The organism is Polaromonas sp. YR568, assembly GCF_943369675.1.
Classification (GTDB): Bacteria; Pseudomonadota; Gammaproteobacteria; order Burkholderiales; family Burkholderiaceae_C; genus Polaromonas.
The window spans coordinates 57,672-163,202 of sequence record NZ_CALROB020000007.1; the positions used below are offsets into that span (position 1 = coordinate 57,672).

96 protein-coding genes, 1 tRNA gene, 1 pseudogene and 1 riboswitch (1 of these 99 cut by a window edge) are annotated in these 105,531 nt (G+C 65.2%); of the genes and pseudogenes, 41 read left to right on the plus strand and 57 right to left on the minus strand.

Features of this window, described 5'->3' with window-relative positions:
* Positions 1–2,482: the start of a YDG domain-containing protein gene (locus tag ACLV8F_RS05165; protein WP_411883176.1), read on the minus strand. 3,656 nt of this gene lie to the left of the window's left edge; the window shows 2,482 of its 6,138 coding nt (coding positions 1–2,482); the start codon lies at positions 2,480–2,482; its stop codon lies off the left edge, out of view.
* 172 nt (positions 2,483–2,654) lie between these two features.
* Between ACLV8F_RS05165 and ACLV8F_RS05170 the strand changes: the two genes are divergently transcribed.
* Together ACLV8F_RS05170 and ACLV8F_RS05175 are read left to right on the plus strand one after the other, a co-directional pair.
* Positions 2,655–3,248, plus strand: coding sequence for a response regulator (locus ACLV8F_RS05170; RefSeq protein WP_411883177.1), 594 nt, complete (start codon positions 2,655–2,657; stop codon positions 3,246–3,248).
* On the plus strand, positions 3,245–5,023 hold the full coding sequence (locus ACLV8F_RS05175) for a hybrid sensor histidine kinase/response regulator (RefSeq protein WP_411883178.1): 1,779 nt from the start codon (positions 3,245–3,247) through the stop codon (positions 5,021–5,023). Before ACLV8F_RS05170 ends, ACLV8F_RS05175 begins: the two co-directional genes overlap by 4 nt.
* Before the next feature lie 230 nt (positions 5,024–5,253).
* Here ACLV8F_RS05175 and ACLV8F_RS05180 read toward each other — a convergent pair whose 3' ends face one another.
* The 4 genes from ACLV8F_RS05180 to ACLV8F_RS05195 all read right to left on the minus strand — a co-directional run bounded on the left by ACLV8F_RS05180 (position 5,254) and on the right by ACLV8F_RS05195 (position 16,979).
* Positions 5,254–12,525, minus strand: a complete 7,272-nt coding sequence (locus tag ACLV8F_RS05180) for a YDG domain-containing protein (RefSeq protein WP_411883179.1) — start codon at positions 12,523–12,525, stop codon at positions 5,254–5,256.
* A gap of 283 nt (positions 12,526–12,808) precedes the next feature.
* Positions 12,809–13,489, minus strand: coding sequence for a response regulator (locus ACLV8F_RS05185; RefSeq protein WP_411883180.1), 681 nt, complete (start codon positions 13,487–13,489; stop codon positions 12,809–12,811).
* Positions 13,486–15,693 (minus strand): CHASE domain-containing protein, encoded by a 2,208-nt coding sequence (locus ACLV8F_RS05190; RefSeq protein WP_411883181.1) that lies wholly within the window; start codon positions 15,691–15,693, stop codon positions 13,486–13,488. Before ACLV8F_RS05190 ends, ACLV8F_RS05185 begins: the two co-directional genes overlap by 4 nt.
* A gap of 8 nt (positions 15,694–15,701) precedes the next feature.
* Positions 15,702–16,979, minus strand: coding sequence for an ABC transporter substrate-binding protein (locus tag ACLV8F_RS05195; protein ID WP_411883182.1), 1,278 nt, complete (start codon positions 16,977–16,979; stop codon positions 15,702–15,704).
* Between the two features lie 270 nt (positions 16,980–17,249).
* On the opposite strand from ACLV8F_RS05195, the gene ACLV8F_RS05200 reads away from it, so the two are divergent.
* From ACLV8F_RS05200 to ACLV8F_RS05220, 5 genes are all read left to right on the plus strand, one after another.
* The gene (locus tag ACLV8F_RS05200) at positions 17,250–19,181 is read left to right on the plus strand and encodes an ATP-binding protein (RefSeq protein WP_411883183.1); all 1,932 of its coding nucleotides are present in this window, start codon (positions 17,250–17,252) and stop codon (positions 19,179–19,181) included.
* Between the two features lie 185 nt (positions 19,182–19,366).
* Positions 19,367–20,068, plus strand: a complete 702-nt coding sequence (locus ACLV8F_RS05205; RefSeq protein ID WP_411883184.1) for a response regulator — start codon at positions 19,367–19,369, stop codon at positions 20,066–20,068.
* A gap of 13 nt (positions 20,069–20,081) precedes the next feature.
* Positions 20,082–21,962: an ATP-binding protein gene (locus ACLV8F_RS05210; protein WP_411883185.1), complete on the plus strand. Its 1,881-nt coding sequence runs from the start codon at positions 20,082–20,084 to the stop codon at positions 21,960–21,962.
* 106 nt (positions 21,963–22,068) lie between these two features.
* Entirely contained in the window at positions 22,069–22,584 is a 516-nt protein-coding gene (locus ACLV8F_RS05215) for a hypothetical protein (RefSeq protein WP_411883186.1), read from the plus strand.
* Positions 22,585–22,658: 74 nt separating this feature from the next.
* Positions 22,659–23,150, plus strand: a complete 492-nt coding sequence (locus ACLV8F_RS05220) for a hypothetical protein (protein WP_411883187.1) — start codon at positions 22,659–22,661, stop codon at positions 23,148–23,150.
* A 227-nt stretch (positions 23,151–23,377) separates the two neighbouring features.
* On the opposite strand, the gene ACLV8F_RS05225 is transcribed toward ACLV8F_RS05220, so the two are convergent.
* The 24 genes and pseudogenes from ACLV8F_RS05225 to ACLV8F_RS05340 form a co-directional block, all read right to left on the minus strand.
* Complete coding sequence (locus ACLV8F_RS05225) at positions 23,378–24,253, minus strand: transporter (protein ID WP_411883188.1); 876 nt, start codon at positions 24,251–24,253, stop codon at positions 23,378–23,380.
* 241 nt (positions 24,254–24,494) lie between these two features.
* Positions 24,495–25,949, minus strand: coding sequence for a cobyric acid synthase (locus ACLV8F_RS05230; protein ID WP_411883189.1), 1,455 nt, complete (start codon positions 25,947–25,949; stop codon positions 24,495–24,497).
* Between the two features lie 6 nt (positions 25,950–25,955).
* Positions 25,956–26,216: a toxin-antitoxin system HicB family antitoxin gene (locus ACLV8F_RS05235; protein WP_411883190.1), complete on the minus strand. Its 261-nt coding sequence runs from the start codon at positions 26,214–26,216 to the stop codon at positions 25,956–25,958.
* Positions 26,217–26,218: 2 nt separating this feature from the next.
* Positions 26,219–26,650 (minus strand): putative toxin-antitoxin system toxin component, PIN family, encoded by a 432-nt coding sequence (locus ACLV8F_RS05240; RefSeq protein ID WP_411883191.1) that lies wholly within the window; start codon positions 26,648–26,650, stop codon positions 26,219–26,221.
* A gap of 10 nt (positions 26,651–26,660) precedes the next feature.
* On the minus strand, positions 26,661–27,680 hold the full coding sequence (locus ACLV8F_RS05245; RefSeq protein ID WP_411883192.1) for an aminotransferase class I/II-fold pyridoxal phosphate-dependent enzyme: 1,020 nt from the start codon (positions 27,678–27,680) through the stop codon (positions 26,661–26,663).
* Positions 27,677–28,594 (minus strand): adenosylcobinamide-phosphate synthase CbiB, encoded by a 918-nt coding sequence (gene cbiB / locus ACLV8F_RS05250; RefSeq protein WP_411883262.1) that lies wholly within the window; start codon positions 28,592–28,594, stop codon positions 27,677–27,679. Before cbiB ends, ACLV8F_RS05245 begins: the two co-directional genes overlap by 4 nt.
* Positions 28,595–28,696: 102 nt before the next feature.
* A complete protein-coding gene (locus ACLV8F_RS05255; protein WP_411883193.1) occupies positions 28,697–29,410 on the minus strand; it encodes a cobalt-precorrin-7 (C(5))-methyltransferase in 714 nt (237 codons plus the stop codon).
* Positions 29,407–30,087, minus strand: coding sequence for a 5,6-dimethylbenzimidazole synthase (bluB, locus tag ACLV8F_RS05260; RefSeq protein WP_411883194.1), 681 nt, complete (start codon positions 30,085–30,087; stop codon positions 29,407–29,409). The genes ACLV8F_RS05255 and bluB overlap by 4 nt, the downstream gene beginning before the upstream one ends.
* 5 nt (positions 30,088–30,092) lie before the next feature.
* Positions 30,093–30,932 (minus strand): CbtA family protein, encoded by an 840-nt coding sequence (locus ACLV8F_RS05265; RefSeq protein ID WP_411883195.1) that lies wholly within the window; start codon positions 30,930–30,932, stop codon positions 30,093–30,095.
* Between the two features lie 28 nt (positions 30,933–30,960).
* Entirely contained in the window at positions 30,961–31,161 is a 201-nt protein-coding gene (locus ACLV8F_RS05270) for a CbtB domain-containing protein (protein ID WP_411883196.1), read from the minus strand.
* 106 nt (positions 31,162–31,267) lie between these two features.
* Positions 31,268–31,663 (minus strand): DUF1636 family protein, encoded by a 396-nt coding sequence (locus ACLV8F_RS05275; RefSeq protein WP_411883197.1) that lies wholly within the window; start codon positions 31,661–31,663, stop codon positions 31,268–31,270.
* A gap of 31 nt (positions 31,664–31,694) precedes the next feature.
* Positions 31,695–32,384 carry a vWA domain-containing protein gene (locus ACLV8F_RS05280; protein WP_411883198.1) on the minus strand — a complete coding sequence of 230 codons (690 nt, stop codon included), beginning with the start codon at positions 32,382–32,384 and terminating at the stop codon, positions 31,695–31,697.
* A complete protein-coding gene (locus ACLV8F_RS05285; protein WP_411883199.1) occupies positions 32,363–33,439 on the minus strand; it encodes an ATP-binding protein in 1,077 nt (358 codons plus the stop codon). Before ACLV8F_RS05285 ends, ACLV8F_RS05280 begins: the two co-directional genes overlap by 22 nt.
* Positions 33,436–37,254, minus strand: coding sequence for a cobaltochelatase subunit CobN (cobN, locus tag ACLV8F_RS05290; protein WP_411883200.1), 3,819 nt, complete (start codon positions 37,252–37,254; stop codon positions 33,436–33,438). The genes ACLV8F_RS05285 and cobN overlap by 4 nt, the downstream gene beginning before the upstream one ends.
* Positions 37,255–37,575: 321 nt before the next feature.
* Positions 37,576–38,634 (minus strand): cobalamin biosynthesis protein CobW, encoded by a 1,059-nt coding sequence (gene cobW / locus ACLV8F_RS05295; protein ID WP_411883201.1) that lies wholly within the window; start codon positions 38,632–38,634, stop codon positions 37,576–37,578.
* 23 nt (positions 38,635–38,657) lie between these two features.
* Positions 38,658–39,488, minus strand: a complete 831-nt coding sequence (locus ACLV8F_RS05300) for an ABC transporter substrate-binding protein (RefSeq protein WP_411883202.1) — start codon at positions 39,486–39,488, stop codon at positions 38,658–38,660.
* 159 nt (positions 39,489–39,647) lie between these two features.
* Positions 39,648–40,217 carry a cob(I)yrinic acid a,c-diamide adenosyltransferase gene (gene cobO, locus ACLV8F_RS05305; protein WP_411883263.1) on the minus strand — a complete coding sequence of 190 codons (570 nt, stop codon included), beginning with the start codon at positions 40,215–40,217 and terminating at the stop codon, positions 39,648–39,650.
* A 27-nt stretch (positions 40,218–40,244) separates the two neighbouring features.
* A pseudogene (locus ACLV8F_RS05310) lies at positions 40,245–41,030 on the minus strand (ABC transporter ATP-binding protein); the annotation flags it as partial.
* Complete coding sequence (locus tag ACLV8F_RS05315) at positions 41,027–42,106, minus strand: FecCD family ABC transporter permease (protein ID WP_411883203.1); 1,080 nt, start codon at positions 42,104–42,106, stop codon at positions 41,027–41,029. The gene ACLV8F_RS05315 and the pseudogene ACLV8F_RS05310, both read right to left, overlap by 4 nt.
* Positions 42,103–42,975, minus strand: coding sequence for an ABC transporter substrate-binding protein (locus ACLV8F_RS05320; RefSeq protein WP_411883204.1), 873 nt, complete (start codon positions 42,973–42,975; stop codon positions 42,103–42,105). Before ACLV8F_RS05320 ends, ACLV8F_RS05315 begins: the two co-directional genes overlap by 4 nt.
* Entirely contained in the window at positions 42,972–43,556 is a 585-nt protein-coding gene (gene cobU, locus ACLV8F_RS05325) for a bifunctional adenosylcobinamide kinase/adenosylcobinamide-phosphate guanylyltransferase (protein ID WP_411883205.1), read from the minus strand. Before cobU ends, ACLV8F_RS05320 begins: the two co-directional genes overlap by 4 nt.
* On the minus strand, positions 43,553–44,404 hold the full coding sequence (locus ACLV8F_RS05330; protein ID WP_411883206.1) for an ABC transporter substrate-binding protein: 852 nt from the start codon (positions 44,402–44,404) through the stop codon (positions 43,553–43,555). The genes cobU and ACLV8F_RS05330 overlap by 4 nt, the downstream gene beginning before the upstream one ends.
* Positions 44,401–45,741 carry a cobyrinate a,c-diamide synthase gene (locus ACLV8F_RS05335; RefSeq protein ID WP_411883207.1) on the minus strand — a complete coding sequence of 447 codons (1,341 nt, stop codon included), beginning with the start codon at positions 45,739–45,741 and terminating at the stop codon, positions 44,401–44,403. Before ACLV8F_RS05335 ends, ACLV8F_RS05330 begins: the two co-directional genes overlap by 4 nt.
* A 16-nt stretch (positions 45,742–45,757) precedes the next feature.
* Entirely contained in the window at positions 45,758–47,698 is a 1,941-nt protein-coding gene (locus tag ACLV8F_RS05340) for a TonB-dependent receptor domain-containing protein (protein ID WP_411883208.1), read from the minus strand.
* Between the two features lie 84 nt (positions 47,699–47,782).
* A riboswitch (cobalamin riboswitch) is annotated at positions 47,783–48,073 on the minus strand.
* Between the two features lie 46 nt (positions 48,074–48,119).
* Between ACLV8F_RS05340 and ACLV8F_RS05345 the strand changes: the two genes are divergently transcribed.
* From ACLV8F_RS05345 to ACLV8F_RS05355, 3 genes are all read left to right on the plus strand, one after another.
* Positions 48,120–48,359 carry a DUF904 domain-containing protein gene (locus tag ACLV8F_RS05345; protein WP_411883209.1) on the plus strand — a complete coding sequence of 80 codons (240 nt, stop codon included), beginning with the start codon at positions 48,120–48,122 and terminating at the stop codon, positions 48,357–48,359.
* Entirely contained in the window at positions 48,356–48,682 is a 327-nt protein-coding gene (locus ACLV8F_RS05350) for a cell division protein ZapA (protein WP_411883210.1), read from the plus strand. Before ACLV8F_RS05345 ends, ACLV8F_RS05350 begins: the two co-directional genes overlap by 4 nt.
* Before the next feature lie 388 nt (positions 48,683–49,070).
* Positions 49,071–49,886 (plus strand): sulfite exporter TauE/SafE family protein, encoded by an 816-nt coding sequence (locus tag ACLV8F_RS05355; RefSeq protein WP_411883211.1) that lies wholly within the window; start codon positions 49,071–49,073, stop codon positions 49,884–49,886.
* Positions 49,887–50,002: 116 nt separating this feature from the next.
* On the opposite strand, the gene ACLV8F_RS05360 is transcribed toward ACLV8F_RS05355, so the two are convergent.
* Positions 50,003–50,494 (minus strand): Lrp/AsnC family transcriptional regulator, encoded by a 492-nt coding sequence (locus tag ACLV8F_RS05360; protein ID WP_411883212.1) that lies wholly within the window; start codon positions 50,492–50,494, stop codon positions 50,003–50,005.
* Positions 50,495–50,586: 92 nt separating this feature from the next.
* Here ACLV8F_RS05360 and yedA point away from each other — a divergent pair, with 92 nt between their 5' ends.
* The 7 genes from yedA to ACLV8F_RS05395 all read left to right on the plus strand — a co-directional run bounded on the left by yedA (position 50,587) and on the right by ACLV8F_RS05395 (position 58,214).
* On the plus strand, positions 50,587–51,513 hold the full coding sequence (gene yedA, locus ACLV8F_RS05365; protein ID WP_411883213.1) for a drug/metabolite exporter YedA: 927 nt from the start codon (positions 50,587–50,589) through the stop codon (positions 51,511–51,513).
* Positions 51,514–51,621: 108 nt separating this feature from the next.
* Complete coding sequence (locus tag ACLV8F_RS05370; RefSeq protein ID WP_122956824.1) at positions 51,622–52,080, plus strand: SWIB/MDM2 domain-containing protein; 459 nt, start codon at positions 51,622–51,624, stop codon at positions 52,078–52,080.
* Between the two features lie 404 nt (positions 52,081–52,484).
* Positions 52,485–53,495, plus strand: coding sequence for an ABC transporter permease subunit (locus ACLV8F_RS05375; protein ID WP_411879545.1), 1,011 nt, complete (start codon positions 52,485–52,487; stop codon positions 53,493–53,495).
* Positions 53,492–54,391 (plus strand): ABC transporter permease subunit, encoded by a 900-nt coding sequence (locus ACLV8F_RS05380; RefSeq protein ID WP_411883214.1) that lies wholly within the window; start codon positions 53,492–53,494, stop codon positions 54,389–54,391. Before ACLV8F_RS05375 ends, ACLV8F_RS05380 begins: the two co-directional genes overlap by 4 nt.
* Positions 54,392–54,401: 10 nt before the next feature.
* Positions 54,402–55,418 carry an ABC transporter ATP-binding protein gene (locus tag ACLV8F_RS05385; RefSeq protein WP_411883215.1) on the plus strand — a complete coding sequence of 339 codons (1,017 nt, stop codon included), beginning with the start codon at positions 54,402–54,404 and terminating at the stop codon, positions 55,416–55,418.
* Positions 55,415–56,431 (plus strand): peptide ABC transporter ATP-binding protein, encoded by a 1,017-nt coding sequence (locus ACLV8F_RS05390; protein ID WP_411883216.1) that lies wholly within the window; start codon positions 55,415–55,417, stop codon positions 56,429–56,431. Before ACLV8F_RS05385 ends, ACLV8F_RS05390 begins: the two co-directional genes overlap by 4 nt.
* 133 nt (positions 56,432–56,564) lie before the next feature.
* Entirely contained in the window at positions 56,565–58,214 is a 1,650-nt protein-coding gene (locus ACLV8F_RS05395) for an ABC transporter substrate-binding protein (protein ID WP_411883217.1), read from the plus strand.
* A gap of 118 nt (positions 58,215–58,332) precedes the next feature.
* On the opposite strand, the gene ACLV8F_RS05400 is transcribed toward ACLV8F_RS05395, so the two are convergent.
* Positions 58,333–60,036: a thiamine pyrophosphate-binding protein gene (locus ACLV8F_RS05400; protein ID WP_411883218.1), complete on the minus strand. Its 1,704-nt coding sequence runs from the start codon at positions 60,034–60,036 to the stop codon at positions 58,333–58,335.
* Between the two features lie 171 nt (positions 60,037–60,207).
* Positions 60,208–60,516: a hypothetical protein gene (locus ACLV8F_RS05405; protein ID WP_411883219.1), complete on the minus strand. Its 309-nt coding sequence runs from the start codon at positions 60,514–60,516 to the stop codon at positions 60,208–60,210.
* A gap of 169 nt (positions 60,517–60,685) precedes the next feature.
* On the opposite strand from ACLV8F_RS05405, the gene ACLV8F_RS05410 reads away from it, so the two are divergent.
* The 8 genes from ACLV8F_RS05410 to ACLV8F_RS05445 all read left to right on the plus strand — a co-directional run bounded on the left by ACLV8F_RS05410 (position 60,686) and on the right by ACLV8F_RS05445 (position 68,857).
* Positions 60,686–61,333 (plus strand): TetR/AcrR family transcriptional regulator, encoded by a 648-nt coding sequence (locus ACLV8F_RS05410; RefSeq protein ID WP_411883220.1) that lies wholly within the window; start codon positions 60,686–60,688, stop codon positions 61,331–61,333.
* A 148-nt stretch (positions 61,334–61,481) separates the two neighbouring features.
* A complete protein-coding gene (locus tag ACLV8F_RS05415; protein ID WP_411883221.1) occupies positions 61,482–62,255 on the plus strand; it encodes an ABC transporter permease in 774 nt (257 codons plus the stop codon).
* 73 nt (positions 62,256–62,328) lie between these two features.
* On the plus strand, positions 62,329–63,336 hold the full coding sequence (locus tag ACLV8F_RS05420) for an ABC transporter substrate-binding protein (protein ID WP_411883222.1): 1,008 nt from the start codon (positions 62,329–62,331) through the stop codon (positions 63,334–63,336).
* A gap of 18 nt (positions 63,337–63,354) precedes the next feature.
* Entirely contained in the window at positions 63,355–64,134 is a 780-nt protein-coding gene (locus ACLV8F_RS05425; protein WP_411883223.1) for an ABC transporter ATP-binding protein, read from the plus strand.
* Positions 64,135–64,146: 12 nt separating this feature from the next.
* A complete protein-coding gene (locus tag ACLV8F_RS05430; RefSeq protein ID WP_411883224.1) occupies positions 64,147–65,577 on the plus strand; it encodes an enolase C-terminal domain-like protein in 1,431 nt (476 codons plus the stop codon).
* A gap of 31 nt (positions 65,578–65,608) precedes the next feature.
* Positions 65,609–66,772, plus strand: a complete 1,164-nt coding sequence (locus ACLV8F_RS05435; protein WP_411883225.1) for a Gfo/Idh/MocA family protein — start codon at positions 65,609–65,611, stop codon at positions 66,770–66,772.
* A 10-nt stretch (positions 66,773–66,782) separates the two neighbouring features.
* Complete coding sequence (locus ACLV8F_RS05440) at positions 66,783–67,970, plus strand: dihydrodipicolinate synthase family protein (RefSeq protein WP_411883226.1); 1,188 nt, start codon at positions 66,783–66,785, stop codon at positions 67,968–67,970.
* Between the two features lie 8 nt (positions 67,971–67,978).
* Positions 67,979–68,857, plus strand: a complete 879-nt coding sequence (locus tag ACLV8F_RS05445) for a sugar phosphate isomerase/epimerase family protein (protein ID WP_411883227.1) — start codon at positions 67,979–67,981, stop codon at positions 68,855–68,857.
* A gap of 12 nt (positions 68,858–68,869) precedes the next feature.
* Here the strand turns inward: ACLV8F_RS05445 and ACLV8F_RS05450 are convergent, their stop codons facing one another.
* On the minus strand, positions 68,870–69,448 hold the full coding sequence (locus tag ACLV8F_RS05450) for a histidine phosphatase family protein (protein ID WP_411883228.1): 579 nt from the start codon (positions 69,446–69,448) through the stop codon (positions 68,870–68,872).
* Between the two features lie 97 nt (positions 69,449–69,545).
* On the opposite strand from ACLV8F_RS05450, the gene ACLV8F_RS05455 reads away from it, so the two are divergent.
* Positions 69,546–70,103 (plus strand): DNA-3-methyladenine glycosylase, encoded by a 558-nt coding sequence (locus tag ACLV8F_RS05455; protein ID WP_411883229.1) that lies wholly within the window; start codon positions 69,546–69,548, stop codon positions 70,101–70,103.
* A 7-nt stretch (positions 70,104–70,110) separates the two neighbouring features.
* Here ACLV8F_RS05455 and ACLV8F_RS05460 read toward each other — a convergent pair whose 3' ends face one another.
* Both ACLV8F_RS05460 and ACLV8F_RS05465 read right to left on the minus strand, forming a co-directional pair.
* Positions 70,111–70,887, minus strand: coding sequence for a MipA/OmpV family protein (locus ACLV8F_RS05460; protein ID WP_411883230.1), 777 nt, complete (start codon positions 70,885–70,887; stop codon positions 70,111–70,113).
* 125 nt (positions 70,888–71,012) lie between these two features.
* Positions 71,013–72,272 (minus strand): MFS transporter, encoded by a 1,260-nt coding sequence (locus tag ACLV8F_RS05465; RefSeq protein ID WP_411883231.1) that lies wholly within the window; start codon positions 72,270–72,272, stop codon positions 71,013–71,015.
* A 103-nt stretch (positions 72,273–72,375) separates the two neighbouring features.
* Between ACLV8F_RS05465 and ACLV8F_RS05470 the strand changes: the two genes are divergently transcribed.
* Positions 72,376–73,227, plus strand: a complete 852-nt coding sequence (locus tag ACLV8F_RS05470) for an AraC family transcriptional regulator (RefSeq protein WP_411883232.1) — start codon at positions 72,376–72,378, stop codon at positions 73,225–73,227.
* Positions 73,228–73,240: 13 nt separating this feature from the next.
* On the plus strand, positions 73,241–74,122 hold the full coding sequence (locus ACLV8F_RS05475) for a CAP domain-containing protein (protein WP_411883233.1): 882 nt from the start codon (positions 73,241–73,243) through the stop codon (positions 74,120–74,122).
* Between the two features lie 13 nt (positions 74,123–74,135).
* Here ACLV8F_RS05475 and ACLV8F_RS05480 read toward each other — a convergent pair whose 3' ends face one another.
* Both ACLV8F_RS05480 and ACLV8F_RS05485 read right to left on the minus strand, forming a co-directional pair.
* Positions 74,136–74,492, minus strand: a complete 357-nt coding sequence (locus ACLV8F_RS05480) for a low molecular weight protein tyrosine phosphatase family protein (RefSeq protein WP_411883234.1) — start codon at positions 74,490–74,492, stop codon at positions 74,136–74,138.
* 45 nt (positions 74,493–74,537) lie between these two features.
* Entirely contained in the window at positions 74,538–75,971 is a 1,434-nt protein-coding gene (locus tag ACLV8F_RS05485) for a coniferyl aldehyde dehydrogenase (RefSeq protein WP_411883235.1), read from the minus strand.
* 184 nt (positions 75,972–76,155) lie between these two features.
* Between ACLV8F_RS05485 and ACLV8F_RS05490 the strand changes: the two genes are divergently transcribed.
* From ACLV8F_RS05490 to ACLV8F_RS05525, 8 genes are all read left to right on the plus strand, one after another.
* Positions 76,156–77,151: a DnaJ C-terminal domain-containing protein gene (locus ACLV8F_RS05490; RefSeq protein ID WP_411883236.1), complete on the plus strand. Its 996-nt coding sequence runs from the start codon at positions 76,156–76,158 to the stop codon at positions 77,149–77,151.
* Positions 77,148–77,462 (plus strand): chaperone modulator CbpM, encoded by a 315-nt coding sequence (locus tag ACLV8F_RS05495; RefSeq protein ID WP_411883237.1) that lies wholly within the window; start codon positions 77,148–77,150, stop codon positions 77,460–77,462. The genes ACLV8F_RS05490 and ACLV8F_RS05495 overlap by 4 nt, the downstream gene beginning before the upstream one ends.
* A 36-nt stretch (positions 77,463–77,498) precedes the next feature.
* Positions 77,499–78,599: a DNA alkylation repair protein gene (locus ACLV8F_RS05500; RefSeq protein ID WP_411883238.1), complete on the plus strand. Its 1,101-nt coding sequence runs from the start codon at positions 77,499–77,501 to the stop codon at positions 78,597–78,599.
* A 137-nt stretch (positions 78,600–78,736) separates the two neighbouring features.
* A complete protein-coding gene (locus tag ACLV8F_RS05505; RefSeq protein ID WP_411883239.1) occupies positions 78,737–78,961 on the plus strand; it encodes an AbrB/MazE/SpoVT family DNA-binding domain-containing protein in 225 nt (74 codons plus the stop codon).
* Positions 78,958–79,356 carry a type II toxin-antitoxin system death-on-curing family toxin gene (locus ACLV8F_RS05510; protein WP_411883240.1) on the plus strand — a complete coding sequence of 133 codons (399 nt, stop codon included), beginning with the start codon at positions 78,958–78,960 and terminating at the stop codon, positions 79,354–79,356. Before ACLV8F_RS05505 ends, ACLV8F_RS05510 begins: the two co-directional genes overlap by 4 nt.
* Positions 79,357–79,410: 54 nt before the next feature.
* Positions 79,411–79,917: a CreA family protein gene (locus tag ACLV8F_RS05515; protein WP_411883241.1), complete on the plus strand. Its 507-nt coding sequence runs from the start codon at positions 79,411–79,413 to the stop codon at positions 79,915–79,917.
* 71 nt (positions 79,918–79,988) lie between these two features.
* The gene (locus tag ACLV8F_RS05520) at positions 79,989–81,890 is read left to right on the plus strand and encodes a PAS domain S-box protein (protein WP_411883242.1); all 1,902 of its coding nucleotides are present in this window, start codon (positions 79,989–79,991) and stop codon (positions 81,888–81,890) included.
* Positions 81,891–82,086: 196 nt separating this feature from the next.
* Positions 82,087–82,800, plus strand: a complete 714-nt coding sequence (locus ACLV8F_RS05525; RefSeq protein WP_411883243.1) for a YebC/PmpR family DNA-binding transcriptional regulator — start codon at positions 82,087–82,089, stop codon at positions 82,798–82,800.
* Between the two features lie 34 nt (positions 82,801–82,834).
* Here the strand turns inward: ACLV8F_RS05525 and ACLV8F_RS05530 are convergent, their stop codons facing one another.
* From ACLV8F_RS05530 to clpB, 3 genes are all read right to left on the minus strand, one after another.
* The gene (locus tag ACLV8F_RS05530) at positions 82,835–83,206 is read right to left on the minus strand and encodes a hypothetical protein (RefSeq protein ID WP_411883244.1); all 372 of its coding nucleotides are present in this window, start codon (positions 83,204–83,206) and stop codon (positions 82,835–82,837) included.
* Complete coding sequence (locus ACLV8F_RS05535; protein WP_411883245.1) at positions 83,203–84,033, minus strand: hypothetical protein; 831 nt, start codon at positions 84,031–84,033, stop codon at positions 83,203–83,205. The genes ACLV8F_RS05530 and ACLV8F_RS05535 overlap by 4 nt, the downstream gene beginning before the upstream one ends.
* 181 nt (positions 84,034–84,214) lie before the next feature.
* Complete coding sequence (clpB, locus tag ACLV8F_RS05540; RefSeq protein ID WP_411883246.1) at positions 84,215–86,815, minus strand: ATP-dependent chaperone ClpB; 2,601 nt, start codon at positions 86,813–86,815, stop codon at positions 84,215–84,217.
* 125 nt (positions 86,816–86,940) lie between these two features.
* On the opposite strand from clpB, the gene ACLV8F_RS05545 reads away from it, so the two are divergent.
* Positions 86,941–87,513 (plus strand): hypothetical protein, encoded by a 573-nt coding sequence (locus tag ACLV8F_RS05545; protein ID WP_411883247.1) that lies wholly within the window; start codon positions 86,941–86,943, stop codon positions 87,511–87,513.
* A gap of 27 nt (positions 87,514–87,540) precedes the next feature.
* Here ACLV8F_RS05545 and ACLV8F_RS05550 read toward each other — a convergent pair whose 3' ends face one another.
* Positions 87,541–88,017 (minus strand): molybdenum cofactor biosynthesis protein MoaE, encoded by a 477-nt coding sequence (locus ACLV8F_RS05550; protein ID WP_411883248.1) that lies wholly within the window; start codon positions 88,015–88,017, stop codon positions 87,541–87,543.
* 286 nt (positions 88,018–88,303) lie between these two features.
* On the opposite strand from ACLV8F_RS05550, the gene dapA reads away from it, so the two are divergent.
* Entirely contained in the window at positions 88,304–89,215 is a 912-nt protein-coding gene (dapA, locus tag ACLV8F_RS05555; protein ID WP_411883249.1) for a 4-hydroxy-tetrahydrodipicolinate synthase, read from the plus strand.
* A gap of 6 nt (positions 89,216–89,221) precedes the next feature.
* Here dapA and ACLV8F_RS05560 read toward each other — a convergent pair whose 3' ends face one another.
* The 6 genes from ACLV8F_RS05560 to ACLV8F_RS05585 form a co-directional block, all read right to left on the minus strand.
* Positions 89,222–89,473, minus strand: coding sequence for a MoaD/ThiS family protein (locus ACLV8F_RS05560; protein ID WP_411883250.1), 252 nt, complete (start codon positions 89,471–89,473; stop codon positions 89,222–89,224).
* Between the two features lie 22 nt (positions 89,474–89,495).
* Positions 89,496–90,761 carry a gephyrin-like molybdotransferase Glp gene (gene glp / locus ACLV8F_RS05565; protein ID WP_411883251.1) on the minus strand — a complete coding sequence of 422 codons (1,266 nt, stop codon included), beginning with the start codon at positions 90,759–90,761 and terminating at the stop codon, positions 89,496–89,498.
* A gap of 58 nt (positions 90,762–90,819) precedes the next feature.
* Positions 90,820–91,368, minus strand: coding sequence for a molybdopterin-guanine dinucleotide biosynthesis protein B (mobB, locus tag ACLV8F_RS05570; protein ID WP_411883252.1), 549 nt, complete (start codon positions 91,366–91,368; stop codon positions 90,820–90,822).
* 33 nt (positions 91,369–91,401) lie between these two features.
* Positions 91,402–92,817, minus strand: a complete 1,416-nt coding sequence (thrC, locus tag ACLV8F_RS05575) for a threonine synthase (RefSeq protein WP_411883253.1) — start codon at positions 92,815–92,817, stop codon at positions 91,402–91,404.
* Positions 92,817–94,139, minus strand: a complete 1,323-nt coding sequence (locus ACLV8F_RS05580) for a homoserine dehydrogenase (protein ID WP_411883264.1) — start codon at positions 94,137–94,139, stop codon at positions 92,817–92,819. Before ACLV8F_RS05580 ends, thrC begins: the two co-directional genes overlap by 1 nt.
* A 106-nt stretch (positions 94,140–94,245) precedes the next feature.
* The gene (locus ACLV8F_RS05585) at positions 94,246–95,469 is read right to left on the minus strand and encodes a pyridoxal phosphate-dependent aminotransferase (RefSeq protein WP_411879504.1); all 1,224 of its coding nucleotides are present in this window, start codon (positions 95,467–95,469) and stop codon (positions 94,246–94,248) included.
* A gap of 199 nt (positions 95,470–95,668) precedes the next feature.
* Here ACLV8F_RS05585 and ACLV8F_RS05590 point away from each other — a divergent pair, with 199 nt between their 5' ends.
* The 3 genes from ACLV8F_RS05590 (at position 95,669) to ACLV8F_RS05600 (ending at position 98,517) form a co-directional block, all read left to right on the plus strand.
* Positions 95,669–96,067 (plus strand): Mth938-like domain-containing protein, encoded by a 399-nt coding sequence (locus tag ACLV8F_RS05590; protein ID WP_411883254.1) that lies wholly within the window; start codon positions 95,669–95,671, stop codon positions 96,065–96,067.
* Positions 96,068–96,189: 122 nt separating this feature from the next.
* Positions 96,190–96,666: a peroxiredoxin gene (locus tag ACLV8F_RS05595; RefSeq protein WP_092128171.1), complete on the plus strand. Its 477-nt coding sequence runs from the start codon at positions 96,190–96,192 to the stop codon at positions 96,664–96,666.
* Between the two features lie 168 nt (positions 96,667–96,834).
* The gene (locus ACLV8F_RS05600) at positions 96,835–98,517 is read left to right on the plus strand and encodes a PhoH family protein (protein WP_411883255.1); all 1,683 of its coding nucleotides are present in this window, start codon (positions 96,835–96,837) and stop codon (positions 98,515–98,517) included.
* 84 nt (positions 98,518–98,601) lie between these two features.
* Here ACLV8F_RS05600 and ACLV8F_RS05605 read toward each other — a convergent pair.
* From ACLV8F_RS05605 to ACLV8F_RS05650, 10 genes are all read right to left on the minus strand, one after another.
* Positions 98,602–98,676 (minus strand) — tRNA-Val (locus ACLV8F_RS05605).
* Positions 98,677–98,747: 71 nt separating this feature from the next.
* Positions 98,748–99,455, minus strand: a complete 708-nt coding sequence (gene dnaQ, locus ACLV8F_RS05610; protein WP_411883256.1) for a DNA polymerase III subunit epsilon — start codon at positions 99,453–99,455, stop codon at positions 98,748–98,750.
* Between the two features lie 53 nt (positions 99,456–99,508).
* The gene (gene fdx, locus ACLV8F_RS05615) at positions 99,509–99,847 is read right to left on the minus strand and encodes an ISC system 2Fe-2S type ferredoxin (protein ID WP_122956868.1); all 339 of its coding nucleotides are present in this window, start codon (positions 99,845–99,847) and stop codon (positions 99,509–99,511) included.
* 14 nt (positions 99,848–99,861) lie between these two features.
* Entirely contained in the window at positions 99,862–101,727 is a 1,866-nt protein-coding gene (gene hscA, locus ACLV8F_RS05620) for a Fe-S protein assembly chaperone HscA (RefSeq protein WP_411883257.1), read from the minus strand.
* Positions 101,728–101,757: 30 nt separating this feature from the next.
* Entirely contained in the window at positions 101,758–102,276 is a 519-nt protein-coding gene (gene hscB, locus ACLV8F_RS05625) for a Fe-S protein assembly co-chaperone HscB (protein WP_411883258.1), read from the minus strand.
* A 76-nt stretch (positions 102,277–102,352) separates the two neighbouring features.
* Positions 102,353–102,676: an iron-sulfur cluster assembly protein IscA gene (gene iscA / locus ACLV8F_RS05630; RefSeq protein WP_296911511.1), complete on the minus strand. Its 324-nt coding sequence runs from the start codon at positions 102,674–102,676 to the stop codon at positions 102,353–102,355.
* A gap of 42 nt (positions 102,677–102,718) precedes the next feature.
* Positions 102,719–103,105: a Fe-S cluster assembly scaffold IscU gene (gene iscU / locus ACLV8F_RS05635; protein WP_411879498.1), complete on the minus strand. Its 387-nt coding sequence runs from the start codon at positions 103,103–103,105 to the stop codon at positions 102,719–102,721.
* 31 nt (positions 103,106–103,136) lie between these two features.
* The gene (locus ACLV8F_RS05640; RefSeq protein WP_411883259.1) at positions 103,137–104,354 is read right to left on the minus strand and encodes an IscS subfamily cysteine desulfurase; all 1,218 of its coding nucleotides are present in this window, start codon (positions 104,352–104,354) and stop codon (positions 103,137–103,139) included.
* Between the two features lie 97 nt (positions 104,355–104,451).
* Complete coding sequence (gene iscR / locus ACLV8F_RS05645) at positions 104,452–104,988, minus strand: Fe-S cluster assembly transcriptional regulator IscR (RefSeq protein ID WP_092128187.1); 537 nt, start codon at positions 104,986–104,988, stop codon at positions 104,452–104,454.
* Positions 104,989–105,253: 265 nt separating this feature from the next.
* On the minus strand, positions 105,254–105,531 hold a 278-nt coding region (locus ACLV8F_RS05650; protein WP_411883260.1), incomplete at its 5' end, for a UvrB/UvrC motif-containing protein.

The window sequence follows — 105,531 nt, forward strand, 5'->3', positions numbered from 1 at the left end:
AGTAGCTCCCGGTGATCGTTCCGCTGTTGCCGCCCGCAAATCCGCCGGCATTAGGGCCGAGAACCATGCCGCTGCTGTATGCATTGGTGATCGTTCCGATATTGGCGCCAATCAGACCGCCGAATGCGCCGTTTGTGCCCCGCACGTCAGTGGTGCTGTAGACGTTGGTTGCACTGCTTCCTGCGTCCATCTGGCCAATCAACCCGCCGCCCACGCCGTTGCTTACGAGGATGTACGTGGCGGCGCTGTAGGAGTTCGTGGTGCGGGAGTTGCCGTAGGCATAGCCAATCAGGCCGCCAACGTTGCGGTTACCGCCGACCGAGGGGTTCATGCTGTAGCTGTCGCTGATGGTTCCCGTCTGGGCGCCTGTCAGGCCTCCCACCTCACGGAGGCCCATGACCATCCCGGTGGCGTAACTGCGCATGATCACACCTCCGTTCATACCCGTCAGTCCACCTATCCACTGGTTACCTGAGATGTGGCCGGTAGCGTAGGAATCGGTAATCGTTGCAGAATTTTTCCCGACCAACCCGCCCACAGCAACGCCGGATCCCGTGACCGTGCCGGTGGTGTAGCTGTTGCTGACGACCGTGGTCAACGCGGTACTACCTATGAGGCCGCCGGTGCCAGCGCCGTTAGGGTCATTCATTGAACTCACGGTATTGCTGCTGAAGAGATTGCTGATGCTGCTCGAGGTGGCCAGGCCGATCACTCCGCCTACCGCGCTGCCCCCAGTGATCTGCCCGCCTGTGAAGCCGGCGTTTCGTACCGTTGCCTGGACAGCGCCGAACAGTCCGATGTAGGCTTGTGTGGGCCGGTCGATGAACAGCCCATTGACCGTGTGCCCCAAACCGTCGAACGCACCGGTGAAGAGCGTGGCGTAAGCCGGGCCGATCGGCTGGAAACCGAGCCCTCCATTCCACGTGGCGGTGGCGCTGGCGTCAATGTTGCTGCCAAGCACGTACCTTCCGTTGAGGCTCATGCCCTGCAAGTCGGTTCCGGTGGTACTGCCCTCGGCACCCAGGCTGTTGATGATGGTGTAGGCCTGGCCATTGATGCTGAGCGACGTTCCCTCCGCCAGGTCCACCCGGCCCGTGAAACCGCCGGCGCCGAGCGCCATATTGACCTTGCCGCCGGCTATCGACGTATCAGCGCCGTTGGCTTTGCTGGTATTGAGGGCCAGGCCCGCGCTGCCGGTTGCGCTCATGACCGCATTGACGTTGACGTCGTGCGCAGCCGTCAGTGTCAGCGTGTTGGCGCTCCAGCTCACCACATCGTTGATGTTGATGTCGCCCTTGCCCGCCGTGCCGCCGCCGCTGCTTTGCAGTTCGACATCTGCCGTGGCGAGATTGGCGCTCAGGGTAGCGCCCGTCATGTCACCGCCGGTGGCCGCGACCGTGAAGTCCTTGGGATCCACCAGCCATTTTCCGGTGGTGCCGTTTGTTGCCAGTGCCAGTACCTTTGTACCTTCGGCCACCTTGACAGTAGCCGCGCTGGTTTCGATGAAGCCGCCGTCGCCGCCGGTGGGCGCCGACGCATCCAGCGTGCCGCCGACATTCACCGTGCCATGTTCCATGTCGCCCATCAGCAGGATGCGGCCGGCCTTGTTCTGCAAGGTGCGCGCTTCAATGACGCCGGTGTTGTTCACCGTGGCGGTGGTCAGGCTGTTCATGGCCTTGGCCGAGAGCAGCACCTGGCCGCCGTCGGCTCTGATCAGTTGCTTGTTCTCCGCCAGCGCCTTGATCGCGCCTTCATCGATGCTGTAGCCCAGCAGGCTGCCGTTGTCGAGGTTGAGGGTGACCTTGTTGCCGGCGGCCAGCAGTGCCGTTCCCAGCGACGCCGTCATCACGCCTTCATTGCGCACCTCCGGCGCCAGCAGGGCGAGGTAACCGCCCTGCCCTGCGTTCAGCGTGCCCTGGTTCACGACGGAGCCGGCGCCTGAACCCGAGAATTTGTAGTTGCCGGCCTCAAAGTCGGCATTGCTCAGATTCAGGGTCGAGGCGACCAGCCCCCCAACGTTGACCTGTGAACCGGCGCCAAACAACACGCCATTGGGATTGAGGATGAATATCTGGCCATTCGCCGTCAGGCTGCCCAGCAACTCGCTAGGGCTGCTGCCGGTGATGCGGTTCAGTGCAATCGCCTGTGCATTCGGCTGGTTGAACACCAAGGCCTCGTTGGCGCGGGTTGAAAGCGAGGTCCAGTCAATCGCCAGCTTCTGGGTGGCCTGGTTGATCGTGGTGATTTGCCCCGATGTGGCGACCGTGCCGGCGCCGGAGACGACAGCCGCATTGGCCGCATCGGCCGCGCGGGCCTGGTGCATGAGCCCCGCCAGCGGCACCAGCATCAGCAGCGCGGCCTTGTTCCGCGCCGAGCCGCTTTTGCCGCGCCCTTTGGCGTTTTCAGCGACCGCCACCCACAGGTTCAAGGCGGCATTCCACACCAGACGGTAAATGCGGTTCATGCTGGCGTGGCTTTTCATGGGGATCCAGGAGGGGGTGGTTTCTGATAGCCGTGAGGTCAGAATCAAGCGGTCCTTCGCCGGGGAAAAGAGCGATGCCAACGACGTAACAAATGGTATTGGCGGGCGGTGTAGCTGGCTATAGTCAAAATTGACTGGCGCGCCGCCTATGGAAGCGGTGGTCTAATTCCCCATGGCTGAACTGCGCATACTGCTGATTGACGACCATGCCCTCTTCCAGTCGGGCATGCGCCTGGTGCTTGAAGCCGGCTTGCCGGGCGTCAAGGTCACCAAAGCGGATGGGATTGAGCAAGTCATGGCGCAGAGCGGGGAAGCACCCTCGCTGGTGCTGCTGGATATCCAGTTGCAGGGCATGGGCGGCATGGACGGGCTTGTGCTGCTGAAGCAACGCTGGCCGGACGTGCCGGTGATCATGCTGTCATCCGCCGCGGACGATGAAACCGTCAGCCTTGCAATGTCAAAAGGCGCCTCGGGGTTTTTCTCCAAGTCGGGCACTGCCGAAAAAATCATTGCGCTGATTCATGACGCGCTGGGCATACACACCCCGCAAGCCGCACCGGAGCCGCCCAAACCGCGCCTGACCCCGCGCCAGTTCGAGGTGCTGATGCTGGTCAACGAAGGCCTGTCGAACAAGGCGATCGCGCGCCGCCTGGAGCTGTCGGAGTTCACCGTGCGCGGCCACGTGCAGGCGGTGCTGGTCCTGTTGAACGCTTCAAGCCGCTCGCAGGCCATCTTTGCCGCGCGCGGCGCCGGGCTGCTGGCTTGAGCAAGCCGGGCATCCTGCGGCTGGCGGAAGACCGCATCCTGGTGGAGCAGGTGCGCCTGCTGTGCCAGCACGTGGCCAGGTCCATCATCCCCACGTTTGTTCTGGTGGGCATGATCTTCTGGGTGATTTCGGATGCGGGCGACCCCGAAGGAACCTGGGTCATAGGCGCATGGTGCGTGCTGACCGCCATGACAAAGCTGGGTACCTGGCTGCATGCGCGCTGGCAACTGGCGCGCGGCATCGATACCGCAAACGCCAGGCGCCTGGTTTACGTGCTGATGGCCGTCAACGCCTGCAACGGCTTTGTCTGGGGTTTGCTGTTGTGGGCATCACTGGACAGCAGCACCATGGTCGGCAGCATCTTCATCCTGGCCTTGTTTGCCGGCGTCGCCGCGCAAGGCATGTCGCTGCTGTCGCCCGTTGTCCCGGTGTTTATGGTCTTTGTGCTGTTCCAGTTGGTGACAGGGGCCACCAAAATGCTGCTGCTGGGGGGAGAGGACTACACGGCCGTGGGTCTGGCGGGGGGTTTGTACGTCGTCATCATGGTGGGGCAGGCCGTGAACAATTCCCGCACGGCGCGCGAATCGATTGAACTGCGCTTTGAGAACCTGAGCCTGCTGGAAAAGCTGCGCCAGGAAACACAGCTTGCGGAAACCGCCCGGCGCGACGCTGAACTGGCCAATATGGCCAAGTCAAAATTTCTCGCCGCAGCCAGCCACGATTTGCGCCAGCCGATTCACGCGCAAGGCCTGTTCCTTGAAGTGCTCAGCCACACCGGCCTGACACCGCATCAAGGCGAGGTGCTGGCCAGCGCGCGCTCGGCCTGCCTGGCGTCGGGCGAGATGCTCAATACGCTGCTGGATTTTTCGCGGGTGGATGCCGGGGTGGCCAAGCCCTTTGTGCGGCCCTTCCTGCTGCAGCCGCTGCTGCACAAGATCGAGAACGACCTCGCGCCGCTGGCCGACGCCAAGGGCATCGTGTACCGCTCGCGCGAATGCGCCATCGCCGTCAACTCGGACGCGACCATGGTGGAAATGATCTTGCGCAACCTCGTGTCCAACGCCATCCGCTATACCGGCAAGGGCGGCGTGCTGGTGGGCTTCCGCCGGCGCGAGGGGCGCACGGTAATGGAAGTCTGGGACACCGGCATTGGCATAGCGCCTGAAAACCAGCAGGAAATCTTTCGCGAGTTCCACCAGCTCGGCAACCCGGAGCGCGACCGGCGCAAGGGCCTCGGCCTGGGCCTGGCCATCGCCGACGGACTGGCCAGGGCCCTGGGCCACAAACTCTCGGTGGCATCCAGGCCCGGGCAAGGCACCGTCTTCAGGCTGGAACTCCCGCTGTGGATAGGCGCCGTCGCCGCCACCGACCATGCCGTCTCGCACCCGCCCCGCGCCACCCGCCTGCCGGGCCTGCAGGTGCTGGTGATTGATGACGACGAGGCTGTGCTCTCGGGCATGGCGCAACTGCTGCGCAGCTGGGGGTGCGCGGTCGCGGCGGCCGGCTCCATCAGCGAGGCGCTGGAACTTGCCAAAGTGCAGGCGCCGGATCTCATCGTCAGCGACTACCGCTTGCGCGGCAACCAGACCGGCGCCGAAGCCATCGCCGCCCTGCGCTCACTGCTGGGCAAGGACGTGCCGGCCCTGATGATCACCGGCGACACCGCACCCGACCGCCTGCGCGAAGCCCTGGCCAGCGACGTGCCCCTGCTGCACAAGCCGGTGGTGCCCGAACAGCTGTTCCGGTCGATGTCGGACGCCATCAACGCTGCGTGACTTATAGGCCCCCACGCTTTTCACGTCGTGTAATGCGCTGCCCCCCGGGGGGGCCGCCCGCCTGCGGTCTGGCAAAGCCAGTCCCGCGGCTCATGCTTGCTTAAGCGTTCAGGGCGTAACCAGCGGGGTTTTCACCAGTGGGTGCCGAGGAACCGGCTTTGCCGGGCCTCAGGCGCCGCCCCCTTGAGGGGGGAACAGGCTACACGCAGTGAGCCTGGACGGGGGTGGGCCTATTCTTCGCCGGTATTGCCTGCCTCAGCCGCGGCAGCCGATAGCGCGCCGGCCATGGCATCAGCGCTGCCGCCGAACCCGCCACCACCACCGCCAGATGACGACCCGCCCAAACCAGCCACCGCCTGCATCGCACCGTCATAAGCGCCAACAAGCGCCGTGCCGCCCAGCGAGGCCGAGCTGGCATTCAGCGCCGCGATGCTCAGCGCGCCGCTGTTGAAGCCCAGGGTGTAGTTGCCCGAAATTGAGCGGAGCCCACCCGGCGTGATCACATAGCGACCTGCGGCAATGGCGCCCTGCGACGAACCGCCGTACGCCAGCGCGCCGCCGATGTCGGATTGCGAATCACCCGCTACAAAGCCGTTGTAGCTCACGCCCGCACCGCCGCTGTAGGCCACGCCGTCGTAGTTCTTGGCGTCGTCGGCCGCCGTCACCGTCAGCACCTTGGGTGTGATGCTGGCGGTGGTCGTGGCAGTGGTATTCAGCAGGTTGTAGTTGCCGGCGTCAACGCCGTTCACAGCGATACCGGTGGCGCTGACGGCCTTGTTCAGGCCGGCGTTCTGGTCGGCAAAGTTGACGCTGCCTGTAAAGCTGAGCGCATCGCCGGCATAACCGCCGCTGTAGGCCACCGTGGCGGTGGTCGTGCCGTCATAGACCTTGCTAATGCCGCTGGCCGTCACTGTGAGGCTAGCCTGGCTGATGCTGGCGGTGGTGATGGCCTGGTCGGTGATCGCGTAGTTGCCGGCATCAGCGCCGCCGTAGCTGCTGCTCAGGTTTACCGTCTTGCCTGTGCCCACGTTCTTGTTGTCGAACAAACCCGTCGCCGCAACGTTCACCACATCGCCCATGAACAGGCCGTTGTAGCTGGCGCCTGTCGTATCGACCGTGGCTGCATCGGTAGCGTTGTAGGTCCTGTCACCGGCGGTGATGCCGCCGATGCTCAGGCTGGCCTGGCTGATGCTGGCGGTAGTGGTGACCTGGTCGGTGATCGTGTAGTTGCCGGCATCAGCGCCGCTGTAGCTGCTGCTCAGGTTTACCGTCTTGCCTGTGCCCACATTCTTGTTGTCGAACAAACCGGTTGCGGCAACGTTCACCACATCGCCCATGAACAGGCCGTTGTAGCTGGCGCCTGTCGTATCGACCGTGGCTGCATCGGTAGCGTTGTAGGTCCTGTCACCGGCGGTGATGCCGCCGATGCTCAGGCTGGCCTGGCTAATGCTGGCGGTAGTGGTGACCTGGTCGGTGATCGCGTAGTTGCCGGCATCAGCGCCGCTGTAGCTGCTGCTCAGGTTTACCGTCTTGCCTGTGCCCACATTCTTGTTGACGAACAAACCGGTTGCGGCAAGGTTCACCACATCGCCTGTGAACAGGCCGTTGTAGCTGGCGCCTGTCGTATCGACCGTGGCTACATCGGTGGCGTTGTAGGTCCTGTCGCTGGCGGTGATGCCGCTGATGGTCAAAGTCGCCTGATTGATTGTGCTGGTCGTATTGTCGATATAGCTGACGTTGTAGTTATTCCCGCCGTTGTTGTCATTGACCGTGACCCCACCGGTGTGGACCATCTTGTTACCCGCACCGGCGTTTTTATCAGCGAACGCGAACGTGCCGCCACTCATGGTGTCGCTGCCTTGCAATGTGGTGCCGGCGGTCACAATGGCGGTGCCGTTAGCCGACATGCCGCTGTCGTAGATCTTGGTGACGTCCATCGTGGTCAGAGACAGGTCGGCCTTGTCAATCGTCAACATACCGCCAATGATGTCCACGCCCTGCTGGCCGGAGAAGTAACCCGTCGCATGTGTACCTGCATTGCGCCCACTGGCGTGGCTGCCGCCCAATACGCGCACGTCGTTGGTCGTCGCGCCCTGTTGCGCGGTGCCGTTGTAGGTGACCGTGGTGTCAGCCAGCGTCAAGCCGGCCATGAAGCTGCGCAGCAGCGGGCCGGTGTTGCCCTCGTAGATGCGCCAGGCCGTGCCGTCACCGCCCACGTTGCTGGCGTTCCAGCCTGCGGTCGTGTAGGTAGCCGCGCTGGTGAATTCGGCACTGCTCAGGCCGCGCGACAGGCCGTCCACCGTGCCGCTATTGGTACCGAAGCCAGACGTTGTGTCCTGCCAGAAAGAGGCAGTGACCGTGCCACCGACGTTGACCCCCACCAGCCCTCCCACATCAGCGTTGCCTGCGGCCGTGCCTGTGGCGTAGCTGTTGCTGATGCTGCCGTTGTTGTAGCCTGCCAGGCCGCCCACCTTAAAATGGCCGTTGACGCTGCCACTTGCGTAGCTGTTGCTGATGCTGCCTGCGGCGTAACCTACCAAACCGCCGGTGATGTTGATTCCCCAGACAAAGCCTGAAACGGAACTGTTGCTGATGCTGCCTTCGGAGTAACCCACCAAACCGCCAACGTTTGAAGAGCCGACGACCACGGCGTTGGCCATCCCCACATTCAGGATCGAGCCGCCAGCGTCAAGTTTGCCAAACAGACCCACAAGGTCTTCACCAGAGCGGACGATCTGCAGGTTGTTGATGGTTTTGTTGTTGCCGTCGAAGGTGCCGCTGTAGCCGGTGGTGTTGTCGCCAATCGGCTTGAAGCCGCCGTTCCATTCCATCGTACTTGCTGCCGCGATGTTGTTGGCCAGGGTGTAGTTTTTGTCCAGCATGCCCGCCGAGCCCGCGCCCTGCAGGCCGTAGACGTCAGCGAGCTGGTAAGCGTTTCCGGGCGTCCCATCACCACCCAACGCCCTGACAAAGGTGCCGCCGCTGATGCCAAAGTCAAGCGCTGCAAATGCCGCCGGCGCGGGGCCGACCTGGCTCCACGTGCCACCTGCCATGTTGAACACATCGACATTCACGGCGCCCGCATTGATGGCTGTGCCGCTGCTGATTTGCAACGTGCCGCTTCTGATGTGCAACATGCCGCTGCTGGCATCAATGGCTCTGCCGTTCAGGTCGAGGTTGTTGGCAGCTGCCAGCGCCAGCGTCCCGCTGCTGTAGCTGATGTCGTTGTCGAGCCGCACATCGCCTGCAGCGCTGCCCGGTGTGGCGATGGTGCGGGTGGCGGTGAGGTCATACCCCTGCTGGTGCGAGTAGTGGCCGCTGGCTGACGAGGTGGCGGTGTAGCCGTCTGCCGTACCCGTGTTGCGCAGGGTCAGCGTGTCTGCTGGCGCTGCCGTGCCTAACAGTTTGTTCATGTCTGCACCGGCCGTGCTGTAGCTGCCGATGGCGCTCATGGGCGTGCCGCCTCCGTCGTAATCGGGCGTCAGGTTGTAGGCGGTTAAAAAGCCGCGCAGCAGCGGGCCGGTGTTGCCTTCATAAATGCGCCAGACGTTGCCGCTGCCACCCGTGGCGGCCATGCTCCAGCCGCTGAAGGTGCTGGCCTGCTTCATTTCTGCCGTGGTTTTGCCTGTGCCGCCTGCGGACGTTGCCTGTCCAGAGGTGTCGGTGTCCCAGAAACTGCTATTGACAGAACCCAGTCCGGGAAGGTTGTGACCGATCAACCCCCCGATGAAACCGCCGGTACCGCTGACTGAACCGTTTGAGTAACTGCTGCTAACAAAACCGAAGTACCCTAAAGAGCCCACCAAGCCACCAACAGCACCGGAGCTATTGCTGCCAGTAACGGCGCCAGTGGCATAGCTGTCATAGATAGCCCCGCCGCTGTTACCGACCAGGCCGCCGACCCCGGAGTCACCTGACACATTAGCCGCAGAGTAGCTGCCTACGATAGTGCCGACGTCAGTGGTGTCACCCACCAGGCCCCCTACAGACATGCCGCCTGATACTGTGCCAGTCGAATAGCTGTCAGATATCGCCCCTTCGTTGTAACCCGCCAGGCCGCCCACAATGTAGTCGCCAATGACGCTGACATTGGTCAACCCCACTTTTTTGACCGTGCCGCCATAGCCAATATGGCCAAACAGACCTGTGGCTTCTTCCGCAGGGCGGTTGATGGTCAGATTACTGATGGTTTTGTTCTCGCCGTCGAAGGTGCCGGTAAATTGGGTGGTGTTGTCACCAATCGGCGTGAGGCCCGCACCGCCATTCCATGCCGCAGTGCCCGACGCGTCAATGTCGTTGGCCAGTTTGTAGTGTTTGTTCAGCATGCCCGTCGAACCCGCGCCCTGCAGGCCGTACACGTCTGTGAGCTGGTAGGCTGAACCTGCGCTCAAGCCATCACCACCCAGCGCCCTGATAAACGTACCGCCGTCCACGCGGAAATCGGTGGCACTGAACGTGGGCAGTGTGCTGCCCACCTGGCTGAAGGTTCCCGCCAGTTGCCTGTACATCGCCACATTGATGTTCGCTGGCGCAGTGATCGCACCACCCGTGGCTTCCACCGTAAGGCTGCTGGTGCTGGTGATGTCGTTGTTGATGGCAATGCCGCCTGTGCCGCTTTTCAGAGTCACCGGTGCGGTAAAGCTGGAAGGGCCGGCCACCGTCAGGGATGCGGTGCTGGTGCCGGTGCCGAAGGTGATGCCGCTGTGCCCGGCAGTCACGCTGCTCAAGGTACGAGCGCTGATTTGAAAGCTGTCGCCCTGGGTGTCGGATGCCGAATTCGTCTGCACGGTCATGGCAATGTCGGGCCGTGCGGTTTCAAAAGTGATGTGGCCTGTGGTGGTGATGGGCACGACGCTCGTGTCGATCGTCAGGTCGGGGCTGGCGCTGGCCACAATGGTGATGTCTCCCGCATATCCTGGCCCGCCAATGATGGCGCTGGTACCGCCGGCGTAAAAGTTGGCAATACCCGCGGGGCGGGCACTACCGGTGACGCTGGTCTGTGTGGCGTCGCCAGTGATCCTGATGGCGCCCGTGCCGCTGTTGCTGATGGTGAAGGCAGGCAGCTTGGCGCCAACGCTGGCCGCATCCGTACCACTGCTGGTTCCCGACACTGAAATGTTTCCACCTGATGACATGATCGTTGCATAGATGCCATCAATACCAGCGCCGCCTCCCGCGCCCGTACCGCCCACGCCCACCACCTGCACATTGCCGGCGCCATAGCTGCCCACCCTGGAGGAATGCGAAAGCCATAGACCAATGCTGCTGCCAGCCCCCGCACCTGCCGTGCCGTAGACACTCACGTCACCGCCCCCTGAAGTGACTTGAACCTGGCCGCCAATGTAAGTGCCGTAGTTTGCAGCCGAGTGAGTCCACGCGACATTGGTACCCGCCAAATGCACATTACCTGTGCCTGTTGAGGTCACACTGCCTGCATCCAAATGCAGCGCAGCGCTGTTGCCACTATATGAACCGCTTTGCCCTGTGAGGGTGATGTTGCCGTTAGCCGTCTGTATAAGCGGAGCGCTGGAATAGGTGTTGGCCATGACAATGCCGCTGCCCGAGGCTGCGTCGCTACCGGTGATGCTGATACTGCCCGCGTTGCCTGCCGTCACCCTGGCGCTGTCGATGTACACACCACTCCTGCCATCCAAACCCGAACCGGTGATGTTGATGTTGCCGCCCGTGGTGGAAATCGCGGTACCTGCCGATTGAAGATACACCCCGTCGCCGCGGTTGTTGTCCAACCGGCCGGATCCTGTCAGGGTCACGTCGCCTGTGGTGCTGCTGATGGTCGCGCCATTCGTCAAACGAATACCAACAGTCTGGCCGCTGCCGCGCAGGCTGATGTCGCCTGCGCCTGAACTCAAGCTGGCGCCGTCCAGGGTAATTCCGTCGGCATAGGTGGTGGTAAAGCCGGTCAATGGGTCCGCACCGCCGCCAAAGACGATATCCCCACCGTTGGTGGTGATGGATGAGCCTGTGGCCATGGCGATACCAGCCTGACTGCCTGTGCGCATGCTGTTGAACACCACAGCGAGTGAGCCCGCGCCCGTCGCGGCGATCGCCTTGTTGCTGGCCACCGCCACGTTGCGCCCCGCCAGGGCCGTCAGGCCAGCGGTGCCGCTGCCGGCATAGGTGATGCTGGCGTTGAAGTTGACGTCGCGGTGTGCGGTGAGCGTCAGCGTGCTTGGGTTGGCTGACCAGCTCACGTCGCTGTTGACATGGATGTCGCCAGCGCCTGCGGTGGTGGCCGACGTCGCGATACTGACATTGCCTGCGTCAAGCGCTGTGGACAGGGTGTCTGCGCCCATGCCAGAGGTGGTTTGCGCGGCGCTGCCCGCTGCAATGGTGAAGTCCACCGGGTCAATCAGCCAGGTGCCGCTCTGGCCGCTGGCTGCCTTGGTCGTGACGCGTGTACCCGCTGCCACATTGACGTTTGCGGCACTGGTCTCAATGAAACCGCCGTTGCCGCCACCGGGGGCCGAAGCATCGAGCGTGCCGCCCACGTTCACCGTGCCGGCTGCCATATCTCCCATCAACATGATGCGGCCCGCCTTGTTCTGCAATGTCCTGGCTTCGATGACGCCCGTGTTGTTGACGGTGGCGGTCGTCAGGCTGTCCATGGCCTTGGCTGACAGGAGGACTTGCCCACCGTCGGCTTTGATGAGTTGCTTGTTCTCGGCCAGTGCGTTGATGGCGCCCTGGTCGATGCTGTAGCCCAGCAGGCTGCCGTTGTCCAGGTTCAGCGTGACCTTGTTGCCGGCTGCGAGAAGCGCCGTGCCCAGGCTGGCGGTCATCACGCCCTCATTGCGCACCTCAGGCGCCAGCAGGGCCAGGTAACCGCCGGGCGCCGCGTTCAGCGTGCCCTGGTTGACCACCGAACCACCCGAGCCCGTGAATTTGTAGTTGCCGGCTTCGAAGTCGGCATTGCTCAGGCTGAGCGTCGAAGCCACCAGGCCGCCTACGTTGACTTGCGAACCGGCGCCGAACAGCACACCGTTCGGGTTCAGGATAAACACCTGGCCGTTGGCCGTGAGGCTGCCCAGCAGCTCGCTTGGGCTGGCGCCGGTGATGCGGTTCAGCGCAATGGCCTGGGCATTCGGCTGGTTGAAGACGAGCGCCTCGTTGGCACGCGTAGACAGGCTGGTCCAGTCAATCGCCGCGCGCTGGGTGCTCTGGTTGATGGTGGTGGTGTTGCCCACGGTGGCCACGCTGGCAGCGCCCGCGGACACGCTGGCGTTGGCGGCATCGGCCGCATGGGCGTGATGCACACCCACTGCCAGCATCAGCACCGCGGCCCGGCAGGCGGCGTTGAGCGTGAAGCCTCCGCTATCGCCGCCCTCGCCTTCCCCCGCATGCGCGGAGGCAAACAACACACTGCTGCGCGCCGAGCCTCCCTTGCTTTGCCCCTTGGCGTTTTCCGCGACAGCAACCCACAGGCTGAGCGCGGCATTCCAGACAAGGCGGTAAATGCGGTTCATGCTGGCGTGGCTTTTCATGGGGAAGGCTTTCGGGAGGGAAATGGACGGAAAAGGATTCGCGGGAGAAAAAGGCGCAAGGCCACAGGGGACAAACCGGACCGATGGTAAAAATTCCGCGCACGCCTGTCTGTCCCGATTTCTGGGGACGCGGCAATGGCGGGAGGGTTCACTGGCATGCGAACGATTCTGTTCAGCGAACCCCTGTGCGGCAATACTGCCAATGCAGTAGTGCGGGGTGCAAAACCGGCCGGCCGTGTCCCCAGTTTTGGGGACGTGGCTTCTGTCAGGAAATCACCGCCGCTCAGGACGGGGTGTAGTAGCCGCGTTGCACGGCGTAAGCGGTGATCTCGGCCGCATTGCGCAGCGAGAATTTTTCCATCAGGTTTTGCCGGTGGGTGCGCACGGTGAGCACGCTGATGGCCAGCAGTTCGGCGATCTCGCGGTTGCTCAGGCCGCGGGCCACCAGCGACATGATTTCGCGTTCGCGCGGGGTGGCGACGAGCGTGTCGCCCGAGTAGTCCACGCGCTGTGTGCGCGGCAGGAAGGCGGCGGCGATGTTGCGGCTGACGTACTGGCGCCCGGCCAGCACGGCATGCACGGCCTGCAGCAGCTCGGCGCTGTCCTCGCTCTTGTGGATATAGCCGTCGGCGCCCGCGGCCAGCGCTTGCCGCACGGAATGCGCCTGCAGGTCGCCGGTGAGCACCAGCACCTTGATGGCGTCACCGAACCCGGCCTTGAGCACCGTGGCGATGTCCACGCCGTGCAGGCCGGGCAAGCCCAGGTCCAGCAGCAAAAGATGCGGGCTGAAACGGCGCACCAGCGCCTCCACCGCGGCGCCGTCGCCGGTTTCCGCGACGACTTCAAAGCCGGGCTGGGTCGACAGCAGCATCTTCAGGCCGTCGCGCATCAGCGCGTGGTCTTCGGCCAGGACGATGCGGGTGGTGGCGCCCGTGATGGCGGTGGATTCGATGGGGATGTTCATTGGATGCTTTTCAACAGCTCGGCCAGCACGCGCGGCTCAACCGGCTTGTAGACCAGGCGCAGGCCGTGGCGGGCGGCTTCGGTAACCGGTTCGGCCGAGGTGTCGCCGGTGACGATGACGGCGGACACCTGGTAGCCCAGGTGGCGCTCCACCGCTTCGACGGCGTGTATGCCGGTGACGCCGCCGCCCAGCCGGTAGTCGGTCAGCACCAGCGCCAGGCCCTCGGCCTGCGCGGCGGCGGCCACGGCCTCCGGCAGCGAAGCGGCGACTGTCACCGGATAGCCCCAGGCCTCCAGCAGGCGCTGCATGGAGTCACGTACCTCCGGGTCGTCGTCGATCACCAGCACGCCGCCCCTGTTGAAACGGCCCCGGGCTGGCGCCGCGCTTTCCTGCGCGGGTGCGGGCGCCGAAGCCCGCGGCAGCGTGACGGTAAAGACCGAGCCCTTGCCCGGCGTGGAGCCCACGCGTATGCGCCCGCCCAGCAACTGCACCGAGCGCGAGACGATGGCCAACCCCAGGCCCAAGCCGTGTTCGCGGTCGCGCTCGACATTGGGCACCTGGTAGAACTCGCCGAAGATGCGGGCGCGCTCTCCGTCGGCAATGCCGATGCCGGTGTCGTAGACCTGGAACGCCAGCGTGTTGCCGCGCGGCCGGCAGGCGACCAGGATGCGGCCCGAATCGGTGTAGCGCAAGGCGTTGGCCGCGAGGTTGGACAGCACACGCGCCAGCACCAGCGGGTCGGTGTCCACCCACAGGCCGTGCGGCGCCGCCACCTTGAAGCCCAGGCCCTTGGCTTCGGCCGGCCCGGCGAAGGCATTGTTCAGCTCGGCCAGCAGCGTGGCGACTTCCACCGGCTGCCGCGCGACCGAGACGGTGCCGCTGTCCAGCCGCGACAAATCAAACAGGCCGTTGAGCAGCCGGCCCAGCCCGTTGAGCGCCAGCTGCAGGCGCTGCGCGATGTGGCCCACTTCGGCGCCGCGTATCTGTTCGCGCCCGGCCATGGCCTGCAGCGTGGCGACAAAGAGGCTGAGCGCCTGGATGGGCTGGCGCAAGTCGTGGCTGGCGACCGCCAGGAACTGCGACTTGGCGTGGCTGGCGGCTTCGGCATGTTCCTTGGCGCTGCGCAGGTGTTCGGCGGCGCTGAGCGCGCGCATGCGCCGGCGCAGCAACAGCCAGGTCAGCAGCGCCGCCATCACGCTGGCCGCCGCGCCCAGGCGGGCCACGAGCTGCAGCTTGCTGATGGCGATGGCGGTGGTGAAGTTGGGCAGCGAGCGCGCCGTCAGCGTCCAGCCGTAGCCCCCCACTTCCACCTGCTGCGTCGCGTAAAACAGCTTGACGGCGGACTCGCCGCCCACGCGGTCGCTGTAGGTGTCGATGAGCTGGTCGTCGCCCTGCCCCGCGCCGTCGTACACGTCCACCGTGATGTTGGCGCGCTCGCCGAGGATGTTGTCCATCAGGCCGTCCATGCTGAAGGCGGCGTAGATCCAGCCGGCGATGTTGGCGCGGCGTTCTTCCTGCGTGGCCTGCGGCTTGCCGTTTTTGTAGACCGGCAGGTACATGCGGTAGCCGGCCTGGACCTGGGCAGCGTCTTCCTCGGGCAGCTTGACCTTGTTGGAAATCGCGATGCCGCCGCTGTCGCGCGCGGCCTCCATCGCGGGGCGGCGCGAGGGCTCTGAAAAATAGTCCGTGCCCAGCGTGCTCAGGAAGGTGGAGCCGGTGGGCTCGAAGTACAGCGCCGAGGTGCTGGCGCCGCTCTCGCCGGGCGGCTGCACCGTGTAGGCCGGAAAACCCTGGCTGCGCACCGCTGCGATGTGGCGCTCGCGCTCATTGGGCAGCACGATGAGCGCAAAACCCATGCCCTGCAGGCCGGGGTGGTTCTGGATGCGCAGGTTGGACACGAAGGACTGGAAGTCGCCGCGCTGCACTTTGTCCGACGTGGAAAACAGGCCGTGCGTGGCGCGCAGCGCTTGCTCATAGGCCAGCATGCGCTCGCGGAACAGGCTGGTGGTCTCGCGCACGCGGGCGTCGAATTCGCCCTGCAGCACCCCTTCGATCTCCTGGCGCTCGCGCTCCCAGAAATACCAGGCCGCGGCCAGCGCCAGGCCCAGCACCACGCAGGGCAGGAGGTAGCTGAAAAAGCGCAGGCGCCTGAGGGCGTAAGGGCGGGCGTTCGCGGCGGCGGGCGAAGAAGGAAGCGTGTTCACCGTACGCCTCAACGCTGGTAAGGCAGCAGGATGCGCTCGGCCTCGGCCTGCGCGTCCTTCAGGGCCTGCAGAGGTGTCTTGGCGCCGGTGAGCGCCGCCGCCAGGCCGGCGTTGAGCGCGCGCGTCACGCGCTGGTTCTCGTGCGTGGAGAGTTCGGCCACGGCCTGCGGCAGCTGGTCGCGCGCGACGGCGGCCTGCGGAAACTCCGCCACATACTTCTTCATCGCGTCGCTGTCCCAGGCGGCCGGGCTGACGGCGATGTAGCCGGAGTCTATGCCCCAGCGCGCGGTGCGCTCGGGCGCGACCATCCACTGGATAAAACGGAAGGCGGCTTTCTGCTGCGCCGGTGTGGTCTTGCGGAAGACATAAAAATTGCCGCCGCCGGTGGGTGAGCCGCGTTGCTTGTTGCCCGGCAGCACGCCCACGCCGAAATCAAAACCGGCCCTGGCCTTGAGGTTGCCCAGGTTGCCGCTGGTGGTCCAGATCATCGCGGCCTTGCCGCTGAGGAAATCATTCGGCGTGCTGCCCCACTCGACGATGCCGGGCGGGTGCACCTGCAGCTCGCGCGACAGCGTCACCCAGTACTGCAGGGCCTCGACCACGGCGGGCTTGTCAAAAAAAGTCTTGGTGCCGGCCGTGTTCATCAGTTCCGCGCCGTTGCCGGTGGCCAGGCCCTGGAACAGCCAGTAAGGAAAGCCGGACGAAGGAATCTGCACGCCCCACTGCGTGGTGTTGCCGGCCGCGTCGCGCCGGGTCAGCTTGCGCGCGTAGTCGGCCATCTCGGCCCAGTTGGCGGGCGGGCGTTCCGGGTCCAGGCCGGCCTGGCGGAAGAGTTCCTTGTTCCAGTACAGCAGGATGGTGGAGCGCTGGAAGGGAATACCCCAGGTCTGGCCGGCGGCGCGGCTGTTGGTCATCAGCGCCGGGTAAAAGCCGCGCAGCCAGGCGACGTCGGCGGCATTGGCGACCAGGTCGTCGAAGGGCACGATGGCGTTGGCGTCTATCAGCGTGTACATGTCGACGGCGAACAGCACGGCCGTGTCGGGCGGCGTGCCGCTTTTGTGCGCCGTCAATGCCTTGACGATGGAATCCTTGTAGGTGCCGGTGTAGATGGGCTTGACGCGGACGTCGGGGTTGTCTTTTTCAAAATCGGCGGCCAGGGCCGAAATGCTTTTGGCGACGGGGCCGCCCACCGCGATGGGGAAATAGAAGGAGATTTCGGTCGGTTCCTGGCCATGGCTGGCGCCGGCAACAGCCAGGGCCGCCGCCAGCAACGCGGCTTTCAACATGTTCGGCATAGCGCTTCCCGGCCCTCTTTCTTGTTATCGCCTCCCACAGGCGTTCCGGCATCTGCGATCCCCCGCTGTCGTCATGCAGCGCGCACTGCCGGTAGATGGCATGGTAAGTCGCGGCGGCACGCCTGTCTGTCACCACTTTTAGCGACAAGCCGGCTGCCCCGCCGCCCGCAAAATGAGGGGCGCGCAGGCCCGCCCGGGCCGTGCCATTCGCCATTCTTTTTGTAGCCGCCTGCGCTTGCCGGCACAAGGCTGGAGACCGATTTGCCCCTTATCCGATGGCGAAGCTGCTGTGCAGCGCTGCTGCTGGCTGCGCTGCCGATACTGGCATGCGCGCAGCCGGCGCATGCCGGCCAGGCTTTGCACCTCACCGCCGCGGAACTCTTCGCGGTGGACGGCCATGGCTTTTCACCGCCCCCTTATCAGTTGAATGCCGATGCCCTGCCCGGCCCCTGGACGCCGGTGGCGCTGCCGCATGCCCTGGCGCCCCAACTCGTGCCTTCCAGCGGCGACGCCCTGGGCCCGCAAACTGTGGTGACCTGGTACCGCGTGCAACTGCCGGCGCTCGCGCCTTCGCGCGAGCCGCGCTACCTCTATGTGCCGCGCTGGAAGACCGACGGGCAGATCGCGGTCTACGGCGACGGGCGGCTGCTTTACCAGTCGCATGCCAATCGATTGTGGAACGGCTCCAACCACCCGCTGTGGATCGCGCTGGATGAAACCGCCGGCGCGGCGCCGCCGCACACGCTGGTGCTGCGCATAGAGCGCCTGCGCGCCACCGGCGGCGCGGTGTCCAGCCTGTGGCTGGGCGACGAGGCGGCCATAGGCTGGCGCTACCGCGTGCGCGACGCGCTGCAGATACAGCTGCCGCTGATGACCAGCGCGGCCTTCCTGGCGGTGGGCATGTTCGCGCTGGCCGTGTGGTTGCGCCAGGGCCGGGGCTCCCCGGGCGATTCGCTGTACCTGCTGTTCTTCAGCATCTCGGTGTTCTCCTGGCTCCGCAGCCTGCACTACTACGCGGGCCAGCACCGGCTGCCGGTTTCCGACGAGTGGTTTGGCTGGCTGACGGTGAATTCGCTGTTCTGGCTGGTCGCCGGCGCCCACTTCTTCCTGGTGCGCCTGCACCGCAGGCGGCAGCCCTGGCTGGACCGCGGCGTGCTGGGCCTGAGCCTGGCGGTCGGCGCCTTCACGCTGCCGCTGTTCGCGAACACCTGGCCCGGCGCCACCGTGCTGGCGCCGCTGGTCTATCTTTTCCTGCTGGCCGTGGGCACGGCCGCTTTCGGCTTCGGCCTGCGCAACGCCTGGCGCGCGCGGTCGCGCGACGGCCTGCTGCTGGCCGGCTGGAGCCTGCTGGGCATGGCGGCGGGGGTGTACGACTGGCTGCTGCAGAACAACCACGTCAGCGTGGAAGGCAGCTTCCTGGGCGCTTATGCGGGTGTGGGCGCCTTCTTCATCTTCATGGCCATCATGTTCCGCCGCTACACGCGCGCGATTGAAGAGGTGCGCAGCGTCAACGCCGGGCTGGAAGGCCGGCTGCAGGCGCGCGAGGCTGAACTGGTGCAAAGCCATGCGCGCCTGCGCGAGGTCGAACAGCGCCAGCTGCTGAGCCAGGAGCGCCAGCGCCTGATGCAGGACATGCACGACGGCCTGGGCTCCTCGCTGGTCAGCGCGCTGCGCGTGGTGGAGGACGGGCGGCTGCAGGAGCTGCAGGTGGCCGAGGTGCTCAAGGGCTGCATCGACGACCTCAAGCTGGCCATCGATTCGATGGAACCGGTGGAGGCCGACCTGCTGCTGTTGCTGGCCACGCTGCGTTTTCGCCTGGGCAGCCGGCTGGAGAGCACCGGCATCATCCTGCGCTGGGAGATCAGCGACGTGCCGGCGCTGGACTGGCTGGACCCGCGCAACGCGCTGCACATCCTGCGCATCCTGCAGGAGGCTTTCGCCAACATCCTCAAACACGCGCAGGCCAGCGAAATCCGCGTGACCACCGGTGCGGACGAAGGCTGGGTCAGCGTCGGCATCGCCGACAACGGCAAAGGCTTCGCGGTGGCGCCCGCGCTGCAAAACGGCGGCAAGGGCCTGTCCAACCAGCAGCGCCGCGCCCAGGCCATAGGCGGCGAGGTGCGCTGGGACTCGTCAGCCGCCGGCACGCGGCTGACCTTGCGCCTGCCGCTGCAGCGGCCCGCGGCGGCTTGAACGCGTCGAAACCGGGGACCTGCCCCTGGAGAAGGCCACCGCCTTCTCGCCCCGTGTCCCCAGATATGGGGACACGGCCGGCCCGCCCCTTGACGCACAATGGCGTATTCCCCGGCGCCCCTCCCCATCCCGTGCGCGGGATGCCCCCCTGCATGCACAGCGCATGCGCCAACGCAGGAACCGACATGCAGTCCAGTCCAACCCCGTCCCTGATCCACGTGGCGCTTGTGGAGGACGACGTTCACTTCCAGAACGCCATCGTGACCGCCATCTCCGCCTCGCCCGACATCCGCCTGATGAGCCTGGCCAGCACGCGCGCGCAAGGCCTGCAGTCGCTGGAAAAGGCGCCGGCCGACGTGCTGCTGGTCGACCTGGGCCTGCCCGACGGTTCGGGCATCGACGTGATACGCGCGGCGCACACGCTGTGGCCGACCTGCGCGGTGATGGTGTGCACGGCCTTCGGCGACGAGGCGCACGTGCTGCAGTCCATCGAGGCCGGCGCCTCGGGCTATTTGCTCAAGGACAGCGAACCCGAGAACATGCTGCACGAGATCCGCAGCCTGCACGGCGGCGGCAGCCCCATCAGCCCGCTGATCGCGCGGCAGATCCTGATGCGGTTTCGCGCCGCGCCTTCCCCGGCGCCGGCCGCTGTGCCCGCCGCGGCGCCCGCGCAGCCCGGCGGCGAACAGGCCATGCTGTCCAGCCGCGAAAAAGAAGTGCTGGAGCTGATCACCAAAGGTTTTACCGCCGACGAAATCGCCCGGCTGATGCAGGTCTCGCAGCACACGGTGCAAACCTATGTGCGGCGCATTTACAGCAAGCTCAATGTGAACTCCCGGGCTGAAGCGATTTATGAAGCCCGGCACCAGGGCATCCTGGCGTCCTGAGATGCGCAAGGCCGTGTCACGCTGGCTGTGGCTGTGCGCCTGGCTGCTGGCCTGCGGCCCCGCCGCCTGGGCCGCGGGCGCCGTCGTGCACTACACCGGCGCCGAGATGCTGCGCGAGGAAGGCGCCGCGTTCAAGCCGCTGGCCGCCGTGGTCGACGATACCGCCCTGCGCGGAGGCTGGACACCCGTCACCTTGCCGCGGGTCATTGAACCGCCGGTGGCGACCGTCGCCGGCAAGCGAACCGTCGTCACCACCTGGCTGCGCATACGGCTCGATGAATTGCAGGGCACCAAGGGCCCGACCCATTTCTACCTGCTGCGCTGGCTGGCGGCCGGGCAGATCGCCGTCTACGCGGACGGGCAACTGCGCTACCGCTCCACCGGCAGCCCGGTGTGGAATTTGTTCAACCACCCCGCGCTGCTGCTACCGCTGAACCTCAGCGCCGACGGCCCGCCGCCGCGCACCCTGCTGATACGCCTGGACAGCCTGCCCTCACCCGAGGCCGCGATCTCGTCCTTCTACGCCGGCGATTCCGACAGCCTGGTCGAGATGGCCGCCAAACGCGACTGGCTGGCCTACCAGCTGCCCTTTATGTGCAGCGCGGCCTTCCTCGCGGTGGGTCTTTTTTCGCTGGCCGTGTGGGTGGTGCGCCGCCACCCCGCCAACCTCTACCTGTTCGCCATCGCGGTGCTCAGCGCCACGCGCCGCTGGCATTTCCAGCTGGGTCCCGAAAAACTCATCGTCAGCGACGCCTGGTTCATCTGGCTCACCCTCAACGCCCTGATGTGGCAGTCGCTGGCGACGCATTTTTTCATGCAGTTGCTGCACGGCCGGGCCATGCCCCGCCTCAGCCGCGTGATGCTGGGGACGGGCGCGCTCTTTTCCATCGTCACGCTGCCCTTTGCCGCCGTCGTCCCCAGCCTGCTGGCGCTGCGGCCCTATGCCCACCTGTTGCTGATAGCCATGGGCACGGTGGTACTGGTGCTGGGGCTGTGGCATTCATGGCGCAGCCGCTCGCTGGACGCGAAGATGCTGTCGACCGCCTTTTTACTCAACTACGTGTTCGGCGTCTACGACTGGGCGAGGCTCAAGTACGTGCTGGACCTTGAAAGTTACTACCTCACGCCCTATGCCGCCATGGTGCTGTTCGCGGTGTTTGTCGTGATCATGTTCCGGCAATACGTCGGCGCCCTGGCCGGCGTCGAGCGGCTCAACAGCGGGCTGGAAGCCAGCCTGAAGAACCGCGACACCGAACTGGCCGCGAGCTACCAGCGGCTGCGCGAAATCGAGCAGCGCGAAACCCTGAGCCAGGAACGCCAGCGCCTCACGCAAGACATGCACGACGGCCTGGGCTCCTCGCTGGTGACCGCCCTGCGCGTGGTCGAAGGCGGCAAGCTCAGCGAGGCCGACGTCGCCGAAGTCCTCAAAGGCTGCATCGACGACCTCAAGCTGACCATCGATTCGCTGGAGCCGGTGGAGGCCGATTTGCTGCTGCTGCTCGCCACCCTCCGCTTTCGCCTGGGCCCGCGCCTGGCCGGTGCGGGCATATCGCTGCGCTGGGAGATTTCCGACGTGCCGCCGCTGGACTGGCTGGACCCGCGCAACGCGCTGCACATCCTGCGCATCCTGCAGGAGGCCTTCACCAACACCCTCAAGCACACCCGCGCCACGCAGATCCGCGTGATGACAGGCGCCGAAGACGGCTACGTCAGCGTGGTCATCGCCGACAACGGCGGCGGCTTTGACGTCGACCAGGCCATGGCCAAAGGCGGCAAGGGCCTGGCCAACCAGCAGCGCCGCGCCCAGGCTATTGGCGCGGAGATCTTGCTGCACGCTTCCGATGCCGGTACGACGCTGACGCTGAAGTTGCCGGAGAAGCGGCCGCAGGCTTGAGCGGGATAGCCTCGCCTACGGAGATCATCCAATGAGAGCACCCCATTTCGCGCCGGCCCCGGCTTTACGCCGTCGCCAGGTCCCCCTGCAATGCACAGCAGCGCTGTTGGCCACCGTTTTTTGGACAAGCGTTGCCTGCGCAGCGGCGGAGGGCGGAAGCACCGCCGCACCGGTTGAATCGAAACAATCAATCGCTGCGCAACGGCTTTTCAAGGCCATTCAAGGGGCGGACTGGAATCGCGCGGAGCAGGGAGGCCTTCGCAAGCTGATTGAAGGCGATGTTCGTAACTCGGGCCTGGAATTTACACAATTTGAATCGGGGAATCCGATTCCCGCCGATCCCGGCGTCAGGCTTGTTGCGACGTTAAAGACGTGCATACGCCTCGATGTATGGGCCGGCACTTTGGGAAATCCGGACAGCGTGACCGTTCTGCTGACTCACGCGTTAGAGACGGTAACGGACAAAGAGCGGATTCAGGCATTCGTTACGGGCGCTGAAAGAAGATTCGGCCCTGTCGTAGCCGCTACGTATCCCATTCCAGGCCAGAGCAACTACGCGTTGACAATGCACGGCACCAATGAGTGCTTTGATTCGATCCGCATCTCAAAACAAACTTCCTGATCAGCCGGAAAAAATGACGGTGCCTGATTTGACTCAACTGGAGGCCGCTGCACGAGCCGCTTCATAATGAACTCATGAAGCCTTTACAAAGCCATCGCCATTTCAGGATCGACCATCCACCCCTGCGCATGCCGGCCTGCCTGTTGGTGGCCGCACTGCTCTGCGGCGCTGCAACGGCGCAACCGGCCAAGCCCGCAGCACCCAAATCTCCCGCAACAGCCACGCCCCACCCCCTCATCGGCACCTGGAGCTGGACCCTGCCCGGTAAACAATGCAGCGAAACCTGGCGATACCGCGCCGACGGCAGGCGGCTGGGCACCAGCGGTGAAGAAGTGACCCAGGGCGATTACCAGGTGCCGGCCCAGCCCACCAGTGCAGGCTTTTATGCGTTGACCGAAACCGTGACCAACAGCAACGGCAAGCGCGACTGCTCGGGCGACCTGCATGCGGACGGCGATGAAAGCGTGCTGCGTTTTATCCAGTTCAGCCCCAAGCGCGACCAGTTCATCGTCTGCAAGACGGCTTCGCTGGAGGCCTGCTTCGGGCCCTTGAAGCGGGTGGAATAAACGGCGGGACCTCTCTGATTCTCACGACCGTTCGCCCTGAGATACAAACACATCAACAAGACGGGTACATACGCCCCGTTTTCAATCTGCGTAAATCTGCGTCATCTGTGGATGATTTTTTTATCCGCAGATGACGCAGATTTCCGCAGATAAAGACAATCCTGATACAGACACTTCACGGCAAGACGCGCAACAACCTGGCGCTTTGATGGGAAGTAGAAACGGAATTAAAACCCCCAGTTGACGCTTGCCACCAGGTCGCGGGTTGTCTTCATTTCATAGTTGAGGGATGTGTCGCGCGAATAGCGGAAGTTGAGCTTCACGCCGGGCGACAGCAAGGTCGACACACCGAGAAAGACGCGCCGGTTTCTGGGCTCGTTGCCCTGGCGCCTGCCGGCAATGGTTTGCTCGCCGCCGGTGTTGAACTGGTAGCCGACCTGGGTTTCCCACCCCGGCGTGAACTTCCAGCGCAGGTAGGTGGTGAGCGCCGGCGCCGGGGCCTGCGTCATGCGGTAGCCCACATAATTTCCGTTGCTTCCGTAAAAGGTCACTTCCGGAATCAGCTCGGCCGCAACCGTGGGCGACAGGTAGCGGACCCAGGCCAGTTGCAGGTTTGCCTTCCAGCGCCTGTCACCGGCATTCATCGACTGGCTGTGGTCGTAATGGCCGGTGGGCGTCAGCAAGGTGCCGGACACGGCCAGCCACTGGCCGGTCTCCCTGTCATTGACGGGCCACACGGTGTAGCCGATGCGCACGTCACCGGCACCGCTCATTTCATTGCCGAAGCCGGCGGGCAGCACGCCCTCCGTCCGGTGCGCCCGCAGGTAGGGCAGGTGCAGCGACCAGCTTGAGGTCATGTCGAACAACCGCCCATACACACTGAAGGCCGCCACGACGGCCTGGCCTTCCACCTTCGCGCCGCCTATGCGGGTGCCGTTGACGTAATAGCCCTCGAGCGAGCGCTGGTAGTAATAGAGGCTGGCGACACGGGTGCCCGGCGACGCGGCCTCAAAACTTCCGGGGAAGACCTCGCTCGCGGCTTGCGCTGCGGCCGGCAGGCACAGCGCGGCGGCGGCCCAGGCGAGTGTCCAGCTAGCGGCCATCCCTTGTTTCGGCCTCTGCAGGCGACGGGATGGGCGATTCACACAGGGCTGGGCGTTCATGGGTGTCCTTGATGCGGAGGCGGCGTGACGCCACACAGCCGGCGCCGGGTCATCAAGACCCCGACTGCCAAGCGCATCGGTCATCCAAACAAAATGCTTCTGATTGTTACGGATTGTCCGTACAAATAACAACTTTTTTATGGCATTTGCGCAGCATGTGGGCCCCACGCCACCAAAGTGCCTAGCGTGGCCCTATGAGCGACTGCAGAACGCCGGGCGAAAAATGCTCGCCAATGTAGTCGGCCAGCCCGTCAAACACCGAATCCAGGGTGGGCGCGGCGGCGCCGAACAGGGCCTTGAGCACGCGCGGGTCTTCAAACATGCCGTGCAGGTACAGGCCCAGCACATTGCCCGCGTGGTTCTGCCAGGCCAGGCCTTCGGGCATGACGGCATGAACCAGGTCGCCGGCGGCGGCCATGGCCGAATGCGGGGCCGTCTGCCCGTGGTGGATCTCGTAGCCCTGCACCTCGACGCCCGACATCGCGGCCCACAGGCCGCGCAACGGCGTGAACGCGGCCTGCCGGTGCCGCACGGTCTTGGCTTCGTCGAACACGGTGACCACCGGCAACAGGCCCAGGCCGGGCGCGTTGCCGTCGATGCCGTGCGGGTCTATCAGCGCCTCGCCCAGCATCTGCAGGCCGCCGCAAATACCCAGCACCGCGCCGCCCCGGCCCGCATGCGCGGCGATGGCCTGGTCCAGCCCCTGCTTGCGCAGCCAGGCCAGGTCGCCGCTGGTATGTTTGGAGCCGGGCAGGATGACCCAGTCCGCGCCCATCAACTCCGCCGGGCTGCGCACCCATTTGAGGCGCACGCCGGGCACATTCTTGAGCGGCTGGAATTCGTCGAGGTTGCTGATGCGCGGGTAGGCGATAACGGCAACCGTGGTGCTGACCGCGCCGGAGGCCACGCTGTGGTCGTCAAACACGCCGTCTTCCTCGGGCAGGCCGTGCTGCCACCACATGGGCAGCGTGGCCACCGTGGGGATGCCGGTCATGTCCTGCAGCATTTGCGGGCCGGGCGCCAGCAGTTTGGCATCGCCGCGGAATTTGTTGAGCACAAACCCTTTGATGAGTTGCCGCTCGGCTTCGTCGAGCATGGCCCAGGTGCCGTAGAGATGCGCGAAGGCGCCGCCGCGGTCGATGTCGGTCACCAGCAGGCAGGCCGCATTGGCGTGCTGGGCGGCGCGCATGTTGACGATGTCGCTGGCCTTGAGGTTGATCTCGGCCGGCGAACCCGCGCCTTCCATCACCACCACGTCGTTCTCCGCGATCAGTTCATCAAGCGCCCGCGACACCACAGGCCAGACCGAGGCGCTGCGGCCGCGCCATTCCATGCGCGAGAGTTCGGCGTTCACCTGCCCCATCAGCACGACCTGGCTTTGGGTGTCTTTTTCGGGCTTGAGCAGCAGCGGGTTCATGCGCACGTCGGGCACGGCTCCCGCTGCCAGGGCCTGGAAGTATTGGGCGCTGCCGATTTCGCCTTCAGAAACGACCCGGGCGTTGTTGCTCATGTTCTGCGCTTTAAACGGCGCGACTTTGAGGCCTTGCCGCGCGTAGTAGCGGCACAGCGCGGTCGTCAACCAGCTTTTGCCGGCGCCGCTGGTGGTGCCGAGCACCATGACGCAATGAGCGGTCATGCCGGCTTATTTGCCGCGTTTTTTGCTTGCCGGAAGTTCGTCACCCGCCAGGGGTGGCGCGTCCGGCACCAGCTTCAGGAACTTCTCAAAGTCTTCACGCTTGCCCAAAGCGGCTTCCTGGCGCAGGTAGTCCAGAGTTTGAAACGAAGCCATTTTTTCAGCGGCTGCGCTGGCAATAAATTGGTTCACAGAAATACCGTCTTTCCGGGCCAGAAGCTTGATGCTCTCGTGGACCGAGTTGGGCAATCGAATGGTGAGTGCGGTCATGATCACTTCTCCTTCAAAATCTGTAAAAACTCGCCCGGCGTGACAGCTTTGACGCCCAGCTCTTCGGTGCGGCGAAAGTCCTTGATGTTGTGCGTGACGATGTAAGTGCAACCGGCCGCCACGGCACATTCCAGCAGCATGTCGTCGTCCGGGTCGCGTAAGAACGGTCTCCACAAAAAATGGATGTCCTGCAGATGGGCCAAGCCGGCGAGGTACCTGACGAAACCGAGCGCCATGCTGGCATCAGCCCCCGGCGGCAAATGCTCAGGCCGGCTCAAAACTGCCTGCCATTCGGTGTACACCGCTACCGACAGGCAAATCTGAAAGTGCGGGTGCGGCAACGACGAGAGCAACGCAAAGCTGGCGCCTTGGCGCGAGCGGGCTGCCGCCACCAACACACAAGTATCAAAAACAACTTTAATGGTTACACCCATATAACCACTATTATACGAAATCCAAGCTCTTCCGCCAAGCGCCACCCAGGGCATCCTGCACCGCAGGCGGTTGCACGCTGATGCGCACGTGGCCGGGCAAGCCGAAGGAAGTGGTGTCGCGTAGCTTGATGCCCTGGGCGCGCAGCGCGGCCAGGGCCTGTTGCAGGCTCATGCCTTGCGGCAAGACTGGTTGCGCGCAAAAGAAATTTGCTTCGCTGGGCAGGCAGCGCCAACCCAGGGATTCACACATGGCAATTTGCCGGACTTTCCATTCGCGCAAAGTTTCAAGACTACCCGCCAGCCATTGCTGCGCCTCGCCGCCGGCCCACGCCGTCAGCATGGCTTCGCCGTGCGCACCCACGGGCCAGGAGGGGCAGCGTTGCTCCAATGCCGCGGCAGTGCCGGCTTGTTCCATTGGCGCAATGGCATAAGCCGCGCGCACGCCGGTCAGGCCCAGTGCCTTGTTGGGAGTCCAGAGTTGCCAAATGTGTTTGAGTTGCTGCGGCGTGAGTGTGGGCGCGGCGCTGAGCCTCAGCGGTTCATAGGCGCGGTCCAACACGACAAGGGTTTGCGCTTTCCGACCGTCGACTAGCGCCGCCAATCCGGCCTGTGCCGCGCCGAGTGGGCTGGAAGGCTCGCAAGCCCAGAGCAGTTGCGCATCACCGGCTTGGCTTGCCGCCGTCAATCCATGCGCCGCAGCAGCCTGCGCGTAATCGCCATAGCTGTGCGGCGGCAGCCAGACGGCGCGCGCGCCCTGCCCGGCCGCCAGGCCCGTGATGCGGAAAATGAATTCGCTGGCGCTGGCGGCCAGCAGCACGCGCGCCTCGTCCACCTCGTGAAAGGCCGCGAGCCGTGCGCGCAAGGCCGTGTAGCCCGCATCGGGATAACGCATGGCGTCGGCCCGCTGCACGGCGGCCAGCGCCGCGGGGCAAGGCCCGCAGGCGTTGCTGTTGGTGGAAAAATCGTGCAGCGGCACGCCCTGCCCGTCGGGACCACCGTGGGTGCGTGAGGCGGCATGCGTGAAACTCACGCCAGCACCGCGATCGACAACATCGCCGCCCCGGCAAGCGATACCAGCGCGACCACCACTTTGGCGCCCAAGGCCTGGGCCAGTGCGGTGTCCACCGCCTCGGGCGGCCGCCCTTCAGGGTTCAGCGTGTACACACCCGGCTTGCCCAATGAAATACCGAGTGCCAGCGCCATGGCCGCCATGGGCCAACCGCTGTTGGGGGACGGCGTCTTGCGGGCTTCGCGCGACAAGGCGGCGGGCGGCAAGCCCCGGGCCGCCAGCGCCAGCAGCAGCGCGGTGAGGCGCGCCGGCAGCCATGACAGCACGTCGTCCGCGCGCGCGGCCCACTTGCCGGCCCATTCCCAGTGCTGGCCGCGATAGGTACCGCGGTAACCCCACATGGCGTCGGCCGTGTTGGCAAAACGGTAGATAGCGGCGCCGGGCAGGCCCAGCAGCACAAACCAGAAAATGGGCGCGACGACGGAGTCGTTGAGGTTTTCGGCGAGCGACTCGATGGCGCTTTCGCGCACCTGGCCGGCGCTGAGCTGCGTCGTGTCGCGGCTGACCAGCCAGGACAGGCGCTCGCGCCCGGCGTCCCGCGACTGGCCCAGCGCAAGCTCGACCGCGCCGACCTCATCCCGCAGCATGCGCCACGAAAAAAAACACTTGAGCAGCCATGCCATCAGCACCGCCAGCAGCGCGGTGTCTATGGCCGCCCCCCAACCGGGATTGGCGACGTAACCGGCCAGTTGCCAGAACACCAGCGCCTGCACGCCCCAGGCCGCCGCGCCCACCAGCAGCGCACCCACCCACCAGGCGAGCGTGCCGAGCAAAAACGCCATGGCGGGTGTGCAGCGCACGGTCACGCTACCGCAAGCCTTGAGGTAGTGGCCCATCCAGACCACGGGGTGTATGGGTGAAGGCGGTTCGCCCATGAAGCGGTCTATCCACAGCGCCAACACCAAGGCCAGCGCCAGGCAGCCTGCGGCATACGGCAGGCCGGGTGAAAGGTAGAGGCTGGTCCAGATCACAGGAAGCTACAGGGCAGGCTCAAGCGCAACGGGCTCGATCTGGCTTGGCATGTCGAGCAGGCTGCGGATCAGCATGATGCTCATGTCGGAAAAATCACGGTCCACGCATTCGCCCAGTTCACCGCGCCACCCGGCTTCGTCGCCGGTCAGGTTTTCCCAGACCTCCACGGGGTGGGCCGCGGCCACGCCCTGCGCCAGCAGGTAAGCCGCAATGTGGCGGGGCATGAAAGAGCGCGCGGCATCCCAGGGGCAGGGAATGACGATGGCGTTGCGCCGGTCGTTCAGCACGTTCACCAGGTGGCGCTTGAAGGGCTCGAGGTCGCCGCGGCGGTGAAAAGTGATGAAGGTGGTTTCGTCAAAACACACCCTGGCGCGCGAGGCCAGGATTTGCGCTGAAGAAATCCCGGGCACGGCCTCCACCCGGTGGCCGCAGGCCCGCTCGACACGCTCCAGGTACTGGAAGCCGCTGAAATGGATGTCGCCCATGAACACCACGACGCAGCGCCTGCCGGCGTGGTGGGCAGCGGCCACCTGCGCGAGTTTGTCGGTCTGGTCGCGGTAGTTCATGCGCACCACGTCGGCGCCGGCCGGAATGAGGGGCTGCACCACCTTCACCACGGCATCGAAGCCGGCCACCACCTCGGCCTGTTGAATCAATTCCGCGCTGCGTTGCGGCAAATAACCAAGGTCGCCCGGCCCGGCGCCAATGCAAACAATCATGAACTCTCTCCAGAAGAAGCTTGTTGGCCCCACAGGTCGTCAAACACCATCTCAGCCAGCGGTGCGCGGCGCGCCCATTTTTCGGCCTGCAGCATGGGCTGCTCGTAAAAGGCCTGAACCGGCCCCAGGCACAGCACGGCCACCGGCTTGCCGCCTTCGGGCATCTGCAGCAGCCCAGCGAGTTGTTGCGGATCAAAAATCGAGACCCAGCCCATGCCCAGCCCTTCGGCGCGGGCCGCGAGCCAGAGGTTCTGGATGGCGCAAGCGGCCGAGGCCAGGTCCATCTCGGGCAGGGTGCGGCGGCCGAACACATGCTGCTCGCGCCCCGGCGGCAGGGCCACGACCAGCACCTCGGCGGCGTCGAGCACGCCCTGCACCTTGAGCTTCATGAACGCGTCTTCGCGCTCGCCCAGGGCTTGCGCCGTCAGCACGCGCTCCTGCTCAATCAGCGCATGGATGCCTTCGCGCAGCGGCCGGCTGCGCACGCGGACAAAGCGCCAGGGCTGCATGAAGCCGACGCTGGGCGCATGGTGCGCGGCCGACAGCAGGCGCTGCAGCAAGTCATCGGCCACCTCACCGCCGCTGAAGTGGCGCATGTCGCGCCGCTCGTGGATGGCGCGGTACACCGCCTGCTGCTCAGCGGCGCTGAAGGCGTGGCCGGCGGCTAAATCCGCCACAGCGCTCACTGCGGCGCTTGCACGGCGCCGACGGCCGGCGTGGCGCTGCGCTGCAGCACCGCCAGCAAGGCCGGGCGCACCCAGCGCTGGAAGGCCAAACCGCCCACCAGGCCCAGGCTCACCCAGAACGACAGGGACACCCAGGTCGTGGCCCAGATGAACTGCGTGCCCAGCTGGCGCAGGGCCGTTTGGGCCTCGCCGCTGAAACCGGCCAACGGGTCGGCCGTGATGTGCGGTGCGCCCACGACATAGGGCAGCGCCAGCCAGGCCGCAGCGGCCGCCCAGCGCAAGGGGCTGCGCAGCATGGCCAGCGAGACACAAGCCAGTGCCGCACTTCCGGCCGCCAGTACCCACCAGCCCTGGCGCGAGCCCAGGCGGGCAGCGTCCATGCCGGGGATTTCCGCATGCAGGCCCAGCGAAGGCCAGAAGTGAAAGCTCAACCAGCCGGCCGCAGCCACCCAGGCGGCCAGCGACAGCGAGCGCATATTGCTGCCGCGCGCAAGGCTGAAGCCCATCACCACAAAAACCAGCAGCGCCATGCTGAACGCATGCAGCACATTGGCCACCCAGGTCCAGAACACGCGCTCCAGGCCATCGGCCGGAGCCCATTCGCTGGCCGCCTCCGCATGGGAATGCGCGGCCGCATCGGCATGGACATGGGGAGCGGCGGCGGCCATCGCGGGCGCTGCGGCCGGCGCCGGCTCGGGTGTTTCCACCTTCTGGCCCTCAAACACCTCGGCAGCCAGGATGATGGGCACGGCCTGCAGCTGCTGCACACCCGACTGCAGGCTACCCACCAGCACGGCGACCGCCAAAGCGGCCCAGATCAATCGTTGAAAAATCATGGCAATCTCCTTGTGAACTGCGCGGCGATCAGTGGCAGGGCTTGACGGTTACGTGGCGCACGTCGTGCGCGGCGTTGTGCGCCAGCGGGCTTTCGGCAAAGGCCACGCCGTACAGGACGACAAAGCCCAGCGCGGCGGCGCCCAGCAGCGGGCGCAGCACGGCCAGGCCGGGGTTGACCGGGGTGAGGGTGTCAGAGGGGCTGTGGGTCAGCGTGGTCGGTTCTGTCATGGTGATCTCCTTGAAGTAAGTGGTCAATGAAAAAGTGGCTGAAAAAGGTGGCTGGAAAGCGTGAATGAAAAAGGACGTCAAAAGCAAACGTAATGGATTCGGCCCGTCATGTCGAGCCCGGGCCGACGGGGGGCAAGCGCGCAAGGATGCCGCCGCGCAGGCGCTCGGGCCGCGTGTTGCGGGCCAGGTTGCCGTCGGCGCTGTGCTTGTGCAACTGCGCGCAGGCCAGCACCTGGGCCGCGGTCTCGGCGTCGGGAACCAGGTCGCCGAAGTAGTAGCTGAATTTGCCCTGCGCCTGCAGCGTCACGGTGCAGGCGCGGGAGCAGCCGCTCATGCAGGCCAGGCCGCGCAGCTGCAGGCCTTTGTGCTGCCCGGTGTCGAGCTCGCACACCAGCAGCGCCTCCTGTACGGCTTCGAACAGGGCCAGGCCGTGGGCGGGCAGATCGCGCGAGGCGCCGGGCGGGCGGCAGGTGGTGCAGACAATGATTTCGGTATCGGGCATCGGTAGGAAAATTCGTTTTGAAATGGATAAATCAGGCGGGCGCCAGGCGGTGTTCCGCGCCCCAGCGTGCGGCCCAGGCGGCGCAGCGGCCCAGGCTTTTGTGCGGGTCGTCAAAGTCCACGATGACGAGGTGCTGCGGCGTCAGCGGCGCCTGCGGCTGCTCCAGCGTGCGGCCGTCCGTCAGCAGCCACAGCCAGCACTCGGTGGGCCCGCTCTTGCGCAGGGTGCGTTGCAGCAGCCGTTCGGCCTGGACAAGCGCCTCGGCCAGAGGCGTGCCGCCGCCGCCGCCCACGGGGCGCAATCGCTGGCTGCCGGCGGCGCGCGCGCGGCCCGGCGGCAGCAACAACTCGACGCCCTGCCCGCCGAAGCGCAGCAGCGCCACATCGTCGCCCTGGCGCGCGGCCTGCTCGATCATGAAAGCGGCATGGCCCTTGGCCAGCGCCAGGCGGCCGCCCCGGCGCATGGAACCCGAGGTGTCGAGCACGATGCAATGCAGCCGGCTGCCGCGCAGCGCCACGGGCTGGCGGCGCAAATGCTCGCGCCGCAGCGGCGCGGGGCCCTTGGCCACCACGGTGGGCAGCCAGGCAATGGCGGCGCCGCGCTGCTGCGCGCCCTGCGCTGCAGAGCTGGTGGAAGCGGTTTGGGGTGGAGGCCACCGCCGGCCGCCAGGCCCGTTGCGCGGGCGGCGGCTGGGGTGGCCTAGGCTTTTTTTGGCGGCCACCCCGCGATGCGCTGGACCTTGGCCATGCCTTCGGGCTGGGCCGGCAGCGCGCCCCAGTCACCTTGCGGCGTGGATGCTGCGGACGGTTCATCTTGAGGGCGCTCCGGGCTGCGTTGGGGCTGCTGCCGTTCCGGGCGTTCTTCGGTATTGGCCGGTGCCTGCGCGGCACTGCCCTCGGCCCGGCGATGCGCCAGCGCCAGTTCGGCCACCGCGTCCACGTCGGCCACGGTCACTTCGCCGCGCCCTTCGAGTGCCGCCAGCGCACGCGCGGCGCGCAGCATCACCAGGTCGGCGCGCATGCCGTCCACACCGGCCGCCATTGCGCAGGCCGCCGCGTGGTGCAAAACGTCGTCGGACCAGGCCAGGCCCGGCAGCGCGGCGCGGGCCGCCAGCAGCGCGGCGCTGAGCGCGCGCTGTTCTTCTGCATGTTGTTCGCCAAGGGCCGCCGGGTTTTCATCAAAGCCCAGGCGGGCGCGCAGGATGGCGGTGCGCTGCGCGGCATCCACCGGGTTGGCCAAGGCTACAGAGAGGCCGAAGCGGTCCAGCAGCTGCGGGCGCAGCTCGCCCTCCTCCGGGTTCATGGTGCCCACCAGCACAAAACGCGCGGCGTGCTGCTGCGAGATGCCGTCGCGCTCCACCGTGTTGACGCCGCTGGCAGCGGCGTCGAGCAAGGCGTCCACCAGCGCGTCGGGCAGCAGGTTGACCTCGTCCACATACAGCACGCCCTCGTGGGCACGCGCCAGCAGGCCGGGCGCCAGGCGCACCCGGCCGTCGCGCAGCACGTCTTCCACGTCCAGCGTGCCCACGAGTTGCTCCAGGCTGGCGGCCAGCGGCAAGGTGACAAAGGGCGCGCCCGGCAGCAACGCGGCCAGCGCGCGGGCCGCGGTGGACTTGGCCGTGCCGCGCGGGCCGCTGATCAGCACGCCGCCTATGCCGGGGTCTATGGCCGCCAGCTGCAGCGCGCGCTTGAGCTGCGGCTGGCCGACCAGCGCGGTGAAGGGAAAGGCCGCGCGCGCGGCTGGTTCGACGGAATTGTGCAGTTCAGGGGTGTTCATGCCAGGGGTCCTTCTCCGTGTTCTTCCAGCCGGCGCTCCAGCGCCAGCAAATGCTCTTCAATGCGCGCGCGGTGATCGCCGGGCGCCTCCCACAGACCGCGCCGCACGGCTTCGAGCAGGCGTTCGCCAATGCTGCGCAGGGCGCCGGGATTGTGCCGCTGCAAAAAAGCGCGATTGGTGTCGTCGTGCAGATAGGCCTCGGCCACCAGCGCGTACTGGTGGTCGCCCACCACGCCGGTGGTGGCGTCAAAGGCGAACAGGTAGTCCACCGTGGCGGCCATCTCGAACGCGCCCTTGTAGCCGTGGCGGCGCACGCCTTCCAGCCACTTGGGGTTGACGGCGCGCGAACGCACCACGCGCGCCACTTCCTCGCCCAGCGTGCGTATGCGCGGCGCGCCGGGCACGCTGAAGTCGCCGTGGTAGAGCGCGGCGGGCGCGCCGGCCAGCTGTTCGACCGCCACCGCCATGCCGCCCTGGAACTGGTAGTAGTCGTCCGAATCGAGCACGTCGTGCTCGCGGTTGTCCTGGTTGTGCAGCACGGCGTCCAGGCCGGCCAGGCGCTGCTCGAAGCTGCCGCGCGCGGCCGCGCCGTGCTGGCCCTGGCCGTAGGCAAAGGCGCCGGCGCGAAGATAGGCCTGGGCCAGGTCGGCGCCGTCGTTCCAGCGGCCGCTGGCCATGACTTCCTGCAGCCCGGCGCCGTAGCCGCCGGGGCGCGGGCCGAACACGCGCCAGCTGGCCTCGCGCTCGGCGGCTTCGGCGCTGAGCCCCCGGGCCTGCGCCTCTTGCGCTTCGCGCCGCACGCGGGCGCGTATCGGGTTCACGTCATCGGGCTCATCCTCTTCGCTGATCGCGGCCACGGCGCGCACCGCGGTGTCGAACAGGTCGATCACATTGGGGAAGGCGTCGCGGAAGAAGCCCGACACGCGCAAGGTCACGTCCACGCGCGGCCGGTTCCTGATGGCCATGGGCAGCACTTCGATGTCCACCACGCGGCTGCTGCCGTCGGCCCACTTGGGCCGCACGCCCAGCAGCGCGAAGGCCTGGGCGATGTCCTCGCCGCCGGTGCGCATGGTGCTGGTGCCCCAGACCGACAGGCCCAGGCAGCGCAGCATTTCGCCGTGGTCCTGCAGGTGGCGCTCGACCACACGCTCGGCGGCGGCAGCGCCCATGGCGTAGGCCGTCTGCGTGGGCACGGCGCGCGTGTCCACTGAATAAAAGTTGCGCCCCGTGGGCAGCACGTCGGGCCGGCCGCGCGAGGGCGCGCCGCTGGGGCCTGCGGGTACAAAACGGCCGGCCAGGCCGCGCAGGCACTGGGCGATTTCCTGCGGGCCGCAAGCGTCCAGGCGCGGGCGCAGCACCTGGCGCATGCGTTGCAGCACCGGGCTGGTGTGGGGCCAGGCGGCCGCATCCCAGGGTTCGCCGGCGATGACATGGTCAGTCACCAACTGCCGGGCCAGCAATTCCAGCCGCTCGCGCGTGTGGCCGGCATGGCGCCAGGCTTCGCTGCTCAACTGCCGCAACACCGCAGGAAAGGGGCCGGACCATGGCAGCGCCCACTCGGGGCTGAGCGCGCTGAAGCCATCCACCCCGTCCAGTTTCAAATCCTGCGCCAGTGCCACCAGCAGGCTGCGCTGCCCCGCTGCCGAACCACCGGGGAAACGCGCCAACGCCACCAGCGTGTCGATCTGCTGGCGGCCTTGCGGCGAGCTGCCCAGGATGTGCAGGCCGTCGCGTATCTGCGATTCCTTGATCTCGCACAAATAGGCGTCCAGCCGCTGTAGCAAGGCCTGGCGCGCGGCCTCGTCCGCGGGTTTGGCAAAACCGAGCTCGGCATGCAGGCCTTCGCTGAGCACACGCGCCAGGATGTCCACGCGCAGGCGCTGCGCGCGGCGCGGGTCCAGCGACAGGGCCTCGTAGTACTCGTCCATCTGCCGCTCCAGCTTTTGCAGCGGGCCGTAGGTCTCGGCGCGGGTCAGGGCCGGCATCAGGTGGTCGATGATGACGGCCTGGGTGCGGCGCTTGGCCTGGCTGCCCTCGCCGGGGTCGTTGACGATGAAGGGGTAGAGGTGCGGCAAGGGGCCGAGGATGGCGTCGGGCCAGCAGGCCGCGCCCAGCGCCACGCTTTTGCCGGGAAGCCATTCAAGGTTGCCGTGCTTGCCGACGTGCACCACGGCGTCGACGGCAAACTGGCGGCGCAGCCAGAAGTAAAACGCCAGGTAGTTGTGCGTGGGCACCAGGTCGGCGTCGTGGTAGGTGGCAACCAAATCAAGGTCGCGACCGCGCGCGGGCTGTATGCCCACAAACAGATTCCCCAGGCGCAGGCCGGACACCATGAAGCGGCCGCCGCGCACCATGGGGTCCTGTTCAGGCGCGCCCCACAGGGCGTTGACGGCATCGCGGCCGGCGGCGTCCAGGCGATTGAAATCTTCCAGGTAATCGGCCATGGCCAGGCTCTGGCCGGCGGGGCGCATGTCGTTGCCGTCCAGGTTGTTGGTGACACCCGCGACCAGCGCGGCGATCAGCGCGTCACCGCCCCCGGGCAGCTCGCCGGTGGCGTAGCCCGCATCCCGCATGGCGCGCAGCAAGGCCACGGTGGAAGCCGGTGTGTCCAGGCCCACGCCATTGGCCAGGCGCGCGTCGTCATTGGGGTAGTTGGCCAGGATCAGCGCGGCGCGCTTTTCGGCGTTGGGCTTTTCGCGCAGCACACACCAGCGGCGCGCCAGCTCGGCCACAAAGGCCATGCGTTCGGGCTCGGGCTGGTAGCGCACCACGTCCACCTCGGTGCGCTCATCGCGCCAGGCCAAGCCCTTGAAGCTGATGGCGCGTGTGCCGATGCGGCCGTCGACCTCGGGCAGCACCACCTGCATCGCCAGGTCGCGCGGCGCCAGGCCGTGCGGGTCGTCCTGCCACTGCTCCTGTGAGCAGCCGGCGGTGATGAGCTGCAACACCGGGGCGTCGCCGGCCAACGGCTCCATGCGCGTGCCTTCCACGCTGTCGGCGTCGTCGCCATCCAGCGCGGTCATCGCAAAGCTGGTGGCGTTCAGCACCACGCCCACCTGGTGCTCCGCCGCCAGCGAGCGCAGCAGCGCCAGGCTGGCCGGGTTCTTCAGGGAGTCCACCGCCACGGCCACCGCATTCATGCCGGCGCCGTGCAGCGCCGCCACCATGGCGTCAAACACCGCGGTGTTGCCGGCCTGCAGATGGGCGCGGTAAAACACCAGCAGCGCCGCCGGCACGCCGCCCCGCCATGCGGGGGTCTCCAGCGGCTGGTAGACCATGGCGGGCGGCAGCACTTCAGGCGGCGCTGGGCGCGCGCCCAGGCCGAAGGCGGCGTGGCCTATCAATTCAAAAAATGTGCGCGCGTTGTCGCGGCCGCCTTCGCGCAGGCAGCGCCAGAGCTGGCGGCAATCCTCGTGCGGGGCGGTGCTGCGCATCAGCAGTTGCAGGTCTTCAGCCGCATCGCCCGAGAACAGCGCCAGCCACTGGCCGCGTTCGCGGGCCAGTTCGCGCACACGCTCCACCACATAGGCCCAGTCGCTGGCGGCCCCAAGGTGGTCGATGACCACCACACGCGCATGGCGCAGCACATCGTCCACATACATGTCGGCTGACGCGGGCTGGCGCAGCCACATCAGGTTGGCCAGGCGCACCGAGGGGAAGCCGGCGGGCAGTTGCCCGGCAGCATCGGCCAGCAGGGACAGCGTGGTGTCGGCCGCGCTGAGCACCACGATGTCGCCCGGCGTCTGCTCCACGCGCACCACGCCCTGGCCGCCGTCTTCAACGTGGCCACCGGGGCGGGTGGAAAGTAGGTGCATTTTTTACTTTACAAGGTCAACAGAAACAGTCTGGGTGCGCCGAAGAGGGTGGGATGGGCGGCTACGCGAATGTCCCCCGCAGCGGCCTATGGCCGACTGCTCCTCCTTTATTTCGCTACGCCACCCAACCCACCCACTTCGGTAATCAGCGTTGGGCTTGTGCAACGCCTGAACAGCCCACCTGTTGCCCGGCGCAGGCCGGCGCGGCGCTCTGCGCAGCGGCATAAAGGAGGAGCCCGAAGGGCGGAGGACAGCCGCGGAGCAGAGTGCCCCGTCGGCCTGCGCCCACCACGAACGTAAAACTTCAGCGTGCATTTGGATTCAGGCCGTGGCTTCACTCAACGTAGCCTGCAACTCAGCTTGTAAAACTGCGGCATTGAGCTCAGAACCAATCAGCACCAGGCGCGACTGCTGCAATTCATCCGAACGCCAGGGGCGGTCAAAGTAACTGTCAAAACGCGTGCCCACGCCCTGCACCACCAGGCGCATGGCCGAGCCGGGCAAGGCCACAAAACCCTTGGCACGGTAAATCTCATGGCGCTCGACGAGGCTGCGCAGTGCGGCCAGCAGCGCGTCGCGGCCGGGAACGTCGAGCGCCACCTGCACCGAGTCGAAGGCGTCGTGGTCGTGGTCTTCTTCCTCGTCGTGGTGGGTCTTGCGCTGGTCGATGACGTCTTCGACCGCCCGCTCCAGGCCCAGCAGCACGCCGATGTCGATGCGGCCGTGCTGCGCATGCACCAGCTTGACGCCGGGCGCGGTTTCGGCGCGGATGGCGGCCTCCACAGCTGCCAGTTGGTCGGCGGTCAAGCCGTCGGTCTTGTGCACCACCACCAGGTCGGCGGTGGCAAGCTGGTCTTCAAACAGCTCGTGCAGCGGCGAGTCGTGGTCCAGGTTGTCGTCGGCGCGGCGCTGGGCGTCCACGGCGGCCGGGTCGTCGGCAAAGTCGCCGGCGGCGACGGCGGGCGCGTCCACCACGGTCACCACTGCGTCCACCGTGAAGGTGTTGCGCAGCGCGGGCCACTGGAAGGCCTGCACCAGCGGCTTGGGCAGGGCCAGGCCCGAGGTCTCGATGATCAGGTGGTCGATCTGGTCGCGGCGCTTGGCCAGCTGCTCCATCACGGGCGCGAATTCTTCCTGCACCGTGCAGCAGAGGCAACCGTTGGCCAGTTCATACAGCTGGCCAGTTTCTTCGCCGTTCTCGTCACAGCCAATGCCGCAGCCGCGCAGCAGTTCGCCGTCTATGCCCAGTTCACCGAACTCGTTGACGATGACCGCGATGCGCAGGCCCTGCGCATTGGCCAGCAGGTGGCGCAGCAGCGTGGTCTTGCCGCTGCCCAGGAAGCCGGTGACGATGGTGGCGGGGATTTTTCGGGTTTGCATAGGGTGTCTCTTGGTTGAAAAAATTAACGGGACGGCAGTGCGCTCAGGCACTCCACCAGCATCTGCGCGGCCTCGCCCAGGCGCGGGCCGGGGCGCGACAGCAGGTCCATGCGGTCGGTGTCCAGCAGGCACAGCTGCCGCTGGCGCACCGCGGGCAGCGCGCTCCAGCCGGGCCGCTCCGCGACGTTGGTCAGCGTGGCGCGCGGGCCGATGATGATGTCGGGCGGGCGGCGCAGCAGCAGTTCGGGATTGATTCGGGGAAACAGGCCCAGCTCGCCGCCCACGACGTTGACCAGACCCAGCCTGGCCACCGTCTCGCCGATAAAGCTTTTCTCACTGGCCGCGGACGAGCCGGCCCCCACTTCCACATACACGGTACGCCCGCGCAATGCGGCGGGCATGCGGCCGGCCGCGGCGTCGAGTTCGGCCTCCATGCGGGCCACCAGTTCCGCGGCCCGCGCCGGCTCGCCCAGCGTGTCGCCCAGCTTCAGCAGCATGCGTTTGAGGTCGGCATGGGTGCGGGCGTCAAAGGTCATCACCGGCACGCCCAGGGCCTGCAGGCGTTCGCCGGCGCGGCTGCGCGGGCCCAGCAGCACCATATTGGGCCGCAAGGTCACGATGCGCTCGATCTGCGCGTCTTCCAGCCCACCCACCTTGGGCAGCATCTGCACCGAACCGGGCCAGGTGGAATGCCGGTCGGTGCCCACGAGCTGCGCGCAACGGCCCAGCGCGCACACGGCCTCGGTCAGCGAGGGCGACATCGTGACGATGCGCGACACGGGCTGCGTGCCCTGCGCCATCGCGAAGCCGGACAGCAGCCCCAGGGTTGCCAGCGATGACACCATGGGCAGCATGCGCAATGCGACACGCGTCGCAGCAAACGTGGTGTGAGATCCCTCTTCACCAGCCGGGGCCGCGGAACCGGCTTTGCCGGGCCGCAGGCGCAACGCCCCCCCGGGGGGCAGCGCAGTACACGGAGCCGAAGGCGAAGTGAAAAGCGTGGGGGCCATGCTCTAGTCTTCGATGCCGCGTTGGGCGGGAACGCCGGCCTTGAAGTGGTGCTTGATCATGGTCATTTCAGTCACCGTGTCGGCCAGGTCCACCAGCTCGCCCGGCGCATTGCGGCCGGTCAGCACCACGTGCACATGCGGCGGGCGTTCTCGCAGGCAGGTGAGCACGGCCTCCAGCGGGATCCAGCCGTAGCGCAGCGGATACATGATTTCGTCCAGCACCACCATGAAGTGCTCGCCGGCGCGTATGGTGGCTTCGGCCTTGGCCCAGCCGTCCAGCGCAAGCTGGGCCGATTGCTCCAGGTCGCGGCTCTTCCAGCTGAAGCCGTCGCCCAGGCCTTCAATGGGAACGCCCAGCTGCTCGAACAGCCGGTGCTCGCCGAAACGCGCCGTGGGCACTTTCATGAACTGGTAGACCTTGACGGCCTTGCCCCGGCCGTGGGCGCGCAGGGCCAGGCCGAAGGCCGCCGTGCTTTTGCCCTTGCCATGGCCGGTGTTGACCAGGATCAGGCCGCGGCGCTCAGCCGTGGGAACGACACGTTCGTAATCGACAGGGGGTGTTTCAATTTGCATGGGAGTCCTCTTTGCGGGGCGGTTGACTTTGGGCAGCGCGATCCACTGCCCTTGCAAGGGGTGTACGGCAATGCGCCCGTCGAAGACATCTTCCAGGGCCCGGTGGGTGGCCGGCTCGGTGCAGGGGCCCTGGTGGGTGACGCGGCCTTCGGCCATCACCACCAATGTGTCGGCCTGCAGCGCCATGGTGATCTCGTGCAGCACGCTGACCACGGTTTTTCCTTCGGCCACCAGGGCGCGCACCACGTCCAGCCAGTCGGACTGGTGCGGCGGGTCCAGGTTGGCCAGCGGCTCGTCCATCAGCAGCACCTGGGCCTGCACCGCCAGGGCGCGCGCCAGCAGCACGCGCTGGCGCTCGCCGCCCGACAGCTGGCCCAGGGCCCGCTCGCGCCAGTCCCAGGCGCGGGTGGCGCGCAAGGCCTGCTCCACGGCTGCACGGTCGGCGGCACTGGGGGGCGCCAGCCAGGCCTGGTGCGGCAGGCGGCCCAGCATGGCGACGTCCCACACGGTCAGGTCGTCGGCCGAGGTTTCATTCTGGCCCAGCCAGGCCAGCTGGCGGGCGCGCTCGCGGTGCGGCACATCGTGCAGCGGCTGGCCCAGCAGGCTGACCTCGCCGCCGTGCGGCAGCACGCCGGCCAGGGCTCTCAGCAAGGTGGACTTGCCCGCGCCGTTGGGGCCGACGATGCTGGTCCAGCGCGCGGCGGCGAGGTCCAGGCTGATGCCGTGCAACACGTGCTGCCTTTGCACGCCATGGCCGAGGCTGGCCTCAATGCCTTGCGCGCGGATGGCGATGGGATTCGTCACGGTGTTCATGCCGCGCGCCCTCCGCCCAGGCTGCTGCTGCGGTGCATCAGCCACAGCAGGTAGCCGCCGCCCAGCACGGCGGTAAGCATGCCTACTGGCAGTTCCTGCGGGGCCATCAGCCCGCGCGCCAGCGTGTCGGCGGCCATCAGCAGCACGCCGCCCATCAGGCTGGAGAGCAGCATCAGGTGGGCGTGCGTGGTCTTCACCACCGAGCGCACCAGGTGCGGCGCCGCCAGGCCCACAAAGGCGATCAGCCCGGTCTGCGCCACCGCGGTGCCGGTGGCCAGCGCCAGCACCGCCACCAGCGCCGCGCGCATGGGCGCCACCGGCAGGCCCAGGCTGATGGCCGTGGCGTCGCCCAGGCTCAGGCCGTCGAGCACACGCGCCAGCAGCCAGGCCGCCAGCACGCAGGCACACCACACGCCGGCCATCAGCAGGCAGGAGGTCCAGCCGACAAAGGCGGTCGAGCCCAGCATGAAGGCCTGCATGGCCTGCAGCGATTCGGGCGAGAACAGCAGCACCAGGTGCGTCATGGCGCCCAGCACCACACCCACCACCACGCCGGCCAGCAGCAGGCGCAGGGTGTGCCCCACACCGCGCGAGAGCGCCAGCGTGAGCATGACCGCGAACACCGCGCCCAGGAAAGCCGCGCCGGTCAGGCCCAGGCGCACCCACAGGCTGCTGGAGAACACGCTGACGGCCACGCCGCCGTTCATCATGCTGCCGCCCAACATGCCGGCGCCGCCGCCCAGGGCGGCCAGCGCCAGCGCCACGCCCAGCGAAGCGCCCGAAGCACTGCCCAGCAGGTAGGGGTCGGCCAGGGGGTTGCGGAACAGGCCCTGCGCCACCGCGCCGGCCAGGCCCAGCAAGGCGCCTGCCGCCCAGGCGCCCAGGGTGCGCGGCAGGCGGATCTGCCAGATGATCTGCTGCGCCATCGCGGTCTGCGACGGGTCTTGCGCGGGGTTGAGCAGCGGCGTGATCAGGTTCTCCAGCCCGGCGCTGCCCACGCAAATGCCGAGCACCACCAGGGCCAGCGCGCCCAGCACACCAGCCCACACCAGCCACCACACGCGGGTTTGCATCATGGTTTGGCTCCTGGGGCTTTGCTGGCTAAACAACGGGCCATAAGGCGCGCGCCTTCGGCCATGCGCGGGCCGGGGCGCACCAGCACATTGGCCTCTTCGGTCGGGAAGATGCAGACGCGCTGTTCGCGCAGCGCGCGAATGCTTTGCCAGCCGGGCCGCGCCTGCAGGCCGTCGGCGCTGCGCTGGCCGACCATGATGAGATCGGGATTGGCGCGGACGATGTACTCGGGATTGAGCTTGGGAAAGGGCCCGAGTTTGGCCGGCACGATGTTTTTGGCGCCCAGGCGCGTCAGCGTCTCGCCGATGAAGGACGACTCGCTCGCCGCATACGGGCCCTGGTTGACCTCGAAGTAGACCCGCGTGCCGCGCACACCGGCCGGCAGCGACTGGGCCGCGGCCGAGACACCCGCATCGATGGCGCGCCAGATGCGCGCGGCGTCGGGCACCTCCAGCAACTGGCCCAGCTTGAGCATCACGCGCTGCACGTCGGCATGGCTCCGGGGCTCCAGCGCCACCACCTTCAGGCCCAGCGCCTGCAGCCGGTCGCCTGCGCGCGACGAAGTGGCCAGCAGCACCACGTCGGGCTTGAGCGCGACGATCATTTCGATGTTGGGGTCCAGCCCGCCGCCGACCTGGGGCAGCTTCTGCACGCTGGCGGGGAAGTTGGAATAGCGGTCCACCCCGACCAGGCGCTGGCAGCGGCCCAGCTCGCACACGCTTTCGGTCAGCGAAGGCAAGAGGCTGACGATGCGCTGCGGCGCCTGGGCAAAGGTGAGCGTCATGCCGCGGTCGTCGGTCAGCTGCAGCGCGCGCACGGGCGCCGTAAGCACGAGGCCAAGAAGCGTCAAAAGAAAGACGATGCGTTTCACAAAGGCGCTTTCAGGGTCAGCGGCAAACCGGCCGCCATCAGGGTGACGCGCTCACAGGCGCCGGCCACCTGCTGATTGAGCTGGCCCAGGGCATCGACAAAGGAGCGGGTTTCGCGGCCCATGGGAATGACGCCCAGGCCGATTTCGTTGCCGACCAGCACCAGCGGCCCGGGGGCCGATTGAATCGCATCCACCAGCAAGCCCGCCAGTTCCCACGCGACCTGGGCGGCATCCTTGAGCTCCAGGCCGGGCGCGGGCATCAGCAGATTGGTAAGCCACAGCGTGAGGCAGTCGACAACCACCAAGGTATGGGCGGCGCTGTGCTGCAAGAGGGCCTGGGCAAGTTGAACCGGCTCTTCCACCGTCACCATACCGGGCACGCGTTCGGCGCGGTCCTGCTGGTGGCGGCGTATGCGTTCGCGCATTTCGTCGTCCCAGGGCCTGGCGGTGGCGACCAGCACGGCCCGGTGTTCGCTTGACTGTGCCAGCCATTGCTGCGCCAGCAGCTCGGCGCGGCGCGACTTGCCGCTTCTCTGGCCGCCGAGGATGAGTTCGCTGCGGGCAAGCGTCATGGTGCTCATGGTTTGAAAGCTCCCGCAAGATCAGCGTCCATCCACTGCCGGATGATCTGGTGCATTTTGGCCACACCATCGGTCAGCGCGGCGGGGCCGGGCTGCAGGATGTCGGGGGACTTGATTTCAAAGAGCTGCTGGTGGCGCACCGCGTTCACGGCGTCCCAGCCTTCACGCGCCACCACATTCTCGGGCCGGAATTTCTTGCCGCACCAGGAACCCAGAATGATGTCGGGGTTGCGGCGGACGATCTCGGCGCCGTCGGCAATGATGCGGTTTTTGCCCAGCGACTCGGCGGCGAGTTCAGGGAAACAATCGTCCCCGCCCGCGATGCCGAGCAACTCCGACACCCAGCGGATCGCGCTGATGTGCGGGCTGTCCCACTCTTCGAAATACACCTTGGGCCGGCGCGAGCCGGCCGCCACCCTGGCCGCCACGGCCGACTGCATGGCGCGCAGGCCGGCCTGCATTTGCGCAATGCGACGGGCGCCCTGCTCTGCCTCGCCCACCATGGCCGCAAGCTGAAACAGCATGGAGAAAATTTCGGCCACGCTGCGCTGGTTGAAGATGGTGACCTGCACCCCGCGCTTGACCAGGTCCGAGGCAATGTCGGCCTGCAGGTCTGAAAAGCCCAGCACGCAATCGGGCTGCAACTCCATGATCTTTTCGATTTTGGCGCTCAGGAAGGCGCTGACGCGCGGCTTCTCGTCGCGCGCGCGCCGGGGCCGAACGGTGTAGCCCGAGATGCCCACAATGCGCTGCTCCTGGCCCAGCAGGTAAAGCCATTCGGTGGTCTCCTCGGTCAGGCAGACGATGCGCTGCGGGCCGGGCTGGTAATCCAGCAGGTCCATGCTCATGCCGCCACCTCCACAGATGGGCTGAACAGTTCCGCCACCGCTTCGGGGCAGGACGGAAACCAGGCGTGGAAGTAACTGGCGCGCACCGCGCCATGCTGCCACACGGCCTCGCCCGCATCCGGCGCAGGCACGGTGCCGGGCCGCGAGGTGCGGGCCACGGGCTGCAAAGGCGTGGCCGTGGTCGAGTAATGAAAAGTGTGGCCGCGCAGGGCGCCACTTGCCAGCTGCAACTGCTGCGGGCCCAGGCCAGCCAGCAGCTTTTGCATGCTGACCTCGCCGGGCAGCACACCCCACTGCGCATGCCGACTGCCATCCAGCGTGACCAGGGTGTCGAACAAGGCCATCATGCCGCCGCACTCGGCCCACACGGGTTTGCCCGCCGCGATGTGCGCGGCCAGGCTGTCCCGCAGCGCGGTATTGGCCTCTATGGTTTCCGCATGCAGCTCAGGGTAGCCGCCGGGAATCCACAGCGCATCGCAGGCGGGCACGGCCGCATCGGCCAGCGGCGAGAAAAACACCAGCTCGGCCCCCAGGGCGCGCAGGGTGTCCAGGTTGGCGGCATAGATAAAACAGAAAGCGGCGTCGCGCGCGATGGCGACTGTTTTTCCCTGTAAGGCCGGCGCCAACGGAGCAGAAACTTCGGGAGCCGTAAAGTCCACAGCCCAGCGCTGCAAATCATCCAGGGTCATCTGGCCCAGCGGCGTGGCGGCCAACGTATCGGCCGCAGCGTCCAGCCTTTCCATGGCATCCGCCACTTCGGCCGCCACGGTCAGGCCCAGGTGGCGCTTGGGCAGGCTCATGGCGGCATTGCGCAAGACCGCGCCCAGCCATTGCTCCGGCGCCACGCTGGCCTGCAGCATGCCCGCATGGCGCGCATTGGCCACGCGGTTGGCCAGCACACCGGCCCAGGGCATGCCGGCGCGGTAGTGCTGCAGGCCGAAGGCCAGCGCGCCAAAGGTGGCCACCATGCCCGACGCATCCACCACCGCCAGCACCGGCAAGCCGAAGCGCTGCGCCAGGTCCGCCGCGCTGGGCTCGCCGTCAAACAGGCCCATCACGCCTTCCACAATGATCAGGTCCGCCTCCAGCGCTGCCGCATGCAGCCGCGCATGGCAATCGGCCTCGCCGGTCATCCACAGGTCCATCTGGTACACCTGCGCGCCGCTGGCAAGGGCATGCCAGCACGGGTCCAGGAAATCCGGCCCGCACTTGAACACCCGCACGCGCCGCCCCTGGCGCGCATGCAGCCGCGCCAGGGCGCAGGCTATCGTCGTCTTGCCCTGGCCGGAAGCCGGGGCGGCGATGAGGATGGCGGGACAGCGTGCGGTTTTCATCATGCGGCGAGGGTAAACCTTAAAGCGGCGCCCAGGTCAGGCCGACGTACAGCGTACGCCGGGCGCTGGCATAAGTGCTGGCGGTCTGGTAGACCTTGTCGGTCAGGTTGTCCAGCTTGGCCACGAGCTTCCAGTCGCGGGACAGCGCCGTCGTGGCGCTCAGGTTCACGAGCGAATAACCCGGCAGCACCACGTTGCTGGTGTCGCTGTCCAGCGTGTGCGAGGCCATCACCAGATCCGTGGCCAGCTGCCAGCCGGCCACCGGCATCTCGGCGCCCAGCGTGCCGTATTGGCGGGACCGGCGCTGCAAGGTGCGGTTGGTGATCAGGTTCTTGGGGTTTTGCAAATCCAGCGAGCCATGGATGTGAACATTGCCCACCGTCTCGGCGGCCGTGAGCGTCAAACCGGTGTACTGGGCCTGCGCCGTGTTGGCATAACAGGAGCGATTGCTCAGCACCGTCGGCGGGCCGCCGTTGGGGCAAGGGCCGTTGCCCGACACAAAGCTCAGCAGGTTGGTCAGGCGGTTGCGGTAAACCGTGACACCGTACTGCGAGCTTCCCTGGCTGTATTTGAGCGCCGCCTCCACATTGCGGCCGGACTCGGGCTTCAAAGCCGAGGTGCCGTAGATGCTGAAACGCTGGTACAGCGTCGGAACCCGGAAAGAGGTGCCGGCGGAGGCGGACACCTTCCACTGCGGCGTGAGCGCAAACGCATAGGCCGCGGAACCGGTGGTCTTGCCGCCGAATTCGCTGTCCCTGTCATGGCGGGCGTTGAACTGCACGGTGTGCGCGCCGCCGCTCCAGCCGTAGCCCAGGCTCACACCGTCCAGCGAACGGTCCTTGTTGAGGGCACTCGCGCCCCCCGGGATGGCCGTGGAGCCGACCATGCGAAACACGTCGCGCCGGCTCTCGAGAGCGGCGCTCAGCAGGTGCGCGCCTATGCGGTATTCGTTCTGGAACAGCAGCGTGCTGATGGTGCTCTTGTCGTAGGAGATTTGCGGCGTCGAGCCGTTCAGGCCCTCTTCGCCGGAATCGGTTCCCTGCGTGATGGCGATCTTGCTGCTGTACTGGCCGGACCATTTGGCCTCCCATTGCAGGCCCAGCGTCTGCAGGTCGCTGATGCGTCGGTAGTCGCGGGTGGGGCCACCGTCGTACTGCGAATCCATGTGGCTCTGCAGCACGTTGGCTTCAATGCGGTGGCCGGGGCTGACCTGGAAACCGAGCTTGGCATTGGCGCCCTGGCTTTTATAGCCGTCGGCGTCGGGGTTCTGGGTTGCGATGGTGCGGGCGTTGAAGCCGTCGCTTTGCCCCTGTGAAAGGCCCAGCGCGTAGTCGAAGGCGCCTGTTGAACCACTGGCGGCGAATTCAACACGGCTGGTGTTGTAGGAACCGTAGCCCACAGCCACCGAGGGGGAAAAAGGGCCTTGCCCCCGCTTGGTGAAAATCTGGATCACGCCGGCCACGGCGTCGGAGCCGTAGACCGCGCCGCTGGGACCGCGCAAGACTTCAATGCGGTCAATCAGCGAGAGGGGAATATTGTTCCAGGACGCGCCGCCGGCCGTCGCCTGGGACTCCACCCGCACGCCGTCGATGAAGACAGGGGTGTGGCGGCTTTCCCCGCCGCGCACAAACACACTGGTGTTGGCGCCGGTGCCGCCGTTGCGGGTGATCTGGATGCCGGGCACCCGCGCCAGGATGTCGGCGAGCCCGACCGGGCCGGCGCGTTCGATGGCCTCGCGGTCGATGATGGTGACGTCGGCGACGACGTCTTCGATCGGCTGGGCGCTGCGCGTGACGCTCACCACCATCTCTTTGAGCTGCGGCGTGGCGCCGGCCTGGGCCAGTTGCACGGGTTGCGCGGTTTGGGACAAGGCGGGAGAAGCGGCAAAAAAGGCCAGCGGAAATGCGGCGGCCAGCGCCAGCGGAAGCACGGCAAGGCGCGCGTGGGGAGCAGTTTTCATTGAAATCAGACAGTCAGCAAAAAGCCCTTGCCGGCTTCCCCGCCGGCGCATGAGCGTTACAAACGCCCTGCCCATAGCCTGGACGTGCGCGTTCACCTTGTTGGCCGGTATCCGGGCTGACGGAACCACCTTCATCGCCTTCCCAAGCGCTTGTTCAAGGCGCTCAGTGGCGAGTGATGAAAGCTGAATTTGCCTTTGGCCGTGAGGCCGGAAAGCGCATTCGTCCGTTTTACCGTTGCGGGGGCAGCGCAGGCTGAAAGTCTGGGCGCCGGCGATCAGGGTTGACCCGATGCGCGTGGCTTTGACGCTCTCCTGCTTCCCGTTGAACTGCAGCATGTGAACCACACTGCGGGCACCAACAGGGGCGATTCTACGCGGCCCTTCCCCATGCCCGGCCGCAAACCCTACAATGAGGGCTGCCATGGCGAACCAAACCCAAATCGACCAGATCACCGAACGCGTCGAGCGGCTGCTGCTGCGCTACGAGGAGTTGCAGCGCACCAACGTGCTGCTGACCGAACAGGTCGGCGTGCTAACGCAAGAGCGCGACTCCCTCAAGTCGCGCCTGGGCGCGGCGCGCGCGCGCGTCGATGCCCTGCTCGAGCGCCTGCCCGAAAGCAGCGGCCACGGCAGCAAAACCACCGCGGGAACCGCGTCATGAAACAGCTCGAAGTGCAGATCATGGGCCAAAGCTATTTGCTGGGCTGCCCCGAAAACGGCGACGCGCGCATGCTCGACGCCGTCAACCGCGTCGACATGGCCATGTGCCGGATCCGCGATGCCGGAAAGATCAAGGCGCGCGACCGCATCGCGGTTCTTGCAGCCCTGAACCTGGCCTTTGAACTCCCCGAACGCACGGCCGGCGCCGCGGCCGCCGCACCAGCGGCTGCGCCGGCCGAGGCAGCCGGCGCCGACAGCCCGCAGCTAGCGGCGCTGTTGCAGCGGCTGGACACCGCCCTAGGCATTGACGGCCGCCTGCTTTGAAGCCGTGCGCGCCTCAGGCCGCCGCCCTCACTCCAGCACCGCGCCGCAGATCACTTCACACCGCACGCGCAAGGCCGCAAAGGCCTACAATGAAGACGTCTGCGATGCGTATTGGGCTTTATATTTCCTTGAACCAATGCTCTTCGAGCACGGGCTTGGTAAATTGTCCGGCAGGTGTGATCGTCTCGCGTCAGACGAACCCGAAACCTGACTGCCCTCGCCCACCTGAACCCCGGTTCAGGATGACGGTCCAGTGGCAATCGCAGACACCTTATTCGCGCCACCGCCTTGCTTTCTTTCACCTCTCACCCTTCCCCCAACCCCGTCGCACCGCGGCGCTTCCATCGGCGAAGCGCGGCCTGCCTGCGGCCCACACCCCTGACGCCCCATGACGCTTGAACCTCTCCTCATTGTTGAACTGGCCATACTGGGCGTGGGCACCGGGTTTCTCGCGGGCTTGCTGGGCATAGGCGGCGGCATGCTGATGGTGCCCTTCATCACCATCATCATGTCCAACCGCGGCGTGGCGCCGGACCTGGCGGTCAAGATGGCGATCGCCACGTCCATGGCCACCATCATCTTCACCTCGATCTCCAGCGTGCGCGCGCACCACAAGCGCGGCGCGGTGCGCTGGGACATCGTCAAGCGGCTGGCCCCGGGCATCGTGATCGGCAGCATCATCGGCAGCCTGGGCGTGTTCGCGCTGCTCAAGGGCTCTTACCTGGCCATCTTCTTCGGCCTGTTCGTGAGCTTCTCCGCCACGCAGATGTTCCTGGACAAAAAACCCAAGCCGACGCGGCAGATGCCGGGCACGGCGGGCCAGTTCGCGGCCGGCGGCTTCATCGGTTTCCTGTCGGGCCTGGTCGGCGCGGGCGGCGGTTTCATCAGCGTGCCTTTCATGACCTGGTGCAACGTGGCCATCCACAGCGCGGTGGCGACCTCGGCCGCACTCGGTTTCCCGATCGCCGTGGCCAATGTGCTGGGTTACGTGATCAGCGGCCAGACCGTGCAGAACCTGCCCGAGAGTTCCTTCGGCTACATCTGGCTGCCGGCCCTGGTGGTGATTGCCGTCTGCAGCTTCTTCACGGCCCCGCTGGGCGCCAAGGCCGCGCACAGCCTGCCGGTGGGCAAGCTCAAGCGGGTGTTTGCGAGCATCCTGTATGTGCTCGCGGCCTATATGCTCTACAAAGGCATAAGGGGTTAGCCCCCACGGTCGCTCACTGCGTGTAGCTTCCTGCCCCCCGAGGGGGCGCTGCGCCTGCGGCCCCGGCTTGAAGGGCGCCCCCCCCCCCGCCATCGTTCGCTGCGGGACGGCCCCGCCTATCTCCCGGTAACCTTCTTGATCACGGGCTTGATGTCTTCGCGCCGCGCCGGCAGCACGACGGCGTTTTCGCGCGGGGCGTTCAGGACGATGGACGTTGAGGTCTCGGTGAGGAGGCAGAACTTGGTGACCACGGCGTCCAGGTGGGCGACGTCGATCACCGCGATCTCCAGCACCCAGCTGTCCTCGCCGGTGACGTTATAGGCATTGATGACCTCGGGCGTCTGCTCGATCAGCTTGACCACGCGGGCGTATTCAACCCTTCCGACGCGCGCGATGGCGCGTATGCCATAGCCCAGGCGCGCCAGGTCGACCTCGGCGCGGTAGCCCTTGATCACGCCGCCGAGCTCCAGCTTGCGAACGCGCTCCGTCACTGCCGGCTGGCTCAGGTGCACGCGGCGGCCCAGTTCGGCCATGGTGATGCGCGCGTCGCGCTGCAGCTCGCCGAGGATGCGGCTGTCGTAATGGTCCCATTCGGTGGTTTCGGTCATAGGGCCTTTCAAGCTTTAAATTCAAAGGTCAATCACGGTTTTGCCGTTGATTCTGCATGGCCCGGGAGCGCATGGCAACCTAACATCCCGGCATGACCTCCGCACTCATCTCCTCATCTCCCGCCGCCGGCAAGACGCCGGCGCTTCTGGTCCCCGCCCTGCTCGCCTGCTACCTGGTGTGGGGCTCGACTTACCTGGCGATCCGTTTCGCGCTGGTGAGCTTCCCGCCCTTCTTCCAGATGGGCACGCGCTTCCTGGCCGCTGGCATCCTGCTGATGGCCTGGGTGCTGGCGCGCGGGCATACGCTGCCCAGCCGGCGCGAATGGGGCAACGCCGCCATCATCGGCACGCTGATGCTGGGCGGCGGCATGGGGCTGACGGCGTCGGCAGAAGTCCACATCGGCTCCGGCCTGATCGCCACCTTCATCGCCATCGTTCCCATGCTGGTGTCGGCCTGGGGCCTGCTGCTGGGCCAGCGGCCCAGCCGGCTGGAATTCACCGGCATGGCGGTGGGCCTGGCGGGCGTGCTGATGCTGGTGCAGGGCGCGAGCTTCGGCGCCGCGCCCGTGGGCCTGGCCTGCATCGCGGGCGCCACGCTGCTGTGGTCGCTGGGCTCGGTGCTGTCCACCACGCGGCTGCCGCTGGCCGCCGGCCCCGCGGGCTTTGCCAGCGAAATGTTGTGCGGTGGCGCGGTGTTGATGCTGATTTCTCTCGCATTGGGTGAGCACCGCGAGGCCGCAGCGAACTGGCCGGCGCAGCCCGAAGCGATGCTCGCCTGGCTTTACCTCGTGGTGTTCGGCTCGCTGATCGCATTCAGCGCCTACCTGTATTTGCTGGCGAATTCCTCACCCGCGGTGGCCACGAGCTACGCCTTTGTGAACCCCTTGATCGCGATTTTCCTCGGCGCATTTTTCGCCGGAGAGCGCGTCACCGGGGGCGAATGGGCCGCCTGCGGCGTGATCCTCATGGGCGTCTTTCTGATTTTCAGAGGTAAATCTGCAACATCCAGGCGCAAATAAAGTGGTTTTTCGCTAGGAAACAGCGTTTTTCTCCAGTAGCATCCGCATTGCCACAAGGAAGTAGTTATCCGGGTGGTGATTTATCAACTTCTAGAAGGAAAATCAATCATGGCAACTGCGAAAAAAGCACCGGCTAAAAAAGCGCCTGCAAAAAAGGCTGCTCCGGCAAAGAAAGTAGCTGCGAAGAAAGCAGCTCCTGCGAAGAAGGCTCCTGCGAAAAAAGCAGCGCCTGCGAAAAAGGTAGCCGCGAAGAAAGCAGCTCCCGCCAAGAAGGTTGCGGCCAAAAAGCCAGCAGCGAAAAAAGCGCCCGCCAAAAAGCGTACGCCCAATGCAGCGTTCATGAAAGCGCTGACCTTGAGCCCCGCACTGGCAGCCGTGGTGGGCGACAAGCCCCTGCCGCGTACCGAGATCGTCAGCAAGCTGTGGGTTTACATCAAATCCAAGGGCCTGCAGGACAAGGTCAACAAGCGCATGATCAACGCCGACGAAAAACTGCGCGCCGTTTTCGGCAAGGCGCAAGTGTCGATGTTCGAGATGGCCGGCCTGATCGGCAAGCACGTCAAGTAATCGGCTTTTGCCGATATCAAAAGGCCGGTTCACACCGGCCTTTTTTTATGCCTCACACGCGCCGGCATCCCGCCACGGCGATTACCCTCTGGCACGCTTCCTGCGTTACTCGGCCCGCCTTCCGCACGCGCTTCATTAGCGCTGCAAGCATCCCGAAAGCCTTGCTGATGCCATAGGGTTACTCTTTAGCCCCCCGGTGGCGGTAGCACCGAAAAATGACGGTATTGTTGATAAGATAAAAAATTCCCCGCGGCACCGCCCCGGGGCCTGACTGGACAGAACAAGATTCCCATGTTGATGCCACTGCATTTGAAGACGGGGGCGGCGGAAATTTCCGCGCGCTCCGCATGTCGCTTTCGCGACGGACATTCCCCAGCCCGCGCCATCTTTGGCACCTCGCGATAATGCTGCGCTTTATTTTTACCCGACTGAGCCTGATCATCCCCACCTTCCTCGGGATGACGCTGCTGGCCTTCTTCCTGATCCGCATGGTGCCGGGAGACCCGATTGAAACCATGGCGGGCGAACGCGGCATCGATCCGGTGCGCCACGCCCAGCTGCTCAAGGAATTCGGCCTGGACAAGCCCGTTATGGTGCAGTACGGCATCTACATCGTCCGTGTGCTCAAGGGCGACCTCGGCAAGTCCCTGATCACCCAGGAACCCGTGCTGCGCGAGTTCCTCACGCTGTTCCCGGCCACCATCGAGCTGGCCGTCTGCGCCATCCTGTTTGCATTGCTGATCGGCATACCGGCCGGCATCCTGGCGGCGGTGAAACGAAACTCGATACTCGACCATGGCGTCATGGGGGTGTCCCTTACGGGGTACTCGATGCCGATTTTCTGGTGGGGCCTGCTGCTGATCCTGCTGTTCTCGGTCGAGCTCGGCTGGACGCCGGTCTCCGGCCGGCTGTCGGTGCAGTACTTCATCGAGCCGACCACCGGCTTCCTGCTGATCGACTCGCTGCTGTCGGACGACAAGGGCGCATTCTGGTCGGCGGCCTCGCACCTGATCTTGCCCATGATCGTGCTGGGCACCAACCCGCTGGCGGTGATCGCGCGCATGACGCGCTCGGCCATGCTGGAAGTGCTGGGCGAGGACTACATCCGCACGGCGCGCGCCAAGGGCCTTTCCAACCTGCGCGTGGTGGCCCTGCATGCGCTGCGCAACGCGCTGATCCCGGTGGTCACCGTGATCGGCCTGCAGGTCGGCGTGCTGTTCACCGGCGCCATCCTCACCGAAACCATCTTTTCCTGGCCGGGCGTCGGCAAGTGGCTGATTGAAGCCATCAGCCGCCGCGACTACCCCGTGCTGCAGGGCGGCATTTTGTTGCTGGGCGCCATCGTCATGGCCGTCAACCTGCTGGTGGACATCACCTACGGCATCATCAACCCACGCATCAGGCACCAGCGATGAGCACGGCCACCTTGAAAACCACCACCCCGCCCGCGCCGCCGCACCCGCTGCGCGAGTTCTGGAACTACTTCAGCGCCAACAACGGCGCCGTGATCGGCCTGGTCATCGTCGTCGGCGTGCTGCTGGTCGCGCTGTTCGCGCCGCTGCTGGCGCCGCACGCGCCCAACATCACCGACAACACGGTGTTCCTCAAGCCGCCGGCCTGGCAGGCGGGCGGCTCCTGGACCTACCCGCTGGGCACCGACGCCATCGGCCGCGACATCCTCTCGCGCCTGATGTACGGCGCCCGCCTGTCGCTGGTCATCGGCCTGGCCGTGGTCGCGCTGTCGGTCATCGTCGGCACGGTGCTGGGCCTGCTGGCGGGCTTTTTCCGCGGCATCTTCGAGATCGCGGTGATGCGCCTGATGGACATCATCCTGACCCTGCCCAGCCTGCTGCTGGCCATCGTCATCGTGGCCATCCTCGGCCCCGGGCTGATGAACGCCATGCTGGCCGTGGCCATCGTCGTGCTGCCGCATTACGTGCGCATCACGCGCGCCGCGGTGATCGCCGAGACCTCGCGCGACTACGTGACCGCCGCGCGCATGAGCGGCGCCAGCCGCATCCGCCTGATGTTCAGCGAAATCCTGCCCAACTGCACGGCGCCGCTGATCGTGCAGGCCTCGCTGGGCGTCTCGACCGCCATCCTGGACGCAGCGGCCCTGGGCTTCCTGGGCCTGGGCGCACAGCCGCCCTCGCCCGAATGGGGCACCATGCTGGCCGATGCCCGCGAATTTGTCCTGCGCGCCTGGTGGGTTGTCACCTTCCCCGGCCTCGCAATTTTGATCACTGTGCTGGCCTTCAACTTGCTGGGCGACGGACTGCGTGACGCGTTCGACCCCAAGCTGAAGCGCTGAAAGATTTCGTATGGCCTTGTTAGAAATAGAAAACCTCTCCGTCGAGTTCCCCTCGCAAAACGGCGTCATGCATGCCGTCGACGGCATCAGCCTGTCGCTTGAAGAAGGCGAAGTCCTCGGCATCGTCGGTGAATCCGGCTCCGGCAAAAGCGTGACCATGATGGCCCTGATGGGCCTGGTGGCCTACCCCGGCCGCGTGAAAGCCGACAAGCTGCGCTTTGCCGGCCACGACCTCCTCAAGCTGTCACAAGGCGAGCGCAACAAGCTCATCGGCAAAGACGTGGCGATGATCTTCCAGGAACCCACGACCAGCCTGAACCCCTGCTTCACCATCGGCTTCCAGATCATGGAAACCCTGCGCCTGCATTTGGGCATGGACAAAAAAGCCGCCAAGCGCAAAGCCATCGAGCTGCTCGAGCAGGTCGGCATCAACTCGCCTGAAACGCGCCTGAAGGCCTACCCGCACCAGCTGTCGGGCGGCATGAACCAGCGCGTGATGATCGCCATGGCGATCGCCTGCAACCCGCGCCTGCTGATCGCCGACGAGCCGACCACGGCGCTCGACGTGACCATCCAGGCGCAGATCCTCGATTTGCTGCGCAGCCTGCAGAAAGAACGCGGCATGGCGCTGGTGCTGATCACGCACAACATGGGCGTGGTGTCCGAAATGGCGCAGCGCATCGCCGTGATGTACGCCGGCCAGATCATGGAAGAGCAAAGCGCGCACGCCCTCTTCAATACCCCCCAGCACCCTTACACCGAAGCCCTGCTGTCGGCCCTGCCCGAGCGCAGCGACGGCAGCGCGCGGCTGGCGACCATTCCCGGCATGGTGCCCGGCCTCTACGACCGGCCCGCCGGCTGCCTGTTTGCCCCGCGCTGCGCCTATGCCACCGAGCATTCGCGCAACGAGCGGCCGCTGCTGCGCGCCTGGAAGGACGGCATGGTGCGTTGCCACTACCCGCTCGGCGACCCCAGCCGCCAGGCCAACATCGAACACGACACCCCGCTGGTGGAGGCCGTGCAATGAGCACCGCCGCCATCACCCCACCAACCGCCGTGCAGGCGGGCCCCGTCGTCGAGGCCAAAAACCTCAAGCAGGTCTATGAGATCCGCCGCGGCTTCATGCGCAAGTCCGACCACCTGCAGGCGGTCGGCGGCGTATCCTTCTCGGTGCATGCCGGCAAGACGCTGGCCGTCGTCGGCGAATCCGGTTGCGGCAAGTCCACGCTGGCGCGCATGGTGTCGCTGATCGAAACCCCCACGGGCGGCGAACTGCGCATCACCGGCATCGACGCGGTCAACGCGCCGCATGACGAGCGCCTGGGCCTGCGCAAGGCCGTGCAGCTGGTGTTCCAGAACCCCTACGGCTCGCTGAACCCGCGCAAGAAAATCGGCGCCATCCTGGAAGCCCCGCTTGAGATCAACACCAAGCTGACGGCAGAGGAGCGCGCCGAAAAGGCCCGCGCCATGCTCGCCATGGTGGGCCTGCGCCCCGAGCACTACGACCGCTACCCGCACATGTTTTCGGGCGGGCAGCGCCAGCGCATCGCCATCGCGCGCGCGCTGATGCTCAACCCCACGGTGGTGGTGGCCGACGAGCCGGTCTCGGCGCTCGACGTCTCCATCCAGGCCCAGGTGCTCAACCTGCTGGCCGACCTGCAGCAGTCCATGGGCCTGGCCTACCTGTTCATCTCGCATGACCTGGGCGTGGTGCGTCACATCGCCCACGACGTGCTGGTGATGTACCTGGGCCACGCGGTCGAGCAAGGCGAAAAGAACACCCTGTTCAGCAAGCCACTGCATCCCTACACCCAGGCCTTGCTGGCGTCCACGCCGGGCCTGGCCGGCAGCACCGGCGTCAAGCAGCGCATCGTGCTCAAGGGCGAGCTGCCCTCGCCGCTGAACCCGCCCACCGGCTGCGTGTTTTCGACCCGCTGCCCGCACGTCACCGACCGCTGCCGCGCCGAAAGGCCGCAGCTGCGCGAAGTCGGCGGGCGCCAGGTCGCCTGCCACTATGCCGAAAACTTTCTCACTGCGTGACCTGAAACCATGCAATCCCGCACCGGTTTCAGGCCACGTTTTTTAATGACCAGGGCGCACCACGTCACGAATGTGGTGCAAACTGGCCGCAAGCCCCGCTGCGAAGCAGCATCAACCTCCAAAGGGATCGTCCATGATTCAGACTAAACCAAGTGCAAGCCCCCGCGCGAGTAAATTGCGCCCGGTCCAGCGCGCATTGCTGTGCGCCGTCGCCCTGCCAGCGCTGCTGGCACTTTCACCCGTCTCCGCGAAGACGCTGGTGTTCTGCTCTGAAGGCAGCCCCGAAAACTTCTACCCCGGTGTCAACACCACGGGTACGTCGTTTGATGCCAACGAACCCATTTACAACCGCCTCGTCGAATTCGAATACGGCGGCACCAAGGTCATCCCCGGCCTGGCCGAGAAATGGGACATTTCCGCCGACGGCAAGGAATACACCTTCACGCTGCGCAAGGGCGTGAAATGGCATGCCAGCAACAAGGCCTTCAAGCCGACGCGCGACTTCAACGCCGACGACGTGCTGTTCATGTTCGAGCGCCAGTGGAAGGAAGACAACGCCTTCTTCAAGGTCACCAGCCCCAACCATTCCTACTTCAGCGACATGGGCATGCCCAAGCTGATCAAGTCGATCGACAAGGTCAACGACCTCACCGTCAAGATCACGCTGAACCAGCCTGAAGCGCCTTTCCTCGCCAACCTGGCCATGCCTTACGCGGCCGTCCAGTCCAAGGAATACGCCGACGCCATGCTCAAGGCCGGCACGCCGGAAAAAATCGACCAGGACCCGGTCGGCACCGGCCCCTTCTACCTGGTGCAATACCAGAAAGACGCGGTCATCCGCTACAAGGCCTTCCCTCAGTACTGGGGCGGCAAGGCCAAGATCGACGACCTCGTGTACTCGATCACGCCTGATGCTTCCGTTCGCTGGGCCAAGCTGCAGAAGAACGAATGCCAGGTCATGCCTTACCCCAACCCCGCCGACCTGGACGCGATCCGCAAGGACGCCAACGTCACCATCGTCGAGCAGGCCGGCCTGAACGTGGGCTACCTCGCCTACAACACGACCAAGAAGCCGTTTGACGACGTGCGCGTGCGCAAGGCCATCAACATGGCCATCAACAAGAAAGCCATTGTTGACGGCGTGTACCTGAGCACCGGCGTTGCTGCCAAGAACCCGATCCCGCCGACCATGGCCGCGTACAACAACGCCATCAAGGACGACGAGTACAACCCCGAAGCCGCCAAGAAATTGCTGGCCCAGGCCGGTTTCCCCAACGGCTTCACCACCGACCTGTGGGCCATGCCCGTGCAGCGCCCGTACAACCCGAATGCCAAGCGCATCGCCGAGTTGATGCAGGCTGACCTGGTCAAGGTGGGCGTGACCGCCGAGATCAAGAGCTTCGAATGGGGCGAGTACCGCAAGCGCCTGCAGGCCGGCGAGCACCAGATGGGCATGCTGGGCTGGACCGGCGACAACGGCGATCCTGACAACTTCATGTACACCCTGCTCGGCTGCGCTTCGGCCCAGTCGGCCAGCGGTTCCAACATCGCGAAGTTCTGCTACCAGCCATACGAAGACCTGGTCCTGAAGGCCAAGACCGTGACCAACCCTGCCGAGCGCATCAAGCTCTACCAGCAGGCCCAGGTCATCTTCAAGGAACAGGCCCCCTGGTTCACCATCGCCCACGCGGTGCAATTGAAGCCCATCCGCAAGAGCGTGATCGGCTACAAGAACAGCCCGTTCGGCCGCCACAACTTCTACGCTGTGGACATCAAGGAGTAATCCTGGGTCCTCAGGGCTTGAAGCGGCTTCACCACGAAGCCGCTTTCATCCAAACGCCAAAAACAAAAAAGGCCGGCTCACCCCGGCCTTTTTTTATGTGCGCGAAATTCCGGGTGTGCTACGACGCCTTGGCCAGCGCGTTTTGCGTGATCGCCGACAGCGTGCCGCGCGTGGTGATGACCTCCGGGTCCAGCGTCACCTCGATCACCGTGCCCTCTTTTCGTGCGAGGGCGGCCAGCAACTCGGCCTCAAATTCGGCGGTGCGCGTGATGCGCACGCCCGCATAGCCGTAGGCGCGCGCCAGGCCGGCGAAGTCGGGGTTGTTCAGGCGCGAACCACTTTCGTGCGTCGGGTACTCCCTTTCCTGGTGCATGCGTATGGTGCCGTACATGCCGTTGTTGAGCAGCACGATGATGCTCTTGGCGCCATGCTGCACGGCCGTGGCCAGTTCCTGCCCGTTCATCAAAAAATCACCGTCGCCGGCAATCGTAAACGCCGTGCGGCCCGTCGTAATGGCCGCCGCGATGCCCGCCGGCACGCCATAACCCATGGCGCCCACCGTGGGCGCCAGCTGCGTCTTGTGGCCTTTGACGAGGCCGTGGTGTTTGAAGAAACGGTGCACCCAGCTGGCGAAGTTGCCCGCACCGTTGGTCAGCACCGCATCCGCCGGCAAATGCTTTTGCAGCAGGCCGACGATGGCCGGCATATCGATGTCGCCCGGCAGGTTGGCCGAGGGCGTGGGTTTCAGGTTCTCCAGGTAATCCTCGTTCGCCGATGCCGTCCAGGCCTCCCAGGCCACGGTCACCGGCGCGGTCAGCACCTCCAGCGAACGTGCGGCGGCGTTCATGGTGGCATTGATCGCCAGGTCGGCCTGGTAGACGCGGTTGAGCTCCTCGGCGCTGGCGTGGATGTGCACCAGTTTTTGTTTCGGCCGGGGCGCTTCGAGCAACGTGTAGTTGCCGGTCGTCATTTCGCCCAGGCGCGGGCCTATGGCGATGACCAGGTCGCTGGCTTTCACGCGTGCGGCCAGCTTGGGGTTCAGGCCTATGCCCACGTCGCCCGCGTAGAGCGGGTGGTGGTTGTCAAAGGTGTCCTGGAAGCGGAAGGCATTGCCCACCGGCAGCTTCCAGTTCTCGGCGAAGCGCTGCAGCGCCTGTGCCGACTGCGGCGTCCAGCCGCCGCCGCCGGCGATGATGAGCGGGCGCTCCGACTTGAGCAGCATCTCGCGCAGCGTGCGCAGCGAGCCCGGGTCGCTCCAGGCCTGCACCGCTTCCACGCGCGGCAGCGGCTGCGCGGCCGTCATGCGGGTCAGCATGTCTTCGGGCAGCACCAGCACCACCGGGCCGGGACGGCCGTTCATCGCGGTGGCGAAGGCGCGTGCCACATATTCGGGAATGCGGTCGGCGTCGTCGATGCGCTCCACGCGCTTGGCAAAGCCCTTGGTGCTGGGCCCGAAGAAGTTGAAATAGTCGACCTCCTGGAAGGCCTCGCGGTCGCGGCAGTCGCTGGCCACGTCGCCCACCAGCAGCACCATGGGCGTGGAGTCCTGGAAAGCCGTGTGCACGCCGATGGAGGCATTCGTGGCCCCCGGCCCGCGCGTGACTATGCACACGCCCGGCCGGCCTGTCAGCTTGCCGTGGGCCTCGGCCATAAAGGCCGCGCCGCCTTCCTGCCGGCAAGTAACGAACTGGATCTTGCCCTGGCGCGCATGCAGGCCGTCAAGCACGGCCAGATAACTTTCACCGGGCACGCCGAATGCGTGGGTAACGCCCTGGGCCAGAAGGCAGTCGACGAGAAGGTGGCCGGCGAGTTGTTGGGTCATCGCTGTATTGTGCCGCTGGAATGGGTACAACAGCAGCGCCTCAACATGTGCTGCTCCTAGCCAGCATGAGCCACGGGACTGGCTTTGCCAGACCGCAGGCGCATCGGCTCCTTCTTGTGATGAAAGGGGCAGGGAGAAGCCGCAGGCACGCGAAGTGAGCGACCGTGGGGGCTATTCAGGGGTGGCGGCGTCCCCGTCACTGCCGCCTGCGGCGAGGGCTTGCCGAGCCAGCTCTTCATCGCTGAGCGGCGGCGCCGCTTCGAGTGCCGCGAGTTCGTCGAGAAACTCCTGCGTCGGCTGCTCGTGCTCCAGCAGCACTTCCTCGAGCTTTTGCCGACCGGTTTCTGCATGCACGTTGGGCGAGACGAGGACGGTAGGCGGCACGGGGAATTTTTCGCCAAGCTCAAACTTCAGGGCTTCGGATTTTTCTTCAACCCAGTGCGCGAAATCACCGTCTTTGGGGGTGTTCGAATTGCTCATGGCGGGCCTCCTTGGCTAGCGTGGCGACCTGGGCGCGGATGGCCAAGGTCTGATTTCATTATGCGGCGATCGCGCTTGCGGCGGTAGTAGCCATGACACAGCTTCATGCGCATCGGCACCTCGGCCTACAGAACTTGCAATAATTCACCAAACAGTTAAATTCAACCATATGGCAGCCACCCCCTCTTCCGCGCAGGAACCGCGCCTGCGCGACGCCGACCGCTCACAGCAAACCATACTGCTGGCGGCGCGCGACGAGTTCGCGCTCTACGGCCTGGCCGGCGCGCGTGTGGACCGCATCGCCGAGCGCGCCGACATCAACAAGCGCCTGATCTACTACTACTTCAAGAGCAAGGACGAACTCTTCCTCGCGGTGCTGGAGAACACTTACGCCGACATACGCGCCGCCGAGCAGAAGCTGCACCTCGACGAAATGGACCCGGTCGAGGCCATCCGCGAACTGGTTTCCTTCACCTGGCATTACTACCTGGAGCACCCCGAGTTCATCTCGCTGCTCAACAGTGAAAACCAGCACAATGCGGCGCACCTGAAGAAGTCGGCCCGCATCCAGGAAATGAACTCGCCGCTGGTGCAGATGCTGGACACGGTGCTCGAGCGCGGGCGGCGCAAAGACCTGTTCCGCGCGGGCATAGACCCTATCCAGCTCTACATCTCGATTGCGTCGATTTGTTACTTCTACCTGTCGAACAACCAGACACTCTCGGCCATCTTCGGGCGCGACCTGCGCGCCCCGAAAGCCATGGCCCAGCGCCTGTCGCACATGACGGACATGGTGCTCGGCTACGTGATGCGCTGAGCGCCGCCAGGCGCGGCAACTCACCCCCGGAGTTTCCCTAGGGGCCGTTGACAGCCCCCACCCCAGCCCCAACAATTCACCGTATAGTTACATACGGACGTGCCGGCCTGCGGCGCCATGCCGCATGGGCGACAAGGAGACATATCCGATGCTGCGCAAGCTGCTGCTGTTACCGGCGCTCAGGCCTTTCCTGCTGATCATCCTGCTGCTGGTGCTGTGGGACCTAGCCATCCGCATCTTCAAGATCCCGGCCTACCTGATCCCCCGCCCCGAGGAAGTCGTGCGGCAACTGGTCGCGGAATGGAACAACCTGCTCAAGCAAAGCTGGAAGACCACGCAGGCCACGCTGGGCGGCTTCGCGCTCACCATCGTCATCGGCATTCCGCTGGCCATGGTCATCGCCTACTCGCGGCTGGTCGAGTCCTACGTCTACCCGCTGCTGGTGTTTTCGCAAAGCATTCCAAAGGTCGCGATCGCGCCGCTGTTTGTCGTGTGGTTCGGCTTCGGCATCTTCCCCAAGATCATTTCGGCCTTCCTGCTCGGTTTCTTCCCGGTGGTGGTCTCCACCGTCATGGGCTTCAAGTCGGTCGAGCCCGACATGCTGGACCTGGCGCGCTCCATGGGCGCCAGCCGCCTGCAGACCTTCTTCAAGATCAGCCTGCCGCAGGCCCTGCCCGCCATCTTCAGCGGCCTCAAGGTGTCCATCACGCTGGCCGTGGTGGGCGCGGTGGTCGGTGAATTTGTCGGCTCCAACTCCGGCATCGGCTATGTACTGCAGGTGGCCAACGGCAACTTCGACCTGCCGCTGATGTTCGCCGCGCTGGTGGTGCTGTCCACCATAGGCGTGCTGCTGTTCGCGGCCATAGACCTCGTTGAGAGGCTGATGATCCCCTGGCATGCCTCGCAGCGCCAGGTGTTCTAGGCCGCCGCCCCTCCCCTTTTGTTTTTCGTTCCCCTCGTCACGTTCCATCACCGGCAACCCCAGGAGACACATCATGAAGAACCGCATATCCCCTTTGCTCACCGCCATCGCCGGCGCGCTGGTGCTGGCCATGGCGCCCGCCCAGGCGCAGACCAAGGCGCCCGAAAAAGTCACGCTGATGCTCAACTGGTACCTCTACAGCGAGCACGCGCCTTTCTTCCTCGGCAAGGAGCGCGGCTTCTACGCCGAAGAAGGCATAGACCTGGACATCCAGGAAGGCCGCGGCTCGGCCGTCACCGCCCAGGCCGTGGCGGCCAAGTCGGCCACCTTCGGCTACATCGACGTCACCACCATGATCAAGGCCGCGGCCAAAGGCGCGCCGCTCAAGTCCACCGGCGTGCTGTTCCAGCTGAGCCCCATGTCGGTCATGGGTTTTGCCGACAAGAACATCAAGACGCCCAAGGACATCATCGGCAAGACCGTCGCCACCACGCCGGGCGACTCGATGTCGCAGATGTGGCCGCTGTTCCTCAAGGTCAACAACATCCAGGCCGACCAGGTCAAGATCGTCTCGGGCGACGGCCAGACCAAACTCAATGCCGTGATGAACGGCCAGGCCGACCTGCTGCTCGGCTACGTGATGGACCAGGCCATCAAGCTGCAGGACGCCACCGGCAAGCAGGTCTACCCGATACGCTTCGCCGACTCGGGCATCAACCAGATCAGCTCCGGCATCATCGCCAACAAAAACCTGCTGACCGAGAACCCCGACCTGGTCAAACGTTTTATGCGCGCGTCCACGCGCGCGGCCGAAGCCGCCGAGAAAAGCCCGGAAGCCGCCGTCGACGCCATGCTCAAGGCCAACCCCAAGGCCGGTGTGCGCGACACGCTGATCGTCGGCATGAAACAAAGCGTGGCGCTGTACCACACCAAGGAAACCGCCAACCAGCGCCCCTTCCGTGTGACCATGAAAAACGTCAGCGACTCGCTGGACCTGCTGGTGCAGTACGGCGGCATGGACGCCTCCACGCGCGGCAAACCCGAAGACTACGTGAGCCTGGACTTCCTCCCCCAGAACTGAAGAAGGCGTCCCTCATCCATGCCCAACGACCACCTGATAGAAGCCCGCGGTGTCTCCAAGACCTACCAGACCAAGGACGGCCCGGTCGAGTCCCTCAAGCCCCTGGACTTCTCGATCCGCGAGGGTGAATTCATCTCGGTCGTCGGGCCTTCGGGCTGCGGCAAAAGCACGCTGCTGAAAATGGTGGCCGGCCTGCTGCCCATCACGGGCGGCACGCTGACGCTGGCGGGCAAGCCCATCAACGGGCCGCAGAAAGACGTGGGCATCGTCTTCCAGAGCGCGGTGCTGCTGGCCTGGCGCACGGTGCTCAAAAACATCCTGCTGCAGGCCGAGATGCGCCACATGCCCAGGGAGCAGGCACTGGCCAAGGCGATGCAGCTGATAGAGATGGCCGGCCTCAAAGGGTTTGAAAACAAATACCCCTGGCAGCTGTCGGGCGGCATGCAGCAGCGCGCCTCCATCTGCCGCGCCCTGCTGCACGACCCTTCGGTGTTGCTGATGGACGAGCCCTTCGGCGCGCTGGACGCCATGACACGCGAGAAGATGAACCTGGAACTGCAGCGCATCTGGTCGGCCTCGAAAAAAACCGTGCTGCTGATCACCCACAGCATCCCGGAGGCCGTGTTCCTGTCGGACCGCGTCATCGTGATGAGCGAGCGGCCGGGTTCCATCGCCGCCACCTACGACATAGACCTGCCGCGCCCGCGCACACTGGACATGATGGGCTCGCCTGAATTCGCCGTCTACGCCAAAAAAGTGCGCGCGCATTTTTACTCGCAGGGCACGCTGGACCACTGAAGCCCCAAGCTCATGGACGAACCCCTTCGCTTCCAGATCGACGAGATCCGCTTTTCCGAGCGCGACGTGGTGCTGCGCCTGCCCTTCCGTTTCGGCGCGGCCACCGTGACCTCCTGCCCCCAGGTCTATGTGCAGGCGCGCATACGCTTTGCCGACGGGTCGACCTCGCTGGGATGCGCGGCGGAAATGATGATCCCGAAGTGGTTCGACAAAAACCCGGCGCTCTCCAACGAAGACAACTTCCAGCAGCTGCGCGATGCCCTCACAAGCGCCCGTGCCGCCTATTGCGCGGACACATCCGCCCGGACCGCCTGGCAGCATTTCGCGCATCACTACCAGGCCTTGCTCGACAAGGGCGCGGCCGCCGGCCTCAACCCGCTGGCAGCCGGCTACGGCCCGGCCCTGCTGGACCGCGCGATCCTGGACGCGCTGCTGCTCAAGCTCAACGGCAGTTTTGCCGCCGGCATGAGCGCCAACCTGGCCGGCATCGACGTGCGCGGCAGCGGCCTGGCCGGCGAGCTGCGCGATTTCGACATGGCGCGCTTCCTCTCGCTGCAGATGCCGCGCAAGCAGATCGCGGCGCGGCACACCGTCGGCCTGGCCGATGCGATCACCCAGGCGGACAAACCCGCGGGCGAACCCATGGACGGCCTGCCTACCTCGCTGGAGGCCGCCATCAAGCGCTACGGCCACCGGCATTTCAAGATCAAGCTCAGCGGCGACACCAAGGCCGACATGGCGCGGCTGACGGCCATCAGCCACGTGCTGGAAGGCGTGGCGCGTGTCATCACGCTGGACGGCAACGAGCAATACGCCAGCGCCGGCGCCTTTGCCGACTTCTTCACGCAGGTCACCTCGGAGCCCCAGCTCGCGCCGCTGCTGGCGTGCACCGCTTTTGTGGAGCAGCCGCTGCGCCGCGACCAGGCGCTGGCGCAGGACGTGTCGGCGCTGGCCCAGAAGATTCCGCTGCTGGTCGATGAATCCGACGCCACGCTGGACGCCTTTGCGCAGGCCAGGCCGCTGGGCTACACCGGCGTGTCGAGCAAAAGCTGCAAGGGCTTTTACAAGTCGGTCATCAACGCCGCGCGCTGCGCGATGTGGAATGAATCCTCGCCTGGCGCGCCTTATTTCCTCTCGGGCGAAGACCTCACCATGCAGGCCGGCCTGGGCGTGCAGCAAGACCTGGCGCTGGTCAGCTGGCTGGGCCTGGCGCACGTGGAGCGCAACGGCCACCACTACGTCAACGGCCTGATGGCCGCACCCCAGGCCGAGCAGCAAAACCTGCTGCTGGCGCACGACACGCTCTACGAGTACAGCTGTGACGCCGTGCGGCTGCGCATCAAGGGCGGGCAAATCGCGTTGGGCTCGCTCGACACACCCGGCTTCGCCACCGGCCAGGCCGGCGGCCAGATTTCCTGGGACGCGATGCGTTCCTTTTACTGAACATCACTGAACACAGCAACAAGGAGTACACATGAGCAAACCCACCCTGGGCATCATCATGCACGGCGTGACCGGCCGCATGGGCACCAACCAGCACCTGATCCGCTCCATCCTGGCGATACGCGCCCAGGGCGGCGTGCTGCTGTCCGACGGCAGCCGCGTCATGCCTGACCCCATCCTCATAGGCCGCAATGCCGGCAAGATCGAAGCGCTGGCCCGCGAGCACGGCGTGGCCCGCTGGGGCACAGACCTGGACCAGGCGCTGGCCAATCCCCATGACAGCATCTTCTTCGACGCCGGCACCACGCAGATGCGCCCCACCCTGCTGGCCAAGGCGATACGTGCCGGCAAGCACGTCTACTGCGAAAAGCCGATCGCCACCAACCTCAACGAGGCCGTTGAAATCGCCCGCCTGGCGCAAGGCTCGGGCCTGAAGCACGGCGCGGTGCAGGACAAGCTCTTTTTGCCCGGCCTGCGCAAGCTCGACATGTTGCGCCGCGCCGGCTTCTTCGGCCGCATGCTGTCGGTGCGGCTGGAGTTCGGTTACTGGGTGTTCGAGGGCGACCTGCAGCCCATCCAGCGTCCGAGCTGGAACTACCGCAGCGAAGACGGCGGCGGCATGATCCTGGACATGATGTGCCACTGGCGTTATGTGCTGGACAACCTGTTCGGCGAGGTCAAATCCGTCTCCTGCATAGGCGCCACCCACATTCCCGAACGCTGGGACGAAGCCGGCAAACCCTACAAGGCCACCGCCGACGACGCGGCCTATGCCACGGCCGAACTCACGGGCCACAACGGCGAGCCGGTCATCGCCCAGATGAACATGTCATGGGCCACGCGCGTGCGCCGCGACGACCTGGTCACCTTCCACGTGGACGGCACGCACGGATCGGCCGTGGCGGGCCTGCAGAGCTGCCGCGCCCAGTCGCGCGTGACCACGCCGCGCCCGGTGTGGAACCCCGACCAGAAACAGATGATGAATTTTTTCGACCAGTGGCAGGAAGTGCCGGACTCGCAAACCTACGACAACGGCTTCAAGATCCAGTGGGAACACTTCATACGCCACGTGGCCGAGAACGAGCCCTACCGCTGGACGCTGCCCGAAGGCGCCAAGGGCGTGCAGCTGGTCGAGGCGGCGCTGCAAAGCTGGAAAGAGCGGCGCTGGGTGGATGTGCCGCCGCTCAAGATCTGAGGGATTCCCCATGGCGCTCACACTCACCTTGCCCGATGCAGGCGGCGGCCTGAAACCTTATACGCTGCGCGGCAGCACGCCCGTCAAGCCCGTACCGGGCACGCGCTTTAACCGCATCGCCTATTCCGCCGCCCACGTCGTGGCCGACCCGCTGGCGGCGGTGGACCCGTGGCTGGCATGCGCCGTCGACTGGGACGCCACCATCGCCTACCGGCGCCACCTGTGGTCGCTGGGCCTGGGCGTGGCCGAAGCCATGGACACCGCCCAGCGCGGCATGGGCCTGGACTGGCCGACCTCGCTGGAACTGATACGCCGCTCGCTGGACGCGGCCAAAGACATGCCGGGCGCGTTGATTGCCTCAGGCTGCGGCACCGACCACCTGGTGCTGGAAAACGTCAAGAGCGTCGACAACGTCATTCGCGGCTATGAAGAACAGATGGAAGCCATTGAAAAGCTGGGCGGCAAGCTCATCGTGATGGCCTCGCGCGCGCTGGCCCGCGTGGCGCAAAGCCCGGCCGACTACGAACGCGTCTACGACCGCATCCTGCGCCAGGCAAAGCAGCCCGTGGTGCTGCACTGGCTGGGCGACATGTTCGACCCGGCGCTGGCCGGCTACTGGGGCAGCCCCGACACCGACCGTGCCATGGACACGGCCCTGGGCATCATCGAGGCGCATGCCGCCAAGGTCGACGGCATCAAGATCTCGCTGCTGGACAAGGACAAGGAAATCGCCATGCGCCGCAGGCTGCCCGCCGGCGTGCGAATGTACACCGGTGACGATTTCAATTACGCCGAGCTGATCGCCGGCGACGGCGTGGGCAAGGAAGCCACGCACGGCAAGAGTGACGCACTGCTGGGCATCTTTGACGCCATCGCCCCCGCCGCCAGCGCCGCGCTGGGCGAGCTGGGGCAGGGCAAGCTGGAGAAATTCCACGCCATCCTGGCCCCGACGGTTCCCCTGTCGCGCCACATCTTTGCGGCGCCCACGCGCTTTTACAAAACCGGCGTCGTGTTCATGGCGTGGCTCAACGGCCACCAATCGCACTTCACCATGGTGGGCGGCCAGCAGAGCACGCGCTCGCTGCAACACCTGGCGGAACTGTTTCGCCTGGCCGACGCGGCCCAGGTGCTGGAGCAGCCCGAACTCGCCGTGCGCCGCATGAAAACCCTGCTCGCACTGCACGGCGTTGACAACTGAAGACAGCGATGCGCGATTTTTCCCAAGACCACCGCTGGCTGTCCATCAACACGGCCACCATTCGCAAAAGCCGCGGCGTCGATGTCCCCTTGCCCGCCATCATTGAAGCCTGCGTGCAACGCGGCATCAAGGCGATCTCGCCCTGGCGCGACCAGGTCGCCGCAGCCGGCCTGCCCGCGGTTTCAAAACTCGTCAAAACCCACGGACTGGAACTGTCGGGCTACTGCCGGGGCGGCATGTTTCCGGCGGCGGATGCGGCGGGCCTCAAGGCCGCGCATGAGGACAACCGCCGCGCCGTCGACGAGGCCTGCGAACTCAACGCCGCCTGCCTGGTGCTGGTGGTGGGCGGCCTGCCCGGCGCGCTGGCCGGCAAGGCCGCGCACAAGGACATCGCGCTGTCGCGCAGCCAGGTGTTTGACGGCATTGCCACCTTGCTCGAACACGCCAGGGCCAGCAAGATGCCGCTGGCCATAGAGCCGCTGCACCCCATGTACGCCGCCGACCGCGCCTGCATCAACACCATGGAGCACGCGCTGGACGTCTGCGACGCACTGGACCCTGGAAACACAGGCGCACTTGGCGTGGCGGTGGACGTGTACCACGTCTGGTGGGACCCCAAGCTTGAAGCCCAGATCCGGCGCGCCGGCAAAAACCGGCTGCTGGCCTTTCACGTCTGTGACTGGCTGACGCCGACCACCGACCTGCTCAACGACCGCGGCATGATGGGCGACGGCGTCATCGACATCCCGAAAATCCGCGGCTGGGTGGAAGCCCAGGGCTTCGCAGGCTACAGCGAGGTGGAGATTTTTTCGGCCGGCCACTGGTGGCAGCGCGACGCGGCTGAAGTGCTGGACACCTGTATCGCAAGGCACCGCAACTCGGTATGAGCGGTGCGCGGCTCAGGGTGTGTGGGCCGTCATCCGGCCTGCTACCTTGAAACGGCCGTCCCCCTGCGGCGTGAGTACCACCATCTCGCCTGTGTCCGGTGCTATGCCGGTCAGGGCGGCAATGGTCGAGCCGTGCGACACCATCACCGTATTGCCGTTTGCCGGTTTCTGGCCGGCCAGGGGCCTAAGGCCGGCCAGTTGCCGGTCAGCCTCCCCGCTGCGGCCAAAGAGGTTGCCCAGGGCAGGCGTCAACACGGGCGTCGCCCCGAAAGCCAGCTTTGCCGTTTCAATCGACCGGCACCACGGACTGGACAGCAGCCGCCCGACGGTAATACCGCGCCGGCGGAAGGCTTCGCCCAGTTGCCGCGCATGTGCGCGGCCTTCATCGCTCAGGTTGCGCTGGGTGCCGCAATCGTCGAGTTTCATGCCTTCCGGGTCCCCCACACCGGGCGTCGTCAAGGCATGCCGGATCAGCACCACCTGGCCGCCGCCCTTGAGCCGCGTCCACAAGGCTTCATCCGCCAGTGCGAACGACGTCCACGCCAGCGCCGCCATCAAGGCCAGCAAGCGAAAAGTTCGTCTCAGGGTCATCAGGCCAGCTCCATGGGTTTTCAGCCATACTACGCCGCACCATTTGCCCCTGTGATACGGTGGGGCACTGAGGCGCCGTGACCTGACAACCTGAAACATGACCCTTGATTTTCTGGCTCCTTCGCCAGTGCTTGCCCGCCGGCTGATAGGCGCCATCCTGCTGGTTGAAGGCGTGGGCGGGCGCATCGTCGAGACCGAAGCCTACGACCGCAAGGACCCGGCCTCGCACACCTTTGCCGGCCCTACGCCGCGCAATGCGGTCATGTTCGGCCAGCCTGCCCATGCTTATGTCTACCTGTCCTACGGGATTCACTGGTGCCTGAACATCGTCTGCCGCGAGGAAGGCCACGGCGCCGGCGTGCTGATACGCGCCATCGAACCGCTTGCCGGGCTGGAGCTGATGCGCCAGCGGCGCGGGCTGGACGATGCACGCCTGCTGTGCGCCGGGCCCGGGCGGCTGGGCCAAGCGCTGGGGATCACCCGGAACCACAACGGGCTCAGCATCACTTTGCCGCCTTTTGATCTGGTGCCGGCGCCTGGGCGCCCACGCGTCGTCAGCGGCCCGCGTATCGGTATTACCAAGGCGATGGAGCAGCCCTGGCGTTTCGGGCTGGAGGGTTCGTGTTTCCTGAGCCGGCCTTTTCGCCAAGCCTAGCGCGTGTTCAGCGGAAGCGGTAGGACACCGCGATGTAGCCGGTGTCCTGCGTGCGGCGGCTGACCAGCGGGCTGTTGTGCACCGATGAGTCGAGCCACCTGCGGCGCACCTGCATGCTCAGCGTCCAGGGCTCGCCCAGCGGCACGTCCACCGCCAGGCCCAGCATCGGAGTCGTGGAAGCCCCGGCGTTGTATGCCGCGAAGCCGCTGGCGGCCGACTCCGCCGCGCTGACGCCATACAGATAGTTGTTGTACTTGGCGTTGCCGTATTCCAACCCCACCTGCGGAAAGAAGGACCAGCTGCCGACCTTGAACTCCGCCGCGTAGATGGCCTCCACCAAACTGCCATGCGACTTGTTGGCGTCGACAAAGGCGTTCAAAAACAGCGCGCCGTAAGGCGTTTCCTGGAAAGTGCCTATGCCCAGCGGGATCGGCGTCTTGCGGTCTTTGAGGCCGGACAGCGCGGCGGTGTCGGCACGCCAGCCGTCCTGGCTGACGCGGCCCGCGAGTTCCAGGTAGCCATAGCCGAACTTGACGGTCTTCAGGCTCAGGGTGTCCACGCGCACGGCGAGGCGGCCGTAGTCAAAAAATCCGTAGGGCAGCAGGCGGGTTTCGTTGTCCTTGCTGCGGATCACGCTTTGCGTGCTGTAAACCGCGCCGCCCACGTCGCCCGTCAGCTCGTACTTGATCGGTGCGATCTGCGCTGCCGCCAGCATGGGCAGCAGGCATGCGATACCCGGCAAGGTACGGGGTAAAAAGGCCATCGCATACCGGGTGTGAGTCATGAAAATCAGTATAGGCCTGGGCCCCCGAAAATGCACCCGCGCAAGGCCTTCAGGCCTCACCTTGCGCAACTCCAGCGCAAAACCGTTGTTGCCGCGCACACCCGCCGCGGTTCAACCCCAGGTTTCTAGACGGCCGTCGGCACCTGGCCCGCCGCAGGCAGCGCCGTGCGGCGCACGCGGCGCACATTGAAGGCGCTGGCGATCAGAATGCCCTGCATCAGCGCCAGGCCCAGCAGCACGCCGCGGTACTGGCCGTGGTCCATCATCACGCCGAAAATCAGCGGCGAGACAGCCTGGCCGATGTCCAGGCCCGCATACACCACGCCATAGACGCGGCCCGAGGCGTTGTCCGGTGTCGAGCGCTTGACCAGCAGGTCGCGCGACGGCCCGGCAATGCCTGAAGAGAAACCCATGACGCCGAACAGCACCGGCACCACCCACGCGGGGTAGCTGCCCAGCGCCAGCAGCAGCGCGAACACGGCCGCCACGCCAAAGCCTATGCCGACGATGCGTTCGCAGCGCGCGGGATTCGACGCGAGAAAGCCGCCGAACACCATGCCGCCCGCGCTGCACACCATGTAAATCGTCAGGCACATGGCCACCAGCGGCAACGGCACGTCATGCAGCTGGCGCGCGGCCTCCGGCGCGAAAGCCTGCACCACGCTGAGCACAATCGCGTACCAGAAGAAGAACGCAAAACACATCCACACCGCGGGAATCTTCAAAAAGCCCAGCGAGCTGTCGGCGGCAACCGCGCCTTTGGCGGGCGCCGTCACGGTGAGCGTGAGCTTGTCGCGGTTGGCCACCAGCACGGCCAGCACCGCAAAAGCCAGCACGCCCGCGCAGGCCAGCGCCACGCGCCAGGAAAACGCGAAGGTCAAAGGCACCAGCATGGCCGGGGCCAGCGCCCAGCCCAGGCTGCCGGTGATGCCGTGCACGCTGTAGGCGTGGCCCAGGCGCGGCGCGCTGACCTTGCGGTTGAGCAGCGTGTAATCGACCGGATGGAACACGCCGTTGCCGATGCCGGCGAGCACGGCAAAGCCGGCCATCATCCAGTAGCTGGTGCTGATGGAGTAACCGAAAGCGGCCAGGCCCAGCAAGGTCAGGCCGCCAAACAGGATGGGACGCGGGCCGAATTTGTCGACCACAAAACCCGACAAGGCCTGCACAGCGCACGAGGTGACAAAAAAGATCGTCATCAGGAAGCCGAGTTCGGCGTAGGTCACGTCAAACGCTTCCTTGAGCCAGGGAAACAGCGGCGCCAGCAAGAGCTGGCTGAAGTGGCTGATCAGGTGGGCCGTGCCGACCAGGCCGATGACGCCGGCGTCCTGTTTGAGCGAAATCGCGTTGCCGGCGGGCGCGGCCGCGGTGCTTGAAGTATTCATGGCGCTATCGTAGTATTGGCCTTGCCTGCTGAAATGCGACAAATAGCCATGATTCATCGAATTTCAGACAAAACCACCAAAGCACTCCAAACCACGATTCACCATGGGCCGTAACGACCTTCGCTTCATGCCGGTGGGCGACACCGACAGCTTCACGCCCAGCACCAAACGGCCGGTGCGCGTGCGCGCCCGTTCCATGCCGGCCGACACGCATTTCGAGCCGCACTCCCACGCCTGGGCGCAGCTGGCCTACTGCGCGACCGGGGTCGTGCAGGTCACGGCCGAGGGCGGCGATGACGGTGCGGGCGGCGCCGGCGGCGAAATCACCTACATCGTGCCGCCCTCGCGCGCGGTCTGGATCGCGCCCGGCGCGCAGCACCACATCACCGTGCTGGAGGCCGCCGAGTTCCGCACGCTCTACATCCACGCCAACGCCACGCCAAAAGGCTGGAGCGGCTGCCGCGTGCTGGTGGTGTCGCCGCTGCTGCGCGAATCGATCAGCGCGCTCGATGCCGCCTCACCCGCGCATCCCCTGAGCCCCACACGCGAACAACTGCTGAGCGGCCTGGTGCTGGACGAACTCACGCATGCCGACACCCAGGCCCTGGGCGTGCCCATGCCGCATCCGCAAAACGGCGACAAGCGGCTGCGCGCCCTGTGCGAGGCGGTGCTGCGCGCGCCGGCGCAGCGGGCCACGCTGGCCGAATGGGCGGCAGACATCGGCGCCAGCGAACGCACCGTGGCCCGGCTGTTTCGCGACGAGCTGGGCCTGAGCTACCAGCAGTGGCGCCAGCAGGCCATCCTGGCGCACGCCCTGCCACTGCTCACGCGCGGCCAGCCGGTCAGCACCGTGGCGGCGGCCAGCGGCTACGCCAGCGACAGCGCCTTCACCGCGATGTTCAAGGCGGCCATGGGGCAGCCGCCCAGCCATTTCCAGAACAGGAACGGTTTGTGACGCCCATGGAAGCATGCAGATTTTGAAAAAGGTGACAACAGCGCGACGCGTAGCTTCGTCAGCGCTGGCAGTTCTGCTGGCCGCCACCGGCGCGGCACAGGCGCAGCCTGCCGCCGAGGGCCACCCGCCGCTGCTGCGCGCGCTGAATGCGGTGCGCCAGCAAGGCTGCGACAAAGGCGCGGGCCCGGCCGCCGCGCTGCGTGAACACACGGCGCTGTCGCGCGCCGCGGCGCTGCTCGCGGGCGGCAGCAAACTTGACGACGCACTCAACAGCGCGGGTTACCGCGCCACGCGCGCGGCGCAAATCTCCGTGCGCGGCGCCGCCGGCCCCGCGGCCGTGACACAAAAGGCACTGGGCAGGACTTGCGGCACAGCCACGCAGCGCGACTTGCTGGATGTGGGCTTTTACCAGCGCGGCACCCAGACCTGGGTGGTGCTGGCCGCGCCCTTCTCGCCGCCCGCCGCGGCGCAGGCCGCCGAAGTGCAGGTGCGCGTGCTGGCCCTGGTCAACGAGGCGCGCGCCCGGCCGCAACGCTGCGGCAGCCAGGCCTTTTCGGCGGCGCCGCCGCTGCGGCTCAACCCCACGCTCTACAGCCTTGCCAGCGGCCACGCCGCCGACATGGCGCGCTACAGCTACTTCAGCCACACCGGCCGCGACGGCAGCACGGTGGACGGCCGCGCCACCCGCGCCGGCTACCCCTGGCGCGCCATCGGCGAGAACATCGCCGCCGGCCAGGTCACGGCCGACACCGTGGTGCAAGGCTGGATCAACAGCCCCGGCCACTGCGCCAACATCATGTCGCCGGCTTTCCGCGAAATGGGTGCGGCCTTTGTGGTGAACACCCAGAGCAGCCAGGGGATTTACTGGGCGCAGGTATTTGGGGCGACGCCTTAGCGACGGTGCGACTTCAGGCGCCCGGCAAAAAGCGCGTCACCTTGCTTCTGAGCAGTTGGACAAGCGCCGGGTCCATATAAGGATAGTTATCCGGAATGCCCAGGCAGATGACGCGCTTGCCCTTGAGTTCATCCTTGAATCTCGATGACAGCTTCGTTTTGTGCGCACGCTCCATCACAAAGATCAGGTCAGCCCACTCGACGAGGTCGGGCGTCAAGGGATTGTCCGCACCGTTGTTGAGCCCGGCGGAGGAACACTCCAGGCCGGGATGCTCCGCGAAAATCTGCTCCGCCGTCGGGCTGCGCCAGCGGTTCAGGCTGCACAGGAACAAGACCCGCATGGTCCTGTCGCTGTTTTTATCGTTCTCCATCGGGGGAGCTTATTCGAAAAATCCTCGAACAAGCGTCCCCGGGCCTCAGATCAGCCGCCTGAGCAATCCCATCACCTGCTCAAAGCGCTTGCCGTAGGGCGGGTAGAACAAATCCCCGCGCGCCCATCCCGACTGCACCATCACCGGCTTTTGCTGGGTCAGCCGCAGGAAGCCGGTTTCACCGTGGTAGGCGCCCCAGCCGCTTTCGCCGACGCCGCCGAAGGGCAGGTTTTCGTGGGCGATGTGCATCAGGGTGTCGTTCACCGTGACCCCGCCGCTCACGGTGTTGGCCAGCACGTGGTCGCGCGAATCGGTGTCGATGCCGAACCAGTAGAGTGCCAGCGGCCGCGGCCTGGCGTTGACGTAGCGGATGGCGTCGTCGATGGCCGCATAAGGAATCACCGGCAGGATGGGGCCGAAAATTTCCTCGCTGAGCAGTTTCGACGTGGCGGGCACGTCAAACACCAGCACCGGCGCCATCTGCCGCGAAGCCGCACCCACACCACCCACGCCGGCGACGCCGGGATGAATTGTTTGCAGGCGCGCGCCCTCGCCTTCGGCCTGTGCCAGCAGCGCCTGCAGGCGCTCCAGGTGGCGCGGGCTGATGATGGCGGCGTAGTCGGGGTTGCCGGTGATGGTGGGGAACAGGGTTGCCACGGCGCGGGCAAAGGCCTCACCAAAAGCAGTTTCCCGGCCCTGCGGCAGCAGCACGTAGTCGGGCGCGATGCAGGTCTGGCCGGCGTTGAGCAGCTTGCCGTGCGCGATCTTGATGGCGGCCTTGTCGAGGTCGCAGGAGGCATCGATGATGCAGGGTGATTTGCCGCCCAGCTCCAGCGTGGTCGGCGTCAGGTTGGCGGCGGCGGCTTCGGCGACCTTGCGGCCCACGGCGGTGGAGCCGGTGAAGAACAGGTGGTCAAACGGCAGGCCGGCAAATTCGGCGGCCAGCTGGCCGTCGCCCTGCACCACGCACAGCTCATCAGGCGCAAAGGATTTTTCAATCAGGGCGGCCAGCAGCGCCGAGGTGCGTGGCGTGAGTTCGCTGGGTTTGAGCATCACGCGGTTGCCGGCGGCCAGCGCGGTAATGACCGGGCCCAGCGACAGCTGCACCGGGTAGTTCCAGGGCGAAACCACGCCCACCACACCCAGCGGCTGGCGCTGCAAAAAAGCGCTGGAGGGCTGCAGGTAGAGCGGCGTGCGCACCTTCACCGGTTTCATCCACTTCGGCAGCTGTTTGAGCGTGCTGGACAGCAGCGAGCGCAGCACAAAGATGTCGGCGATTTCGGTGAGCTGCGCCGAGCGCACGCCGAAGTCGGCGTTGACGGCCTGGGCCAGTTCGGCGCCGTGTTCATCGAGCAGGGCGCGCATGCGCAGCAGGCGGTCACGGCGCAAGGCCAGCGGCACTTCGATCTGGGCGCGGCTGGCGCGGTACTGGGCGTCAAACAGGGTGCGAAGCGGTGTCTGGGCGGTGCTTGAAATCATCCGGCCATGATAGGGACCGCCGGGCCCGCACAGTAGGGGTACAACTCCAGCGGAACCACGGGTTGACCCTGACGCGGCCGACCTTATATAAAAGCTGACGTATTTGGCTGACAGCCAAGCCGGCGCTTATGCACCAAGATGGCTGGCAGGCAAATCGGTCAACCATCCCTGATGAAAGTGTTTCATGGAATTCAAGGATTACTACAAAGTCATGGGCGTGGAGCGCAGCGCCACGCCCGACGAGATCAAAAAAGCCCACCGCAAGCTGGCGCGCAAATACCACCCCGACGTCAGCAAGGAAAAGAACGCCGAGGCGCGTTTCAAGGAAGTCGCCGAAGCCTACGAAGTGCTGCGCGACCCGGAAAAGCGCGCCGCCTACGACCAGCTGGGCGCCAACTACCAAGCGGGGCAGGACTTCCGCCCGCCGCCGGGCTGGAACCCCGGGCAGGCTTCGGGCGGCGGCGCCGGCGGCACGCACTTCGGCGGCGGCCAGGGTTTTGACCACAGCGACTTTTTCGACGCCATCTTCCGCGGCATGGGCGGCGGGCCGCAAGGCCGGGGCGGCTTTGACGACCTGCGCGGCGGCCGCGGTTTTGACATGCCGGGCCAGGACCAGCACGCGAAGATCCAGATCGACATCGGCGACTCCTACAGCGGCGCGACGCGCAAGCTGCAATTGCGCATGCCGGTGGAGGGCGAAGCCGGCCTGGCGATGCAGAACCGGACCATCGAGTTCGTGATTCCCAAAGGCATACGCGCCGGCCAGCACATCCGGCTGGCGGGCCAGGGCGCGCCCGGCATGGGCCAGGGCGGCGCGGGCGACCTCTACCTGGACGTTGAATTCCTGCCGCACGCCCTGTACCGCGCCGAGGGCCATGACGTGTACATGACCCTGCCAGTCGCGCCCTGGGAGGCCGCGCTGGGCGCCGAGGTGGAAGCGCCCACGCCCACGGGCGAGGTGGAGCTGAAAATCCCGCCGGGCTCGGCGAGCGGGCGCAAGCTCAGGCTCAAGGGGCGCGGGCTGCCGGGCAAGACGCCCGGTGACTTTTATTTTGTGCTGCAGGTCGTCCTGCCGGCCGCGGACACCGAAGCGGCGAAAAAAGCATATGAAGACATGGCAACGGCGTTCAAAGCCTTCAGGCCGCGCGCCACCCTGCAAACCTCCGGAGGCCAGGCATGAACACCCCTATCCGCTATCTCGCCGGTTTTATCCTGGAAGACCAGGAAGAACTCACGCTCGACGACCTCTGCCGGGCCTGCGCCGCGCAATCGGACCTCATCGTGGACCTGGTGCACGAAGGCGTGCTGGCTCCGCTGGGCGCGGCGCCCGAGGTGTGGCGCTTCACCGGCGTGCACCTGCACCGCGCCACCGTGGCCGTGCGCCTGCAGCGTGACCTGGGCGTGAACCCGGCCGGTGCGGCACTGGCACTGGAGTTGATGGACGAGCTTGACGGCCTCAGGGCGCAATTGAGCCGGCTCCAGGGTCTCTAGAGCCCTGAGCGGGGCGCAGTGGCAGAATCGGGCGCCATGTCCGACACCGCCGCCCCCGCCCTCAAAAACATCTTCGACCGCGCGCGCTACCGCCACATCGCCGCGGAAACCGCCGCGGTCTACCCGCGCTTTGATGGCAAGAAGTTTCTGGCGCTCGCGCTGCCCGGGCTGGACGAACTCTCGCTGATGCAGCGCCTGCGCCGCACCAGCGAATGCCTGCACGCCACGCTGCCGGACGATTACAAAAAATCCATCGCCATCCTGCGCAAGCTGGCCCCGCGCATCAACAGCGGCTTTGTCACCCTGGTGCTGCCGGACTATGTGGGTTTGTACGGGCGCGATGACTTCGACACGTCCATGGAAGCGTTGAAATTTTTCACCGCCTTCGGCAGCTCGGAATTCGCCATCCGCGAGTTCATCCGCCAGGACCCCGAGCGCACGCTGGCCGTGATGAAAACCTGGGCCAAAGACGAAAGCGAGCATGTGCGGCGCCTGGCCAGCGAAGGCAGCCGTCCTCGCCTGCCCTGGTCTTTCAGGCTCGATGCGCTGATGGCAGACCCCGAGCTTGCCGCGCCCATCCTGGAGACGCTCAAGGCCGACGACAGCCTCTACGTGCGCAAATCGGTGGCCAACCACCTGAACGACATCACCAAACTGCACCCCGAATGGGTGCTCAAACGCCTGAAGGGCTGGCCGCTGGACAACCCGCACACCGCGTGGATCGCGCGGCATGCGCTGCGCACGCTGATCAAGCAGGGCGACAAACAGGCGCTGGGCGTCATAGGCGCCGGCAAAAAGGCGGCCGTCAGCATCGGCGATTTTTCCGTCAGCCCGAAAAAGCTCACGCTGGGTGAGCGGCTGGCGCTGTCGTTCACGCTGCAATCCACCGCGCGCCAGAGCCAGCGCCTGGTGGTGGATTACGCCATCCACTACGTCAAAAAGGCCGGCAGCAGCTCGGCCAAGGTCTTCAAGCTCAAGGAGTTGACCCTGGGCGCCGGCGAAAGCGTGCAGCTTTCGCGCAGCCAGGTGGTGCGCGACTTCACGACGCGTGTGCACCATGCGGGCCGGCATGAGGTGGACATCATGGTCAACGGCGAGCGGCTGGCCCATGGTTTCTTTGAGCTTTTAAAGCCCTGACAGCGGCACCCAAAACCGCCCTGGGTTGTTGCCCCCCCCCGCCCTCGCCGGATCGCTTCACGAGGGTACGCTGGTCTGGAATTTGACGCGTTTGCGACTTCAGCTTAGTATTACATCTGTAATAACCAATTTTCACCATGCATACACTCAAACTTACCCAAATCGGCAACTCGGTTGGCGCCATCTTCCCCAAGGAATTGCTGGCCCAGATGCGGCTGGAAAAAGGCGACGAGTTTTATGTGACCGATACGCCCGACGGCCTGCGCATCACCGCGCACAACCCGGATTTTGAAGAGCAGATGCGGATCGGCCGCGAGATCATGAAGGAGCGCCGCGCCGTATTGCGCGAGCTGGCCAAGTGACAAAGGCCTGGCGCTGGGTTGACCGCGCAGTCTTGATTGCCGTGCATGAGATGCAGCTGGCTGAGCATGGTGGTGGGGCGGGCATTCGTGATGCTGCATTGCTTGACTCCGCCCTGAGTCGCCCACTCAACCTTGCTGTTTATGGAGAACCCGATGCCGCGGCGCTGGCTGCCTCCTATGGCTATGGCATCGCTCGTAACCATTCCTTTATTGACGGCAACAAACGCACCGCGCTGGTGGCGGCAGAGCTTTTTCTGCGGATGAATGGCTGGCAATTGGTAGTGTCCGATGCGGACTGCGTACTCACCATGTTGGCCGTCGCAGCCGGCGACATCACCGAAGAAGAATTTGCGGCCTGGGTACGGGCCCATGCCAGCCTGCGCACCAAAGCTTGAGGCCTTGACGGCAAGCACCTGCCTCCATCATTCATCCCCAACACACCCATTGCCATGACCCACATTTCATCAGCCCAGCACCTCAAGTCCAGCATCCTTGCCATGAGTAGCGCCCTGCTTCTGGCCGCCTGCGGTGGTGCCAGCAGTGAAGAGATCGGCGCGGTGGACACCGTGTTCAAGTTCATAGGGCCCGACCACAAGATCGTGGTCGATGCCTACGACGACCCCAAGGTCGCGGGCGTGACCTGTTATGTCTCGCGCGCCAAGACCGGCGGCGTCAAGGGCGCTTTCGGCCTGGCCGAGGACAAGGCCGAGGCTTCCATCGCCTGCCGGCAAACCGGCGTCATCAGCTTCGGCGCCAAGCCGCTGGACAAGCAGGAAGAGATGTTCAGCGAGCGCATCTCGCTGGTGTTCAAACGGCTGCGCGTGGTGCGCATGGTGGACACCAAACGCAACACCCTGGTCTACCTGACCTATTCCGACCGCGTGATCGAGGGTTCGCCGCAGAACAGCGTGACGGCGGTGCCGGTGCCTGCGGGAACGGTGATCCCGGTGAAGTAGGACCGGACTACGACGGTTAATCAGGCTATCCGCCTATGGTTAGGGATAGCCAAGCTGGTTATCATGATTTGATGCCGGCCGACAAAAGCTTCTCCACGGAACAGACAACGACGGACCGCTTTCGCCTGCTGGTGGACGCGGTCCAGGATTACGGCATCTTCATGCTCGACACCCAGGGCAATGTGGTGTCCTGGAACACCGGAGCGCAGCGCCTGAAGCAGTACCGGCCCGATGAAATCATAGGCCGCAATTTTTCCGTGTTTTACCCGCCAGAGGCCATCGCGGCCGGCTGGCCCGCCGAAGAGTTGCGGCGCGCGGAGCAGGCCGGGCGCTTTGAAGAGGAAGGCTGGCGCATCCGCAAGGACGGCAGCCGCTTCTGGGCCAATGTGGTGATTACCGCGCTCAGGGAGCCGGACGGAAGGCTGGCGGGCTTCGGCAAGGTGACACGCGACCTCACCGAGCGCCGCGCCCACGAAGAAGCGCTGCGCGAAAGCGAGCAGCACTTCAGGCTCATGATCGAAGGCGTGCGCGACTACGCCATCTTCATGCTGAGCCCGGACGGCGTGATCGAAAGCTGGAACAGCGGCGCGCAACTCATCAAGGGCTACAGCCCCAGCGAAGTGATCGGCAAACATTTCAGCCTGTTTTACCGCCCCGAAGACCTTGAGGCTGGCAAACCCGAAGTCGAACTGAAGACCGCCCTGCAGCACGGCCGGGCGGAAGAAGAAGGCTGGCGCATGCGCCGGGACGGCTCGGTGTTCTGGGCCAATGTTGTGATCTCACCCGTTTACGACGCGAACCGGCTGCTGCGCGGTTTCGTCAAGGTCACGCGCGACATGACGGAGAGGCGGCGCCTGTACGAACTGGAAAAGTCCAGCAAGCGCATGAGCGAGTTCCTGGCCATGCTGGCGCACGAGCTGCGCAACCCGCTGGCGCCCATACGCAACGCCGTCACCATCCTGCAGCTGGAACCCTCTCCCAGCCCGCTGGTGCGCAGCAGCCGCGACATGATAGACCGGCAGCTCTCGCACATGACGCGCCTGGTCGACGACTTGCTGGACGTCGGGCGGCTGACGACCGGCAAGATCCGTTTCAAGACGGAACAGGTGCCCTACAACATGGTGGTGGCCCGCTCCATCGAAGCGGTGCGGCCCCTGCTGGATGCGCGCAGGCACCGCCTGACGCTGGACATCCCGGCCGCGGCCTTGCTGGTGCAGGGCGACGCTACGCGGCTTGCCCAGGTGTTGCAGAACCTGCTGATCAATGCCGCCAAGTTCACGCCCGAGTCGGGTGTGATCGAGCTCAAAGTCTGGCAGGAGGGCACGCAGCTCTACACCTCGGTCCGTGACAACGGGGTGGGCCTGTCGGCCCAGGCCCTTTCGCAGATTTTTGAACTGTTCTCGCAAGGCGACGCGCAGACCGCCGCGAGGGAAAGCGGGCTGGGCATAGGGCTCACCCTGGCGCGTTCGCTGGTGGAAATGCACGGCGGCACTTTGAACGCCGAAAGCGAAGGCCCCGGCCACGGTAGCACCTTCACATTTTTCCTGCCGAATGCGCAGGCCGCCGCGACCGGCGACGGCGATAAGGCCGGCCCGGAGTCCGGCGCGGCCGTTCTGGTCGTGGACGACAACCGGGATGCGGCCAACAGCCTGGCGGAGATCCTGAGGCTGATGGGCTGCCAGGTGAAAGTGGCCTATGACGGTCCCACGGCCCTGGCGCTTTTTCGCGAGCAGGCCCCGCAAGCCGTGTTGCTGGACCTTGGCATGCCGGACATGAACGGCTATGAGGTGCTGACAGCTTTGCGCGCCCTGCGCGGCGGTGAGCAGGCGACCGTCGCGGCCCTCACCGGCTACGGCACCGACGAAGACAAACAACGCGCCCTGGCCGCCGGATTTGATGAACACCTCACCAAGCCGCTGGACTTTGCCGCCCTGCAGGCGTTTTTGCAGACCGCCGGCGTGGCGGTTGATTAGCGGCGGCTGAAAGCACGGCGGGCATCTTTTGCCCAGGCACCAAAAAATCACGGAAAACCGGCGGGCAGGCGGTTTTTGGCGGCCATGGGTGTATAACCAGAGCCCTCGGCCCGTGCCCTTCCCCCTCACGCGCGGCCGCTTAATTCATAAACACAACAGGGCGCCCTGAGCGCCGCTACACCAAGGAACATCGAACATGGGCGCGCAGTGGAAAGCAAAAGGCAAGGAACTGGCTGCGAACGCCAGGGGACGCGTATTCGGCAAGCTGGCCAAGGAAATCATGGTCGCGGCGCGCAACGGGGCCGACCCGGCGTCGAACGCGCGACTGCGGCTGGTGGTGGAGCAGGCCCGCAAGGTTTCCATGCCCAAGGACACCCTGGAGCGCGCCATCAAGAAAGGCGCCGGCCTCACGGGCGACGCGGTGCATTTCGAGCATGTGATTTACGAAGGTTTCGCGCCGCACCGCGTGCCGCTGATGGTCGAATGCCTGACCGACAACCTGAACCGCACGGCCTCTGAAATTCGCGTGCTGTTCCGCAAGGGCCACCTCGGCACCTCGGGCTCGGTCTCCTGGGACTTTGACCACGTGGGCATGATTGAAGCCGAGCCGCTGGCCGCCGGCGCCGACCCCGAACTCGCCGCGATCGAAGCCGGCGCGCAGGACTTCGAGCCCGGCGAGGAAGCAGGCACCACCATGTTCCTGACCGACCATGCCGACCTGGACCTCGTGAGCCGCGCCCTGCCCGCGCAAGGCTTTACCGTGCTGTCGGCCAAGCTGGGCTACAAGGCCAAAAATCCCGTCAACCCCGCGACCTTGAGCGCCGCGGAACTGGAAGAAGTCGAAGCCTTCCTGGCCGCCGTTGATGGGAACGACGACGTGCAGAATATTTTTGTCGGTCTCGGGGAATAAGCCGGCAGGCCGGCGATAAAAGCCGCCGGATGCGCTATCCGGCGCGCGCCTCGTAGCGCGGCCGTATCCGCGTCTTCTGCACAATGCCTGACGGCGCAAACAGGATCACAAATTCGGCGCCCGGTGTGGGGCTTTTGGGCGGCTTCTCGCGGTAAACCCAGACCTCGTAGCCGCTGTCAAAACACACGACGGAAGCGGCGGGGCCCAGCGCGGCGGTGACGTCGGCTTTGCTGCTGGTTCCGGGCGTCACCATCCCTTGCGCGCTTTGCATGGCCAGGGTTTTGTCGCGAAAAGGCGGCTGAAGGTCGTCCGCCCCAAAGCCCCCCGGCCCCGCGCAGGCCGCCAGCCCCAGGCAGCACGCCAGCACCAGGCCGATGCGCCAAAGTGGTTTGGACGGCCGCATCATGGCCCGCCCTCCATGTAATCAAACTCCACCAGCGTGTCGTTGGGCCAGCTCCGGTCATCCAGCGGCAGGAAGTAGGTACGGTCCACCAGCACCTCGCAGTCGCAATCGGGCAGGTCCCTGTCCAGCTTGGGGTCGTCGCTCGCGGCGGCGTAGAGCATGGCGACCGGCAGGATTTCACGGCGCTCCCCGGCCACCAGCGTGACGCTGAACAGCGGCCGCTCTGCAAAGAAGAGGTACAGCGGCGCTTTCTGGTCGCAATAAGCGGGCGTGTCGAACAAGGCGCCGGTGATCGTGCTGATGATGCTGGTGCCGCGCGACACCAGGCCGGACTCCATGCCGACCCGGCACTCCAGCCGTAAATCACCCAGGCGCCGCGTGCCGGGCGGCAGGCCCGGCGTGCGGATCTCCGTGCGCCAGGTCATGCTTTGCGCCTTGCGATTCGGGATGACCTGCGCGTTCTCGTCATAGGCCTTCTGGTTGCGCGGCATGGTGAAGGTGTGGTCGGGCGCGATAGTGACGGGAAAATCAATCGTGCTGCCTATCACTTCCATGTCGATCGCGTTCATGTCGGTCTCGCGCCGGCGCGGCAACAGCTTGAAGCGCAGCGAGGCATTCGGCGCCATGCTTTTTTCGCGCTCAAAGAGGTCCATGCCGCGGATCATCTTGCGGTAGGACTTCTCGACAGGGTCGCGGTTGGCTTTGGCGCTGATGGTCACCGGCGCAAGGGTCGGGCCTTGCGCCGGCTGGGCGTTTGCCTCCGTGCACACGGCCAGGCACGCCAGCACCCAGGCGGCGGGCCATGCGGCGCGGACAAGGCAATTTGGCATGTTGTCATTTCCGGTGGAACAGAAGATGAATGCTAGGCCGCCCGGCCGGAGGGCGTTGTAGGACGATTCAGCATTTCCGGCTCATCCGGAGGTTTCAACACCGCCAAAAAAGAACCCGCCCCGGCTTGCGCCGGAGCGGGTTTGCAAGCTCACCATGAATCCCTGGGCTTGCGGGCCGGGCTCAGTGAACCGTCGGTTCGAACCTGAACACGCCGGGTTCGCGGATAGGGTCCACGTCCACCGGGATCGTGCTCTTGGGCGGGAAGCGCCCTTCCAGCAGCAGCTTGCTGAGCGGGTTCTCGATGCGTTGCTGGATGGCCCGCTTGAGCGGCCTGGCGCCGAACACCGGGTCGAAGCCGACCTTGGCGAGTTCGGCAATCGCCGCTTCCGACACGTCCAGCGCGAGGTCCATCTTCTGCAGCCGCGCCACCAGCACCTTGAGCTGGATGCGCGCGATGGACTCGATGTTCTTCGCGTCGAGCGCGTGGAACACCACGGTCTCGTCGATCCGGTTCAGGAACTCGGGGCGGAAGTAGTTCTTGAGTTCATCCGTCACCGCGTCCTTGATCTCTTCCGTGGGCTTGCCGACCATGGACTGGATGATGGGCGAGCCGATGTTGCTGGTCATGACGATCACGGTGTTCTTGAAGTCCACCGTGCGGCCCTGCCCGTCGGTCAGGCGGCCGTCGTCCAGCACCTGCAGCAGCACATTGAACACGTCGGGATGGGCTTTTTCGACCTCGTCGAGCAGCAGCACGCTGTAGGGCTTGCGGCGCACGGCCTCGGTGAGGTAGCCGCCCTCTTCATAGCCCACGTAGCCGGGAGGCGCGCCTATCAGGCGGGCCACCGAGTGCTTTTCCATGAACTCGCTCATGTCGACGCGGATCAGGTGGTCTTCGCTGTCGAACAGGAAACCGGCCAGCGCCTTGCACAGTTCGGTCTTGCCCACGCCCGTGGGGCCCAGGAACAGGAAGGAGCCTGTCGGGCGGTTCGGGTCGCTCAGGCCCGAGCGTGAACGGCGGATCGCGTTGGCCACCGCACCTATGGCTTCGTCCTGGCCGACCACACGTTCGTGGAGCTTGCCTTCCATCTGCAGCAGCTTGTCGCGCTCGCCCTGCATGAGCTTGCTGACGGGGATGCCGGTGGCGCGCGCCACGACCTCGGCGATCTCTTCGGCGCCGACCTGGGTGCGCAGCAGCGTGGGCGCGTTGGACTTGCCTTTGCTGGCTTCGGTGTCCTGCGCTTCCTTCAGGCGTTTTTCGAGTTCGGGCAGCTTGCCGTATTGCAGCTCGGCGACCTTGTTGAAGTCGCCCTTGCGGGTGAACTCCTCGATCTGGAAACGGATGCGGCCTATCTCCTCCATGACGTCCTTGGAGCCGAGCGCCTGGGCTTTTTCGGCCTGCCAGATTTCGTCGAGATCGGAGATCTCTTTTTGCAGCTTGGCGATTTCTTCCTCGATGAGATCGAAGCGCTTTTTCGAGGACTCGTCTTTTTCGCGGCGCACGGCTTCGCGCTCGATCTGCAGCTGGATGAGGCGACGGTCGAGCTTGTCCATGACTTCGGGCTTGGAGTCCATCTCGATCTTGATCTTGGCGGCGGCCTCGTCGATCAGGTCAATGGCCTTGTCGGGCAGGAAGCGGTCGGTGATGTAGCGGTGGCTCAACTCGGCCGCGGCCACGATGGCCGGGTCGGTGATCTGCACGCCGTGGTGCTCTTCATACTTTTCCTGCAGGCCGCGCAGGATGGCGATGGTCGCCTCCACGGTCGGCTCGCCCACCAGGATTTTCTGGAAGCGGCGCTCCAGCGCAGCGTCTTTTTCGATGTACTTGCGGTATTCGTCGAGCGTGGTGGCGCCCACGCAGTGCAGTTCGCCGCGCGCCAGCGCGGGCTTGAGCATGTTACCGGCGTCCATCGCGCCTTCGGCCTTGCCGGCGCCCACCATGGTGTGCAGCTCGTCGATGAAAACGATGGTCTGGCCTTCGTCCTTGGCCAGTTCGCTCAGCACGGTTTTCAGGCGCTCTTCAAATTCGCCGCGGAACTTGGCGCCGGCCAGCAATGCGGCCATATCGAGCGAGAGCACGCGTTTGCCCTTGAGCGAGTCCGGCACTTCGCCGGCGACGATGCGCTGGGCCAGGCCTTCGACGATGGCGGTCTTGCCGACGCCGGGCTCGCCGATCAGCACGGGGTTGTTCTTGGTGCGGCGCTGCAGCACCTGGATGGCGCGGCGGATTTCGTCGTCGCGGCCAATGACCGGGTCGAGCTTGCCCATGCGGGCGCGCTCGGTCAGGTCCATGCAGTATTTCTTGAGGGCTTCGCGCTGGCCTTCGGCGTCGGCGCTGTTCACGCCCTGGCCGCCACGCACGGCGTCTATCGCCGCTTCGAGCGCCTTGCGGGTCAGGCCGTTCTCTTTGGCCAGGCGGCCCGCATCGCTCTTGCTGTCGGCCACGGCGAGCAGGAAGAGTTCGCCGGCGATGAACTGGTCGTTGCGCTTGATGGCTTCTTTTTCGGTGGCCTGCAGCAGCTTGGCGAGCTCGGGGCCGACCTGGATCTGTTCCTGGCCCTGCACCTGCGGCAGCTTCTTGACGGCGGCGTCGGCCGCCTGCGTGAGGCCGCCGACGTTGACACCGGCTTTTTCCAGCAGCGCGCGCGGACCGTCGTCCTGGCGCAGCATGGCGGCCAGCAGGTGGACCGGCTCGATGTAGCCGTTGTCGTTGCCCAGCGCGAGGGACTGCGCGTCGCTCAGGGCTTCCTGGAATTTGGTGGTGAGTTTGTCTTGTCGCATGAATAGTGCTCCGTGGATTCCGGCAGGCCTGGCTCAAGCCCGCCCGGATGGGTGTTGCACAGTATCTGGGGAGATTGGCCTCTTTTTCAAGCGCCCCCCGATGGCACCGGGCCTAAAATCAAGCCATGAACATCCACCAGATCTCGGTGATCTACCATCAGGAGCAGGACAGGCTGCTGGCACGCATCAGCAGCCAGGAAAGCGAAGAATTGCGCCTGTGGCTGACTCGCCGCATGACGCTTTCCCTGATGCCAGTCCTGACAAAAACCGCCGCCGGCCAGTTGGCCCAGCAGACGGAAGAGGTCGACGTGGCGGCGCCGCAGGACGTCCAGCGACAGCGCATGGTGGAAAACTTCAAGAAGGAAGCTCTGGCCCATGCCGGCGATTTCAAGACACCGTACCAGGCCAAGGATGCGGCGCTGCCGATGGGAAAAGAGCCGCTGCTGGTGACGGAGGTCAAGATGGCTTTGCTGAAATCCGGCAAGGTGCAGCTGGACTTCATTGAAAAACTGCCCGAACCGGGGCGCAACGTGCGAATCGCCATCAGCGCCCAGCTCACCCAGGGTTTGCTGCACCTGCTGGACAAGGGCATCAAGAAATCCCAATGGCTCAAATTACCGCCCGATTCCGGTATTAGCGAGACAGCCGACACGCCCGAGCCGCCGGATCCCATGGAAAAGCCCCGCTACCTGAACTGAGCCGCCATGGCCGGGGCCGCCGGATGCTCAGGCATTAGGCGCCACAATGCCCCACTTCGCCAGCGCGGCGTCGTCGGTCACGCGGGCATCCACCCAGCGCGCGCCTTCGGGCGTCTCTTCTTTCTTCCAGAACGGCGCCTGCGTCTTGAGGTAGTCCATCAGGAACTCGCAGGCCTTGAAACTTTCACCGCGGTGCGCGGAGATCACGGCCACCAGCACGACCTGGTCCAGGGGCTCCAGCAGGCCGACGCGATGCACCACACGCGCACCGAACATGTCAAAGCGCGCCATGGCCTCGTCGATCATGGCTTCAATGGCTTTTTCGGTCATGCCGGGGTAGTGCTCCAGCTCCATGCTGCTGACGCTCAGGCCGTCGTTGCGGTCTCTCACCGTGCCCGTGAAAGTACAGACCGCGCCCACCCGCTTGTCGCCGGCGCGCAATGCTGCAACCTCTTCGGAGAGATTGAAGTCGCCGGTGGTGATCAGGACGCGGGGAGTGGCCATAGTGGCAATTTTGCCACTCACCCACCCTGAAAGCGGCCGCCTGCGATAAGATTTGCCGCATGACTGGCCGCACTCATACCCTTGCCACCCGGACGCCCGACAGCGCCCGTGGCCTTGGGACGTGCGCCAGCAAATCGAAAAAACCGTTGCTCATTTGACCGGGGCTGCGGTTCCGTCGTCGAATGAGCGATGGAGCCGCCGGTTACTTTCCAAGTCTTTTGCGGACACCCTTCCCTTGTTCTGATGACGGCCTTTCAAGCCGGTCAGTTTTCCAGGATGTGTCTTCATGCAAACAGCGCCTCATACCCATCAAGCCAGTCAGGCCAACCAGGCCGGCCCCGATTTTTCGGGACTCTGGATCCCGCTCGTCACCCCGTTTGACGAGGGCCAGGTCGACAAACCCGCGTTAAAGCGGCTGGTGGCGCACTACCGCGGCAGCGGCATCGCCGGGCTGGTGGTCTGCGGATCCACGGGCGAGGCCGCCGCCCTCGATGAGGACGAGCAGTTGCAGACGCTGCATACCGTCATGGATCAGGCACCCGGCTTGCCCGTGGTCATGGGCCTGTCGGGTTACCACCTGGGCAAGACGGCCGCGCGCATCAAGGCGCTGGGCACGCTGGGCCTTGCCGGCATCCTGCTGCCGGCGCCCAGCTATATCCGGCCCTCGCAGGCCGGCCTCATCGAATGGTTCACCGCGCTGGCCGACGTGAGCGCCGTGCCGGTGATCCTCTACGACATTCCCTACCGAACCGGCAGCCGCCTGGAGCTTGAAACCATCCTGGCGCTGGCTGGACACCCGCGCATCCTGGCCCTCAAGGACTGCAGCGGCGACCCCGCTAAAACACAGGCCCTGATTGCCGACGGGCGGCTGCAGGTGCTGGCTGGCGAGGACGTGAATATTTTCAGCACCGTGGCACAGGGCGGACGCGGTGCGATTGCGGCGGCGGCCCACCTGCACACGGAACGCTTCGTGGAAGTGCTGCGACGCATCCGGACGGGCGACCTGGCCGGCGCCGAGGCGCTGTGGACGCCGCTGCAGCCGCTGATTGAAGTCCTGTTTGCCGAACCCAACCCGGGGCCGCTCAAGGCGCTGATGGCGCAGCGCGGCCTGCTTCGCAATGAACTGCGCAGCCCCATGACGCGGGCCTCTGCCGCGCTGGTGGAACGCCTTCAGCGGCTGGATGCGCTGGTCGCTTGACCGGAATCAGCCGCCGGTCACGGGCGGAAAGAAGGCGACTTCGCAGCCGTCGCTGAGCAGCGCCACTTCGTCGCTCATGACCTGGTTGAGCGCCATGCGCACCGACCTGCCGCGCGCCAGGCTGGCTGCGTGGGCGGGCGTGGCCGCGAGCAACTCGTCGCGCAGGGCCGCCAGCGTGGTGGCGGTGGTGTCACGCACCTCGCTGCCCTGCCCTATGGCTTCGCGGATCGAAGCAAAATATTTGATCGTGACTTTCATGCCAGGGCCTTTGTGCGGCGCTTTACGCCATCAACGCCGGGAACGGGGTGAACTGCACCAGGTCGCCATGGGCAATCGCACGGCCGGCCGGGTTGTCGACGAGGCCATCGCCCCAGACGGCCGAAGTCAGCACACCCGATCCCTGGTTGTTGAACAGATCCAGCCCGCCGGCGGCATTGCGCTTCACACGCAGGAACTCGCGGCGCTTGTCGGCCTTGGGCCAATCGAAATGCGCCGGAACTGCGATGGGATGGACGGTCACTTCGGCCGCGCCCTGCAGCCGGAGCAGAAACGGCCGCACCAGCACCAGGAAGGTCACAAAGCTGGACACAGGGTTGCCGGGCAGGCCGATGAAATGCGCGCCGCCGACCTTGCCATAGGCAAACGGTTTGCCCGGCTTGATCGCCATCTGCCAAAGGACGAGCTCACCCAGCGCCTGCACGGCCGGCTTGATGTGGTCTTCCTCGCCGACCGAAACGCCGCCGCTGGTGAGGATCAGGTCGTGCTGTTCGCTCGCTTCTTTCAGCGCGGCCACGGTGGCATCGAGACGGTCGGGCACGATGCCCATGTCCGTCACGGTGCAGCCCAGGCGCAGCAGCAAGGCGCGCAGAAAGAAACGGTTGGAGTTGTAGATGGCGCCGGGCTTCATATCGGCGGGCGCGACCTGGCCGGGCATGACGAGTTCGTCGCCCGTAGAAAACAGCGCCACGCGCACCTGGGGTGCCACCGGCAGCTTGTCAAAACCCATACTGGCGGCCAGGCCCAGCGAGGCCGGTGTGAGGCGTTCGCCACGGCGCAGCACCACGGCGCCCGCGGCCACGTCCTCGCCGCGGCGGCGAACAGATTGGCCGGGCCGGGGCTTGACCTTGATGCGCACACCGGCGTCGACGGCCTCGCAATCCTCCTGCATCACCACCGCATCAGCGCCGGGCGGGATGGGCGCGCCGGTGAAGATACGCGCTGCGGTGCCTGATTCCAGCGCGTGGCCGACGCTGCCGGCCGGAATGCGCTGGCTGACCGGCAGTACGGCGCCGTCGGCCCAGTCTGCCGCGCGCAGCGCGTAGCCGTCCATGGCGCTGTTGTCGTGCGCCGGCACGTCAAGGCTGGACACCAGGTCCTGGGCCAGCACGCGACCGTCGGCGTCGAAGGTGGAAACAGCCTGCATACCGGGCAGCGGCGCCGCGCGGGCCATCAACTCGGCCAGGGCTTCATCCAGCGGCTTCAGCGGAGCCCGGCCGGGTTGAGGCGCGGGCGCGGCACTGGCGGGTGTGGTGAGAGCAGAACTCATGGGCGGGGTGTCCGGAACAAAAGCATGAACGGAACGGAGCGCAAAACCTTGGCGATGGCTAATCGAAACGGTCTTCGAACGAATACGAGAAACGATCCTGATTGTTGACCAGGTAGTCGGCCACGGCCTCGGCATCGTTCAAATCCAGCACCGGGCGCAAGGTTGCCTGGGGCAGCTGGCCGGGCGCGTCTGTGGCGATGGCGACGATAAAGTCGTCGTCCGGGTAAAGAGAGGGCTTGGCGGCATAGTCGGCCGAGGGGCCGCGCCAGACTTCAATCTTGAGCAGGTCGCTGTTCTTGAAACCCTCAACCAGCACCCAGTCCACACCGCCGTAAAGTTCGGCGATCAGCTGGTGCACCGTCAACTGGGAGGGCTTTTCAAACTCGCGCATCAGCGCCAGCCGGTTTTCCGAGGCCACCACCACCTCGAAGGCGCCGGCCGCGCGATGGCGGAAAGTGTCCTTGCCGGGATGGTCGATGTCGAACTTGTGGTGGGCATGCTTGACCACCGACACGCGCAGGCCCCTGGCCTTGAGCGCAGGGATCAGCTTTTCCACCAGCGTGGTCTTGCCGGACCCGGAGTAACCAGCCAAACCGACGACGTTCATCGCGGGGCTTTCAAAGTGAGGCCGTCGCCAGCTTCAATGCACATGGTCGGCAATGTAGCGTTTGATCACGTCCGCATCGGCGGGCAGCAGCTTGACGCGTTTGGGCAGGGCTTCGATGCCCTCGAACTTCGCCGGCCGTTCGGGTACATGGCCCAGCGCTTCCTCGATGGTGGCCGCGAACTTGATGGGCAGCGCGGTTTCCAGCACGATCATGGGGACGCCGGGCTGGAGCTGCTCACGCGCCACCTTCACGCCGTCGGCGGTGTGCGTGTCTATCGTGATGCCGAAGCGCTTGTGGGTGTCGCGAATCGTGGCGAGCCGGTCCGCATGGGTGCTCTTGCCGCTGACAAAGCCGTAACGCTGCGCGGCCGACTTGAAGGCCGCCTCGGCGCTCAGGTCAAAGCGGCCCTGGCTGCCGAGCTGGTCATTGAACAAGGCCCTGGTTTTGGCGCCGTCGCGGCCCAGCAGGTCGAACACAAAACGCTCGAAGTTCGAGGCCTTGGAGATGTCCATGGACGGGCTGGAGGTTTCATGCGTGTCGGCGCTGCCGCGCACGCGGTAAACGCCGGTGCGGAAGAACTCGTCGAGCACGTCGTTTTCATTCGTGGCCACGACCAGCTTGCCGATCGGCAGGCCCATCATGCGGGCCACGTGGCCGGCGCAGACGTTGCCGAAGTTGCCGGAGGGCACGGTGAAGTCGACTTTTTCGGTGTCGCTTTTCGTGGCCTGGAAGTAGCCGGCGAAGTAGTACACCACCTGCGCCATCAGGCGCGCCCAATTGATGGAGTTGACGGTGCCGATTTTGTACTGGCGCTTGAAAGCCAGGTCGTTGGACACGGCCTTGACGATGTCCTGGCAGTCGTCGAACACTCCTTCGACCGCGATGTTGTGGATGTTCTCGTCCTGCAGGCTGAACATCTGCGCCTGCTGGAAGGGGCTCATGCGGCCGTTCGGCGAGGTCATGAAGACGCGCACGCCCTTTTTGCCGCGCATGGCGTATTCGGCCGCGCTGCCGGTGTCGCCGCTGGTGGCGCCCAGGATGTTGAGTTCTTCGCCGCGGCGCGCCAGTTCGTATTCAAAAAGGTTGCCCAGCAGCTGCATGGCCATGTCCTTGAAGGCCAGCGTGGGGCCATTGGACAGGGCTTCGAGGTAAAGGCCGTTGTCGAGCTTTTTCAGCGGGACGATTTCGCGGCTGCCGAACACCTCTTCGGTGTAGGTCTTGTCGCAGATGGCTTTGAGGTCGGCTGCGGGAATGTCGTCGACATAGAGCGAAAGAACCTCGAACGCCAGCTCGGCATAAGACAGGCCGCGCCATTTGGCCAGGGTTGCTTCGTCAACCTGCGGATAGCTTTCGGGCAGGTAGAGGCCGCCGTCCGGGGCCAGGCCTTCGAGCAGGATTTCGCAAAAACGCTTGCGGTCGGTGTGGCCGCGCGTGGAGATGTACAACATCAGGCCAGTTCCTCCTTGCGGATGCGCGTAATGGGCGCCAGCACGGTGGGCAGCGCCTGCATTTGCGCCAGGGCGCCGTTCATCTTCGCTTCCACGCATTCATGGGTGAGGATGATCAGGTCGGTGTGGGTGGAGCCCTCGCCGCCCACTTCATCGGCTTCGCGCTGCAGCACGGCGTCTATGCTGATGCCCGCACCGGCCAGGATGCCGGTGACCTTGGCCAGCACGCCGGCTTCGTCGGCGACTTTGAGGCGCAGGTAGTAGCTGGTGACGACGTCGGACATGGGCACCACAGGCAGGTCGCTCATCGCGTCGGGCTGGAAGGCTAGGTGCGGCACGCGGTGCTCAGGGTCGGCCGTGTGCAGGCGGGCGATGTCGACCAGGTCGGCGATCACGGCGCTGGCGGTGGGCTCGCTGCCTGCGCCCTTGCCGTAGTACAGCGTGGTGCCGACGGCATCGCCCTGCACCACCACGGCGTTCATCGCGCCTTCCACATTCGCGATCAGGCGCTTGGCCGGCACCAGGCTGGGATGCACGCGCAATTCGATGCCGTTGGCGGCGCGCTTGGTGATGCCCAGCAGCTTGATGCGGTAGCCGAGTTGCTCGGCGTAACGGATGTCCTGCGCGGCCAGGCCGGTGATGCCTTCGACGTAAGCCTTGTCGAATTGCACCGGGATGCCAAAGGCGATGGCCGACATCAGCGTGACCTTGTGGCCGGCGTCCACACCTTCGATGTCGAAGGTGGGGTCGGCTTCGGCGTAACCCAGGCGCTGCGCTTCTTTCAGCACGACGTCGAAATCCAGGCCCTTGTCGCGCATCTCGGACAGGATGAAATTGGTGGTGCCGTTGATGATGCCGGCGATCCACTGGATGCTGTTGGCGGTAAGGCCTTCGCGCAGCGCCTTGATGATGGGGATGCCGCCGGCCACGGCCGCTTCAAACGCGACCATCACGCCCTTGCGGTGGGCCGCCGCGAAAATCTCGGTGCCGTGCACGGCCAGCAGCGCCTTGTTGGCGGTGACCACGTGCTTGCCGGCTTCGATGGCTTCCAGCACCAGTTGTTTGGCGATGCCGTAGCCGCCTATCAGCTCGATCACGATGTCGACGTCGGGGCTGGCCACGACCTTGCGCGCATCATCCACAACCTGCACGCCGGGGCCGACCGCGGCCTTGGCGCGTGCCACGTCGAGGTCGGCGACCATGGTGATCTCAATGCCGCGGCCGGCGCGGCGTCGGATTTCTTCCTGGTTGCGCTGCAATACGTTATAGGTGCCGCTGCCCACGGTGCCAATGCCCAGAAGGCCTACCCTGATCGGGCTCAAATTCGTCGGTTTCATAGTCGCTGAGGTCTTGCTTTACGTTGATCTTGGATACCCGCGCCCAAAAGGGGCGCGGCAAAGGGAAAAGGGGAAAAGGCCGAATGCAGGATCAAATTCGGTTGTTGCGGTAGTTCTCGAGGAACTTCGCGATGCGGCCGATAGCTTCGCGCAGGTCTTCCTCGTGCGGCAGGAAGACGATGCGGAAGTGGTCCGGTTCGGCCCAGTTAAAGCCCGTGCCCTGCACCAGCATGACCTTGGTCTCTTTCAGGAGTTCCAGGAAGAACTGGCGATCGTCCTTGATCGGGTAGACCTTGGGATCCAGGCGCGGAAACATGTAGAGCGCGGCGCTGGGCTTGACGCAGGTCACGCCGGGAATGGCGGTGATCAGTTCGTAGGCCAGGTCGCGCTGGCGGCGCAGGCGGCCGCCTTCGCAGGTCAGGTCGTTGATGCTCTGGTAGCCGCCCAGCGCGGTCTGGATCGCCCATTGGCCCGGCACATTGGAGCACAGCTTCATGTTGGCCAGCATGTTCAGGCCTTCGATGTAGTCCTGCGCCTGCTTCTTGGGGCCGGACACCACCAGCCAGCCGGCGCGGTAGCCGCAGGAGCGGTAGCTCTTCGAGAGGGAATTGAAGGTCAGCGTGAGCACGTCGGTGGACAGGCTGGCGATGGCCGTGTGTTTCACGCCGTCGTACAGCACCTTGTCGTAGACCTCATCTGCGAGGATGACCAGGCCGTGCTCGCGCGCAATGGCGACGATGCCCTTGAGCAGCTCATCGGAATACAGTGCACCGGTGGGGTTGTTGGGGTTGATGACCGCAATGGCCTTGGTCCTGGGGGTGATCCGGGCGCGAATGTCGTCGAGGTTGGGCATCCAGCCGTTGCTCTCGTCGCACAGGTAATGCACCGGTGTGCCGCCCGAAAGGCTGGTGGAGGCGGTCCACAGCGGATAGTCGGGCGCCGGCAGCAGCAGTTCGTCGCCGTCGTCGAGCAGGGCATTGGTGGCCATGGAAATCAGCTCGCTCGCGCCGTTGCCGAGGTAGATGTCGTCCAGGGTCACACCCTTGATGCCCTGCTTCTGGGTTTCGTGCATCACGGCCTTGCGCGCCGCAAAAATGCCCTTGCTGTCCGAATAACCGGCCGAGGCGGGCAGGTTGCGGATCATGTCCTGCTGGACTTCCTCAGGCGCGTCGAACCCGAACACCGCCAGGTTGCCGATATTGAGCTTGATGAGCTTCTGGCCCTCTTCTTCCATCTGCTTGGCGGCGTCCATGATCGGGCCGCGGATGTCGTAAAGCACATTGGCAAGCTTGGCGGATTTGGTGATCGGTTTCATGAAACTTCAGGAAGATTTTGGGCAAGGACCCCGCTGCTCACCCTGCTGGCGACGGGGGAGAAGCAGCAGCATTGCGGCGGGAAATTCGCGCGGAATCTATAATTTGACCACATAAAAGAGGTTTTTCGCCGGCAAACACGCGGCGCACAAAGCCTCGCGCAGCGCGCGCCACGCCTTCACAACGCCCGGAATCATCCGCATGAAACTTCAGCCCGACCGCCTCGACGTCCAGTCCATCCTCGGCTACGGCCCCGGCTGGGTCGGTTTGGGACGGGACGGCGTGGCCGAAAAGATCGAGCACAGCGTGGTGATAGGCTCGCGCGGCGAGAAATTCGACTGGAACTGCAAGCGCTTTGACGAGCTCACGGCGGAGCATTTCGCCAGGCTGGCCGAAATGCGGCCCGAACTCGTGATTTTCGGCAGCGGAACCCGCCTGCGCTTTGTGCCGCCGGCGTTTATGCGCGCCCTGATGGAGCACCGCATCGGTGTTGAAACCATGGACACGCTCGCGGCCTGCCGCACCTACAACATCCTCGCGGGAGAAGGCCGGCAGGTGATTGCCGCCCTGCTGATTGAAACAGAAGGATCAGAGGGCTGAAATGCCCTCTCTTTCAGGGTAAAATCTAGGGTTGCACTAGGCACCACATCCGGGATGACTTCCCGGGCAGGTCGCCAAAAGGCGCGGCTAATTACAACTACTTTCGTCAGGGTCTACTCAGTATGGCAGTCGTCGTCAATAAACCACTTCCCGAATTTGAAGCGATCGCCACCGGCGGCATCAAGGTCTCCAACACATCCCACCTCGGCAAAGTCGTGGTGTTGTACTTCTACCCCAAGGACAACACCCCGGGTTGCACCACGGAAGCCATGCAGTTCCGTGACCGCTACAAGGATTTCGTCAAGGCCGGCGCGACCGTGTTCGGCGTCTCCCGCGACAACATGAAGTCCCACGACGAGTTCAAGTCCAAGCTTGAACTCCCGTTCGAGCTGATTGCGGACACCGAAGAAAAAATGTGCCACATGTTCGGTGTGGTCAAAAACAAGATCATGTACGGCAAGAAGGTCAAAGGCATCGAGCGCAGCACCTTCCTGGTGGGCGCCGATGGCCAGCTCAAAGAGGAATGGCGCGGCCTGAAAGTGCCCGGCCATGTGGACGACGTGCTCAAGGCCGTCAAAGCCCTCAAAAAAGCCGCCTGAAACCTTATTGAGGCCAGTTAGCAACAAAGGATTGCCCTGTCACTTGAGTTGTGCATAATGAACTCATGCTGTTGACCTTCGCAACTGCGCCAAAAGAAAAAGCCGCCCTGGTTTCAAGGCGGCTTTTTCGCTTCTGGAACCCTTCTTTTTTAGAGAGTTTTAAGCACCATGCCCCTGCCCCCCGCCCCGACCAAACGTGCCGCCCTGCTCTCCCCTGATGCGCTCGACGCGCCTGCCCGCTCGCCTTCGAAAGTTGCACGAAAGACGGAAAGCGTTGAATCCGCGCAGAAGCCCCCGGTGATGGACTTGTTTGACAGCCGGGCGGCCGGTGAAGGCAGCCACCCCGTGGCATTCAAAGGAAAAGCAGCTCCCAATCCTGAAAAAACGGCTGCAAGCGGCTATAAAAAGGAGAGCATCGCCCTGCCCCAGCCGGTAGCCAAACCGAAAAAAGCGAAGCACACCGGCCCCACCAAGCTGTTTGTGCTCGACACCAATGTGCTGATGCACGACCCAATGTGCCTGTTCCGCTTTGAGGAACACGACATCTTCCTGCCGATGATCGTTCTCGAGGAACTCGACGGCCACAAAAAGGGCATGACCGAGGTCGCCCGCAACGCCCGCCAAACCAGCCGCACGCTGGACGCGCTGGCAGGCACCCAGGGCGCAGACATCGCCAAAGGGCTGAAACTGGACACCACAGGCCACCCTGAAGCCGGCGGCTGCCTGTTCTTCCAGACCAAGCCGCTGGATTACACGCTGCCCATGAGCCTGCCGCAGGGCAAGGCCGACAACCAGATCCTTGGCGTGGTCGAAGCCCTGCGCAAGGAATACGCGCCGCGTGAAGTGGTCCTGGTGTCCAAGGACATCAACATGCGCGTCAAGGCGCGCGCCCTGGGCCTTGCCACCGACGACTACCAGAACGACAAAACCCTGGAAGACGGCGACCTGCTGTATTCCGGATCCCTGGCCCTGCCGGCGGACTTCTGGACGCGCCAGAGCAAGACCATCGAAAGCTGGCAGCAAGGCAGCCACACCTTCTACCGCATCACGGGCCCCATCGTCGGCAGCCTGCTGATCAACCAGTTCGTGTTTTTTGAAGCGCCCGGTGAACCGCCGCTCTATGCCCGCGTGACGGAAATTCGCGCAAAAACCGCGGTGTTGAAGACCCTGAAAGACTACAACCACCTCAAGAATGCCGTCTGGGGCGTCACCACGCGCAACCGCGAACAGAACTTCGCGATGAACCTGCTGATGGACCCGGAAGTGGACTTCGTCACGCTGGCCGGCACGGCTGGCACCGGCAAGACGCTGATGGCGCTGGCCTCGGGCCTGACCCAGGTGCTGGACGACCGCCGCTACACCGAAATCATCATGACGCGCGCCACGGTGAGTGTCGGCGAGGACATCGGCTTCCTGCCGGGCACCGAAGAGGAAAAAATGGGCCCCTGGATGGGCGCCCTGGACGACAACCTGGAGGTGCTGGGCAAAACCGACAACGGTTCGGGAGAGTGGGGCCGCGCCGCCACCAATGAGCTGATTCGCTCGCGCATCAAGGTCAAGAGCATGAACTTCATGCGTGGCCGCACCTTCCTGAACAAGTACGTCATCATCGACGAAGCGCAAAACCTGACGCCCAAACAGATGAAAACGCTGATCACGCGGGCCGGCCCGGGCACCAAGATCATCTGCATGGGCAACCTGGCGCAGATCGACACGCCCTACCTGACCGAGGGTTCGTCCGGCATGACCTTTGCCGTCGACCGCTTCAAGGGCTGGCCGCATGGCGGGCACATCACGCTAGCGCGCGGCGAGCGCTCGCGCTTGGCTGATTTTGCGAGCGAAGTGCTCTAGGCCCTGAAAAGAAACCGCGCCGAACAGCGCTGAAATAAAAAAAGGCCAAGTCGCAAGACTTGGCCTTTTTTGTTCGTCAAATTCTGGTGGGCGGTGCAAGTTTCGAACTTGCGACCCCTGCAGTGTGAATGCAGTGCTCTACCCCTGAGCTAACCGCCCTATCGGTCAGCCTATGATTATAAGGTGTTTTCTGCTCGTTTTTGGGGCCACGCCCAGAATTGCATGTCAGTTCAGGCAGCCAGGGCCCGCCAGACCGTTTTACCTTTGCTGGACTTGTCGATATCGGCCAGCAACTTCTCATGTTCAGCGGCCTCCCGGTCGTTGGCCGCCAGCAAGGGCAATTCAAAGGTGCTCAGGTCTATCTGCGGCACGGCAATGTCGCCTTCCCGGCTGGCGTCGCCAACGTCCATGACCAGGGCATTCTGCCCGCGCGTGAGGTTGATGTAGACGTCTGCCAGCAACTCGGCATCCAGCAAGGCGCCGTGCAGGGTCCGGCCCGAGTTGTCGACCTCCAGCCGGTCGCACAGGGCATCCAGCGAATTGCGTTTGCCCGGGAACAACTCCTTGGCCATCATCAGGCTGTCGGTGACCTTGGCCACGCAATGCTTGATGGGCGGCCGGCCTATGAGTTCAAGCTCCTTGTTGAGGAAGCTCACGTCAAACGGCGCGTTGTGGATGATGATTTCGGCGTCCTGCAGGTACTCCAGCAGTTCCTCGACCACGGCCGAGAACTTGGGTTTGTCCTTCAGGAACTCGTTGCTGATGCCGTGGACTTTGAGCGCATCTTCATGGCTGTCGCGCTCGGGGTTCAGGTAGAAATGGCGGTTGTTGCCGGTGAGCTTGCGCGCTACCAGTTCAACGCAACCGATTTCGATGATGCGGTCGCCGTTTTCAGCGGAAAGACCGGTGGTTTCAGTGTCCAGGACAATTTGGCGCATAGCTGGATTATCGCCTCCGCGCCGGGCAGATCCGGCCCGGTTTTCCCCGAAACTCAGTGGTTTTCCTTGGCGTGGTTGATGGAGTACTTGGGGATTTCCACCGTCACGTCGGACTGGGCCAGGAAGGCCTGGCAGCTCAGGCGCGAATTGGGTTCCAGACCCCAGGCGCGGTCCAGCAGGTCTTCTTCACTCTCGTCGAGTTCGTTCAGCGACTTGAAGCCTTCGCGCACGATGACGTGGCAGGTTGTGCAGGCGCAACTGAGGTCGCAGGCGTGCTCGATGTTGATCTTGTTGTCGAGCAAGGCTTCGCAGATCGAGGTGCCGGCCGGCGCGCTGATTTCAGCGCCCTGCGGGCAGTATTCGGGATGAGGCAGTATTTTGATGATGGGCATGGTTATCGGTCGCTTCAGACCGCCTCAATGTTTTTGCCGGCCAGGGCCTGTTTGATACCCCGGTTCATGCGCTGGGCAGCGAAGCCCTCAGTGCCTTTGGCCAGCGCCTGGGTGGCCGCTTCTATCGCGGCCGCATCGCCGTGCGCACGGGTGTCGGCCAGGCCGACGATGAGGCTGTCGATCTGCGCGCGTTCGTTGGGGCTCAGCAGGTCGGCATCCGCGGCCAGGGCGCTTTGCGTGGCCAGGATCATGCGGTCTGCGTCGACCTGGGCTTCGGCCAGCGCGCGCGCCTGCATGTCCTGCTGGGCGGTGGAGAAACTGTCCTGCAGCATGCGCGCGATGTCGTCATCCGACAAACCATAGGACGGCTTCACGTCGATGCGCGCCTCGACGCCGCTGACCTGCTCTTTGGCGTTCACGCTGAGGAGGCCGTCGGCATCGACCGTGAAGGTCACGCGGATGCGCGCGGCGCCGGCCACCATAGGGGGGATGCCGCGCAGCTCGAAACGAGCCAGGCTGCGGCAATCGGCCACCAGGTCGCGCTCGCCTTGCACCACGTGCAGGGCCAGGGCTGTCTGGCCATCCTGGTAAGTGGTGAAGTCCTGTGCCATGGCTGTGGGAATGGTCTGGTTGCGCGGCACAATGCGCTCGACCAGCCCGCCCATGGTCTCAATGCCCAATGACAGCGGGATCACGTCCAGCAGTAACAGGTCTTCGCCCGTGTTGTTGCCGGCGAGCTGGTTGGCGGAAATGGCCGCGCCCAGCGCCACCACTTCGTCGGGATTCAGGTTGACCAGTGGCTCGCGGCCAAAGAAGCTGGCGACCGCCTTGCGCACCTGTGGCATGCGAGTGGACCCGCCCACCAGCACCGCACCCTGAATGTCTTCCTTGACCAGCTTGGCGTCGCGCAGCGCCTTGCGAACAGCCGTCAGCGTGCGCTGCGTCAGGTGGGCTGTCGCGGTTTCAAAGTCTTCCGCCTTCATCTCGAAGTTGACGAGGGCCTTGGCCAGTTGCACGGAGAAAGGCACGGGGTCGGCGGCAGAAAGCGCCTCCTTGCAGCTGCGTGCGGCGCGCTGCAGGGCTGCCTTGTCGGACGGCGTGAGCGTGTCCGCCGCGAGCCCGGCTTTGGCCAGCACCCACTCGACCAGCGCGCGATCGTAGTCGTCACCGCCCAGCGCAGAATCCCCGCCGGTGGCAACGACTTCGAAGACTCCTTGCGTCAAACGCAAAATGGAAATATCGAAGGTGCCGCCGCCCAGGTCGTAGACGGCGTAAACACCTTCACTGGCGTTGTCCAGCCCATAGGCAATGGCGGCCGCAGTCGGTTCATTGAGCAGTCGCAGAACATTGAGGCCAGCCAGTTGCGCGGCGTCTTTCGTAGCCTGGCGCTGGGCGTCGTCAAAATAAGCCGGCACCGTGATCACGGCTCCATAAATGTCGTCGTTGAACGTGTCTTCGGCACGGTAGCGCAGCGTGGCCAGGATCTCGGCGCTGATCTCGACCGGGCTTTTTTCGCCGGCAGCGGTCTGCAACGTGACCATGCCCGGCTTGTCGTTAAGCTGGTAAGGCAGCTGGGTGCGGCTGCCGATGTCATCAATGCCGCGGCCCATCAGGCGCTTGACCGAGGAGATGGTGTTGCGCGGGTCGTCAACCTGCGCCGCCAAGGCCTCATAGCCGATCTGGCGCTTGCCTTCCTCTTCGAGGTAGCGCACCACGCTGGGCAGCAGCACCCGGCCTTGTTCGTCCGGCAGGCATTCGGAGACGCCATTGCGCACGCTGGCAACCAGCGAGTGCGTGGTGCCCAGGTCAATGCCCACCGCGATGCGTCGCTGGTGCGGGTCGGGCGTCTGGCCGGGTTCGGAAATTTGCAGGAGTGCCATGCGGGGTTATCGTACTTTTTCTGTAATGCTTCATTGTCCCAGCAGGTCGATGCGCGCATCGACCTCGCTGGCAAAGCGCTCAATAAACATAAGGCTTCTGACCTGCCGCGCAGCCGCGGGAAAGTCCCTGTCCACGTCCAGCAGTTGTTCTATTTTTGACAGCTTCTCACGCCCGCTCAGTGCGGCTTGAGAGGCAATTTCTTCAAAGTCTTCGGCGGTCCCTGCTTCATCGAGCGCCTCGCGCCACTGCATCTGCTGCACCAGAAAATCGTGCGGCATGGCCGTGTTGTTTTCGGCGTTGATGGGCGCGCCGTTCAACTCGCACAGATAGCTCGCGCGCTTGAGCGGGTCTTTCAACCGCTGATAGGCCTCATTGATGCGCACCGACCACTGCATGGCCACGCGCTGGGCCGCCGCGCCCTGGGCCGCGAACTTGTCCGGGTGCGCCTCGCGCTGCAGATCCTTCCAGCGCGCGTCAAGCGCCGCTCGGTCCTGCGCGAAACGCTGGGGTACGCCGAAAAGCTCGAAGTCGTTGGATTGAAGGTTCATGCCGAGAAAAAGCCGCCAGCACAATCAGTGGAGGCGGCTTCGGTAAGGGTGCAGCACGCAATGGACCGCTCGCCCGTCAAACCCGGAAACTTTCGCCGCAACCGCAACGATCACGCTCGTTGGGATTGATGAACTTGAAGCCCTCGTTCAGGCCTTCACGGACAAAGTCGAGCTTGGTGCCGTCGATGTAGGCCATGCTTTTCGGGTCGACCAGCACCTTGACGCCGTTGTCTTCAAACACGACGTCTTCCGGTGCGATCTCGTCGGCGTATTCCAGCTTGTAAGCAAGGCCGGAGCAGCCGGTGGTTTTCACACCCAGTCGCACGCCCACGCCCTTGCCGCGCTTGCTCATGTAGCGGGTCACATGCCGGGCGGCTGCATCAGTGAGGGTTACGGACATTTAAATCACTCGAAATAAAACAGGTGACAGATATACGGTTGATCAGTGCGCGTGCTTTTGTTTGTAATCGTTCACAGCAGCCTTGATGGCGTCTTCCGCCAGGATGGAGCAGTGAATCTTGACGGGCGGCAAGGCCAGTTCTTCGGCGATCGCGCTGTTCTTGATGCTGGCCGCTTCGTCCAGCGTCTTGCCCTTGACCCATTCGGTCACGAGCGAGCTGGAAGCGATTGCGGAGCCGCAGCCGTAAGTCTTGAAGCGCGCGTCTTCGATCACGCCCGTAAGCGGGTTGACCTTGATCTGCAGCTTCATCACGTCGCCGCAAGCCGGCGCGCCGACCATGCCGGTGCCTACCGATTCGTCGCCCTTTTCAAAGGAGCCGACGTTGCGGGGGTTTTCGTAGTGGTCCACCACTTTTTCGCTGTATGCCATTTTGTTTACCTCTTTAACTGTTCGATGCCGCTCAGTGCGCGGCCCACTGGATGGTGGACAAATCGACACCATCCTTGAACATCTCCCACAGAGGAGACAATTCGCGCAGCTTGGCCACGTTTTCCTTGATGGTGGCGACCGCGTAGTCAATTTCCTCTTCGGTGCTCCAGCGGCCTATCGTCATGCGCAGGCTGCTGTGCGCCAGTTCGTCGCTGCGGCCCAGGGCGCGCAGCACATAGCTGGGCTCCAGGCTGGCCGAGGTGCAGGCCGAACCGCTGGAAACCGCCAGACCCTTGATGCCCATGATGAGCGACTCGCCTTCGACGAAGTTGAAGCTCATGTTCAGGTTGTGCGGCACGCGCTTGTCGGCGTGGCCGTTGAGGAACACCTCTTCCACATCCTTGAGGCCGTTGAGCATGCGCTCGTGCAAGGCACGGATGCGCTTGTTCTCTTCGTGCATCTCGGCCTTGGCGATGCGGTAGGCCTCGCCCATGCCCACACACTGGTGCGTCGGCAAGGTGCCCGAACGCATGCCGCGCTCATGGCCACCGCCGTGCATCTGCGCTTCCAGGCGCACACGCGGCTTGCGGCGCACATACAGGGCGCCAATACCCTTGGGGCCGTAGGTCTTGTGCGAGGTCAGGCTCATCAAGTCGACCGGCAAGGTCGCCAGGTCGATATCGACGCGGCCGGTAGCCTGCGCGGCATCCACGTGAAAGATGATGCCTTTTTCACGGCACAGCGCGCCAATGGCCGGGATGTCCTGGATCACGCCGATTTCGTTGTTGACGAACATGACGCTGACCAGGATGGTGTCGGGGCGGATGGCCGCCTTGAGCGCTTCCAGGTCCAGCAGGCCGTCGGCCTGCACGTCCATGTAGGTCACTTCAAAACCCTGGCGCTCCAACTCACGGCAGGTGTCCAGCACGGCTTTGTGCTCGGTCTTGACCGTGATGATGTGCTTGCCCTTGGTTTTGTAGAAATGGGCCGCGCCCTTGAGGGCCAGGTTGTTGGACTCGGTCGCGCCGCTGGTCCAGACCATCTCGCGCGGGTCGGCGCCAATCAGGTCGGCGATCTGCTCGCGGGCCTTTTCGACGGCGGCTTCCGCTTCCCAGCCCCAGGCGTGGCTGCGCGAAGCGGGGTTGCCGAAGTGTTCGCGCAACCAGGGAATCATGGCGTCCACCACCCGCGGGTCGCAGGGGTTCGTGGCGCTGTAGTCCATGTAGATGGGGAAGTGTGGGGTGTCCATGTGGCTAGCTCTTTAAATTCACAGGCTGGCTGGCAGCGCGATCAATGAAGTCGGGTCACAAAGGGAGGAAGCCGGGCGAATGCCCGGCTTTACTCCATCAGGATTTGGAAAATGCATTGCCCAGTGCGAAGACCGAGTTCGGCGCGTTCACGCGAATCGGCTTGACCGCCGGTGCTGTGAAAATGGCTTTTTTGACCTGTGGCGTGTTCTCGATCACCACGCCCTTGGCGAGCTGGTCTTCCACCAGTTTTTGCAGGGTCACGGAATCCAGGAACTCCACCATGCGGCTGTTCAGCGATGCCCACAACTCGTGCGTCATGCAGCGGCCGCCCTCGCCCAGGCAGTTTTCCTTGCCGCCGCACTGGGTGGCGTCGATCGGCTCGTCCACCGACACGATGATGTCGGCCACGGTGATCTCGGAAGCCTTGCGGCCCAGCGTGTAACCGCCGCCGGGGCCACGGGTGGACTCCACCAGTTCGTGGCGGCGCAGCTTGCCGAACAGCTGTTCAAGATAGGAGAGGGAAATCTGCTGGCGCTGGCTGATCGCAGCCAGGGTGACCGGGCCGTTGTTCTGGCGCAGGCCCAAATCAATCATCGCGGTGACCGCGAAGCGGCCTTTGGTTGTGAGGCGCATAACAAGCTCCTTTAAATGGCTTGACTGTCGTTTTCACCCTGAAAGCTTGTGGCTTGCAGGGAACTCTTCCTCCAGCCGCCCAGGTCAGTCAACCGGTATCGCGGGGGCTTTTTGTTGTTCTGGTATTGTTCTTGACTGTTTTCGTCAAGTATAACACAGGTAGGGTTTTTCCCGCTGGCGGCGCCCAAAAGCTAAGGACTAACCCGTAGGTACGGGAGTTCTTGGCACCATATTGGTGCCAAGAACGCCAGAAGGGTCGATCCGGCTAAGCGCGACCTTGGCCTGCGGAGGTCAGCGGTACGACATTGTCGGTGCCCGGCGCGCCAAACGCCTGTTGCTTCAGGACGTGCAACTGATCCCGCACCCGGGCGGCTTTCTCGAACTCCAGGTTCTTGGCGTGTTCGATCATCTGCTTTTCCAGGCGCTTGATTTCGCGGGCGATGTCTTTCTCGCTCATGTCCTCGACCAAGGCCTTCTGCATCTCGAGTTTTTCGGCTTCCTTGCCGGATTTTTCGCTGTAGACGCCGTCGATCAGGTCGCGGA

Bases quoted from the DNA above. Each gene is read 5' to 3' on its own strand.
- ACLV8F_RS05170 (WP_411883177.1), top strand. From the start codon at position 2,655: ATGGCTGAACTGCGCATACTGCTGATTGACGACCATGCCCTCTTCCAG.
- ACLV8F_RS05180 (WP_411883179.1), bottom strand. From the start codon at position 12,525: ATGAAAAGCCACGCCAGCATGAACCGCATTTACCGCCTTGTCTGGAAT.
- ACLV8F_RS05185 (WP_411883180.1), bottom strand. From the start codon at position 13,489: ATGAACATCCCCATCGAATCCACCGCCATCACGGGCGCCACCACCCGC.
- ACLV8F_RS05195 (WP_411883182.1), bottom strand. From the start codon at position 16,979: ATGTTGAAAGCCGCGTTGCTGGCGGCGGCCCTGGCTGTTGCCGGCGCC.
- ACLV8F_RS05205 (WP_411883184.1), top strand. From the start codon at position 19,367: ATGCAGTCCAGTCCAACCCCGTCCCTGATCCACGTGGCGCTTGTGGAG.
- ACLV8F_RS05220 (WP_411883187.1), top strand. From the start codon at position 22,659: ATGAAGCCTTTACAAAGCCATCGCCATTTCAGGATCGACCATCCACCC.
- ACLV8F_RS05225 (WP_411883188.1), bottom strand. From the start codon at position 24,253: ATGGCCGCTAGCTGGACACTCGCCTGGGCCGCCGCCGCGCTGTGCCTG.
- ACLV8F_RS05230 (WP_411883189.1), bottom strand. From the start codon at position 25,949: ATGACCGCTCATTGCGTCATGGTGCTCGGCACCACCAGCGGCGCCGGC.
- ACLV8F_RS05235 (WP_411883190.1), bottom strand. From the start codon at position 26,216: ATGACCGCACTCACCATTCGATTGCCCAACTCGGTCCACGAGAGCATC.
- ACLV8F_RS05240 (WP_411883191.1), bottom strand. From the start codon at position 26,650: ATGGGTGTAACCATTAAAGTTGTTTTTGATACTTGTGTGTTGGTGGCG.
- cbiB (WP_411883262.1), bottom strand. From the start codon at position 28,594: ATGGGCGAACCGCCTTCACCCATACACCCCGTGGTCTGGATGGGCCAC.
- ACLV8F_RS05255 (WP_411883193.1), bottom strand. From the start codon at position 29,410: ATGATTGTTTGCATTGGCGCCGGGCCGGGCGACCTTGGTTATTTGCCG.
- ACLV8F_RS05265 (WP_411883195.1), bottom strand. From the start codon at position 30,932: ATGATTTTTCAACGATTGATCTGGGCCGCTTTGGCGGTCGCCGTGCTG.
- ACLV8F_RS05270 (WP_411883196.1), bottom strand. From the start codon at position 31,161: ATGACAGAACCGACCACGCTGACCCACAGCCCCTCTGACACCCTCACC.
- ACLV8F_RS05275 (WP_411883197.1), bottom strand. From the start codon at position 31,663: ATGCCCGATACCGAAATCATTGTCTGCACCACCTGCCGCCCGCCCGGC.
- ACLV8F_RS05285 (WP_411883199.1), bottom strand. From the start codon at position 33,439: ATGAACACCCCTGAACTGCACAATTCCGTCGAACCAGCCGCGCGCGCG.
- cobN (WP_411883200.1), bottom strand. From the start codon at position 37,254: ATGCACCTACTTTCCACCCGCCCCGGTGGCCACGTTGAAGACGGCGGC.
- cobW (WP_411883201.1), bottom strand. From the start codon at position 38,634: ATGCAAACCCGAAAAATCCCCGCCACCATCGTCACCGGCTTCCTGGGC.
- ACLV8F_RS05300 (WP_411883202.1), bottom strand. From the start codon at position 39,488: ATGCTGCCCATGGTGTCATCGCTGGCAACCCTGGGGCTGCTGTCCGGC.
- cobO (WP_411883263.1), bottom strand. From the start codon at position 40,217: ATGCAAATTGAAACACCCCCTGTCGATTACGAACGTGTCGTTCCCACG.
- ACLV8F_RS05315 (WP_411883203.1), bottom strand. From the start codon at position 42,106: ATGATGCAAACCCGCGTGTGGTGGCTGGTGTGGGCTGGTGTGCTGGGC.
- cobU (WP_411883205.1), bottom strand. From the start codon at position 43,556: ATGAGCACCATGACGCTTGCCCGCAGCGAACTCATCCTCGGCGGCCAG.
- ACLV8F_RS05330 (WP_411883206.1), bottom strand. From the start codon at position 44,404: ATGAGCATGGACCTGCTGGATTACCAGCCCGGCCCGCAGCGCATCGTC.
- ACLV8F_RS05335 (WP_411883207.1), bottom strand. From the start codon at position 45,741: ATGATGAAAACCGCACGCTGTCCCGCCATCCTCATCGCCGCCCCGGCT.
- ACLV8F_RS05340 (WP_411883208.1), bottom strand. From the start codon at position 47,698: ATGAAAACTGCTCCCCACGCGCGCCTTGCCGTGCTTCCGCTGGCGCTG.
- ACLV8F_RS05345 (WP_411883209.1), top strand. From the start codon at position 48,120: ATGGCGAACCAAACCCAAATCGACCAGATCACCGAACGCGTCGAGCGG.
- ACLV8F_RS05350 (WP_411883210.1), top strand. From the start codon at position 48,356: ATGAAACAGCTCGAAGTGCAGATCATGGGCCAAAGCTATTTGCTGGGC.
- ACLV8F_RS05355 (WP_411883211.1), top strand. From the start codon at position 49,071: ATGACGCTTGAACCTCTCCTCATTGTTGAACTGGCCATACTGGGCGTG.
- ACLV8F_RS05360 (WP_411883212.1), bottom strand. From the start codon at position 50,494: ATGACCGAAACCACCGAATGGGACCATTACGACAGCCGCATCCTCGGC.
- yedA (WP_411883213.1), top strand. From the start codon at position 50,587: ATGACCTCCGCACTCATCTCCTCATCTCCCGCCGCCGGCAAGACGCCG.
- ACLV8F_RS05370 (WP_122956824.1), top strand. From the start codon at position 51,622: ATGGCAACTGCGAAAAAAGCACCGGCTAAAAAAGCGCCTGCAAAAAAG.
- ACLV8F_RS05375 (WP_411879545.1), top strand. From the start codon at position 52,485: ATGCTGCGCTTTATTTTTACCCGACTGAGCCTGATCATCCCCACCTTC.
- ACLV8F_RS05380 (WP_411883214.1), top strand. From the start codon at position 53,492: ATGAGCACGGCCACCTTGAAAACCACCACCCCGCCCGCGCCGCCGCAC.
- ACLV8F_RS05385 (WP_411883215.1), top strand. From the start codon at position 54,402: ATGGCCTTGTTAGAAATAGAAAACCTCTCCGTCGAGTTCCCCTCGCAA.
- ACLV8F_RS05390 (WP_411883216.1), top strand. From the start codon at position 55,415: ATGAGCACCGCCGCCATCACCCCACCAACCGCCGTGCAGGCGGGCCCC.
- ACLV8F_RS05395 (WP_411883217.1), top strand. From the start codon at position 56,565: ATGATTCAGACTAAACCAAGTGCAAGCCCCCGCGCGAGTAAATTGCGC.
- ACLV8F_RS05400 (WP_411883218.1), bottom strand. From the start codon at position 60,036: ATGACCCAACAACTCGCCGGCCACCTTCTCGTCGACTGCCTTCTGGCC.
- ACLV8F_RS05405 (WP_411883219.1), bottom strand. From the start codon at position 60,516: ATGAGCAATTCGAACACCCCCAAAGACGGTGATTTCGCGCACTGGGTT.
- ACLV8F_RS05410 (WP_411883220.1), top strand. From the start codon at position 60,686: ATGGCAGCCACCCCCTCTTCCGCGCAGGAACCGCGCCTGCGCGACGCC.
- ACLV8F_RS05415 (WP_411883221.1), top strand. From the start codon at position 61,482: ATGCTGCGCAAGCTGCTGCTGTTACCGGCGCTCAGGCCTTTCCTGCTG.
- ACLV8F_RS05420 (WP_411883222.1), top strand. From the start codon at position 62,329: ATGAAGAACCGCATATCCCCTTTGCTCACCGCCATCGCCGGCGCGCTG.
- ACLV8F_RS05425 (WP_411883223.1), top strand. From the start codon at position 63,355: ATGCCCAACGACCACCTGATAGAAGCCCGCGGTGTCTCCAAGACCTAC.
- ACLV8F_RS05430 (WP_411883224.1), top strand. From the start codon at position 64,147: ATGGACGAACCCCTTCGCTTCCAGATCGACGAGATCCGCTTTTCCGAG.
- ACLV8F_RS05435 (WP_411883225.1), top strand. From the start codon at position 65,609: ATGAGCAAACCCACCCTGGGCATCATCATGCACGGCGTGACCGGCCGC.
- ACLV8F_RS05440 (WP_411883226.1), top strand. From the start codon at position 66,783: ATGGCGCTCACACTCACCTTGCCCGATGCAGGCGGCGGCCTGAAACCT.
- ACLV8F_RS05445 (WP_411883227.1), top strand. From the start codon at position 67,979: ATGCGCGATTTTTCCCAAGACCACCGCTGGCTGTCCATCAACACGGCC.
- ACLV8F_RS05450 (WP_411883228.1), bottom strand. From the start codon at position 69,448: ATGACCCTGAGACGAACTTTTCGCTTGCTGGCCTTGATGGCGGCGCTG.
- ACLV8F_RS05455 (WP_411883229.1), top strand. From the start codon at position 69,546: ATGACCCTTGATTTTCTGGCTCCTTCGCCAGTGCTTGCCCGCCGGCTG.
- ACLV8F_RS05460 (WP_411883230.1), bottom strand. From the start codon at position 70,887: ATGACTCACACCCGGTATGCGATGGCCTTTTTACCCCGTACCTTGCCG.
- ACLV8F_RS05465 (WP_411883231.1), bottom strand. From the start codon at position 72,272: ATGAATACTTCAAGCACCGCGGCCGCGCCCGCCGGCAACGCGATTTCG.
- ACLV8F_RS05470 (WP_411883232.1), top strand. From the start codon at position 72,376: ATGGGCCGTAACGACCTTCGCTTCATGCCGGTGGGCGACACCGACAGC.
- ACLV8F_RS05475 (WP_411883233.1), top strand. From the start codon at position 73,241: ATGCAGATTTTGAAAAAGGTGACAACAGCGCGACGCGTAGCTTCGTCA.
- ACLV8F_RS05480 (WP_411883234.1), bottom strand. From the start codon at position 74,492: ATGGAGAACGATAAAAACAGCGACAGGACCATGCGGGTCTTGTTCCTG.
- ACLV8F_RS05485 (WP_411883235.1), bottom strand. From the start codon at position 75,971: ATGATTTCAAGCACCGCCCAGACACCGCTTCGCACCCTGTTTGACGCC.
- ACLV8F_RS05490 (WP_411883236.1), top strand. From the start codon at position 76,156: ATGGAATTCAAGGATTACTACAAAGTCATGGGCGTGGAGCGCAGCGCC.
- ACLV8F_RS05495 (WP_411883237.1), top strand. From the start codon at position 77,148: ATGAACACCCCTATCCGCTATCTCGCCGGTTTTATCCTGGAAGACCAG.
- ACLV8F_RS05500 (WP_411883238.1), top strand. From the start codon at position 77,499: ATGTCCGACACCGCCGCCCCCGCCCTCAAAAACATCTTCGACCGCGCG.
- ACLV8F_RS05505 (WP_411883239.1), top strand. From the start codon at position 78,737: ATGCATACACTCAAACTTACCCAAATCGGCAACTCGGTTGGCGCCATC.
- ACLV8F_RS05515 (WP_411883241.1), top strand. From the start codon at position 79,411: ATGACCCACATTTCATCAGCCCAGCACCTCAAGTCCAGCATCCTTGCC.
- ACLV8F_RS05520 (WP_411883242.1), top strand. From the start codon at position 79,989: ATGCCGGCCGACAAAAGCTTCTCCACGGAACAGACAACGACGGACCGC.
- ACLV8F_RS05525 (WP_411883243.1), top strand. From the start codon at position 82,087: ATGGGCGCGCAGTGGAAAGCAAAAGGCAAGGAACTGGCTGCGAACGCC.
- ACLV8F_RS05530 (WP_411883244.1), bottom strand. From the start codon at position 83,206: ATGATGCGGCCGTCCAAACCACTTTGGCGCATCGGCCTGGTGCTGGCG.
- ACLV8F_RS05535 (WP_411883245.1), bottom strand. From the start codon at position 84,033: ATGCCAAATTGCCTTGTCCGCGCCGCATGGCCCGCCGCCTGGGTGCTG.
- clpB (WP_411883246.1), bottom strand. From the start codon at position 86,815: ATGCGACAAGACAAACTCACCACCAAATTCCAGGAAGCCCTGAGCGAC.
- ACLV8F_RS05545 (WP_411883247.1), top strand. From the start codon at position 86,941: ATGAACATCCACCAGATCTCGGTGATCTACCATCAGGAGCAGGACAGG.
- ACLV8F_RS05550 (WP_411883248.1), bottom strand. From the start codon at position 88,017: ATGGCCACTCCCCGCGTCCTGATCACCACCGGCGACTTCAATCTCTCC.
- dapA (WP_411883249.1), top strand. From the start codon at position 88,304: ATGCAAACAGCGCCTCATACCCATCAAGCCAGTCAGGCCAACCAGGCC.
- ACLV8F_RS05560 (WP_411883250.1), bottom strand. From the start codon at position 89,473: ATGAAAGTCACGATCAAATATTTTGCTTCGATCCGCGAAGCCATAGGG.
- glp (WP_411883251.1), bottom strand. From the start codon at position 90,761: ATGAGTTCTGCTCTCACCACACCCGCCAGTGCCGCGCCCGCGCCTCAA.
- mobB (WP_411883252.1), bottom strand. From the start codon at position 91,368: ATGAACGTCGTCGGTTTGGCTGGTTACTCCGGGTCCGGCAAGACCACG.
- thrC (WP_411883253.1), bottom strand. From the start codon at position 92,817: ATGTTGTACATCTCCACGCGCGGCCACACCGACCGCAAGCGTTTTTGC.
- ACLV8F_RS05585 (WP_411879504.1), bottom strand. From the start codon at position 95,469: ATGAAACCGATCACCAAATCCGCCAAGCTTGCCAATGTGCTTTACGAC.
- ACLV8F_RS05590 (WP_411883254.1), top strand. From the start codon at position 95,669: ATGAAACTTCAGCCCGACCGCCTCGACGTCCAGTCCATCCTCGGCTAC.
- ACLV8F_RS05595 (WP_092128171.1), top strand. From the start codon at position 96,190: ATGGCAGTCGTCGTCAATAAACCACTTCCCGAATTTGAAGCGATCGCC.
- ACLV8F_RS05600 (WP_411883255.1), top strand. From the start codon at position 96,835: ATGCCCCTGCCCCCCGCCCCGACCAAACGTGCCGCCCTGCTCTCCCCT.
- dnaQ (WP_411883256.1), bottom strand. From the start codon at position 99,455: ATGCGCCAAATTGTCCTGGACACTGAAACCACCGGTCTTTCCGCTGAA.
- fdx (WP_122956868.1), bottom strand. From the start codon at position 99,847: ATGCCCATCATCAAAATACTGCCTCATCCCGAATACTGCCCGCAGGGC.
- hscA (WP_411883257.1), bottom strand. From the start codon at position 101,727: ATGGCACTCCTGCAAATTTCCGAACCCGGCCAGACGCCCGACCCGCAC.
- hscB (WP_411883258.1), bottom strand. From the start codon at position 102,276: ATGAACCTTCAATCCAACGACTTCGAGCTTTTCGGCGTACCCCAGCGT.
- iscA (WP_296911511.1), bottom strand. From the start codon at position 102,676: ATGTCCGTAACCCTCACTGATGCAGCCGCCCGGCATGTGACCCGCTAC.
- iscU (WP_411879498.1), bottom strand. From the start codon at position 103,105: ATGGCATACAGCGAAAAAGTGGTGGACCACTACGAAAACCCCCGCAAC.
- ACLV8F_RS05640 (WP_411883259.1), bottom strand. From the start codon at position 104,354: ATGGACACCCCACACTTCCCCATCTACATGGACTACAGCGCCACGAAC.
- iscR (WP_092128187.1), bottom strand. From the start codon at position 104,988: ATGCGCCTCACAACCAAAGGCCGCTTCGCGGTCACCGCGATGATTGAT.